General features: G+C 61.6%; 100 protein-coding genes, 1 tRNA gene, 3 rRNA genes and 1 pseudogene (2 of these 105 cut by a window edge). 57 read left to right on the plus strand and 48 right to left on the minus strand.

The window, feature by feature from the left end:
* From PAB09_RS00310 to PAB09_RS00325, 4 genes are all read right to left on the minus strand, one after another.
* Positions 1-657: the 5' end (the start) of an ABC transporter substrate-binding protein gene (locus PAB09_RS00310; protein WP_271034140.1), read on the minus strand. It extends 669 nt beyond the left edge of the window; the window shows 657 of its 1,326 coding nt (coding positions 1-657); it begins with the start codon at positions 655-657; its stop codon lies off the left edge, out of view.
* 45 nt (positions 658-702) lie between these two features.
* A complete protein-coding gene (locus tag PAB09_RS00315) occupies positions 703-1,524 on the minus strand; it encodes a carbohydrate ABC transporter permease (protein ID WP_271034141.1) in 822 nt (273 codons plus the stop codon).
* On the minus strand, positions 1,521-2,381 hold the full coding sequence (locus PAB09_RS00320; RefSeq protein ID WP_271035410.1) for a carbohydrate ABC transporter permease: 861 nt from the start codon (positions 2,379-2,381) through the stop codon (positions 1,521-1,523). Before PAB09_RS00320 ends, PAB09_RS00315 begins: the two co-directional genes overlap by 4 nt.
* Positions 2,382-2,604: 223 nt before the next feature.
* Positions 2,605-3,486, minus strand: coding sequence for a hypothetical protein (locus PAB09_RS00325; protein WP_271034142.1), 882 nt, complete (start codon positions 3,484-3,486; stop codon positions 2,605-2,607).
* A 162-nt stretch (positions 3,487-3,648) separates the two neighbouring features.
* Here PAB09_RS00325 and PAB09_RS00330 point away from each other — a divergent pair, with 162 nt between their 5' ends.
* The 3 genes from PAB09_RS00330 (at position 3,649) to PAB09_RS00340 (ending at position 6,002) form a co-directional block, all read left to right on the plus strand.
* Positions 3,649-4,173, plus strand: coding sequence for a peptidylprolyl isomerase (locus PAB09_RS00330; RefSeq protein ID WP_271034143.1), 525 nt, complete (start codon positions 3,649-3,651; stop codon positions 4,171-4,173).
* Between the two features lie 487 nt (positions 4,174-4,660).
* Positions 4,661-5,107 (plus strand): rhomboid family intramembrane serine protease, encoded by a 447-nt coding sequence (locus PAB09_RS00335; RefSeq protein ID WP_271034144.1) that lies wholly within the window; start codon positions 4,661-4,663, stop codon positions 5,105-5,107.
* Between the two features lie 259 nt (positions 5,108-5,366).
* Positions 5,367-6,002 (plus strand): rhomboid family intramembrane serine protease, encoded by a 636-nt coding sequence (locus PAB09_RS00340; protein ID WP_271034145.1) that lies wholly within the window; start codon positions 5,367-5,369, stop codon positions 6,000-6,002.
* Between the two features lie 945 nt (positions 6,003-6,947).
* On the opposite strand, the gene PAB09_RS00345 is transcribed toward PAB09_RS00340, so the two are convergent.
* The 9 genes from PAB09_RS00345 to PAB09_RS00385 all read right to left on the minus strand — a co-directional run bounded on the left by PAB09_RS00345 (position 6,948) and on the right by PAB09_RS00385 (position 17,452).
* Positions 6,948-7,535, minus strand: a complete 588-nt coding sequence (locus PAB09_RS00345) for an HAD family hydrolase (RefSeq protein WP_271034146.1) — start codon at positions 7,533-7,535, stop codon at positions 6,948-6,950.
* Between the two features lie 184 nt (positions 7,536-7,719).
* Positions 7,720-7,986, minus strand: a complete 267-nt coding sequence (crgA, locus tag PAB09_RS00350; RefSeq protein ID WP_271034147.1) for a cell division protein CrgA — start codon at positions 7,984-7,986, stop codon at positions 7,720-7,722.
* A 176-nt stretch (positions 7,987-8,162) separates the two neighbouring features.
* Positions 8,163-10,247, minus strand: a complete 2,085-nt coding sequence (pknB, locus tag PAB09_RS00355; RefSeq protein WP_271034148.1) for a Stk1 family PASTA domain-containing Ser/Thr kinase — start codon at positions 10,245-10,247, stop codon at positions 8,163-8,165.
* Positions 10,244-11,797 (minus strand): serine/threonine-protein kinase, encoded by a 1,554-nt coding sequence (locus tag PAB09_RS00360; RefSeq protein ID WP_271034149.1) that lies wholly within the window; start codon positions 11,795-11,797, stop codon positions 10,244-10,246. The genes pknB and PAB09_RS00360 overlap by 4 nt, the downstream gene beginning before the upstream one ends.
* Before the next feature lie 2 nt (positions 11,798-11,799).
* Positions 11,800-13,245, minus strand: a complete 1,446-nt coding sequence (locus tag PAB09_RS00365; RefSeq protein ID WP_271034150.1) for a penicillin-binding transpeptidase domain-containing protein — start codon at positions 13,243-13,245, stop codon at positions 11,800-11,802.
* 4 nt (positions 13,246-13,249) lie between these two features.
* Positions 13,250-14,557 (minus strand): FtsW/RodA/SpoVE family cell cycle protein, encoded by a 1,308-nt coding sequence (locus PAB09_RS00370; RefSeq protein WP_271034151.1) that lies wholly within the window; start codon positions 14,555-14,557, stop codon positions 13,250-13,252.
* Positions 14,558-16,084: a protein phosphatase 2C domain-containing protein gene (locus tag PAB09_RS00375; RefSeq protein ID WP_271034152.1), complete on the minus strand. Its 1,527-nt coding sequence runs from the start codon at positions 16,082-16,084 to the stop codon at positions 14,558-14,560.
* Between the two features lie 2 nt (positions 16,085-16,086).
* Positions 16,087-16,557, minus strand: coding sequence for an FHA domain-containing protein FhaB/FipA (locus PAB09_RS00380; protein ID WP_271034153.1), 471 nt, complete (start codon positions 16,555-16,557; stop codon positions 16,087-16,089).
* A gap of 13 nt (positions 16,558-16,570) precedes the next feature.
* The gene (locus PAB09_RS00385; protein ID WP_271034154.1) at positions 16,571-17,452 is read right to left on the minus strand and encodes a DUF3662 and FHA domain-containing protein; all 882 of its coding nucleotides are present in this window, start codon (positions 17,450-17,452) and stop codon (positions 16,571-16,573) included.
* A gap of 243 nt (positions 17,453-17,695) precedes the next feature.
* Here PAB09_RS00385 and PAB09_RS00390 point away from each other — a divergent pair.
* Positions 17,696-17,779, plus strand: a tRNA-Leu gene (locus PAB09_RS00390).
* 68 nt (positions 17,780-17,847) lie between these two features.
* Here the strand turns inward: PAB09_RS00390 and PAB09_RS00395 are convergent.
* Positions 17,848-19,065, minus strand: a complete 1,218-nt coding sequence (locus PAB09_RS00395; RefSeq protein WP_271034155.1) for a hypothetical protein — start codon at positions 19,063-19,065, stop codon at positions 17,848-17,850.
* Between the two features lie 934 nt (positions 19,066-19,999).
* On the opposite strand from PAB09_RS00395, the gene PAB09_RS00400 reads away from it, so the two are divergent.
* The 3 genes from PAB09_RS00400 to rrf all read left to right on the plus strand — a co-directional run bounded on the left by PAB09_RS00400 (position 20,000) and on the right by rrf (position 25,282).
* A 16S ribosomal RNA gene (locus tag PAB09_RS00400) occupies positions 20,000-21,522 on the plus strand.
* Between the two features lie 459 nt (positions 21,523-21,981).
* Positions 21,982-25,063, plus strand: a 23S ribosomal RNA gene (locus tag PAB09_RS00405).
* A gap of 102 nt (positions 25,064-25,165) precedes the next feature.
* Positions 25,166-25,282 (plus strand): 5S ribosomal RNA (gene rrf, locus PAB09_RS00410).
* The 16S, 23S and 5S rRNA genes sit together here, the layout of an rRNA operon.
* A 352-nt stretch (positions 25,283-25,634) precedes the next feature.
* On the opposite strand, the gene PAB09_RS00415 is transcribed toward rrf, so the two are convergent.
* From PAB09_RS00415 to PAB09_RS00425, 3 genes are read right to left on the minus strand one after another with little or no spacing between them, the layout of a single operon-like run.
* On the minus strand, positions 25,635-26,261 hold the full coding sequence (locus tag PAB09_RS00415; protein ID WP_271034156.1) for a hypothetical protein: 627 nt from the start codon (positions 26,259-26,261) through the stop codon (positions 25,635-25,637).
* On the minus strand, positions 26,239-26,664 hold the full coding sequence (locus PAB09_RS00420; protein ID WP_271034157.1) for a hypothetical protein: 426 nt from the start codon (positions 26,662-26,664) through the stop codon (positions 26,239-26,241). The genes PAB09_RS00415 and PAB09_RS00420 overlap by 23 nt, the downstream gene beginning before the upstream one ends.
* Positions 26,634-27,638, minus strand: a complete 1,005-nt coding sequence (locus PAB09_RS00425) for a vWA domain-containing protein (protein WP_271034158.1) — start codon at positions 27,636-27,638, stop codon at positions 26,634-26,636. The genes PAB09_RS00420 and PAB09_RS00425 overlap by 31 nt, the downstream gene beginning before the upstream one ends.
* 528 nt (positions 27,639-28,166) lie before the next feature.
* Here PAB09_RS00425 and PAB09_RS00430 point away from each other — a divergent pair.
* The 4 genes from PAB09_RS00430 (at position 28,167) to mmsB (ending at position 32,871) form a co-directional block, all read left to right on the plus strand.
* On the plus strand, positions 28,167-29,366 hold the full coding sequence (locus tag PAB09_RS00430; RefSeq protein ID WP_271034159.1) for an alpha/beta hydrolase: 1,200 nt from the start codon (positions 28,167-28,169) through the stop codon (positions 29,364-29,366).
* A gap of 144 nt (positions 29,367-29,510) precedes the next feature.
* Positions 29,511-30,206: an MBL fold metallo-hydrolase gene (locus tag PAB09_RS00435; protein ID WP_271034160.1), complete on the plus strand. Its 696-nt coding sequence runs from the start codon at positions 29,511-29,513 to the stop codon at positions 30,204-30,206.
* Between the two features lie 227 nt (positions 30,207-30,433).
* Positions 30,434-31,945: a CoA-acylating methylmalonate-semialdehyde dehydrogenase gene (locus PAB09_RS00440; RefSeq protein ID WP_271034161.1), complete on the plus strand. Its 1,512-nt coding sequence runs from the start codon at positions 30,434-30,436 to the stop codon at positions 31,943-31,945.
* Entirely contained in the window at positions 31,891-32,871 is a 981-nt protein-coding gene (gene mmsB / locus PAB09_RS00445) for a 3-hydroxyisobutyrate dehydrogenase (RefSeq protein ID WP_271035220.1), read from the plus strand. The genes PAB09_RS00440 and mmsB overlap by 55 nt, the downstream gene beginning before the upstream one ends.
* A gap of 142 nt (positions 32,872-33,013) precedes the next feature.
* On the opposite strand, the gene PAB09_RS00450 is transcribed toward mmsB, so the two are convergent.
* Positions 33,014-33,592 carry a TetR/AcrR family transcriptional regulator gene (locus PAB09_RS00450; RefSeq protein ID WP_271034162.1) on the minus strand — a complete coding sequence of 193 codons (579 nt, stop codon included), beginning with the start codon at positions 33,590-33,592 and terminating at the stop codon, positions 33,014-33,016.
* A gap of 35 nt (positions 33,593-33,627) precedes the next feature.
* Between PAB09_RS00450 and PAB09_RS00455 the strand changes: the two genes are divergently transcribed.
* Positions 33,628-35,121 carry a GntP family permease gene (locus PAB09_RS00455; protein ID WP_271034163.1) on the plus strand — a complete coding sequence of 498 codons (1,494 nt, stop codon included), beginning with the start codon at positions 33,628-33,630 and terminating at the stop codon, positions 35,119-35,121.
* A gap of 50 nt (positions 35,122-35,171) precedes the next feature.
* Here PAB09_RS00455 and PAB09_RS00460 read toward each other — a convergent pair whose 3' ends face one another.
* Positions 35,172-37,703, minus strand: coding sequence for an ABC transporter permease (locus PAB09_RS00460; protein ID WP_271034164.1), 2,532 nt, complete (start codon positions 37,701-37,703; stop codon positions 35,172-35,174).
* Between the two features lie 6 nt (positions 37,704-37,709).
* A complete protein-coding gene (locus tag PAB09_RS00465) occupies positions 37,710-38,489 on the minus strand; it encodes an ABC transporter ATP-binding protein (protein ID WP_442873679.1) in 780 nt (259 codons plus the stop codon).
* 204 nt (positions 38,490-38,693) lie between these two features.
* Here PAB09_RS00465 and PAB09_RS00470 point away from each other — a divergent pair, with 204 nt between their 5' ends.
* The 4 genes from PAB09_RS00470 to PAB09_RS00485 all read left to right on the plus strand — a co-directional run bounded on the left by PAB09_RS00470 (position 38,694) and on the right by PAB09_RS00485 (position 42,359).
* A complete protein-coding gene (locus PAB09_RS00470) occupies positions 38,694-39,260 on the plus strand; it encodes a phosphoribosyltransferase (protein ID WP_271034166.1) in 567 nt (188 codons plus the stop codon).
* A 174-nt stretch (positions 39,261-39,434) separates the two neighbouring features.
* Entirely contained in the window at positions 39,435-40,952 is a 1,518-nt protein-coding gene (locus tag PAB09_RS00475; RefSeq protein ID WP_271034167.1) for a SulP family inorganic anion transporter, read from the plus strand.
* Between the two features lie 46 nt (positions 40,953-40,998).
* A complete protein-coding gene (locus PAB09_RS00480; RefSeq protein WP_271034168.1) occupies positions 40,999-42,051 on the plus strand; it encodes a threonine aldolase family protein in 1,053 nt (350 codons plus the stop codon).
* An 8-nt stretch (positions 42,052-42,059) separates the two neighbouring features.
* Entirely contained in the window at positions 42,060-42,359 is a 300-nt protein-coding gene (locus tag PAB09_RS00485; RefSeq protein ID WP_271034169.1) for a CHY zinc finger protein, read from the plus strand.
* Here the strand turns inward: PAB09_RS00485 and PAB09_RS00490 are convergent.
* The 3 genes from PAB09_RS00490 to PAB09_RS00500 form a co-directional block, all read right to left on the minus strand.
* Positions 42,356-42,919 (minus strand): hypothetical protein, encoded by a 564-nt coding sequence (locus PAB09_RS00490; RefSeq protein WP_271034170.1) that lies wholly within the window; start codon positions 42,917-42,919, stop codon positions 42,356-42,358. The two genes, PAB09_RS00485 and PAB09_RS00490, sit on opposite strands and share 4 nt — an antisense overlap.
* Positions 42,920-43,226: 307 nt before the next feature.
* Positions 43,227-44,117, minus strand: a complete 891-nt coding sequence (locus PAB09_RS00495) for a creatininase (protein ID WP_271034171.1) — start codon at positions 44,115-44,117, stop codon at positions 43,227-43,229.
* Between the two features lie 5 nt (positions 44,118-44,122).
* On the minus strand, positions 44,123-45,490 hold the full coding sequence (locus PAB09_RS00500; protein ID WP_271034172.1) for an MFS transporter: 1,368 nt from the start codon (positions 45,488-45,490) through the stop codon (positions 44,123-44,125).
* A gap of 314 nt (positions 45,491-45,804) precedes the next feature.
* On the opposite strand from PAB09_RS00500, the gene PAB09_RS00505 reads away from it, so the two are divergent.
* Positions 45,805-47,109, plus strand: a complete 1,305-nt coding sequence (locus tag PAB09_RS00505) for an amidohydrolase family protein (protein ID WP_271034173.1) — start codon at positions 45,805-45,807, stop codon at positions 47,107-47,109.
* 131 nt (positions 47,110-47,240) lie between these two features.
* On the opposite strand, the gene PAB09_RS00510 is transcribed toward PAB09_RS00505, so the two are convergent.
* The 3 genes from PAB09_RS00510 to PAB09_RS00520 form a co-directional block, all read right to left on the minus strand.
* Entirely contained in the window at positions 47,241-48,887 is a 1,647-nt protein-coding gene (locus tag PAB09_RS00510) for a bifunctional ADP-dependent NAD(P)H-hydrate dehydratase/NAD(P)H-hydrate epimerase (RefSeq protein WP_271034174.1), read from the minus strand.
* Positions 48,888-48,937: 50 nt separating this feature from the next.
* A complete protein-coding gene (locus PAB09_RS00515) occupies positions 48,938-49,231 on the minus strand; it encodes a hypothetical protein (protein WP_271034175.1) in 294 nt (97 codons plus the stop codon).
* Positions 49,232-49,476: 245 nt separating this feature from the next.
* Positions 49,477-50,802, minus strand: a complete 1,326-nt coding sequence (locus PAB09_RS00520) for a M20/M25/M40 family metallo-hydrolase (protein ID WP_271034176.1) — start codon at positions 50,800-50,802, stop codon at positions 49,477-49,479.
* A 205-nt stretch (positions 50,803-51,007) separates the two neighbouring features.
* Between PAB09_RS00520 and bioB the strand changes: the two genes are divergently transcribed.
* From bioB to amn, 5 genes are all read left to right on the plus strand, one after another.
* Entirely contained in the window at positions 51,008-52,003 is a 996-nt protein-coding gene (bioB, locus tag PAB09_RS00525; protein WP_271034177.1) for a biotin synthase BioB, read from the plus strand.
* Positions 52,004-52,258 (plus strand): biotin synthase auxiliary protein BsaP, encoded by a 255-nt coding sequence (bsaP, locus tag PAB09_RS00530; RefSeq protein WP_271034178.1) that lies wholly within the window; start codon positions 52,004-52,006, stop codon positions 52,256-52,258. It abuts the gene before it with no gap.
* 205 nt (positions 52,259-52,463) lie between these two features.
* Entirely contained in the window at positions 52,464-52,682 is a 219-nt protein-coding gene (locus PAB09_RS00535) for a hypothetical protein (RefSeq protein ID WP_271034179.1), read from the plus strand.
* A gap of 126 nt (positions 52,683-52,808) precedes the next feature.
* On the plus strand, positions 52,809-53,729 hold the full coding sequence (locus tag PAB09_RS00540; protein ID WP_271034180.1) for a Sir2 family NAD-dependent protein deacetylase: 921 nt from the start codon (positions 52,809-52,811) through the stop codon (positions 53,727-53,729).
* A gap of 674 nt (positions 53,730-54,403) precedes the next feature.
* On the plus strand, positions 54,404-55,804 hold the full coding sequence (amn, locus tag PAB09_RS00545) for an AMP nucleosidase (RefSeq protein ID WP_271034181.1): 1,401 nt from the start codon (positions 54,404-54,406) through the stop codon (positions 55,802-55,804).
* Between the two features lie 48 nt (positions 55,805-55,852).
* On the opposite strand, the gene PAB09_RS00550 is transcribed toward amn, so the two are convergent.
* Complete coding sequence (locus PAB09_RS00550; RefSeq protein ID WP_271034182.1) at positions 55,853-56,704, minus strand: PhzF family phenazine biosynthesis protein; 852 nt, start codon at positions 56,702-56,704, stop codon at positions 55,853-55,855.
* 170 nt (positions 56,705-56,874) lie between these two features.
* Here PAB09_RS00550 and PAB09_RS00555 point away from each other — a divergent pair, with 170 nt between their 5' ends.
* Positions 56,875-57,810 carry a S1 family peptidase gene (locus PAB09_RS00555; protein WP_271034183.1) on the plus strand — a complete coding sequence of 312 codons (936 nt, stop codon included), beginning with the start codon at positions 56,875-56,877 and terminating at the stop codon, positions 57,808-57,810.
* A gap of 118 nt (positions 57,811-57,928) precedes the next feature.
* Here PAB09_RS00555 and PAB09_RS00560 read toward each other — a convergent pair whose 3' ends face one another.
* The 3 genes and pseudogenes from PAB09_RS00560 to PAB09_RS00570 form a co-directional block, all read right to left on the minus strand.
* A complete protein-coding gene (locus PAB09_RS00560; protein WP_271034184.1) occupies positions 57,929-58,342 on the minus strand; it encodes a thioesterase family protein in 414 nt (137 codons plus the stop codon).
* A gap of 244 nt (positions 58,343-58,586) precedes the next feature.
* On the minus strand, positions 58,587-59,999 hold the full coding sequence (locus PAB09_RS00565; RefSeq protein WP_271034185.1) for a dicarboxylate/amino acid:cation symporter: 1,413 nt from the start codon (positions 59,997-59,999) through the stop codon (positions 58,587-58,589).
* A 672-nt stretch (positions 60,000-60,671) separates the two neighbouring features.
* Positions 60,672-61,424 (minus strand): annotated as a pseudogene (locus tag PAB09_RS00570) (esterase/lipase family protein); the annotation flags it as partial.
* Between the two features lie 61 nt (positions 61,425-61,485).
* Here PAB09_RS00570 and PAB09_RS00575 point away from each other — a divergent pair.
* The 4 genes from PAB09_RS00575 to PAB09_RS00590 all read left to right on the plus strand — a co-directional run bounded on the left by PAB09_RS00575 (position 61,486) and on the right by PAB09_RS00590 (position 64,196).
* Positions 61,486-62,181 carry a DUF1801 domain-containing protein gene (locus tag PAB09_RS00575; RefSeq protein WP_271034187.1) on the plus strand — a complete coding sequence of 232 codons (696 nt, stop codon included), beginning with the start codon at positions 61,486-61,488 and terminating at the stop codon, positions 62,179-62,181.
* Positions 62,182-62,315: 134 nt separating this feature from the next.
* Complete coding sequence (locus PAB09_RS00580; protein WP_271034188.1) at positions 62,316-62,894, plus strand: nitroreductase family protein; 579 nt, start codon at positions 62,316-62,318, stop codon at positions 62,892-62,894.
* Between the two features lie 109 nt (positions 62,895-63,003).
* Complete coding sequence (locus PAB09_RS00585; RefSeq protein ID WP_271034189.1) at positions 63,004-63,606, plus strand: HAD family hydrolase; 603 nt, start codon at positions 63,004-63,006, stop codon at positions 63,604-63,606.
* The gene (locus tag PAB09_RS00590) at positions 63,603-64,196 is read left to right on the plus strand and encodes a gamma carbonic anhydrase family protein (RefSeq protein ID WP_271034190.1); all 594 of its coding nucleotides are present in this window, start codon (positions 63,603-63,605) and stop codon (positions 64,194-64,196) included. Before PAB09_RS00585 ends, PAB09_RS00590 begins: the two co-directional genes overlap by 4 nt.
* A gap of 137 nt (positions 64,197-64,333) precedes the next feature.
* On the opposite strand, the gene PAB09_RS00595 is transcribed toward PAB09_RS00590, so the two are convergent.
* A complete protein-coding gene (locus PAB09_RS00595; RefSeq protein ID WP_271034191.1) occupies positions 64,334-65,335 on the minus strand; it encodes an ROK family protein in 1,002 nt (333 codons plus the stop codon).
* 314 nt (positions 65,336-65,649) lie between these two features.
* On the opposite strand from PAB09_RS00595, the gene PAB09_RS00600 reads away from it, so the two are divergent.
* From PAB09_RS00600 to PAB09_RS00610, 3 genes are all read left to right on the plus strand, one after another.
* Complete coding sequence (locus PAB09_RS00600; protein WP_271034192.1) at positions 65,650-66,759, plus strand: TIGR00730 family Rossman fold protein; 1,110 nt, start codon at positions 65,650-65,652, stop codon at positions 66,757-66,759.
* Positions 66,760-66,870: 111 nt separating this feature from the next.
* Positions 66,871-68,541 (plus strand): DUF885 domain-containing protein, encoded by a 1,671-nt coding sequence (locus PAB09_RS00605; RefSeq protein ID WP_271034193.1) that lies wholly within the window; start codon positions 66,871-66,873, stop codon positions 68,539-68,541.
* A gap of 48 nt (positions 68,542-68,589) precedes the next feature.
* Positions 68,590-68,955, plus strand: coding sequence for a PH domain-containing protein (locus tag PAB09_RS00610; protein ID WP_271034194.1), 366 nt, complete (start codon positions 68,590-68,592; stop codon positions 68,953-68,955).
* A 106-nt stretch (positions 68,956-69,061) separates the two neighbouring features.
* Here PAB09_RS00610 and PAB09_RS00615 read toward each other — a convergent pair whose 3' ends face one another.
* Complete coding sequence (locus PAB09_RS00615) at positions 69,062-69,448, minus strand: DUF1304 domain-containing protein (protein WP_271034195.1); 387 nt, start codon at positions 69,446-69,448, stop codon at positions 69,062-69,064.
* A gap of 44 nt (positions 69,449-69,492) precedes the next feature.
* Between PAB09_RS00615 and PAB09_RS00620 the strand changes: the two genes are divergently transcribed.
* Complete coding sequence (locus tag PAB09_RS00620; RefSeq protein WP_271034196.1) at positions 69,493-69,930, plus strand: MarR family winged helix-turn-helix transcriptional regulator; 438 nt, start codon at positions 69,493-69,495, stop codon at positions 69,928-69,930.
* A 9-nt stretch (positions 69,931-69,939) separates the two neighbouring features.
* Here PAB09_RS00620 and PAB09_RS00625 read toward each other — a convergent pair whose 3' ends face one another.
* Complete coding sequence (locus PAB09_RS00625) at positions 69,940-71,019, minus strand: AbrB family transcriptional regulator (RefSeq protein WP_271034197.1); 1,080 nt, start codon at positions 71,017-71,019, stop codon at positions 69,940-69,942.
* Between the two features lie 280 nt (positions 71,020-71,299).
* On the opposite strand from PAB09_RS00625, the gene PAB09_RS00630 reads away from it, so the two are divergent.
* Positions 71,300-72,070 (plus strand): TSUP family transporter, encoded by a 771-nt coding sequence (locus PAB09_RS00630; protein WP_271034198.1) that lies wholly within the window; start codon positions 71,300-71,302, stop codon positions 72,068-72,070.
* Positions 72,071-72,172: 102 nt separating this feature from the next.
* On the opposite strand, the gene PAB09_RS00635 is transcribed toward PAB09_RS00630, so the two are convergent.
* Entirely contained in the window at positions 72,173-72,412 is a 240-nt protein-coding gene (locus PAB09_RS00635) for a hypothetical protein (protein ID WP_271034199.1), read from the minus strand.
* 41 nt (positions 72,413-72,453) lie between these two features.
* Between PAB09_RS00635 and PAB09_RS13265 the strand changes: the two genes are divergently transcribed.
* Both PAB09_RS13265 and PAB09_RS00640 read left to right on the plus strand, forming a co-directional pair.
* The gene (locus PAB09_RS13265) at positions 72,454-72,600 is read left to right on the plus strand and encodes a nucleotidyl transferase AbiEii/AbiGii toxin family protein (protein ID WP_442873725.1); all 147 of its coding nucleotides are present in this window, start codon (positions 72,454-72,456) and stop codon (positions 72,598-72,600) included.
* A 45-nt stretch (positions 72,601-72,645) separates the two neighbouring features.
* Complete coding sequence (locus tag PAB09_RS00640) at positions 72,646-72,816, plus strand: hypothetical protein (RefSeq protein WP_271034200.1); 171 nt, start codon at positions 72,646-72,648, stop codon at positions 72,814-72,816.
* Positions 72,817-72,870: 54 nt separating this feature from the next.
* Here the strand turns inward: PAB09_RS00640 and hrpB are convergent, their stop codons facing one another.
* On the minus strand, positions 72,871-75,252 hold the full coding sequence (gene hrpB, locus PAB09_RS00645) for an ATP-dependent helicase HrpB (protein WP_271034201.1): 2,382 nt from the start codon (positions 75,250-75,252) through the stop codon (positions 72,871-72,873).
* Positions 75,249-75,908 (minus strand): sugar O-acetyltransferase, encoded by a 660-nt coding sequence (locus PAB09_RS00650; protein WP_271034202.1) that lies wholly within the window; start codon positions 75,906-75,908, stop codon positions 75,249-75,251. The genes hrpB and PAB09_RS00650 overlap by 4 nt, the downstream gene beginning before the upstream one ends.
* Positions 75,909-76,042: 134 nt before the next feature.
* Here PAB09_RS00650 and PAB09_RS00655 point away from each other — a divergent pair, with 134 nt between their 5' ends.
* The 8 genes from PAB09_RS00655 (at position 76,043) to PAB09_RS00690 (ending at position 84,105) form a co-directional block, all read left to right on the plus strand.
* Positions 76,043-76,732 (plus strand): alpha-ketoglutarate-dependent dioxygenase AlkB, encoded by a 690-nt coding sequence (locus PAB09_RS00655; protein ID WP_271034203.1) that lies wholly within the window; start codon positions 76,043-76,045, stop codon positions 76,730-76,732.
* A 353-nt stretch (positions 76,733-77,085) separates the two neighbouring features.
* A complete protein-coding gene (locus PAB09_RS00660; protein WP_271034204.1) occupies positions 77,086-77,697 on the plus strand; it encodes a DNA-3-methyladenine glycosylase I in 612 nt (203 codons plus the stop codon).
* A 119-nt stretch (positions 77,698-77,816) separates the two neighbouring features.
* Complete coding sequence (locus PAB09_RS00665) at positions 77,817-78,740, plus strand: hypothetical protein (RefSeq protein WP_271034205.1); 924 nt, start codon at positions 77,817-77,819, stop codon at positions 78,738-78,740.
* Between the two features lie 189 nt (positions 78,741-78,929).
* Positions 78,930-79,451 carry a GNAT family N-acetyltransferase gene (locus tag PAB09_RS00670; protein WP_271034206.1) on the plus strand — a complete coding sequence of 174 codons (522 nt, stop codon included), beginning with the start codon at positions 78,930-78,932 and terminating at the stop codon, positions 79,449-79,451.
* Between the two features lie 239 nt (positions 79,452-79,690).
* Positions 79,691-81,727 carry a bifunctional metallophosphatase/5'-nucleotidase gene (locus tag PAB09_RS00675; protein WP_271034207.1) on the plus strand — a complete coding sequence of 679 codons (2,037 nt, stop codon included), beginning with the start codon at positions 79,691-79,693 and terminating at the stop codon, positions 81,725-81,727.
* Between the two features lie 385 nt (positions 81,728-82,112).
* Entirely contained in the window at positions 82,113-82,289 is a 177-nt protein-coding gene (locus PAB09_RS00680; RefSeq protein WP_271034208.1) for a hypothetical protein, read from the plus strand.
* Between the two features lie 413 nt (positions 82,290-82,702).
* Complete coding sequence (locus PAB09_RS00685) at positions 82,703-83,422, plus strand: SDR family oxidoreductase (RefSeq protein ID WP_271034209.1); 720 nt, start codon at positions 82,703-82,705, stop codon at positions 83,420-83,422.
* Between the two features lie 197 nt (positions 83,423-83,619).
* Positions 83,620-84,105, plus strand: coding sequence for a flavin reductase family protein (locus PAB09_RS00690; protein ID WP_271034210.1), 486 nt, complete (start codon positions 83,620-83,622; stop codon positions 84,103-84,105).
* A gap of 101 nt (positions 84,106-84,206) precedes the next feature.
* Here the strand turns inward: PAB09_RS00690 and PAB09_RS00695 are convergent, their stop codons facing one another.
* Positions 84,207-85,091 carry an NYN domain-containing protein gene (locus PAB09_RS00695; RefSeq protein WP_271034211.1) on the minus strand — a complete coding sequence of 295 codons (885 nt, stop codon included), beginning with the start codon at positions 85,089-85,091 and terminating at the stop codon, positions 84,207-84,209.
* 369 nt (positions 85,092-85,460) lie between these two features.
* On the opposite strand from PAB09_RS00695, the gene PAB09_RS00700 reads away from it, so the two are divergent.
* From PAB09_RS00700 to PAB09_RS00715, 4 genes are all read left to right on the plus strand, one after another.
* Positions 85,461-85,784, plus strand: coding sequence for a heavy metal-binding domain-containing protein (locus PAB09_RS00700; protein ID WP_271034212.1), 324 nt, complete (start codon positions 85,461-85,463; stop codon positions 85,782-85,784).
* Positions 85,785-85,834: 50 nt separating this feature from the next.
* Positions 85,835-86,125, plus strand: a complete 291-nt coding sequence (locus PAB09_RS00705; protein ID WP_271034213.1) for an RNA-binding S4 domain-containing protein — start codon at positions 85,835-85,837, stop codon at positions 86,123-86,125.
* Positions 86,125-86,943, plus strand: coding sequence for a VOC family protein (locus PAB09_RS00710; protein ID WP_271034214.1), 819 nt, complete (start codon positions 86,125-86,127; stop codon positions 86,941-86,943). Before PAB09_RS00705 ends, PAB09_RS00710 begins: the two co-directional genes overlap by 1 nt.
* A 125-nt stretch (positions 86,944-87,068) precedes the next feature.
* Positions 87,069-87,368, plus strand: a complete 300-nt coding sequence (locus PAB09_RS00715; RefSeq protein ID WP_271034215.1) for an MGMT family protein — start codon at positions 87,069-87,071, stop codon at positions 87,366-87,368.
* A gap of 58 nt (positions 87,369-87,426) precedes the next feature.
* Here PAB09_RS00715 and solA read toward each other — a convergent pair whose 3' ends face one another.
* Complete coding sequence (gene solA / locus PAB09_RS00720) at positions 87,427-88,626, minus strand: N-methyl-L-tryptophan oxidase (protein WP_271034216.1); 1,200 nt, start codon at positions 88,624-88,626, stop codon at positions 87,427-87,429.
* A gap of 362 nt (positions 88,627-88,988) precedes the next feature.
* Complete coding sequence (locus tag PAB09_RS00725; protein ID WP_442873680.1) at positions 88,989-90,179, minus strand: tyramine oxidase subunit B; 1,191 nt, start codon at positions 90,177-90,179, stop codon at positions 88,989-88,991.
* A 569-nt stretch (positions 90,180-90,748) separates the two neighbouring features.
* Here PAB09_RS00725 and PAB09_RS00730 point away from each other — a divergent pair.
* Positions 90,749-92,215, plus strand: a complete 1,467-nt coding sequence (locus PAB09_RS00730) for an APC family permease (RefSeq protein WP_271034217.1) — start codon at positions 90,749-90,751, stop codon at positions 92,213-92,215.
* A 303-nt stretch (positions 92,216-92,518) separates the two neighbouring features.
* On the opposite strand, the gene PAB09_RS00735 is transcribed toward PAB09_RS00730, so the two are convergent.
* Positions 92,519-93,448: an alpha/beta hydrolase gene (locus tag PAB09_RS00735; RefSeq protein ID WP_442873681.1), complete on the minus strand. Its 930-nt coding sequence runs from the start codon at positions 93,446-93,448 to the stop codon at positions 92,519-92,521.
* 234 nt (positions 93,449-93,682) lie between these two features.
* Between PAB09_RS00735 and PAB09_RS00740 the strand changes: the two genes are divergently transcribed.
* On the plus strand, positions 93,683-94,324 hold the full coding sequence (locus PAB09_RS00740; RefSeq protein ID WP_271034218.1) for a CG0192 family protein: 642 nt from the start codon (positions 93,683-93,685) through the stop codon (positions 94,322-94,324).
* A gap of 285 nt (positions 94,325-94,609) precedes the next feature.
* On the plus strand, positions 94,610-95,956 hold the full coding sequence (locus PAB09_RS00745) for an aspartate aminotransferase family protein (protein WP_271034219.1): 1,347 nt from the start codon (positions 94,610-94,612) through the stop codon (positions 95,954-95,956).
* Positions 95,957-95,983: 27 nt separating this feature from the next.
* Here the strand turns inward: PAB09_RS00745 and PAB09_RS00750 are convergent, their stop codons facing one another.
* Positions 95,984-96,343 (minus strand): hypothetical protein, encoded by a 360-nt coding sequence (locus PAB09_RS00750; RefSeq protein WP_271034220.1) that lies wholly within the window; start codon positions 96,341-96,343, stop codon positions 95,984-95,986.
* A 113-nt stretch (positions 96,344-96,456) separates the two neighbouring features.
* On the opposite strand from PAB09_RS00750, the gene PAB09_RS00755 reads away from it, so the two are divergent.
* The 4 genes from PAB09_RS00755 to PAB09_RS00770 all read left to right on the plus strand — a co-directional run bounded on the left by PAB09_RS00755 (position 96,457) and on the right by PAB09_RS00770 (position 100,496).
* Positions 96,457-97,263, plus strand: a complete 807-nt coding sequence (locus PAB09_RS00755) for an ABC transporter permease (RefSeq protein WP_271034221.1) — start codon at positions 96,457-96,459, stop codon at positions 97,261-97,263.
* Between the two features lie 82 nt (positions 97,264-97,345).
* The gene (locus tag PAB09_RS00760; protein WP_271034222.1) at positions 97,346-98,431 is read left to right on the plus strand and encodes a taurine ABC transporter substrate-binding protein; all 1,086 of its coding nucleotides are present in this window, start codon (positions 97,346-97,348) and stop codon (positions 98,429-98,431) included.
* Between the two features lie 98 nt (positions 98,432-98,529).
* A complete protein-coding gene (locus PAB09_RS00765) occupies positions 98,530-99,372 on the plus strand; it encodes an ABC transporter ATP-binding protein (protein ID WP_271034223.1) in 843 nt (280 codons plus the stop codon).
* A gap of 71 nt (positions 99,373-99,443) precedes the next feature.
* Complete coding sequence (locus tag PAB09_RS00770) at positions 99,444-100,496, plus strand: NAD(P)-dependent alcohol dehydrogenase (RefSeq protein WP_442873682.1); 1,053 nt, start codon at positions 99,444-99,446, stop codon at positions 100,494-100,496.
* A gap of 1,194 nt (positions 100,497-101,690) precedes the next feature.
* Here PAB09_RS00770 and efeB read toward each other — a convergent pair.
* The 3 genes from efeB to efeU form a co-directional block, all read right to left on the minus strand.
* The gene (gene efeB / locus PAB09_RS00775; RefSeq protein ID WP_271034224.1) at positions 101,691-102,929 is read right to left on the minus strand and encodes an iron uptake transporter deferrochelatase/peroxidase subunit; all 1,239 of its coding nucleotides are present in this window, start codon (positions 102,927-102,929) and stop codon (positions 101,691-101,693) included.
* Entirely contained in the window at positions 102,930-104,069 is a 1,140-nt protein-coding gene (efeO, locus tag PAB09_RS00780) for an iron uptake system protein EfeO (RefSeq protein ID WP_271034225.1), read from the minus strand. It lies immediately after the preceding gene.
* 188 nt (positions 104,070-104,257) lie between these two features.
* Positions 104,258-105,094: an iron uptake transporter permease EfeU gene (gene efeU, locus PAB09_RS00785; RefSeq protein ID WP_271034226.1), complete on the minus strand. Its 837-nt coding sequence runs from the start codon at positions 105,092-105,094 to the stop codon at positions 104,258-104,260.
* Positions 105,095-105,380: 286 nt separating this feature from the next.
* On the opposite strand from efeU, the gene PAB09_RS00790 reads away from it, so the two are divergent.
* Both PAB09_RS00790 and PAB09_RS00795 read left to right on the plus strand, forming a co-directional pair.
* Positions 105,381-106,067 (plus strand): HEAT repeat domain-containing protein, encoded by a 687-nt coding sequence (locus PAB09_RS00790; protein ID WP_271034227.1) that lies wholly within the window; start codon positions 105,381-105,383, stop codon positions 106,065-106,067.
* Positions 106,064-107,071 (plus strand): HEAT repeat domain-containing protein, encoded by a 1,008-nt coding sequence (locus PAB09_RS00795; protein ID WP_271034228.1) that lies wholly within the window; start codon positions 106,064-106,066, stop codon positions 107,069-107,071. The genes PAB09_RS00790 and PAB09_RS00795 overlap by 4 nt, the downstream gene beginning before the upstream one ends.
* Before the next feature lie 28 nt (positions 107,072-107,099).
* Here PAB09_RS00795 and PAB09_RS00800 read toward each other — a convergent pair whose 3' ends face one another.
* Positions 107,100-109,037 (minus strand): M13 family metallopeptidase, encoded by a 1,938-nt coding sequence (locus PAB09_RS00800; protein ID WP_271035224.1) that lies wholly within the window; start codon positions 109,035-109,037, stop codon positions 107,100-107,102.
* Between the two features lie 216 nt (positions 109,038-109,253).
* Here PAB09_RS00800 and PAB09_RS00805 point away from each other — a divergent pair, with 216 nt between their 5' ends.
* Both PAB09_RS00805 and PAB09_RS00810 read left to right on the plus strand, forming a co-directional pair.
* Positions 109,254-109,838 carry a hypothetical protein gene (locus PAB09_RS00805; RefSeq protein WP_271034229.1) on the plus strand — a complete coding sequence of 195 codons (585 nt, stop codon included), beginning with the start codon at positions 109,254-109,256 and terminating at the stop codon, positions 109,836-109,838.
* Between the two features lie 15 nt (positions 109,839-109,853).
* Positions 109,854-111,191 carry a PrsW family intramembrane metalloprotease gene (locus PAB09_RS00810; protein ID WP_271034230.1) on the plus strand — a complete coding sequence of 446 codons (1,338 nt, stop codon included), beginning with the start codon at positions 109,854-109,856 and terminating at the stop codon, positions 111,189-111,191.
* A 27-nt stretch (positions 111,192-111,218) separates the two neighbouring features.
* Here the strand turns inward: PAB09_RS00810 and PAB09_RS00815 are convergent, their stop codons facing one another.
* The 3 genes from PAB09_RS00815 to PAB09_RS00825 all read right to left on the minus strand — a co-directional run.
* On the minus strand, positions 111,219-111,500 hold the full coding sequence (locus tag PAB09_RS00815; protein WP_271034231.1) for a hypothetical protein: 282 nt from the start codon (positions 111,498-111,500) through the stop codon (positions 111,219-111,221).
* Between the two features lie 288 nt (positions 111,501-111,788).
* Positions 111,789-115,046: an arabinosyltransferase domain-containing protein gene (locus tag PAB09_RS00820; RefSeq protein WP_333780186.1), complete on the minus strand. Its 3,258-nt coding sequence runs from the start codon at positions 115,044-115,046 to the stop codon at positions 111,789-111,791.
* Positions 115,047-115,226: 180 nt separating this feature from the next.
* Positions 115,227-115,343: the final stretch of a galactan 5-O-arabinofuranosyltransferase gene (locus PAB09_RS00825; protein ID WP_271034233.1), read on the minus strand. The gene runs 1,911 nt beyond the window's last position; the window shows 117 of its 2,028 coding nt (coding positions 1,912-2,028); its start codon lies beyond the right edge, outside the window; its stop codon occupies positions 115,227-115,229.

Genomic DNA, 115,343 nt, shown 5'->3' on the forward strand with positions numbered 1-115,343 from the left:
GGTCCAGGCGAGGTAGTCGGTGGCATTGCCCCAAGCGTGCGCCTTCTTGTTGCCATCGAGGTTGGCCTGAATCTTCTTGCCCCACTCGTCCATCTCGGCCCACGTCTCCGGGCCACGGTCAGGCAGCCCTGCCTTGGACCACTCGTCTTTGTTGTAGTAGAACAGCGGGGTAGAGCGTGCGAAAGGCATGGCGTAGTAGCTATCCCCGAGGTGGTAGTCCTCATACAGGGAGGTGACATAGCTTGAAGTGTCGATCCCGGCCTTCTCCGCGAGCTCATTGACGGGGGCAATTTGCTTGTTCAGCGCGAAGTTGAACCACCATACATCAGAAAGCACCACGATATCCGGCAGATCGGTTCCGGTGAGCGCAGCATTGAACTTCTGGGCAAGCTCTTCGTAGTTCTTTCCACCGTCAACCAAGTTAATCTTCACGTCTGGGTTTTCTGCTTCGAAGCGCTTGATGAGCTCCAGCTCGACGTCCTTGGATTTACCCGGATGATTGGACCACCAGGTCAAAGTGGTGGTGCCGCTGGGGGAATCGGAGGTGGTGCCGGAATCAGCGGTGGTGGAGGAGGTGCCCGCGCATGCTGCGAGGGTGACGGAGGCACCGGACAGGCCCATGAGGGCGAGGAAGTTACGACGGGTGAACTGAGACATGGGAAAACTCCATTCCTTCTGAAATAAGTGGGTACTCGAAAGCGACTAGCCTTTGACAGCGCCGGTAGTCAGGCCCTTGATCATGTACTTCTGTAGAGCGAGGAAGATGATGAGCACAGGCACGATAGTCAAGATGGTGGCGGCCATTACCGGACCCCAGTTGGTCACACCGTCGTTGTTTTGCAACATGGTGAGACCGATCGGCAAAGTGGCGACCTTTTCTGTGTCCGACATGATGAACGGCCACAGATATTGGTTCCACTCGTTGACCATGGTGATGACAGCGAAGGCCGAAAGCGTGGGAAGGGAAATCGGAAGCAGGACCCGGGTCAGTGTCTTGATAGGCCCAGCACCGTCTACCCGCGCAGCCTCGATGATCTCCACGGGAAGTGAGAGGAAGTGATTGCGCATGAGGAATGTCCCGAAAGCGACTCCCGCCAAAGGCACGATGATGCCTTGGAAGGTGTTTCGCCACCCCAGGGCATTGACCAGCGCATAGTTGGAGATAACCGTGATCTCGCTGGGCACCATGAGCGCCGAGATCACGATGATAAATACTAGGTTCCGGCCTGGAAAGCGCAAGATAGCGAGCGCATAGGCTGAAAGCACCCCGAGGATGACCTTGATGATGCACAGGGTGGCCGTGATGATGATCGAGTTCCGCAGATAGGTCCAGAAAGGAACGTCGTTCATGGCCACCGAGTAGTTGTCGAACTCGAAGGCCGACGGCCACCATGTCACCGGTTGAGTGTAGATTTCTTGGCGCATCTTCAGGCTGGTCAAGACAATCCACAACAGTGGGAGCCCGACCATGATGAGGGCGAGGAACATCGCCACGTAGCCAGCGACTTTCTTGAGGATGATCATCGATGCCCCTTATCCATGATGCGAACCTGAATCAACGTGATGACCAGCAGGATGAGAAACAACACGGTGGCTACCGTGGCGCCATATCCGGCACGGAAGTTGTGGAAGGTTTCGAAGTAGACCTGAAAGACGAGAGTCTGGGTTCCATTACCTTGCGGGCCTCCGCGGGTCATCACGTTGATGATGTCGAAGACCTGAACGGAATTGAGGAGGACGGTGATGGAAAGAAAGAAGGTGGTAGGGCGCAGCTGTGGCATGGTCACCTTCGTGAACTTTGTCCACCACTTAGCCCCGTCGATGCAGGCAGCTTCGTCGAGATCCTTACTGAGGCCTTGCAACGCGGCGAGATAGATGACGAAGGTATAACCCAGGTTCTTCCACACGAAGGTGAACGTCACCATCACCATGGCCCAGAACGGGACCTGATAGAAGTTGGGCGATTCGACGCCGATGCGCGCAATCAAGTCTTGGACCAGTCCAAAACTTGGGTCGAAGATGAACTGGAACGCGATGCCCACCGCCGCTCCAGAAATCGCGAAGGGGGCGAAGACCGCAGAGCGGACAAAATTTCTGCCCTTGAGCTTCTGGTCGAGTAGGAGTGCGAGGGCCAACCCCAACACCATGGAGCCAATAACGGCGAAGAACGTGAAGAAGAGGGTATTGCCCAACACGACGAGCGTGTCGGGGCGATGAATCCACTCACGGTAGTTATCTAGACCGATAAAGGTAGAGGTCGGGCTGGAGATATTCCACTCAAAGAAGCTCAGACGGATGTTATCGATCAGCGGTCGGTAGGTAAACACCGCAAGCAGGACGAGGTTGGGCAGCAGGAACAGGGCTGCGAGCAACCACTCCATCCGGCGCACATAGCCGGAGTTGTTTTGATGCTTGGGTTTTGCAGACACAAGCAACGAGCCTGCCAGCGTAAGGTTGACGGATCGTTTCGAACAGGTGAAACCTCAGGTACCAATTTGTAGTGCAAGGTGGCCGGTTGGTTAATGATACTAGGCGGTTGATGCAGGCGGCCTCGTCAAAAACTCATGGCGCCCCCAAGGGGACGCCATGAGTGCAATTGAGAAACTAGCTCTCTTCGTTTTCGGAACGATGCTCATTGAGCTGCTTTTCCAGGGCGTCGAGGAGCTCGTCGTCGCGCTCGGTGGCGCCTTCCTCGGAGGAAGGAACGTGGTTGGGGTCGTAGTTCTCATCGTCCGGCGTCTGGGTGGAATACACCAGGCGTGACTCCTCCTCGGGCTTGGCGTAGTCATCGACCTGCGGCGGGGTAGCCGCAACCGGCTTCTTGCGCTTGGCGATGATCGCATACACCACACCCGCGAGGGCGGCGAGCAGCGCACCGATGAGCCCGGCACGCAGCCCCTTGGACTTCTGAGAAGACGTGGTCTTCTTCAGCTTCCCGCTGGCAAGCTCGCGCTGCTGCTTGGCGGCAACCTCGGTGGGGATCACGGAAATCACCGACTGGGCAACCTTGGAGGCCTTCGCCTGCTCGAGGGTCTCGCCAAGGGAGGCGGCGGCGTCAGCAACCGGGGAATCAGCGACCGCCTGCTTGAGGTCCTTGGCCTTCTTAGCTTGCTTCTTGGCAAGCTTCTTCGAATGTTTGTGAAGCTTTGTGGCAGCGGCGGCGACCTGTTGTTCCTGCTCCTGCTTACGGGCGTCGGCAAGCTTGCGTGCCTGTTCGAGGCGGGCACGGTACTGATCGGCAAGGGTGGCAACGTGTGCGGAGGAGGTTTGGTACAGCTCGGCGAACTCCTGCTTGGACTTAGCCTTGCCCTTGGTGATGCCCTGGGCGAGGTTATCGCGCACCGAGTCGGCGACATCATCATAGGATTGGGCGGCGCTGACTAAGGCCTCGTAGGCCTCGGTGGTCTTGCGCTCGCGGTAATCGGCGAAGGTGCCATAGGCCTTCTTGGCCACGATGAGGGCACCGCGGATCGTTGCGGTATTCATAAAGTCTCCTCGCTTAAAAAGGGCGTACGTGCTCCCACGGCAATGGATAAGGCAAAACGCGCTGCGACTGTGGTGCTAAGGCAGGGTGTACGGCCACCGCGTGGGGTTGCTATACCCAACCAGCGTAGCGAGGTTTCGCCTTGCGCGCCTAAGATAGTCTGCATGAGTTTCAAGACTGCAACCGCAATCATGCACACGAACCGCGGCGATATCACGATCGAGCTCTTCGGCAACCACGCTCCGAAGACCGTCGAAAACTTCGTCACCCTGGCAGATGGCACCGCTGACTACAGCACCAAGAACGCTCAGGGCACCGATGAGGGTCCGTTCTACGACGGCGCCATCTTCCACCGCGTCATCGATGGCTTCATGATCCAGGGCGGCGACCCGACCGGCACCGGTACCGGCGGCCCAGGCTACCGCTTCGCCGACGAGTTCCACCCGGAGCTGCGCTTCGACCGTGCCTACCTGCTGGCCATGGCTAATGCCGGCCCCGGCACCAACGGTTCCCAGTTCTTCATCACCGTTGTTCCTACCCCGCACCTGAACAACCACCACACCATCTTCGGCGAGGTCACCGACCCGGCCTCCCAGAAGGTCGTCGACGCCATCGCCACCACCGCCACCGATCGCTTCGATCGCCCGGTGGAGCCGGTTGTCATCGAGTCCATCGAGATCACCGAATAGGTTGGTCTTCCACGTCGGCCGTGCTGTACCCCGGCCGACTTTTCTTCCTTACGCAGCCCTCTACAAGGGCGCATTTGTTAACCCCGCACATGCCCGCAGCGCTGACCTGCCACATGCGCGGGGTTCGTTGTTTTCATTCATGTATTTAATCCGGTTGTGAGGGTTCAACCTGCGTCTTTATCCCGTACACTAGGGTCCACAGTGATGGTCCTGTGAAAAGGCTTATATGAGGTTGACCATGCCAGTTCCGGTGAAAGAGATTGAACAGCCCGGTTTTTGGCGTGGCCTGCGCGACACCCCCGTCACGGTGGTTCTGCTTGCCGGCTTGCTCATGGTCTATGCATTTACTTCCTACTAGTCGGCCGATGCCATCCACAACGTCAGCGGGTCCTGGTTGGCCTCGCAACTGTGGCTCGAGCCAGCCCGGCCATGCACGGCACTGTGCCTGCCGCGGGTTGTTGGCGCTCCCTTGCTGGCCTTCGGCCCGTTGAACTTGATCTTCGGCGGGAGCGCCTTGTTGGTGGTGGGCCGTCAGCTCGAAGGGCACATGGGATCAGAGCGTTTCCTCGTGGCCTACCTCGTGGCAGCCTGCGGTTCGGCGATGGCGGTTGCGCTTTTCGAACCCCATGCGGTCACCGGCGGCCCAGAGGCGGTGGTGCTGGGATTGTCGGCGATCCTGGTTATCATCGCGCTGCGCGCCCGTATGCGGTTTCGGTTCACGGGCCTGTTGGTGCTGCTTATTCTGGGTTACTTCGCGGCAGTATTTACCGCCAGCACCTCTTTTGTCAGTTTTGTTGGTGGATGCGTCGCGTGCTGCTTGCTGGCGTGGCCGCTTCTTGCTTGGCGACGCACCGCGCGCCAAAGCTTCGTCGGGGTGTTCTTGACGGTGGTGGGGTTTGCCACGTGGCTTAGCCCAAGCCTCGTTGCCCACTGAGGTCGCCCCACAAGTATGCCTTCGCACCAGCTTCTTGTAGCGCTTCGGTGGGCGCCTTGATGTTTCGGAGTCGGCGTAGAATTTCACGGTGTAAGCCGGTTGCGGAAAACCACGTGACCGGCCGCGGTGCTAGTGAAGGCATCGATGGCCCGCTGCGTCCTCGGGACGTGGGGAGGAATGTAGGGGAAAGGATTTAGCACGGGTGGCAAACCGCAGTGGGAGTGGGATAAGGCGCAGTGTTCAGGGGGCGCCCGCGACGTTGGCGATCCTTATTGCAACGCTTGTGGTTTTCGTGGTGACCGCCATCCAGTCGCGTTCGATCGGGGACAACCTTGTCTTTTCCTCGTTAGGGGATAGCTGGATCCTATTCCCGCCGGAGATGCACACCCCGCTGAGCCTGTTGCGGGCAGTGGGGGCGATGTTTGTTCACATCGGCCCCACCCACCTGCTGCTCAATGGCATCATGATCTTCTTCCTTGGACGAGAGATCGAGCGGGCGTTAGGCACCGCCCGGTTCGTCATGGCCTATTTCATCTCCGGCGTGGGTGCGTCGCTCATGGTGATGCTCGTCGACCCGATCTCGCGCACCGCCGGCGCCTCCGGGGCTGTGTATGGGCTGATGGCCGTCATTTTGGGGCTGGCCCTGCGTAACCGCACCGACATTCGCGCTCCCTTAACCCTGATCCTGGTGAACTTGGGGTATTCGATTATCGCCACGAATGTCTCCTTGTGGGGACACGTAGGCGGGCTGGCTGCCGGAACCATTCTTGCCTGGCCGCTGATCGCGTGGAAGCCGGCCGCGCGCAATGGATTCGCACTTGTCATGTTCGCCGCCGAATGGGCGGCGATCTGGTTGGTGGGGCAGCAGCTTTACGCACCCGCGCTTGGGTTGTAGAAGATGTCCGCACCCCTTTCTCGCTGGTGCGTCTCTAGCTACTGGTTTCTCTCCACCCCAGCTGTCTCTCGTGCAGCCTTTTTGTCGCTGTATCTGGCACGTCGCGCCGGGTGCGGCGGTGTGGCTGCATGCTTTCCGACGTTTCCAGGTCGGTCTCCTTCAACCGTCCCCTATGACGGGGCACGCGTGTAGGGCGTTTGTTCTTTTGGCGGCGCAGTGTGGCTGCTGCTTGGGTGCGGCGTTGTGCTTGGCGTTATGTGCGGTCCTGTGCTGGGGGATTTGTTGAGGTGAAGGGGTGGGATACGAACGTTGTGATTTTTCATGAGGCGGGGTGAAAACTCACAGGCGCAGATGGACACATCATCAAGGTATGGTGCTTTACTCTCACCAAAACTCACTCATTTATCCACAATGATCCACCGGAATTCCACAGGACGGACGTACTGTTTGTGGGTCTGTGAACAAAGCGATTTATCCACAGGAGTTATCCACACTGTGAATAATCACAAGGCTGGAAATACATTCTTGTAATTCGATTCGTAGTGCGTGTCAAGGCCAACGAACTGTGGTTTTGCGAATCTATTCGAACGAAACCGCAGGTGGGGAAGAAGTGCACAACTTTATCCACAGGCTGTGGACAAGCCCTGTGGGAAACGCCAATGGGGAGTTCTCAACAGGTTTGTGCACAGCCTGTGGATAACTATGGAGGTTGCCCATACACAGGCAGTGGATGAATGCGAAGTAAACGCAAACTAGCGCTCCCTCACCCCGAAACGCTGATGTTGACGGCGGTTCATGTGGAGTTTGCTTCCATCGGCGGGGGTGGCCAGGGTATCACGCAAACACAGACGCCCACGGCAGCGCAACCGTGGTCAAGGTATGCGCGCCGTGGGCGTCGGAAAGCAAAAATCTGAAAAGGCAGCACGCATGGCTGCTGCGGTGGGGTTAGGACACCCCGTGGATGTCTGCGACCGTGCGGTAGAGGACGCCGGTCATGCCCAGCTCACGGGCGGCATGGACGTTGACCGCGGTGTCGTCGAAGAAAATGGTGTCAGCAGGCTCAGTGCCCAGTGCGGCAAGTGCCTTGTGGAATGCCTCCGGCTCCGGCTTAATCGCGTGGATATCGCAGGAGAAAGTCACGGAGTAAAACTCGTCGAACCAGGGGTGCTCGTTTACAAGACCGTTGGCCAGTACATGCGGAATATTCGACAACACGCCTACGCGGTGGCCTTCCTTGATGAGGTCGCGGGCGGCGGCGACGGCATCCTCGTGCGCAAACAGCAAGGTGTCGGTCTCTGTTTTGATGGCATCGGCGATATCAAAGCTGGTGCCGGAGGCCCGAGCAACATCCTCCCACCACTGCTTATCGCTGACCGTGCCACGATCCAGCGGGTCCCGCAGATCATGATAGGCATCCCAAAACGCCTGGTGGTGCTCGGCGTCGATGCCAAGGCGACGTTCCACGCCCCGGCGATCGGAATCGGTGCGGTGCTTGATGAGGACGCCGTAGAGATCAAAAAGAAAGTTGGCCATGGCTTAAGCCTAAACGAAAACCAAAAAAACAAAAAGAAGCAAAAATAGTCGGGCATTTGTTTGTGAAAGGGCGACGCATCACGGTCGCGCCTAGCGCCGGCGGCGCAGTTCCATGGCTTTGCGGCATCAGCCAACGATGGGCATGAAAAAAGCCACCCCGAAGGTGGCTCGGATCAAGCGAGGACTAACGCCAGCCCATCGTCATGAGAAGACCAAGGATGAAGGCACCGAAGCCAACACCATAATTCCACGGGCCGAGGTCACGCATCAGCGGGATATCGGGGCCGGCGAGGTAGTTGACAATCAGCCACAAAAGGCCGATCAGCATCAGGCCGAACATGAGGATCTTGTACCACAACGGGGTACCACTGGTATTAATCTTGACCGGCGTACGGTTGCTAGCGCCGGAGGAATACGGCACCGAGCTGGCCTGAATCTTTGACTTTGGCATAGCAATCCTTCAAGGAATACGACAGGAACGCACACGGTGGACCGTACACGAACGTGTATTGGGAAAAATCAATAAAGTGACCGTCACTTAAGCTTAAGGGATAATATACCAGCCAGCGGGGACGACCCTGAACCGGACGGCCCCGCCGACGGGCAAGAACTCCCATGTTAGGTGACCTAATTGGCGGGGTTGATAGCCAAGAGGTCGAACTCATAAATGCGAACCGTGACGTTTCCATCCTTGCGGATGGTGCCGCCACTTACAGGATCCTGAGCGGCAATCAGGCCCACATCCTGCAGAGCAGCCGTCTTGACCGGCTCGCCCGTCACCAGCTGCGCATTCGAACCGGTCCACCCCGCAGCACGCAGCGCCGCGAGTGCATCATTGGCATTCATGCGCGCCAAGTTCGGCACGGTAATCAGCGCACCATTGGACACCTGAACCTGAACCTGGGAACCGGCTGGGGCATTCGTGCCCTCGCCGGCCACCGACAATACGGTGCCCTCGGCCTCGAGGCTGTCGACATACTGCACGATCGGCTCGAAGCCCAATGCGGTGAGGTTGCCTGCGGCCTGCTCCCACTTCATGCCAGTGACCACCGGGATACGCTGATCCTCCGGGCCGGTGGACACGGTGATCGTCACCTTCGTGCCCTTCGAGACCTGAGAGCCTGCCGCCGGGGACTGCTCCATCACGGAGCCTTCGGCAACGTCCTCGGAGGCGGCCTCGCGCACCGTCGAATCGAGCAGCAAACCGGCGGCCTCCAGCGCCTTGCCGGCGTCGGCGGTATTAAGCCCCCGGACATCGGGAACCTCCGTGACCTCCTTGCCGGAAGACACAAACAAGGTGATCGTGGTGCCGGACTGGACCGAGGAACCGGCAGCCGGGTTCGTGCGAATTGTCTTGCCCCGAGCAATGTTCGGGTTTGCCTCCTCCGATACGCTCACCTGAAGACCTAGCCCCTGCAGGGTGGTCAGCGCCTCCGCCTGATCGACGTTTTCCAAGGCGGGAACGGTAACCATCTGCTTGTCGCCATTGATGGTGATCACACCGTTGGTGGAGAGATAGTCATAGGCGATGTATCCGCCACCGGCCAAAAGCAGCACCGCGAGGGTAGCGATGCCAGCGCGCAGTCCCTTCCGCGACTTCTTTTCCTCCGGCATGCGTTGGCTCGCAGCGGGGACAACCGCCGGGGCAGCCTGGTAGCTTGCCGGTGGTTCTTGCGATTGCTGGGGTGCTGCTTGGGCCGGAGCCTGCGCCGGTGCGATGGTAGTCGGCGCGGCGTCGGGGACCACGTCGGGGGCGGCCGGGACGATCTCGGTGGGTGCGGCCACGACGGCGGTTGGCAAGGCCGTGCCCGCTGCGTCATTCGCATCATCAATCGGCTTGACGTGGTGACGAGCGGCCTCGGTAACGGCGCCACGCTCAAGGCGACGCAGGTCGTCGGCAAGCTCGGTAGCCGATTGGTAGCGGTCGCCGGGATGCTTGGCAAGCGCAGTCAAAATCACCGCGTCCACGTTGAGAGCCGCCGTGGGCGACAGGTCGCCGATCAGCTCGCTTGGGGCCTGCGGATCCTCCTGAACGTGCTGGTAAGCCACGGAAAAGGGGGTATCGCCCTGGAACGGCGGCTGGCCAGTGACCATCTCATACAGCACGCACCCCAAGGCGTACACATCCGAGCGCGCGTCCGCGTTCTTACCCCGAGCCTGCTCCGGGGACAGGTACTGGGCGGTACCGATAACGGCAGAGGTCTGCGTCATCGCGGAGGTGGCATCGCCGATCGCGCGCGCGATGCCGAAGTCCATGATCTTGACCGCGCCGGTGTTGGTGATCATGATGTTCGCCGGCTTGATATCGCGGTGGATGATGCCCGCGTCGTGGCTGGTCTGCAAGGCCTCGCACACCGGGACGAGGGTGCGGGCAGCCTCCGTCGGCGTAAACCGACCGTCCTCGCGGATGATGTCGCGCAGCGTGCGCCCGCGCACCAGTTCCATGACGATATAGGGGGTGCCAATCCCGTCGCGATCCATCTCGCCGGTGTCATAGGTGGCAACGATAGCCGGGTGGTTGAGCTGCCCGGAATTGATTGCTTCCCGACGGAAACGCTCGCGGAAATTAATGTCGCGCGCCAAGTCCGGGCGCAACATCTTCACAGCGACCTCACGGCCGATGAGGGTGTCCTTGGCCAGGTACACCTCCGACATGCCGCCGGAGCCGATGACCTCGCCTAATTCATAGCGGTTGGCGATGAGATCGCTCACTGGGTTGCTCCTGTATTCGCGTCGTTGTGGTTGTTAAAGCCGAGATCTTCCAAACCCGGGATGCTAGGCAGCACAATGCCGTTATCCGTATTCGTGTCGTTGGTGTTCGTGGAATTATTGGAATTCGTCGAATCCGGCAACACCACGGTGCTTGCAACGTTTGGATTGTCATCAACGGTCGCCGAGGGCAGCAACGGTGACGGCTGCTCCTGCGGGGTGGTGTGAGTAGTAGTTCGCGGGGTCGGGGTGGGAATTTCCTGGTTGCGGGTCGGCGCCACTGGCGCTTGCTGCGCGGTCGTCGTGGGCGGCTGAATCACAGTCTGGGTCACCGTCTCCGGGGGAGTAGTAACCGCAGGCTCGTCCTTGCCGCCGAAAAGCCCGGTGCTGTAGGCATAAAGGCCGCCACCGAGAAGCGCCGCTAAGGCAATGGCGGTGAGGATTCCCGCGGCCACACCCGAACCCTTCTTCTCTTGGGCCGACTGTGCTTGCTGGGTGCGCTGTGCTTGCTGGGCCTGTTGAGCTTGCTGTGCCTGCTGGGCGCGGGCGCGCGCCTGCTGTGCCTGGGACTGCGCCGGGGACGAGCCGGTGGCCGGGATGACCGTTGTCGGCTGGGCCACCTGGCCAAGCGCCTCCGTGGATGCGGTCGGGCTTGGGGTAGGCGCGATGCGGTTAAGCCCCGCCGACTTTGGCTGGGGTGGGCGCTGGCCGAGGCGCGCGGCGGAAACGGCCAGGGCAAGCTCGTTGCCGTCGGCATAGCGGGCGTCGGGATCCTTGCGCAGCGTGATGCCGATAAGCTCCCGCGCCGGGGCGCTGATCGTCGTCGGCAAGGCAGGCGGTGCCTGGTTGATGTGGGCAATTGCCACGGACACCGAGCTGTCGCCGCTAAATGGGCGGGTGCCCGCGAGCATCTCATAGCCGACGACGCCGAGGGAATACACGTCAGAAGAAGCGGTGACTTCCATGCCCTGGGCCTGCTCCGGGGAAACATACTGGGCGGTGCCCACCACCATACCGGTGCGGGTGAGCGGCACCGCGGCCGCAGCCTTGGCGATGCCGAAGTCGGTGATCTTGACCTGACCGTTTTGGGTGATAAGCAGGTTGCCCGGCTTGATGTCGCGGTGGACAAGACCCATGCGGTGGATCACGCTGAGCCCGTGGGCGGCCTGCTCAAGCACATCGAGGGCGAGCTCCTCCGGCAAAGACCCCTTTCGCACGAGCATGTCCGCCAAGGACTCGCCGCGGACGAACTCCATGACGATAAAGCACAAGGTGCGCCCGTTGTGCTCCACCTCCCGGTAGTCGAAGGTGGCCACCACGTTGTCGGAGTTGATCTTCTCGCTGGCAAGAGCCTCGTTGCGGAAGCGCGAGAGGAACTCGTTATTGTCGGAGAATTCGGGGCGCAGCACCTTGATGGCGACCTCGCGCTGGTGGGCGATGTCGTCGGCCAGCCACACCGTGGACATGCCACCGTGGCCGACGATCCACTGCAAGCGGTAGTCGTCGCCGATGAGCTCTTGGAGCTCCTGCTGGGAATCGCTAATAGAAGTCATGTTTATCCCTGAGCTCTCTGCACTGCTGCGATAACCGCGCGCCCGATGGGGGCTGCGACCGAACCGCCGGTTGCGGCCTGCCCACGGTCACCGCCGTTCTTGACGACGACCGCGACCGCCACATCGGCGTTCTCCGAGGGGCCGAAGGCGATGTACCAGGCGTGCGGGTTGGAATTGCGGGAGTCCTCGCCGTGCTCGGCGGTACCGGTCTTGGAAGCGATATCCGCCCCGGTGTAGCCAGCTGTATGCTGCTCGGATGCGCGCATGAGATCTGTGATGGTGGCGGCCATCTCCGGGGTGATTGCCTGATTGAGCTCCTTCGGCTCGGTCTCAGACAAAACCGAAAGATCATCGCCGACCACCTTCGAGACCACATGCGGTTCCATTCGGGTGCCACCGTTGGCGACGGTTGCTGCGATGACGGCATTTTCCAACACGCTCATCGCCACGTCACGCTGGCCGATGGCCGACTGACCCAGCTCCGCGTCGTAGTTGATCTCACCGATGGTGCCCTGAGCCATCGGAATACCCAGATCGTAGGTTTCGCCCACGCCGAAGGCGGCGGAGGCATCCTTGAGCGCGTCGATGCCCGAGCCGATGGCCATCTCTACGAAGGCAGTGTTGCACGAGTACTGGAAAGCCGTGCGCAGCGTGACCGTGCTCGATCCAGCACAGGTGTGGCCGCCGTAGTTCTCCAGGGTGGTGGTGGAATCCGGCAGGGTAATCTGCGGGGCGCCGGTGAGCGTGGAATCCGGGCCGTAGCCGGAGTTCAAACCAGCGACAGTGGTGATCACCTTAAACGTCGAGCCCGGTGGCAGGGTCTCCTGCGTTGCGTGGTTGAGCAGCGGATTGCCTTCATCGGCGTTGAGTTGTGCCCACGCGTCCTCGGCGGTGTCCGGGTCAGAAATCAGCGAAGGATCGTAGCTCGGCGTGGAAGCCATAGCCAGGATCTCGCCGGTGGACGGGCGAATTGCCACGACCGCGCCCTCGTACCCGGAATTGGCCAGTTGGTTGTAGGCCTCTTCCTGGGCCGCCGGAAGGAGCGTGAGCTCCAGGTTGCCCACCGTCTCCTTCTGGCCGACGAGCTCCTGCCACCACTGCTTGGTGGTCTTCTGCGTGCCATTAAGCACCGAGTTATAGCTCGACTCCAGCCCGGAGTTTCCATAAATATCGGAGGAATAACCCTCGATCGGACCGTAGGCGATGGGATTAGCTACATAGTTGCGCTGGTAGTAGCCGTTTTCATCTTGCACCGACTCGGCCAGGATCTGGCCGCCGGCCGAGATCTGGCCACGGGGGCTGAGCTTTTGCTCGATGAAATTGCGGCGGTTGAGCGGGTTGTCGGCGTACTTTTCTTGGCTAAATCCCTGAATGACGGTGAGGTTAACCAACAAAACAACCGTGAGGATCAGCCCGAAGACGGCCGCGAATCGAATGGATCTATTCATCGCCTTATGCCTCCTGCTTCTGGGAAGATCGGGCGGAGTTGGAGATCCTGAGGATGATGCCCAAAAGAATGTAGTTTGCCATGAGTGAGGAACCACCCTGTGACATGAACGGGGTGGTCAGGCCGGTCATCGGCATAAGGGCCGTGATACCTCCGGTGACCACGAAGATCTGGATCGCAATGGTCAGCGACAGGCCGGCCGCAACGAGCTTTCCGTAGGAGTCCTTGGTCATCATGGCGGTGCGCATGCCACGGGTGACGAAGATGGCGAACAGGACAAGCACCGCGGAAAGTCCCACGAAACCCAGTTCCTCGCCGATTGCGGCAAGAATAAAGTCGGACTCGGCCACGGGGATGAGCTCGGGGTGGCCCTTGCCCAGCCCGGAACCCGTCAGCCCACCGGAAGAAAGGCTAAACAGGCCCTGGGATAGCTGGTATCCGGTGGTGTCATAGTGCGCCAGCGGATCGATGAAATTGTTAAAGCGCGCCTGAATCTTGTCCGAGACCTGATAGACGGCGGTGCCGCCGATACCCACCAGCAGCACGCCGATGAAAAGCCACGACACGCGGTTGGTGGCGATGTAGAGCATGCCCAGTACGGTGCTAAACAGCAGCAGGGCCGGGCCGAAATCGTTTTCGCCAGCCATGATCAAGATCGCCACGCCCCAGACGCCGAGGATGGGGGCAAGGTCACGCAGGCGCGGGAATTCCATGCCGAGGAAACGCACGCCAGCGACGTTGAAGAGTGCTCGCTTGTTTACCAGGAGCTGGGCGAAAAACAGCAGCAGCAAGATCTTGGAGAACTCGCCGGGTTGCAGGGACAGCGGGCCGATGGAGATCCAGATGTTGGCATCGGCGTTGATCTTGACCGGCCACACCAACGGCAGCGCCAGCAGCACGAGGCCGGTCAGCCCCAGCACATAGGAGTAGCGGCTTAGGCGTGTGTGGTCTTTGACCACGATGAGAACGCCAACCATGAAAATCACGGAAATAAGTGTCCACAGCACCTGGCGTGAGGCCAGCGACTTATCGAGTGCGAGGTCGAGGCGATAAATCATGATGAGGCCCAGCCCGTTGAGCAAGGCCGCGACCGGCAGCATGATCTGGTCTGCATTCGGCGCCAGGATACAGATGGCGAGGTGGGCGATGCTAAACACGCCGATGAAGCCACCGATCACCCAGAAGACCTCGGAGTCGATGGCCGAGCCCTGGGCGAGGTTGAGGGTTACCACGGCGATGCCGATGATCGCGGTGGCTAGGACGAGCAGCGCGAACTCAGTCCGTCGCGCGGCGATACGCTTGAAGATGCTCACCTAGTTCACCTCCCGGCAGTTCACGCCCGGGGTTTGTTGGTCGCCCGGAGCTGAGGTTGGTTGGTTGGTCGCGGTCGGAGTCGGCGTCGCCTGTGCCGCCGACGTCGCGCTTGCCGACGGGGACTGCGCCGCACTCGTGGCCGCTGTCGTGAGTGTCGCCGTTGCACTGGCCGTTTCGCTTGCCGACGCACTCGGATCCGCAGCGCGGGTTACACAGATCGGCAGGGCCTCCTTGGCGAGCCGCTGGATCTGCTGCTGGACATCGTCGTAGCTGCCTTCGGGCAGGGTAGAAACCTGGGTGCGGGTGGCCTCCTTGAGGTCGCTGAGGCTAAACCTGTGGCACGGCTGCGTGGAATCGACATCAACCAACGTGATGTTGTCTTGGTCATCGATGCACGCCCGCTGGTAGGTCTTGTGCAGGCTTATGCCCACCACCTCGATGTTGGTGCCTTGCTCGATGACAATCTCCTCGCCGTCGGTGGTGACGTAGTAGGTGTCGTTGAGCGAGGACCGGAGCCAAAACACTCCGCCCGCGATCAGCGCGAGAACAACTAGCACCGCGAGGATGGTCCATATCCTGCGCTTCTTGGAGGGATTGGTCGCAGATGAATCTGCCCCTGCAACGGCCGAAGCCCCCTCCGAGGAGGAGGCTTGGGAAGAAGGCGTCGAAGGCGGTTCGATCACCTGCGACTGGCGGGATGCGATCGCAATCGCCGCGCGGCCCGCGGAGGTGTCCGGGCGGGGGTCGTCGGGCTGCTCACCGTTGAGCGCGCCAGCGATCACCGCCTGGGTGGGCAAGGCGATATCCGGATTGTCACCCTCGACCACATCGGCGACGACCACGGTGACGTTGTCCGGTCCGCCGGAGCGAAGAGCAAGCTCGACGAGGCGATAGGCGGCATCCTGCGGAGTGCCGTGACGCAGCGTCTCCTCAATGGTTGTCGCGGTCACTGGGTCGGACAACCCGTCGGAGCACAACAGCAGGCGATCGCCTGGGCGAGCATCGAGTCCCTTGAGCGTGGGCTCAACGGGGCGGCCAGTGTAGGCCTTGAGGATGAGGGATCGCCGCGGGTGTGTGGAGACATCCGCCGGATTCAACTCGCCTTTATCCACCAACGACTGAACGTAGGTGTCATCGACGGTGATCTGCTCCAACGATCCATTGCGTAGCCGATAGCCGCGAGAGTCGCCGACATGACACAGGCCGAACTCGTGCCCGTTGAACATCAGCGCGGTCAGCGTGGTCCCCATGCCGTCGGTTTCCGGCGCTTCGCGCACGCCTCGGGCAATGTTGCGGTTGGCATCCTCGGCAACGGATGCCAACAGCGCCAGCATATCGTTGTCCTCTGGATCGGCATCCAGCCGCATGAGCTGATTAATCATCAGCTGAGAGGCGACCTCGCCCGCGGCGTGGCCGCCCATGCCGTCGGCAAGCGCCAGCAAATATGGGCCGGCGTACGCGGAATCCTCATTGTTACCACGCACGAGACCTCGATCGGAGGCAACGGCGAAATTGAGTCTAAGCATGTTTAAGGAACCAACCTCACCGATGTCTGTCCAACTTTGATATCGCTATTGACCGTCACTTTCTCGGGCTGGTCAATGCGCACGCCACCGACATAGGTGCCGTTGCGGGAGTCTAGATCCTCGAGGAACCACTCGTTGCCGCGACGTAGCAGGTGGGCGTGGCGGGCCGAGGCGTAATCATCGCCGAGCACCAGGGTGCAGTCGGGGGCGCGCCCCAAGGTGATGCTGTCGAGGCCGCGGATATCAAGGCGCGTGCCCTGTGCTGGACCGTCGACGATGACCAAAGCCTGTGGAACTGTGCCTTTGAACTTGGCAGACACACGTGGGCCAGGATCGACTACTACCGGCGCGGCACCCGTGCCAGCTGCCGCGGTCTTGGTGTCGCGTCGAAGTGCGTTGAGGGCGAAGACAATAAAGAGCCACAGCACAACAAGCAGAACGATCCGCAGGACCAGCAAAATTGTGGAATCCATCAGTGCAGTTCTCCTATGCAGGTGTGGTGATACGAACTTCGATATTGGAGTGGCCGACGGTAATCACATCACCGTCCGCCAGTAACCAGTTATCGATGCGCATGCCGTTGATACTGGTGCCATTCGTCGACTGCAGATCCACGACGATGGCCTGCTGGCCATCCCAGGTGATTTCGGCATGCTGTCGTGATACTCCCGTGTCGGGCAGGCGGAAATCCACATCGTTGCTGCGGCCGATGATGTTGGAACCCTCATGAAGCACATAGGTTCGTGAGGAACCGTCCTGCAGCAGCAAGCTCACGATCGGACGCGGTGGCTCGTAGGCTACGACGGGGGGCTCGGGAGCTGGCGTGGGGGCCTGTGGAACAGCCGGCTGCGCCGGAAGGTGTTCGGTGCCTGGCCACTGTGAGCTTTGGGCCATTTCGATCTGCCTTTCTGGAAAACCTGCTCCACCCTCGGCTGGTATTGCATCCGGGTTATCAGGTGTGCCAATGAAAGCGGACATGCCGCTGGCGTTGGCGTCTACCTTGGAACTAGCCCGCAATTGACCGGTATGGAGTGAGGAGTCCACTTCAATAAACACCGTCACCAGCCCTGGAGTGATCCACCTATTGTTGCGATGGAACCTTGTGAGCCGATCGGCGAAGTCGGCGGGTAGGTTCGGGGCTGTGGCCGATAGATTGGCCCCATCCTTGGTGCTGACCCGCACTGTAAAAACGTTTGGCGCCTCGACCGTGCCCTCATAGGTATGTACGAGGTTGTCCTCGGACTCCTGCTTGAGCACTTCTTCGATCTCTGCTGGGACAACCCTTCCGCCGAAGACTAAGGCGAAGCTGTTGTCCAGTCCTCGTTGCATGGCGCTATCCAGTTTTGCGATTCTGCCCATGAAAGACATGGTGCTTACACCTCCTACTTTTATCTCCGTCAGGGGAAAATCCCATCCAGCTCCAACCAAAAAACGGCTGGAAGCAAGCCAACTAACTACAACAGTATAGGTTGGCGTTGCGAAAAAACACTCCGAGTCAGGTGCGAAACACGCCGATTAAATTCCAAAATGTGTACCTTGAACTGCGAATTTGACCATTCTGGTAGGTGGCGTGCTATCTTAATCAAGTCGCACAACATAGTGACGTCGCCTGCCCAGGTGGCGGAATTGGCAGACGCGCTGGCTTCAGGTGCCAGTGTTCGCAAGGACGTGGGGGTTCAAGTCCCCCCCTGGGCACAGTTAACCGGAATCTTTACTCCCCCTTCGGGCAGTGAGGTTCCGGTTTTTCGTTGCTGGCTTCTTTATTAGCCACAGAACTCCGAAAACGTGGGATTGGCCTCGTCTGAAGTGGTTTTCCAGTTGGTACCTTCCCGCATATTTTGATGGCGCATCTTGAGCATTCGCTTGCGCTCGTGCGGACCAAAACACCCCATCTCTTTGCTTGCCGATTCGAAATCCATGCTCTTTTGCTTCTCTTGAAAGCAGCGCGTTCTCAACCCGCCGAGCCAGTTGATTTGGGTGCTACGGTCCATCCAGTCCATGTCGAGGTCGCTGGGTAAGATGAGCAGCTCGATCGGGTATCCGTTAGGACGTTCGTGCGAAAAGTGGAATACGTTTTCTCGTTCGTCACAGGGGGCGAAGAATTGCTTGTGGAGAGCCTTCCCGATGTGGAAAGGGACTGTAAGTGTTCGGTCACTGCGAAGATGCAGCACGTAGCGGCCGTCGTCGTCTAGCTGCAGGCTATCCCCAGTCAGCCCGGAGATTTCGCTAAGTCGAAGACCGAGGATCTCTGCAAGCGCCATGACCCCGAGCAACCCATCGGCCTTGGCTGCCATGCAGGGTCTAGCGTTATGCAAACTTTCCACGTGGCGCCGCATTCGACTGCTTGTTTCTACGCTTGTTGGCTTGTTCCAAACCCCGTCGGGCATGGGGAATGGCAGTGTTGGCTGCAGCTGTCTACTCCTGGCCAGATCTTCTGCTTCGGCAAACTGCAGGTTGATAGGCGCTTTTGCAAATCCACATAAGTCTGGGATGGGCAAGCCCATCTCCTCCATCCAGTCGAAGAAATCCTCCGCTTCGGGCATAAGTCGGGAAAGAACATGTAAAAGATGGTGGAAGTGCCGGTTGACAAAGACGTCGCCGACCTCGTTTTCGCAGCATTCGCTGGCGAGATACGAGTAGACATTGGAATACTCGAGCAGAAATTCCTTCTCTAGAAAGCGATGCTCCAGGCCAGCGACGTACCCAAAACGGCTCAGCCGATACAGGATCGTGCCAAATACATAAATTTCTTGGGAATGCACTTTGGGGTAATCGCGATAGGCGGCAGGGTGGTGACGGATTTCCTCATAAACGAACGCGAACAACATTTTGACCGTTGCCTCGCCAACAACCGCCCACTGTGGTTCATAGGAAAGAAGCTTTGCTGCGCGCCTGAGCGCCGATGGAACGCTATGGAGCAAGGCTTCGAGGTTTTTGTCCATGTATCCGTTAGCGGGTACGGGAGTGTCGATGACCATCATCGGGCTCCTCCTTCACTGGTCTATATCCGAACGTGATTGCTTTGTGGTGCAAGGAGCCTCGGCGAAGGTGAATACAATCCCTGCCACTTAAGCGGTGATGAACCCGCATGCTAGACAAGGCACGCGACACTAAACGATCCGGTTTTCGAACATCCATCGAGGACTCGAACATCAACTCATGTGGGGATTTGCTTGCCGACGTTCCCGAGCCCGAATTACAGACAGGATTACCAATGCCGGTCACGACCGTAGGCGACGAGAAGTGCGGCGAAAGGAGGCCTTTGCTCGAATTAAAGCGATCAGGGTGCGGTGGTGGAAGCAGTTAGGCCCAGGAAGCGCCTTGTAGAGATCCTAAAAACCCGTTGTGTGCTGGGGATTTGTGTTGTTGTTGGTGGGTGTGTAACTTTATGTGAGTCGCCGCGACCGACAGCGCCCTCTTACAGTGCCTTTTGATGAAGGTGGTTGTGAGTTTGAGGCGGGAGGAAAACAAGCGGGACGAAATCACTTTCTTCCTTTAGTTCTGCGCATGGTTTTGTTTGTGTGTGGGGCTGGGTGGTCATGTTGTTTGAGAACTCAATAGTGTACCAATGCACTGGTGAATCGCATTTTTTTGTGGTTTGCTTTGTTTGGGGAGCAGGGATTGTTTCTTGTGGTGTGTGTTGTTGGTTGGTGTTGGTGTGGCCGGCGAGTAGTTGCTTGCTTGTGAAATATTAATGCTGGTTGATGATGCATGTTGGGGAATGGTTTTTGTTTCTTTGACGTGTTTGTGTGTCGTGTTTTTCCTCGTCGGATGGCGGCACACATGTTTTTTCATCTATTTTTTTGGACAATCATTTTTGCGACACATTTTGTTGTGTTGTGGGCTGGTTGTTTGTTTTTTGTCTGGTTTCAGGCTTTCCTGACCTTTTTGATTCAAGATGTTTTTTCTTGTTTTTTTGTGGAGAGTTTGATCCTGGCTCAGGACGAACGCTGGCGGCGTGCTTAACACATGCAAGTCGAACGGAAAGGCCCAGCTTGCTAGGTGCTCGAGTGGCGAACGGGTGAGTAACACGTGGGTGATCTGCCCCTAACTTCGGGATAAGCTTGGGAAACTGGGTCTAATACCGGATAGGACAATCGTTTAGTGTCGGTTGTGGAAAGTTTTTTCGGTTAGGGATGAGCCCGCGGCCTATCAGCTTGTTGGTGGGGTAATGGCCTACCAAGGCGTCGACGGGTAGCCGGCCTGAGAGGGTGGACGGCCACATTGGGACTGAGATACGGCCCAGACTCCTACGGGAGGCAGCAGTGGGGAATATTGCACAATGGGCGCAAGCCTGATGCAGCGACGCCGCGTGGGGGATGACGGCCTTCGGGTTGTAAACCTCTTTCGACAGGGACGAAGCTTTGGTGACGGTACCTGTATAAGAAGCACCGGCTAACTACGTGCCAGCAGCCGCGGTAATACGTAGGGTGCGAGCGTTGTCCGGAATTACTGGGCGTAAAGAGCTCGTAGGTGGTTTGTCGCGTCGTCTGTGAAATTCCGGGGCTTAACTTCGGGCGTGCAGGCGATACGGGCATAACTTGAGTGCTGTAGGGGAGACTGGAATTCCTGGTGTAGCGGTGGAATGCGCAGATATCAGGAGGAACACCGATGGCGAAGGCAGGTCTCTGGGCAGTAACTGACGCTGAGGAGCGAAAGCATGGGGAGCGAACAGGATTAGATACCCTGGTAGTCCATGCCGTAAACGGTGGGCGCTAGGTGTAGGGGTCTTCCACGACTTCTGTGCCGTAGCTAACGCATTAAGCGCCCCGCCTGGGGAGTACGGCCGCAAGGCTAAAACTCAAAGGAATTGACGGGGGCCCGCACAAGCGGCGGAGCATGTGGATTAATTCGATGCAACGCGAAGAACCTTACCTGGGCTTGACATATACAGGACTGGGCCAGAGATGGTCTTTCCCTTTGTGGCTTGTATACAGGTGGTGCATGGTTGTCGTCAGCTCGTGTCGTGAGATGTTGGGTTAAGTCCCGCAACGAGCGCAACCCTTGTCTTATGTTGCCAGCGGTTCGGCCGGGGACTCATGAGAGACTGCCGGGGTTAACTCGGAGGAAGGTGGGGATGACGTCAAATCATCATGCCCCTTATGTCCAGGGCTTCACACATGCTACAATGGTCGGTACAACGCGCTGCGAGCCTGTGAGGGTGAGCGAATCGCTGAAAGCCGGCCTCAGTTCGGATTGGGGTCTGCAACTCGACCCCATGAAGTCGGAGTCGCTAGTAATCGCAGATCAGCAACGCTGCGGTGAATACGTTCCCGGGCCTTGTACACACCGCCCGTCACGTCATGAAAGTTGGTAACACCCGAAGCCCATGGCCTAACCCCTTTGTGGGGAGGGAGTGGTCGAAGGTGGGATCGGCGATTGGGACGAAGTCGTAACAAGGTAGCCGTACCGGAAGGTGCGGCTGGATCACCTCCTTTCTAAGGAGCATATATTTTTTTTGTGTTGGTGACTGGTTAGTCACCATTTGTTTTTTCTAATCCGGGTGGAGCATGCCACCCCGACACGAATGTGTGCCACACGGTGGGTGTGGCTGGTGTTGGGGTTTGTGGCATCGACTGGATGATGCGCACCACGTTGTGTGTTGCGATTTGTGTTTCTCAAACTGTGTGTGTTGGTGTGCTGTTGGGTGTCTGGAACATGCATGTGTGTGTTTCTGGTGGCCTTGCTGCTACTGCTGCCTTTTTTTGTGCCTCTTTTTTTGTGGGGTGTGGGTGGTTGGTGGTGGTGGGGTGTGTTGTGTGAGAACTGTATAGTGGACGCGATGTAATTTCATTGTGCCTGCATGACTGTGTGTTGTGTGGGTGGGGTGAGAATTAATTTTTTTTTCTTGTTCTTTGTTTTTAGTATTTTTTGTCTTTGGCAATTTTTTGTGTGTGTGTTGTTTGGTTAAGGGCACACGGTGGATGCCTTGGCAGCTTGAGCTGATGAAGGACGTGTAAGGCTGCGTTAAGCCTCGGGGAGTTGCCAATAAAGCGTTGATCCGAGGATGTCCGAATGGGGAAACCTGGCCGTGGTTATGTGCGGTTACCCACTGGTGAATTCATAGCTGGTGTGGGGGTTACGCGGGGAAGTGAAACATCTCAGTACCCGTAGGAGAAGAAAACAATTGTGATTCTGCTAGTAGTGGCGAGCGAACGTGGATGAGGCTAAACCATGTGCATGTGATACCTGGCAGGGGTTGTGTGTGTGGTGTTGTGGGGTTCAACTTTCCTGGTCTGCCAGCTGGGTGCGCAATGTCAATGCTGTTAGCGGAAGTGGTTTGGGATGACCTGCCGTAGAGGGTGAGAGTCCCGTACGTGAAGGTGGTGTTGGTTGTGTTGTTGGTGTCCCCGAGTAGCAGCGGGCTCGTGGAATCTGCTGTGAATCTGCCGGGACCACCCGGTAAGCCTAAATACTCAAGTTGACCGATAGCGGAATAGTACCGTGAGGGAATGGTGAAAAGTACCCCGGGAGGGGAGTGAAATAGTACCTGAAACCGTGTGCTTACAATCCGTCAGAGCCTCTGTGTGGGGTGATGGCGTGCCTTTTGAAGAATGAGCCTGCGAGTCAGCGGCATGTCGCGAGGTTAACCCGTGTGGGGTAGTCGTAGCGAAAGCGAATCCTAACGAGGGTGTTTTTAGTGGCATGTTCTGGACCCGAAGCGGGGTGATCTACCCATGGCCAGTGTGAAGCAGCAGTAAGATGCTGTGGAGGCGCGAACCCACTTAGGTTGAAAACTGAGGGGATGAGCTGTGGGTAGGGGTGAAAGGCCAATCAAACTCCGTGATAGCTGGTTCTCCCCGAAATGCATTTAGGTGCAGCGTCGTGTGTTTCTTCCTGGAGGTAGAGCTACTGGTTGGTTGAGCGGGACCACAATCTTAGCAATGTCAGCCAAACTCCGAATGCCAGTGAAGTCAGAATACGGCAGTGAGACTGCGGGGGATAAGCTCCGTTGGTCGAGAGGGAAACAGCCCAGATCGCCGGTTAAGGCCCCTAAGCGTGTACTAAGTGGGAAAGGATGTGGGATCGCGAAGACAGCCAGGAGGTTGGCTTAGAAGCAGCCATCCTTGAAAGAGTGCGTAATAGCTCACTGGTCGAGTGGTTCTGCGCCGACAATGTAGTGGGGCTCAAGTACACCGCCGAAACCGCGGCAATCAACATTTGTTGGTTGGGTAGGGGAGCGTCGTGCACGACGATGAAGCACCTGGGTAACTTGATGGTGTGGAGTGTGTGCGAGTGAGAATGCAGGCATGAGTAACGAATGATATGTGGAAAACATATCCGCCGGATGACTAAGGGTTCCTGGGTTAAGCTAATCTTCCCAGGGTGAGTCGGGACCTAAGGCGAGGCCGACAGGCGTAGTCGATGGACAACCAGTTGATATTCTGGTACCCGTGTATACGCGCCCAATGGTGAATCGGGGATACTAACCACCCACAAGCATCACAATATGCAACTTGTTGTATCTGTGGTGGGCGTGCGTGGGACCTGATCTGGTAGTAGCCAAGTGATGGGGTGACACAGGTTGGTAGCCAAGCCACTTATTGGATTGTGGTGTAAGCGTGTGGCCCGTGATATAGGTAAATCCGTATCACATATAAGGGTAAGGCGTGATGCGTACCCATTGTTGGGGATGTTGGTGATCCTATACTGTCGAGAAAAGCCTCTAGCGAGTGTGTACATGGCCCGTACCCATAACCGACACAGGTGGTCAGGTAGAGAATACTAAGGCGTTCGGGTGAACTGTGGTTAAGGAACTCGGCAAAATGCCCCCGTAACTTCGGGAGAAGGGGGACCACTGCTGGTGACAGACTGATTGAGCTGGTGGTGGTCGCAGAGAATAGAGGGAAGCGACTGTTTATTAAAAACACAGGTCCGTGCGAAAACGTGGAAGTTGATGTATACGGACTGACGCCTGCCCGGTGCTGGAAGGTTAAGAGGACCTGTTAGCACACCCTTGCGGTGCGCGAAGCGGAGAATTTAAGCCCCAGTAAACGGCGGTGGTAACTATAACCATCCTAAGGTAGCGAAATTCCTTGTCGGGTAAGTTCCGACCTGCACGAATGGCGTAACGACTTCCCTGCTGTCTCAACCACAGGCCCGGTGAAATTGCAGTACGAGTAAAGATGCTCGTTACGCGCGGCAGGACGAAAAGACCCCGGGACCTTCACTATAGCTTGGTATTGGTGTTTGGTTCGGTTTGTGTAGGATAGGTGGGAGACGTTGATGCATCATCGCTAGGTGGTGTGGAGTCGCAAGTTGAAATACCACTCTGATCGGATTGAGCACCTCAACCTTGGCCCATGATCTGGGTTGGGGACAGTGCCTGGTGGGTAGTTTAACTGGGGCGGTTGCCTCCTAAAATGTAACGGAGGCGCCCAAAGGTTCCCTCAGCCTGGTTGGCAATCAGGTGTTGAGTGTAAGTGCACAAGGGAGCTTGACTGTGAGAGTGACAACTCAAGCAGGTACGAAAGTAGGGACTAGTGATCCGGCACCTACGTGTGGAAGTGGTGTCGCTCAACGGATAAAAGGTACCCCGGGGATAACAGGCTGATCTTCCCCAAGAGTCCATATCGACGGGATGGTTTGGCACCTCGATGTCGGCTCGTCGCATCCTGGGGCTGGAGTAGGTCCCAAGGGTTGGGCTGTTCGCCCATTAAAGCGGCACGCGAGCTGGGTTTAGAACGTCGTGAGACAGTTCGGTCTCTATCCGCCGCGCGCGTTGAAACTTGAAGAAGGCTGTCCCTAGTACGAGAGGACCGGGACGGACGTACCTCTAGTGTGCCAGTTGTTACGCCAGTAGCAGCGCTGGTTGGCTACGTACGGAAGGGATAACCGCTGAAAGCATCTAAGCGGGAAGCCTGTTCTAAGATGAGGTTTCACTCGAGGTACCCCACAGACTATGGGGTTGATAGGCCAGAGTTGGAAGCATCGCAAGATGTGCAGACGACTGGTACTAATTTACCAACAAACAACAAACATCCTGCTAAAAACAAAACAACAACAAAAACACCGCGTCCACTATGCAGTATCTAACACAACACCAACACCAACAAACAACCTATAGTTCCAACAACACGTGTCGGTGGTCATAGCATTGGGGACACGCCCGGTCCCATTCCGAACCCGGAAGCTAAGCCCAATCACGCTGATGGTACTGCACCCGGGAGGGTGTGGGAGAGTAAGTCACCGCCGACACTAAAACTTCAAAAAAGCAAAAAAAGGGCCCCCACCGAACACAACTCGGTGAGGGCCCTTTTTTTCGCATACCCACCCGCACACCCCCCAGCCAAAAATGCAAGCCCAAGAATCAACCACGTAAACGTTGTTGACCCCTCCCAACTTCCACAACCCACGACTTATCCACCCCAGGCACCAACAAACCCACCTAGACCCACAACACCATGGTGACCGGTGACTTGAAACCCTCGGAAAGCAAACACCCCACTACCAAACATCCCCAGCACAAAACTCAACATCGACGTGTGACTCGGGCGGTGATGGTCGTGCCGTCTGCGCGGCAATCGGTGCGTAGCTAGGGTGGGTTTTCTTAGTCGAGTCTTCGGGCGCCGAATTTTCTCAAAACCAAGATGATGATCGCCAGCAAGATGATTACTGCGGCGATGATGCCACCGATGAGTGCGGCTTTGTTTCCGTTTCCGCTGTCTTCCTCCGGGAGAGCAGTGGTGTTTTCTGCGCTTGTGGTGGGCAGGGCGGAGGCAGTTGTCGCACGCGGTGCGGAGGCGTACGTCGGTCCGACGATCTTATCGCCAGCTACCTCGGTGGTGAGCACATAGCGAACCGGTGTGGCGCGGTCATCGAGCTGTCCTAGGACCGGGGCCAAGGATACGATGACGTACTGATCGCCGCCGAGATAGTTGCTTCGGGTGTCAAGGTTTCCACCCATGCGGTTGGAGTAGACGATGGGGCCGGGGGTGGCGATGTTTAAGGTTGCGTTCGGTTCCGCGGCGGTGGCGGCGTAGGAGTTGGAATTTACACGGATCGGCTCGCGGTTGGGGTTGCTCATCCGAAGCGAAAGCTTTGGCATGTAGTCATTGCTGCCCTCGGGGGCCGTGAGGGGGCGGTCAATTGCGACCGTGGCGTTGACTCGCAATGTTTGGCCGTAATCGGCGGGTACCTTGAAGAAATGAGCCTCACCGGGGACGATGTCTGCCACCACGGCGCCTGGACTGAGCGCTCGTGCGCCCGCGAAACTCAAACCCGGCCTCGACCGGTATGGGTTCGGCTGCCTGCGCTAATGGCGGTTGCTCCACGGGGGCGGTTTCCGTGGGAGTGTCCCCATTGTCGGTGACGTCGGGCTCGATGCTAGCCAGCAGTTCCAGGGGCAAGGCCTGATCAGCGAAGGAGCTTCCCTCGCGAGTAACCCCAACGAGCAGGTCGCCGCTGGTATTTTTCTCGTCCCAACAGCCGTTGTTATCCCGGTCTTTGTGCATCCTGCCAGTGGAGTAAGTAGCGGTAGGTGGGCTGAGGTAAATGTCTTGCCCAACCGCCTGCGCCTCGCGGTGATCCGAGACGCTGCCTTCGGCGACTAGGCTGCAGACCTCGCCCTCGGGGGACATGAGCCCACGCGAAGTCGAAGGAGATCAAGTTTGTCGACGGGGCTGGCTGCTTCCTGGGGAACGATCACCGAGGCGGCGACGTGAAGCCGTTCGCCATCGTCGAGGTGGACCCGATACCACCGGTATGTCTCTTCGTTGGCTTGTTCGGCGGAGTCGAGGGCTATGAATTCACTCGTACCGGTGGAGCGGATCGCATCCACATACTGTCCAGGTTCAATGGAGACTGCATCCTGCCACGTCAAGCCGCCGCTCACCGGTGTACCCTGCACGTCATAAGCGGAGATACCCCGGGTGACTTGGGTCTTGAGCTGCTGTGTAAGGGTTGCAGCATCGCCGGCGTCGGCGTAGGTTCCGCCAGTGGCGGCCGCGATGCATTGCAGCTCGGCCCGTGCCTCATCATCGACTTTGAATCCGATGGTGTGCACCGTGACATCGAGGCCGGTGGCACGAAGCTGGCCTGCTACCTCGCAGGCTGGTGGTGGCGCGCAGGTGTCGATGCCGTCGGAGACGGGAACGATGGAGCCACGGCTGTCGGGCAGTTGTTCAGCAGCGACCTTCAAAGAGTTGCCAATGGGCGTGTAGCCGGAGGCGGTCACGGCGTCGATGCCTTGGCTGAGAGCCTCCACCGGGCCGGTCCTTGGGGCAGCGATGACCTTGATGTCCGCACAGCCAGCCTCACGCTCGTCGGCGACTTCCGGGACCGAGCTTCCGTATACGACGAGTCCGAGCGGGCTAGCGGCGCCGACACTAGCGAAGACATCGCGGGCGGCGCTCTTGGCGGCCTCCATGCGGGTGGTTCCAAGGGCATCGGCGTTTGCCATAGAACCGGAGGCATCGAGAACAATCATCGTCGGAGCTTGAGCCGGGGCCTGCGGGGTGGCTTGCGAGACCGGAGCGAGGATCGTGGCTGCGCCGCAGAGCATCATGAGGGCGACGAGAAGCCGAACACGAACAAAATTCAGTCGATCAAACATGAGCGACTCCTTCTCAGGGGCAAATTAACTTTCATTCAAGCACGGAAGCGGAATCGGTTCTACCTTGTTGTTGAAACTGTTGCGTGGGCTTGCTTTTGTGCTTTTCGACGCCTACGGTTCATGCGCCCTGTGCGGTAGAGCACCGCGAGAACGGTGAGGATCGGCCAGCCGAAAAGCTGCCCGCCACGCTCCCGCCCCGCGTGACCTCGTGAAACGCCGGGTAAGTCGGGTAAGTCAGGCACGCCTAGACGATGAGCGCGCATTCCAGTGCCCACATGCGTGCCGATGCAACCGGCACGCATCTGGGCAGTATGCCCGTGGTTGAGAATGCTCACCTTCTGCTACCTGCGAGGGGGTGAGGGAAGGGCGTCGTCTAAGGTGAAAACGCCAGTGGCGAGGTGCGCACTGGTCGCGACGATAACCGCGGCATTTCCGCCTGCGGGGTCCAAAGATGAAGACTCGGTCCGAGGGTTGTGTACAATTGCTTTTTCTGCGCGACACTCTCACAACCACATACGAGGAAGATCCATGCGAAAAGTAGCCCAGATCCTGATAAGCGTTGCGTTTGCGGCCGCCAGCGTAGCGTCGGTAAGCACCGGCCTAGCAAGCGCGCAGACGAGCTCCGACACGAGCTCTGAGGTGGCTTTCGACGCTTCCTCGCAGGCGCTGCTCGCCTGGTCGCAACAGCCGAACGTAGGCACGGATCTCAACAACTTTTACGCGTTGATACACACGGCGACCCCGTGGAAGCAGTTCCCGCTGTGGAACCTGTGGGGCGAGCAAACACAGTACACGCCCGACAAAGAGCAGGATTTTGCGCAGCCGCGTCTGATTAAGCGGGAAAAAGACGAGCGCTTCGACGTCGAGCGTTTGTGGATCGAGTCGCCGGCTATGCGTCGCGTGGTTCAGGTTCAGGTGCAGTACCCCAAAGATCGTACGACACCTGCGCCGATGCTGTATTTGCTCGACGGGGTTTCCGCGCCGGTGCAGTCCGGCTGGCTGCGCAAGGGTGATGTCCAGGGGGCGCTCGCCAACGAGCATGTCACCGCCATCATGCCGGTGGAGGCCGGAGGAACTAACTACACCGACTGGAACGAGACCGATCCCTACCTGGGACGATCCATGTGGGAGACCTTCCTCATCAAGGAGCTGCCCGTGGTTGTGGAGGATTCCGCGACGGGAATCGCCTTCAACGGGGAGCGCTACATTGGTGGGCTGTCGATGGGTGGTTCGGCCGCGGTGCGGCTGGCCAACCTGTACCCCGAGCGCTTCGTGGGAACTTTTTCTGTGTCCGGATGTTATTCGCCGGTCAGTACCTCCGGACGTGAGCTGTTTAACCTCGCTCCGCGTGCGACGGGCGGTAACCCGGACCTCATGTGGGGCCGCGATATCACCCCGCAGCGCATCCGCAACGATGTCGTCGCTAACCCGGCGGGTATAGCGGGCATGCGCACCTATATCTATTCGGCCACGGGAGCCGCCACGCAGGCGGATGTTGATTCAGCGCGCGAAGAGGGGCTTCAGGAGCTATTCGGAAACATCGTATTAGAGAAGATGGTGTATACCTGCACCCGCGAGCTCGAGGACTCGTTGGTTTCCAAGGGGCTGATGAGCGGCAATGTCACCTTTGATTATCACGAGGTGGGCGTGCATAGCTGGCCCTATTACAAGCAGCAGCTGCCCGTGGCGTGGGCACATGTCAGCCAGGGGCGCTACACCTATCGTTAAAGGCTGTGTGAGTGCGCCATGCCGCGTTTCAACCTGCCGGCTTTGCGCATCGTTGTTGCTTTCCGACGTTCACCGCGCCGCAGTCGTCGTGGCCTCTGTCGACGCCTTCGCCGCCAAGGAGTCGATGTCTGGCATTCTTATGGCATGACGATACAATCTTTATCCCCCGTGCGCTTGACGCTGACCAAGCACCACCACGCCTGCGTGTCCATTCGTGGCGTTGACGCGGAGGGTATCGAAACGAACCTCCTGTGTGATCCGGGCTCTTTGGGGCCGGAAGTTAGCCTTGATGGCGTCGATGCCATCCTTATCACCCACGATCACCCCGATCATGTGCGCCCGTCCCAGCTTGCCCAAGCGTTGGAGGCCGGGATCCCGCTGTGGTTGCCGGCCGACGCCGCAAACCGCTTGGTGCTGGAAGGCGAGCTGGTTCATGTGGCCGAGACCGGCCAGCGCCTGAGAATCGGCGTGTTGGATGTCGAAGTATTCGGCGACGTGCATGCCCGCATACATCCGGTACATTCTGGGCCGCTCAACCGCGGCTACCTTGTTGCCGACAAGGTTTTGGTGACCGGCGACGAGCATGTGGACGTCGGCAAGCGGACAGTGGAATGCCTAGTAACGCCGATGGACGCGCCGTGGCTGCGGTCTGTCGACCTCATGGACTATGTGGCAGCGATTCGGCCGGATGTGGTCATTGGCATCCACGATGGGCTGCTCAATGCCGACGGGCTCGCGATCGCCACGAACATCCTGCGCGGCTTGGAAACTCACGGGCTTGTGCGCGAGGCCGTGCGCCTTGAGGTGGGCGAGAGCCGAGAGCTGGGGGCAGGTGCGTGAGCGAAAGCCACGCGGTGTGAGTGATCGCCGTTACTTTTTCTACCCCCGCCGCCGCGGAACCTGCGGCCTTCGACCTTGGGGCAGTGGGGTAAATGGCGTTCACCGAAGTGTTTCTCCTTGAAAACAACCGAGCGCGCTCGGCAGAATGTGAGCCAAGACACCACAAAGTAAGGGCGGTGGGCAAGGTCACTGAATCGCTGCCGCCGCGCACAATCAAGGAGGCACACATGCGACACATCACCCACTTCATCGGCGGCGAACTGACCGGCGAGAGCGCACGTCACGGCGACGTCTACAACCCCGCAACTGGCCAGGTCCAGGCGCATGTCTCCCTGGCTTCCAAGCAAGAAGTCGATGCCTGCATCGACAACGCCCGCCAGGCGCAGGTCGCGTGGGGCGCGATGAACCCGCAGCGCCGCATCCGCATCATCAACAAATGGATGCAGCTCATCCAGGAAAACAGCGACGAGCTGGCACGCACCATCACCCTCGAGCACGGCAAGACCTTCGACGATGCCCACGGCGACATTGCCCGCGGCACCGACGTCCTTGAGTTCGCCCTCGGCGCCCCGCACCAGCTCAAGGGCGAGTACTCCACCAACGTCGGCGGTGGCATCGACACCTACTCCATGCGCCAGCCGCTCGGCGTGGTTGCCGGCATTACCCCCTTCAACTTCCCGGCTATGATCCCGCTGTGGAAGGCGGGCCCGGCGCTGGCTGCGGGCAACGCGTTCGTGCTCAAGCCCTCCGAGCGCGACCCCTCGGTCCCGGTTCGACTCGCGGAACTGTTTGTGGAGGCGGGCGGCCCGGCGGGCGTCTTCAACGTGATTAACGGCGACAAGGAGGCCGTGGACGCGATCCTCGATTCGACGGTGATCAAGGCCGTCGGCTTCGTCGGCTCCACCCCGATCGCGCAGTACATCTATGAGCGCTGCGCCGCCACCGGCAAGCGCGCCCAGTGCTTCGGCGGTGCGAAGAACCACGTCATCGTCATGCCGGACGCCAACATCGATGCGGCAGCAGACGCCATCGTCGGCGCTGCCTACGGCTCGGCCGGCGAGCGCTGCATGGCGCTGTCGGTGGCAGTTCCGGTCGGGGAGGAGACCGCGGATCGCCTGCGCGACGCAGTGGCCGCCCGCATCGCTGACCTCAGCGTGGGGCACGGCTTGGAGAAGGGCGTTGACTACGGCCCGCTGGTTGCCCAGTCCGCGCTCGACCGCGTCAACGGGCTCATCGAGGAGGGCGTACAGGCAGGCGCCGAGATCATCGTCGACGGCCGCGGACTTGACCTGTCCGACCGCGAGTTCGAGGGCGAGGCGCTCGGCGGCTACTTCATCGGCCCGACCTTATTCGATAAGGTCACCCCGGAGATGTCCATCTACACCGAGGAGATCTTCGGCCCGGTCCTGGTGATGGTCCGCGCGAACTCCTTCGAGGAGGCCCTGCGCCTGCCCAACGAGCATGCCTACGGCAACGGTGTCGCCATCTTTACCGAAAACGGCGGCGCCGCCCGCGAGTTCGCCGCCCGCGTGGAGGTGGGCATGGTGGGTATCAACGTGCCGATTCCGGTGCCGATCGCCTACTTCACCTTCGGCGGGTGGAAGGCCTCCGCCTTCGGCGACCTCAACCAGCACGGCCCGGATGCGTTCCGCTTCTACACCAAGACCAAGACCGTGACCTCCCGCTGGCCCGATGGTGCCGAGTCCACCGCGGACTTCACCATGCCGGTGATGAAGTAACTGGTTCAGGGGAATCGGGTTCGCAGAAACTCATTGGAAGGAGAAAACGCATGAAGATCGCATTCATCGGCCTGGGAAACATGGGCGGCCCGATGGCAGCCAACCTGGTCAAGAACGGCTTCGAGGTCGCAGGCTTCGACGTGGCTGAGCCCGCCAAGGAGGCAGCCCGCGCGGCAGGCATTAACGTCTGCGACACCGTGGCCGAGGCCGCACGCGGCGCAGACGTGGTCATGACGATGCTGCCTAACGACGCCTTGGTGCGCGGCGTCATCGCCGAGGCGCGACCCGAGGTCGCGGAGGGGACAACGTTCATCGACTCCTCCACCATCGCGGTCGACGCCGCCCGCGAGATCGGCGCGGAGCTGACCGACGCTGGCTTCCGCTTCATCGACGCTCCGGTCTCCGGCGGCATCTTCGGCGCCCAGGAGGGCACGCTCGCCTTCATGGTCGCTGGCGACGAGGCCACCTTCAGCGAGCACCGCTCGCTCTTCGAGGCCATGGGCCGCTCCATCACCTACTGCGGCGAGCTCGGCAACGGCCAGGCGGTCAAGGCCTGCAACAACATGATCCTGGCCATCCAGCAGGTCGCCCTGTCCGAGGCGATGGTCATGTCTGAGCGCCTGGGCGTGGACCCGCAGGTGTTCTTCGACGTGGTCTCCAACGCCACCGGGTCGAGCTGGTCGCTGACTAAGAACTGCCCGGTACCTGGTCCGGTCCCGACCTCACCGGCGAACAACGACTTCAAGCCGGGGTTTGCCACCGCGCTCATGCTCAAGGACCTGCGCCTAGCGATGCAGGCGGCTGAGTCCACCAAGACCGCGACCGTGCTGGGCCGCATCGTGGCCGACCAGTACGAGAAGCTGGCCGCCGACGGGCACGGCGGGGAGGACTTCTCCGTCATCATCAACGAGGTGCGCGGGGCCTAGGCTCTTTGCCTCGTGTGGCGTAGCACCTTGTTGCGTGTGGTGTATCTCCTCACTCCGTGTGGCGTAGCACCTTGTTGCGTGTGGTGTATCTCCTCACTCCGTGTGGCGTAGCACCTTGTTGCGTGTGGCGTAGCGTTCACCGCTACGCCACACCGTCGACGATCTGCTGAAACAGCCCCGCGTAGTAGTCGAGCAGCTGCTTGCGCGGGTAGTCGCGGAAGTTGGGATCCCCCACGCGACGCATCATCGACAAACCAATAATCAGCGACAGCGCCGCCTGGGCCCTGATCTGCGGATGCGGGTTCGGCTGCGGCGCCTCGCTCTCAATGCGGTCGACGAGGACCTCCTTGAGGTCCTCCTGGATCTTCTTGCCGACGGACTTGAGAGAGTTCTCGTCGCCGCTTCCAATCACGAGGGTGCGCACGGTCGAGTACGGCGCATCCGCGGGCGCGGTGAGCGTTTCGTACACCGCTGTGTACCCCAGCTCGGAAAACTGCCCCGAGAACAGCCGTCGCGCCGATTCCTTGAAGTCGATCGTCTGGCCGAATAAGCACTCCTTGTTGATGAAGTACTTGATCACAAGGGCGCTGGAGACGCCGGCTTCCTCCGCGATGTCCTTGATCGTCACCTGCGAGAACGAGCGCTGGCTAAACAACCGGCGCGAGCACTCGAGGATCAGCTCACGGGTCGATCGTGACGACGAACCTGGATCAGAAGTCATGCTGAAATACTAGCCAAGTTGATAAAGGAGTACCCATGGCACTCGCACTGGCGGGGATCTTCATCTCCCTCGCCTTCCTCATCGTCATGGCCTACCGCGGGCACTCCGTGGTGGTCGTCGCCCCCGTGGCCGCCGCGATCGCGGTGCTGTTCTCCGGCGCCCCGCAGCTTGCCACCTACACCCAGATCTTCATGCCAGCGCTGGGCAAGTTCCTCACGAACTACTTCCCGCTGTTCCTCACCGGCGCCATCTTCGGCCACCTCATGACGGTCAGCGGGCTCGCGCAGAAGCTGGCCCGGGGTATCTCCGCGCTGTTTGGCCCGAAGCAGGCGATGATGTCCACCGTGATCGCGACGGCGCTTTTGACCTACGGCGGCGTGAGCGCCTGGGTGGTGGTGTTCACCATCATGCCGATCGCCATGGAGTTGTTCCGCCAGGCAGACATCCCGCGGCGCCTCATGCCGGGCACCGTCGCTTTCGGAACCATCACCTTCGCGCTGGCGGCGCTGCCGGGCAGCCCGCAGATCCACAACGCGATCCCGACGAAGTACTTCGGCACCAATACCTACGCGGCGCCGGTGTTCGGCCTCATCTCCGCTGCGCTCATGTTCCTCATCGGCATGCTGTGGCTCAACTACCGCGTGCGCTCGCTCAACAAGGCTGGCGTGGGCTTTGCCACCGATTCCGCCGACGTCGACTCCCACCGCGAGGAGATCGCCGAGCACGTGCTGGCCACCGAGGCGGGCCTGGCTGGCGGCAGCGCCGCGGGTGCCACGCCTGAGGACATCTTCCAGGGCGACCACTCGAAGGGCTCGCACTCCGTTGCCGTCGAAGGTCTCCTAGGCCTCATCCCGATCCTCGTGGTCGTGGCCGTCAACTTCTCCTTCGTCTACGGCTTCTCCAAGTGGCTCGACTTCAGCTACCTCGCCGACGAGAAGTACGGCGCCACGAGCATCAAGGCCCTGCTGGGAACGTGGTCGGTGACGCTCGCGCTCATCGTCGCGATCATCGTCATCATCCTCATGCACCCGAAGGACATCAAAAAGCATCTAGGCGAGCTGTCCGAAGGCGCCAAGACCGGCATCCTGCCGGCCTTCACCACGGCCTCCGAGGTCGGCTACGGCGCGGTCATCGCCTCCCTCGCGGTGTTCTCCGTGCTGCGCGACGGCGTGTTCGGCGTCTCCGACAACCCGCTCATCGTGGGTGTCGTCTCCACCGGCGTCATCTCCGGCATCACCGGTTCCTCGTCGGGCGGCCTGTCCATCACGATGCAGGCCTTCGGCGACCAGCTCGCCCAGATGGCGCACGACAGCGGCATGAACGTCGAGCTGCTCCACCGCGTGATCGCCATGGCGTCGGTAAGCTTCGACTCGCTGCCGCACAACGGCGCGGTGCTGACGATGCTGTTGGTCTGCGACATGACCCACCGCCAGTCCTACAAGGACGTCGCGGTGCTGACCATCGTGGTGCCGCTGGTGGCGCTGGCAATCATGCTGGCCGTGCACGGCGTGATCCCGGGGCTGGTCTAGGACCGCACAAGGGGAAGGGGCAGCACCCAGGTGCTGCCCCTTCGCCTGTTTTATAGCTCCGCGATCGCCTCCAGCGGCCTCGTCTTCGCCGCGCTTCGCGCTGGCCACAGCGCCGCGATGAGGCCCACCACGCCAGCCGCGAGCACCGTGAGCCCCACCTGCAGCCAGGGCACGGTCACGTGGCCCAAGCCGGTGTCCGCGAGCGTCTTGATAAACGCCCAACCCATGCCGAGCCCGATGAGCGAGCCCAGCACCGCGCCGTAGAGCGCGATGACGATCGCCTCCAGGTGGATCATGCGGGTGATCTGCGCGCGCTGGAAGCCCACCGCGCGCAGCATGCCGATCTCGGCGCGGCGCTCGGACACCGACAGCGCGAGCGTGTTGATGATGCCCAGGATCGCGATGATCACGGCCAGCGCCAGGAGGGCGTAGAGCACGTTGAGGATCGTGGAGATCTGCTTACCGATCTGGCCCTTTAAATCCTCACGATCGAGAACCTGAACGACGAGGTCGTCCGCGACGGCATCCTCCAGCGCGCTGCGCATCGCCGGGCTCGTGTCACCGTTGGTGTACACCATGAGGCTCAAAAGCTGAAGGTCGTTCTCGCTGACCAGCTCGAGCGCGGACTGCTTGGACAACACGTACGGGCCGATCGTCTGGTTGTCCTCGTAGACGCCCACCACCGGGACATCGACGGAGCGCCCGGCGAAGTTCCACACGGGCACCGTGCTTCCCACCGGGTGATCGACGGCCTTGCTCTTGGAAAGCAGCACTCCCTCGCGCCCGGTGAGGTCGTCGCTGCCGTCGGGCAGGGACACGTTGACGGCCTCGCTCACCCTGCCGTCGATCACGCCGCCCATATCGGTCATGGGCGAGCTCGGATCAGGCGGGGTGAGCACCGACACCGGGGCCAGGAGCAGCGAGACCGTGTGGTCGACGCCCTCGACCTCGCCGATCCGCTCCGGCACGTCCTGCGGCAGCGACATCCCCATGTCCTGCGGGGCGGTGACCATGTAGTCCGCGGTAAACGTCTTGTCCACCAACTCGTTGACCTGGTCGCGCATGCTGGCGCCCATCATGCCGATCGAGGCGACCAGCATGAGCCCCAGCATGAGCGCGAACGAGGTCGCTGCGGTCCGTCGCGGGTTGCGGCGCGAGTTGGTCGCTGCGAGCTTGCCGACGGCGCCAAACGGCCAGCCGACCACCCGGCCGATGGAGCCGACGAACGGGATCGACATCGCAGGTCCCGCGAACCACACGCCGAGTACCACAGCGAGCGCGCCCACGCCCACGGTGATCGCCCGCTCCTTCGAGGTACCGATGTCCGCGTTGAGCGCGGCGACGGCCGCCGCCACCACGCCCGCCCCGATGAGCACGAGGCCGACGATCGTGCGGACGACCAGCGAGTTGCTGCTCGAGGAATCGCCCGAGCGCATCGCCTGGACCGGATGGATCCGGGCGGCGCGGCGCGCCGGGGCCCAGGCGGCGAAGAGGGTGACCACCACGCCGACCACGAGCGGGAGGACGATGGCGGTGGTGTTGACCGCGAGCCCGGCGTCGGGAAGCCCCACGCCCTGGGCGTTCATTACCGCGATGATGCCGCGCGAGAGCCCGATGCCCGCGAAGATGCCGAGCACCGACCCGATGGCGCCTACCACCGCCGCCTCGGCGAGAACCGAGCCGGTGATCTGCCCGCGGGAGGCGCCGATGCCGCGCAGCAGCGCGAACTCGCGCAGGCGCTGCGCGATGATCATGGAGAAGGTGTTGGAGATGATGAACGAGCCCACTAGCAGCGAGATCGCGCCGAAGGCCCACAGGAAGTAGTTGAGGAAGGCGAGCTGGTCCTTGATGGCCTTGGTCTCGTCGTTGGCCTTCTCGGTGCCGGTCTGCAGCGTCCAGCCGGGGTGCTCCTTGGCTAGGGCGTCGCGCACCTCGCCCGCCGTTGCGTGGTCCTTGAGCCCGATGGAGGCGCTGGCCACGGTGCCGTCGGGGGCGAACTTCTCAAGGTACTGCTCCTCCGGGATGACGAGCCCGGCGAAGCCGCCGACGGCCATGTCGGTGTCGTAGATGCCGGAGAGGGCGAAGGTCTCCCGGCCGCGGGCGGTGATCATGGTGACCTGGTCGCCGACCTTGATAGTGCCCTGCTCGGCGGCGGTGCGGTTGAGCGCCGCCTGGCCGCGGGTCAGCGGCCATTGGCCGTCGACAAGCTGGGCGATGTCGCCGATCGACTTGCCGTCGGGTGCCTGCGCCATGGCCTGCGAGGGGGCGCCGCCGGTCTGGATCGGCTTGCCGTCGGGGCCCGCGATGACGGCGGAGCTGTTGCCCGCGCTGAGCTCGACGGCGTCGACGCGCGGGTCGGCGCGCAGGGCGTCGATGTCGCTCATGGGGATGCGCTCGTCCGAGGAGGCGACGACGTCGATCTGGGAGTAGCTGGAGCTGACGATGTCGGTGAAGCTCTTCTCGATGCTCGCCGTCAGCATGGACGAGCCCGCGATGAACGCGGTGCCCAGAACGACCGAGAGCACCGTGAGGAAGAGCCGGAGCTTGTGCGCCGCGAGGTTGCGCCAAATAAGCTTTCTCATGGCGGCCTACGCCCCTTCCATCTGCGACATCATGTGCAGGATGTCGTCGGCGGTCGGATCGATGAGCTCGCCAGCCAGGCGCCCGTCGGCGAGGAAGATGACGCGGTCGGCGTAGCTGGCCGCCGTCGCGTCGTGGGTGACGATGACCACCGTTTGCCCCAGGTCATCGACCGCTGAGCGCAGGATGTTGAGCACCTCGCGCGAGGAATTCGAGTCGAGATTGCCGGTGGGCTCGTCGCCGAAGATCAGCTCCGGCCTGCTAATGAGCGCCCGCGCGATCGCCACGCGCTGCTGCTGGCCGCCCGACAGCTCCGCCGGGCGGTGGTCGAGCCGGTCGGTGAGGCCCAGACGGGTGGTCACTTCCTTTAGCCATTGCTTATCGACGGCCTTGCCCGCGATGTCAAGGGGAAGGGTGATGTTCTCGACCGCGGTGAGCGTGGGCACGAGGTTGAAGTACTGGAACACGAAGCCCAGCCTGTCCCGACGCAGCCTCGTCAGCTCCTTGTCCCTCAAGGAGGCGAGGTCCGTCTCGCCGATGAGCGCCTTGCCCGAGGTCATGCCGTCGAGGCCCGCCATGCAGTGCATGAGCGTGGACTTGCCGGAGCCCGACGGGCCCATGATGGCGGTGAACTTTCCCTTCTCGAACTCCACCGAGACGTGATCGAGGGCCTGGACGAGGGTGTCGCCGCTGCCGTAGCTTTTGACGAGGTCGACGGCGCATGCTGCGGAGGTCATGCTGGTGCTCCTTTTCGAGCTCTTAGAGGTGGGAGGGGATTCCACTTCCATTGTTGGCCTGATCGCGGGGAGGCAAAAGCTTTGCTGGGAAAATTAGGTGAAATTTCAGGGTGGACACTGACCACGAGTGGGTGCCTCGGGGTCCGCCCTGAGGCGGGAACCGTAGGCGTCGAAAAGCAGGAGCTAGGAAACTGCTTGTTGCATCGTTAGACTCTGAATCAATACTTTTCGTTCCCCACAAAGGAGACCTTCGCCGTGAGCACCACCGATGCCGCCCCCACCTTCGTCCCCGACTGGTACCACCCGGATCGGGAGAACCTCACCTGGGAAACCTTCGGCGAGGCAAGCCGCAACCTGTCGCAGCAGATCGTTGATTCCGGTTGGATGCCGGACCTGATCATCGGGGTGGCCCGCGGCGGTCTCATCCCCGCCGGTGCGATCGGTTACGCCATCGGCATGAAGGCCATGGGAAGCATCAACGTGGAGTTCTACACCGCCATCGGCGAGACCCTGCCCGAGCCGGAGTTGCTGCCGCCGTACCTGGACGCCTCCGATCTCGCGGGCAAGAAGGTGCTCGTGGTCGACGACGTCGCCGACTCCGGCAAGACCCTGGACCTGGTCTGTCGCATCCTTGAGCACGAGGACCTCGACCCGGCCAAGCCGAAGATTGGCGTGGATGTGCGCTCGGCGGTGATCTACACCAAGCCGGTGACCATCTTCAAACCGGATTATGTCTGGCGGGAGACCGACAAGTGGATCAACTTCTGCTGGTCCGTGCTCCCGGTGATTACTGCCGACGGCAGCCACATCGAAGGACACTAGGGCCGGATGGAGGGCTGGGGATGTCCCGCCCACGGCCCAACGAACGCCAATTGACCCCGCCGCCTGCGCTCACAAAGCGCGACCAGCGGGGTTTGCTTTTTCGGGTTGGTGCGCGGGCCGGGGCTGGACTAGTCTCAAACGGTTGCCCACACGAGACCGTTAAAAGGAGCCCTCATGCACGCCACTTCGGAACCGCTGCCACCCACCGGGGTGGTCGATTCCTTCCGCTTCGCCTTTTCCTCGCCCACGCGCCTGCGCCGGGAGGTCTTCGGCGGGCTGGCGGTCGCGCTCGCGCTGATCCCTGAGGTCTTGAGCTTTTCCATCGTGGCGGGACTCGACCCCAAGGTGGGCTTGTACGCCTCGGTGATCATGGCGATCTCCATCGCCTTTACCGGCGGGCGCCCGGCGATGATCTCCGCGGCCGCCGGCGCCGTGGCGCTGGTGATCGCGCCCCTTTCTTATTCTCACGGCGTGAACTACGTGGTGGCGGCGGTGCTGCTGGCCGGGGTTCTGCAGCTCGTGTTTGCCGCCTTGGGCGTGGCCAGGCTCATGCGGTTTATTCCGCGCAGCGTGATGACCGGCTTCGTCAATGCGCTGGGGATCATGATGTTTGCCGCCCAATTCGGGGACATTTATCGGGTCCCGTGGCAGGTGTATCCCCTGGTGGGGGCGGGTTTGGCGGTGATGGTGCTGTGGCCGAAGCTCACCCACGTGGTGCCCGCGCCCTTGGTGACCATCGTGGTGGTCACCGCGCTGGCGCTGCTGACCGGGTGGCAGGTGCCCACCGTCGCCGACAAGGGCGAGCTGCCCACCTCGCTGCCTGGGCTGATGCTTCCCGACGTCCCCCTAACACTCGATACGCTCACGCTGATCGCCCCCTATGCCTTCGGCGTGGCGCTGGTTGGCCTCATGGAGTCGCTGCTGACCGCCAAGCTGGTCGACGACATCACCGACACCCACTCGGATAAGACCCGCGAGTCCTATGGCCAGGGCTTGGGCAACATCGCCTCGGCGCTGTTCGGCGGCATGGGCGTGTGCGCGATGATCGGGCAGACCATGATCAACGTCAAGGGTGCGGGCGGGCGCACCCGCCTGTCGACCCTGCTGACCGGCGTGTTCCTGCTCATCCTGGTGGTGCTGTTCGGCGAGGCGGTCGGCGCCATCCCGATGGCCGGGCTGGTGGCGGTCATGCTGGTGATCGCGGGCACCACGGTGAACTGGCATTCCCTGCACCCGCGCACGTTGAAGCTCATGCCGCTGTCGGAGACGGTGGTTATGCTCGTCACCGTGGTGGGTATGGTGGCCACCCATAATCTCGCCGTCGGCGTCATCGCCGGGGTTGTTGCGGCGATGGTGGCGTTTGCGCGCCGGGTCGCGCACGTGGTGGAGGTAACCAAGGAGACGGGCACCTCCCGCGATGGGGAGGACGCGGGCACCGTCACGTACCGCGTGACCGGCCAGCTATTCTTCGCATCCTCCAATGACCTGGCCTATTCCTTCGACTACACCGACCCGTCCACCACGGTGGTCATTGATCTCAGCGCGGCGCAGGTCTGGGATGCCTCCACGGTGGCCACCCTCGATGCCGTGCAGGCGAAGTTCGCCGAGCGGGGCGTGAACGTCACCATTTACGGCCTGGATCCGCTCAGCAGCCAGCGCCTCGCGCGGCTCAGCGGCAGGCTTGGGGACTAGGGAGTAAAGCAGCTGGCGCGCCCACCGATGGGGCACAATGGTGTCCATGACTTATGACGAGCGGATCTTCTTCGGCAACGATTACAACCGCACCGCGCACCCCCAGGTGCTGCAGGCGCTCGTAGAGACCCAGGCGCAGACCCACACCGGGTACGGCCTGGATGCGATCAGCGCGCAGGCGGCGGAGAAGATTCGCGCGGCGGCACACAACCCGCAGGCGGACGTTCATTTCTTAGTTGGCGGCACCCAGGCCAACGTCACCGTGGTCGATGCCGTGCTGCGCCCGTGGGAGGGCGTGATCAGCCCGGTCGGTGGGCACATTAACGTCCACGAGACCGGCGCGGTGGAACACACTGGCCACAAAATCCTGGGGGTAAACAGCGCCGACGGCAAGCTTCGGGCCTCACAGATCACCGCGGTGGTGGAGGAATATGAGGAAAGTGGCACGCTGGAGCACATGGTCACCCCGAAGCTGGTGTACATCTCCCAGCCCACGGAGTTCGGCACCCGCTACCAAAAAGATGAGCTCGAGGCGATCGCGCAGGCGTGCCGACGCCACGGCCTGTTCCTTTTCGTCGATGGCGCGCGCTTGGGCTATGCCCTTTCCAGCGCGGGCAATGACGTGAGTTTGCCGGACCTGGCACGCCTGGCCGATGCCTTCACGATCGGCGGCACGAAGTGCGGTGCGTTGTTCGGGGAGGCCGTTGTGCTGCGTGAGGCCGCGGTGGCACCGCATTTCCGCAGCTCCATCAAGCAAAACCTTGGGATGTTGGCCAAGGGCTGGCTCATCGGCGCGCAGTTTGATGCGCTTTTCAGCGATGGCCTGTACGAGTCGATCACCGCCCGCGCCTGCGCCCAGGCCGCCGATATCCGCGCGGCCGCGTCGCACGCGGGCATCGATTGCTTCATCGACAGCCCCACCAACCAGCAGTTCTTCGTCCTGACCAAGGCGCAACATGAGGCCCTGGCGCGGCGTTTCGTCGTGCAGTTTATTTGCGCCGGCCCCACCCCGGGCACCGATGTGGTCCGGGTCTGCACATCCTGGTCGACCGAAGATAGGGACGTTGCCGTGCTTATCGACGCCCTGGGGTCGCTGTGATCAGGAAGGTGATCCACGGCAGGGGCGTCGATAAGCAGGGACGCTGCGCGCATTACCGCAGCGACCGTGATGTGGTGGGCAACAAGTGTGCCACCTGCGGGACGTACTGGGCCTGCCACCTGTGCCATGAAGAATACAATGACCACCCCTTCGGCCGGATGCCGGTCGATGAGGTGGCGGTGATTTGCGGGGCGTGCGGGCGTGAGATGGACTATCACGCCTACTCCGCGGCAAGCGCCTGCCCGGGCTGTGGGCACGCGTTTAACCCGGGGTGCTCGCTGCACGCGCCGATCTATTTTCAGGTCTAGCGGGAGCTACCGGCGTTGACCTGGCCGAAGACCTGGTTGAAGAAGTTGGCGACGATCGAAGCCAGGTCCGGGATCGTAAAGGAGCCAACGCCAGGGACCGGCACTGCTACGGTCGGGGTTCCTGCCGGAAGCGGGATGGAGATGTTTTGGCCAAGACCCTGGAAACCAAAGGATGCGGCGGCGTTGGCCGTGGTGGCCACGGAGTTGTTAGCCTGGGGAACATAAGCGGTTGCCGTGTCAGCGGTGGCGGTCGTGGTGTTGGTGGTGGCCGTGCCACCGCCCTTGAGACCACAGCGATTAGCGGCTTCTTCCACACGCGCCAGGGCGGAAAGGATCTGCGGGCCGCGGGAGTCGAACATGGCCAGGGTGCGGGCCTGGGCGACCTTGTTGTTGTAGTCGGCCTCGTTGGTCCAGTAGGCCGAAGCCTGGGCACACGAGATCTCACCGGAAGGAATCTTGGCGAGTGCATCATCGATGGTGTCAGCACCAGCCGATGGGGCCACAGCAATCAAGCTGGCGGCGATGGTGGCGGAAGCTGCAAAAGTTTTCAGATAGCGCATGACCCATAGCATTTCATAAATGTGAAAATTGTGAAAGGCGTGACTGGCGCTTTTTGGCGACTCACAGGAAATTATCCGGCAGTTGCCATCAACCTCTTCGCCCCGCGTGCACCGACGGTTGTCGTATGAGAGGTTGTATGAGAAGTCGCAAATGAAAGCGCAATAAGGAGCGGTCGACTGACATCGAATCGGTAGGCGTTGACCGCGCTGCGATGTCTATTTGCCGTCCGTGCAACGGTTGTTTCAGAAGATGAGCAAGGAAAATCCCCTGCGATTCGTGGAGGAAACGCAGGGGATTAGGTGGTGTTTAGGCACCTGCCGGAACGTGCATCTGAGGGGCAGTGTCGGTGGCAGCCGAAGCTGGGGTAGGTGCTGCGCCGAACTCGTCCAAGCAGATCGCGAGGATGCCGTCGGTGGTGGCGCGGGTAATAATTTCACCCTTGGCCGCGGTCGCTGTAGCCGCGTTGGCGAGCGATCCCTCCGGCGGAATGTCGCTTGCCCGGTTGGGTACTCGAATGTGAGTGGGTGGGGTAAACGGTGCAAGCAGCGGGATGCGGTCGGTGCGCACCAAGTTCGGTGCCAAATGCAGCATGAGGGAGGTCTCGGTCACCGCGCCGTGCTCGAGCGCCCAGCCGGGGAAGATATCCTCGCTGAAGACTTCCTTGATGACCGACTCAGGCAGCGGATCCCACCAGTTGGTCTGAACCATGACCGCCTGGTGTCCGGTCGCGGCATCCACCTTGATCATGGCTTCCTGGATCGGGAATTGGTTCTCAAAGTGAGAATTGACGATGAGAATCTTGTGGAAGCCGTCGGCGATGAGCTCGCCGAGGACATCCTCGAAAAGTGCGATGACGGTTGTGGCCGACAGGTCAACGGTGCCGGGAAACAGGGGGCCTCCGCCACTAAACGGGTTGGAGCGATATCCGTAGTCGATCGGCGGGAGGACGACAGCGCCAGCGATCCCTAATTCGGGCGAGCTCGTTGCCAGTTGCTCGAGGCCTGCGGCAACGGTGTTCGCGATGCCCATACCAATGATGGTGTCCGTCCCAAGGGGCAGGTGCGGGCCGTGTTGCTCCAGGGAACCGACGGGCACGATAGCGATCTTATCGGTGGAATCTGCGATTTCTTCCCAGGTCATGGTGAAAGCATCGCAGCGGCTAGCAGACAAGTGGGACAGTGCGGACAAGGTATTCATCGAGTCTAGATTTCCTTCTTGCTGGTGTGGCCCTGCAGGTCATTGGTGGGGGCGGCGAAGGCAACGGCGACTCCGGTCACGATTGCCGCTACTGCCAGGTAGAACGCTGGGGCGAGCACGGATCCCGTTGAACCGATCAGCCAGGTGGCGACCATGGGGGCGGTGCCGCCGAAGATGGCGTTTGCGAGGTTGAAGGTCAAAGCAAAGCCGGTCAGGCGCGTGCTGGTGGGGAACTGCTCCGAGAGGAAGGACGGCAGCACGCCGTCGTTAAGCGCAAGGATGCCGCCCAGGCAGACCTGCACCGTGACGATGACAAGGAAACCTGAAGTATCTAGGAGGATGAAAGCCGGGACGATGCCAACCAGCATGGCTGCTGCCGCGACCAGCATGGTGGTGCGGCGCCCGAGGCGATCGGAGAGGTAGCCGGTCAACAGTGCGAAGGCAACGTAGAAGGCGGAGGCGATGGAGGAGGAGATGAACGCCTGGGTGGAGTTCATTCCCAGCTCTTCGGACAGATAAGTAGGCAGGTAGGTCAGGATGACGTAGAAGCCGATAGCGTTGAGGACGGCCCCGGCGAAGGCGACAACCAGTGCGCGTGGGTAGCGCAGGACCTCGACGATCGGGGTGGTCGAAGACGATGGCGTATCCGAGGCGGTGGCCTGCGTGAACTGCTCGGACTCCATGGTGTGGCGGCGGATCATGAGGCCGTAGATGCCCAGGGGTGCGGCAAGCAGGAAGGGGATCCTCCAGCCCCAACTGGTGAGGGAGGCGTCGTCAAGCAAACCGGTCAAAGCCGCAGCGATAAGCGAGCCGAGCAGCAGGCCGGAAGCGGTAGCCGCCGGGACCACAGCCGCAAACAGTCCGCGCTTGTCCTTGGGCGCAACCTCAGACAGGTGGGTGGAAGCGCCGGCATACTCGCCGGCGGCGGAAAAGCCTTGCACCATGCGGCAGGCAAGCAGCAGCAGTGGTGCGGCCGCTCCGATCGCTGCATGGCTAGGCAGAATGCCGATGCAGAAGGTGGCCGAACTCATCAAGACGATGGAGGTGGACAAGGTTCGGACGCGTCCGAGCCGATCACCGATGTGACCCCACACGATGGCGCCGATCGGGCGCACGAGGAAGGAGAGTGCAAACAGTCCGAAGGTAAAGATCAACGCGGTGCGTCCCTCAAGGTTGGGGAAGAAGACCGTGGCGACAATCGCGGACATATAAACATAGGCGGCATAGTCGAACCACTCGATGAAGGTGCCGATGAAGCTGGCCTTCACGGAGTTGCGTACCTGGTGCTTGTCGGGCACGGGTGCGGCGGGTGCCACCGTGGGCGCGAAGGTGGGGGTTATGGCAGGTGAAGGTGCCTTGTTGATAATCGCCATGATGATTACCTCACGGAATTAATGGTGCTAGGCGCACCGACTGACGGGATGCGGAGGTGGGGTTCTGGCCAAGCGGGTGCTTGGTGAGTTCCTACTGAGCCGCAGAGTAATCGCGCATTTTACGCGCGGTCAATTTCTATCGGTTGATAGAGAGTGCAGGTCAATGAATAAATCTACACAGTTTCGATAGTGCGATAGTTATTTTCCCGAGCGTGTGTTAGGTTTTTTCTGTCGCGCGATAGAAAAATCGCGCGCATGAATCACCACCCCCATCAAGGGGGAATGTAGTATCCACGACTGGGAGTTCAAGCACGATGCTTATCCGAAACGCACAAATCCGAAGCGAATCTGCAGGTCAGCTCGTTGATATTCGCATCGATGATGGCCGAATCACCTGGATTCGCCCCGCGGGCGATGCCGCAGTGGCAGGCGTAGACAGCCAAGCACACAGTGGCCAGGGCGGCCGAAGCAGTCAGTCGGGTGAGTTCGGGGAAGTCGTCGACGTGGCGGGTAAGTTCGTGGCCTCGCAGCTGGTTGAATCACACATCCACCTCGACTATGCGTTTAGCGCGGGAACGCCACGGGACAACGAGTCCGGCACGCTCTTTGAAGCCATTGAGATTTGGCGTGAACGCAAGCAGCTTGGCTTGGGTACTGCGGAGGAAGTGCGCGCAAAGGCCATCGCCGCAGCCCGCAGCGCGGCTAGCCACGGCGTTGGCTTCATCCGCACCCATGTCGATGTCACCGATCCCGAGCTGGTCGCCTTGGGGGTCTTAGTAGATGTGAAGAAGGAAGTGGCCGATTTCTGCCAGATCGAGATCGTCGCCTTCCCGCAAAATGGCATGTATGCCTACCCAGGCGGGGATGAGCTGGTAGAACGCGCGCTGCGGGAAGGCGCAGACGTTGTCGGTGCTATCCCACACCTTGAGCCCACGAGGGAAGATGGCGTCGCCTCCTTAAAGCACGCCTTCGATCTGGCGGAGAAGTTCGGTGCTCGGGTCGATGTCCATTGCGATGAGATCGACGATGAGCAGTCCCGTTTTGTGGAGGTTATGGCCGCCGAAGCCACCAAGCGCAGTATGCAGGGTCTGGCCAATGTCAGCCACGCGGTGGCGATGAGCTATTACACGCCCGGTTTCATGGCTCGCCTCTTGCCCAAGATGCAGGCTGCGCAACTGAGCTTTTCCGTCTGTCCGAACGAAAACCTGCACCTGCAGGGCCGAGGCTTTAGCAATCCGGTGCCACGCGGGGTGGCTCCGGTAAAGCAGTTGGTGGATTTTGGCCTTAACGTCGCCTTTTGCCAGGACTCCATTTCTGACCCGTGGTATCCGATGGGTAATGGTGATCTGGTGCGCATTATCGACACGGGCTTGCACGTTGGCCACATGCTCACGCCCGCCTACGTGGATACGTGCCTCGATTTTGCTACCACGAACCCAGCTCAGACCTTGGGCTTGAGCGACTATGGGATCGCTGAGGGCAAGCGGGCAAACCTCGTCGTGTTTGAGGCGGGCAGCGAGCGAGAGATCCTGCAGGAAAGTGCCCCGGTACTGTTGTCCATTCATGATGGGCGTACGGTGTTCGAACGCCCCAGCATGAACCCCGTGTGGCGCCTGTAGTCCTATTTTCGGTTGTCCTTGCCCTTTGCGTTTGCTTACCGACGCACCCAGTGCGCCTGTGAACAGGCCATATGGCGGTCGCGGTGGGTGGTTTCAATCGACGTTGATGTATTCGTCCCACCAACCGCCCCCTAACGCGCCATCGTCAGCAGCTTCGCTAACGCCGCGGGGATGGCGTCGGCAATGCGGGAGGCGGTGGCGATAGCCATGCCGTGCGGGGTGCGCGCTGCTTCCAGGGATGCGTGAATGTGTAGGGAGTTGGCGTGCAGGATCTCCATGATGGCCGTGTCTATTTCCCTCTTGGACAGCTGCTCGGTTTCGGCGAGGAAAAACTGCTGCGCCAGCACCGCGCCGAGGATCCCGGAAAGCACGTCGCCGGAACCGGGTGTTGCGGCGTAGGAATGCCCGGCGTTGACACCATAAACCGGCACACCGGGGGCGGTGACGTGCGTGATTCGGCCCTTGAGCATGACAAAGCAGTCCAAAGCCTGTGCAAGATCACTCATTAACTGCGCGCGCCCCACCTCCTGCGGCAGCGGCCCCACGCAGGATTCGTATAGTGCGGTAAATTCCCCATAGTGCGGGGTGAGCACCACAAAGGGGTGGGCGCGCACCGCATCCCGGATGCTCTCGTCATGGGCGATGATGCGCAAGGCGTCGGCGTCGATGATGGTGGGCTCGCGGCGGGCGAGAACCAGGTTGAGCTCCGCTGCGGCCTGGTCATCGGTCCCGCGGCCGGGGCCGATCACCCAGCTCTGCGTGCGGCGGGCATCCGCGACGGTGTCGAAGCGCACCACCTCAGGGTGGTGGTGGACGATCTCAGGCTGACCCACCACCTGCACCATGGCCGGGGTCGCATTCACCGCCCCACCCGTCGACAAAATGCCCGCACCTATATATCTGCTACTGCCCGCGCACAAGGTGGTCACCCCGCCGGTGTATTTCGTTGCGTGGATTCCGGGCGTGGGATCTACCAAGGGGCCGGTGCACCCCACCGGTTTAGGGGCGGTGACCAGCCCCCGTTCATCATCGACGAGCGGGGCCGTAGGCCAGGTAAAGCAGGCCTCGTTGGGCTCATAGGCGAGGTAGGCTTCGGCCTGGCCGGCGTCGGCAAGCGCCTGTGAAAAGGCAACCGGTCCGCCTGGAAGCTGCAGATCGCTGATGACAACCTGCCCGCACTCCGGGGCGAAAACATGACCGGTGCGCGCCCAGCCAAAGGTAATCGTCGCATCGGCGACCACGCACCGGGAGGCGGCGACGCCGGTGCGTGCATCGATGCCGGTTGGCATGTCGATTGCAAGAACCAGCCCGCCTGCGCGCCGGGTCGCATCGAGGATGTGTTCGGTGTGTTCGTCGATCGGGCGGGCGGACGCAAGGCCTGCGATCCCATCGATGATGAGGTCATAAGCGCGCCCCTCGCGGGCAGTGCACTCCTGCACAGGAAATACCGCACACCCTGCATCACGGCAGGCGGCAAGCGCGTTGGCATGGCAGTTGTCGCTGACCAGTGCGACGTCCGCGCTTTCGCCCTGCTGCTGCAGGAAAGACGCCGCGTACATGCCATCGCCGCCGTTGCCACCCGGTCCGGCGAGCACCAGCACGCGGGGGCCGGGTTCGTAAGCGGGGGATCGGTTGGAACTGCTGCTTGCGAGCATCGCTTGCGCGGTACCGGCGACGGCCGTTGCGGCCAGGCGCATGAGTTCATCGGGGAAGTGCTCGTGGCGCATGAGTGCGGCTTCGGCCGCGCGAACGGTGGTAACGGAATAGGCAGGTCGCATATCCCAAGCCTAGTCCCGGCACCTACTGTGGCGGCATGTCCAGGATTGGGCTAGATGGAGCGCTCGATGTCCATTCGGCTCGGCGCGAGCGCATAGGCGGTGGTGTCCACGGTGCTGACGATGGAGGTGGCCGAGGAGTTAACCCCGAAGCTTTCGGCGCCCGAGGCCTCAGCCGCAGCGGCCGCCGGGATGATGGTGGTCATCGTGGCTCCGAGGATCATCGTGGCGATCCCGAAGTGACGTGCCCTGTTGCGCCGCAGGGTAGCCCCGGGGACGGTGCGGGCGGCGGTGGCGTTGGCAGAAGCGGTGGCGGTAGCGGTGGTGACGTTGTCTGTGCTCGTCATGGTTCCCACTATCCGCCGTAAGACTTGAAGGATGCTGAGCCCAACCTGCGCAAGCAGCCGGTGATTGGCTGAAAGTTGTTAATACCCAGGCTGGATGGCTACTCCCGCCAACCTGGCTAGAACCTTGGAACCCCACTGCGCACTGCTTTTTCGCGCCCCGCGCCTTATTCGGTGTGTATCGACCCCGGGAACTGGGGCTGTTTCTTAAAGACATCGGGGCCGGAAAAGATAACAGCCCTCAACCTCTAACACACGAACTTCTCAGCCACCCTGCGGTAGCCCTCCACGGTGAGCTTGAGGTCTTCGAGGTGCAGGTATTCGTCGTGGGAGTGCAGCTGCCCGTGGACGTGCCCGAGGGTGCGCGCGGGCGCGTGGACGGCGAAGCCGTAGCCCACGCCGCCGAGCCGGCGGGCAAAGCGTAGGTCGGAGCCGCCCGGTGCGATCATGGGTACGACGGTGGCGTCGGGGAAGAACTCGCGCAGCGTATCGGCCAGCGCCTCATACAATGGGTGTTCGGTGGGGGATTGGGTGGCGTCCTCACTGATGAGGTGTTCGATTGCGACGTCATCGGCCAGGTCGCCGAGTGCTTCGCGCAGCAGCTTATCGACGTATTCCTGGTCCTGCCCCGGAAGAGTGCGAATGTCCATCTCCAGCCAGGCGTGGGAGGGCAACACATTGATGGCCTGGCCCGCGCGCAGCACGGTCTGGGCGATGGTCAGGTGGCTAATCGCGTCGGCGAAGCCGGCCAGCTCACCAAGCTGGCGCAGGGCATCCGGGTCTAATCCTGCGATAAGTGCTTGCTGGGTGTGCTCGTCGAAGCGGAAGGCGCGGATGAACCCACTCCAGATGTCGCTGTCACTGATGTGCGGGCGAATAGCGGCGATGCGCTCGGCGACGCGAGCGATCTTCACAATGGCCGAGTCCTTGTTGTACGGGGCCGAGCCGTGCCCGGCGTCGCCGTGGACGTGCAGGCGGCGTTGGGCTGCCCCCTTCTCGCCGACGTAGATGATCACCGAGTCGGAGCCGTCCCGGCCGGGTAAGTGGGAGCCGCCGGTCTCCGAAAGGCAATTGCGCCAGCTTAAGGCCTCGGGGTAGTTCTCGCTGAGCCACTTAGCGCCGAGGGTTCCGCGGGATTCTTCGTCGGCAAGCGCGGCGAAGTACACCGTGGCGCGGTTGCCGCCGCGACGGGCGATATCCCGGGTTACCGCAGCCATGGTCGCGGTGATAAACAGCATGTCGACCACGCCGCGACCATAGAGGATGCCGTCCTCGATGACGGCATCGAAGGCAGGCTTGCTCCACTTGGCTTCATCGACGGGAACGACGTCGGTGTGTCCCATAAACGTCAGCGGTTCGGCATCCGGGTCGGTGCCTTCTACCTTCACTATGAGGCTGATACGCCCCGGCTCGGGCTCGAAGCGCTGGAGGACAGCACGGGGTGTGTCGGCGAAGAAGCGCGCGAGCGTGTCGGCGTTGCGCACCTCCTGCCCGGAGCCGGGGGTGAAGTCGTTGACGCAGGCGTTGCGGATCAGTTCTTGGAGGAGGTCAAGGGTCTCGTCATAGAGGGGCATGCACTCAACTTTAGGGGTACCAGGGGGTAGGAGGGGGTATTAAATCCGTGTATTTGCTAAACGTCGTTCAATTTAGGCGTTAGGATTCTTGAACGGCGATCAATCATCCGCGGCGGCCATACCCAGATAGGGCCTGGCAACGCGAACTATCGAACAATCGAACAACAACGCACAAGCGGAAAAAGGTTTCGAGGAGACACTTTCAATGAGCGACATTCTGGAGCGCGCCCGGGTCAAGGTCCTAGAGCAGGGCATCGGTCTGAACAAGGATGAGGTCTTAGAGGTCCTCACCTTGGATGATGACCAGATCCCGGCACTGCTGGAGCTGGCCCACGAGGTCCGCCTGAAGTGGTGTGGCGAAGAGGTTGAGGTCGAGGGCATCATCTCTCTCAAGACCGGCGGCTGCCCCGAGGACTGCCACTTCTGTTCCCAGTCCGGTCTTTTCGAGTCGCCGGTTCGCTCCGCCTGGCTCGATATCGCAGGCCTGGTGGAGGCCGCGAAGCAGACCCAGAAGTCCGGCGCCACTGAGTTCTGCATCGTCGCCGCCGTCAAGGGCCCGGACGAGCGCCTCATGTCCCAGCTCGAGGAGGCGGTTGCCGCCATCAAGAGCGAGGTCGACATCGAGGTTGCCGCCTCCGTGGGCATCTTGACTCAGGAGCAGGTCGACCGCCTCAAGGCCGCCGGCGTGCACCGCTACAACCACAACCTGGAGACCGCGCGTTCCTTCTTCCCGAACGTGGTGACCACCCACTCCTGGGAGTCGCGCCGGGAGACCCTGCGCATGGTCGGCGAGGCTGGCATGGAGGTCTGCTCCGGCGGCATCCTCGGCATGGGCGAGACCCTCGAGCAGCGCGCCGAGTTCGCCACCGACTTGGCTGAGCTCAACCCCACCGAGGTGCCGATGAACTTCCTCGACCCGCGCCCGGGAACCCCGTTTGCTGACCGCGAGGTCATGGAGACCTCCGACGCCCTGCGTGCCATCGGCGCCTTCCGCCTGGCCCTGCCGAAGACCATCCTGCGCTTTGCCGGCGGCCGCGAGCTTACCCTCGGTGACCTGGGCACCGAGCAGGGTCTGCTGGGCGGCATCAACGCCGTCATCGTCGGTAACTACCTGACCACCCTGGGTCGTCCGATGGAGCAGGACCTCGACATGCTGGGCAAGCTGCGCCTGCCGATCAAGGCCTTGAACGCGAGCGTCTAAATGAAGACCGACTCTCATGATCTTCTCACCGCCATCATGGCTGGTGAGACCCCGATCTTCCACCCGAATACCGGGCAGGAGATCGCTTCCGGGGAAGAAATTCACCTTTCCCCGTCCGCGCGCGCTGGCTTGGAGGCACCTCGCTACTGCCAGCTGTGTGGCCGCCGCATGGTGGTCCAGGTGCGCCCCGACGGCTGGGAGGCAACGTGCTCCCGCCACGGCACCGTGGATTCCGTGTATCTCGGCCGCAGGTAGTTTTCTACCCAACGTTTTCTGGTTCATAGCACGAGCCCGGCACCGCGTGTGCCGGGTTTTTGCTTTCCGACGCCAAGGTGGGCGCTGCCGATCGAAGATCCCACCAGCATGTGGCCGCATTTTCCTTGCGTGTTCGAACAATGGGCCGCGCACTGTCTGCTGGTCTATCTAGGCTGTGGATGTACAGCCTACGAAGGAGAGAGATATGGTACTCACGATTGAAAGGAAGAATTCCGAGGAGCTTCGCCGTCGCAGACGTGAATTGACCGATGTCTTGATCGCTCGCTTTTCCGAGATCGAAGGAGCACCAATGACACGACAGGATCTGAAAGATGTTGCGGCCAGGTGGTGGCTTTCGCCTGAAGAGCGGGATCTTTATGACGAGCTCCGGCGGGTGGAGATGCTGCTTGACATAGATGAATGAGCGCGGCAACAAGGTGTCTCGCATGCTGGCGGCAAAATGGGTGTGGGTGTCCACCGGGTGCCGTCGCTAAGCGGCACGCACGGTGCGCGTTTGCGCTTTGTCGGTGACGGTTCCACAATGGCGGACATGGAAGACCCTGCTGTTGCCATGGCGCATGCCTCCGCGCTGCGTTCGATCGCGCGGGTGGTGGAGGAGAAGGTTGAGCCCACCGATCCTCAGGTGGCGCTGGAGCGTGTCGTCGCCCAGTTGGGGCGCGGGGGCGTGCTGGTGGTCACCGGCGCGGGGGTGTCTACGGATTCCGGCATCCCGGATTATCGCGGGCCGCGCGGCTCGCTCTCGCGGCATCGCCCCATGACCTACCAGGAGTTTCGCTATGACCCGGCGGCATTGCATCGCTATTGGGCGCGAAGCTTTATCGGCTGGCGGCACATGGATGCGGCCCGCCCGAATCGGGTGCACGAGCTCATTGCGGCGTGGGAGAACGCCGGCGCGGTACACGGGATCGTCACGCAAAACGTCGACGGGCTGCATCAGGCGGCGGGGTCGAAGCATGTGGTGACACTGCATGGGGACATGTCCACGGTGGTGTGCCTGAACTGCGGTTTCAAGGAGGATCGGCGCTTGTTCGACACCCGCTTGGAGGCCGCGAACCGGGGGTATATGGACTCGATTGCCATCGACGCCTCGATGGTCAACCCAGATGGTGACGTCGCCCTAGCGGAGGAAGACGTTGCGCGTTTCCAGCTGCTTGGCTGCGTAAACTGTGGTTCCTCGCTGCTGAAACCGGACGTGGTCTACTTCGGCGAGCCGGTGCCGAATGAGCGCAAGCAGCAGGTGGCGGGCATGCTTGCGGAGTCGGAGTCTGTGCTGGTGGCGGGTTCGTCGCTCGCGGTCATGAGCGGCATGCGCATCGTGTTGGATGCGATTAAGCAGGGCAAGGAGGTTTCGGTCATCAACGGCGGGCCGGGCCGTGCCGATGATCGCGTGGATACGGTGTGGCGCAACCAGCTGCGCCCCGCGCTGGAGGCGGTCGATGCGCGGTTGTAGTCAATGCGCGCATGCTTGCCGACGCCTCCGGTGGCCGCCTGTGGCCGTCGGCAAGCAAAAAAAGGCGATGTAGCTGCGGTGATGGTGAAATCTAAAGAACCTAAAGAATCTAAAGCCGTTTGGCCGAGCGAGGAGCACATGTATCTCCACAACAACTCTTTTCGACAAGGCTTCGGTATTTCATCAGTCTTTTTCGGCGACAGGAGGCTGAACACCATCTCGTCACCGCGCTCCGCCACGACTACCTCACCTTCACCCTGCCGTATCTGGGCGAGTACCTACGACTGGGCTAGCGCCGCTAGGCGTGCATGCGGCCTGAGCCGGGAGCGGGGAATTGTTTCGTAGAAAACGGAAATGGCCTGAATATACGCAGTTGGTTGTAGGTTTTCTGGGATTTTCTGAGGCGTTTTTGGTGGATGCTTCCGAGCGCTTGAAAGGGTGCTCGACGTGGGTGTGCGCGGTTGAGGGTGCTGTCGCCGACAAATCTGTGGGCTCTGAAAGTGCACCCTAGCGTTTAGCCCAAGCGTTGCGGGGCGGGTGTGGCATTCGCCAAGCGCGATCCACGCGGCGGCATTAAGCTCGAGGAGAACCAAGAGCGAAAGTAGGGGCCCGTCAGGAGGACGTGGCCACCGCACCCAAGGTAAGTGGGGGCGGGTTATGAGGAGGAAGCAAACATGGATGTTGTGGCAGCGGTAGACAAGCTGGTGGAGATCTACGAGGAATCCACCCGAATCGCCCGCGAGGTCTTCGAAACCGGAGACTACGCTCGTTATGCCGAGGTGGTCTATCCCAAGCTGATCGTCACGGTCAAAAGCTGGCATCCGATCGACCGCACCCAGGCCTATGGCTACGTCGACGAGGCCGGCGTCTATTCCGCGGTGCTCTCGCGCCCGGGGCTCATGCGGCAGTACCTAAGCGCCCAGCTTGAGCGCCTGAGCTGCAACTATGAGTGCGAGATCGAGGTGGTGGCCTCCGATGTGCGCATCCCGCCGGAGTACATCGACGGCATCGAGGGCCTAAGCGAGGCGCGCCGGGCCGGCGACACCGGCGAGTTCGTGCCGCGGCCAACCTTGGATGACGTCGACGACGCGATCATCGACGGTGACTGGGAGGCCTTCCACGGCGCGGAGAAGCCGCTTTTCCATTTCACCCCGCAGCGCTTCGACATCGCCTGCGCGCGCATCAGTCACTACACCGGCATCGCGCCGGATACGGTACAGCGCTACATCCTGTTTACCAACTACGCCATGCACACGCGCGAGTTCCTCCGCTTCGCGCTGGCCGAGCTCAACCGTGACGGTTCCAGGTATCGGGCGTTGATGCTTTCCGACGGCCACCGCATCGACCGCGAGGCTGCCGCAGGGGCGGATGCGGATGCCATCAATCTGCAGACGGGGCATCAGATGCCGCGACTGGATCTCATCGCCGACGATCATATGGGCATCACCATGATCAATATCGGCGTAGGGCCTTCGAATGCCAAGACCATCACCGACTGCCTTGCTGTGCTGCGTCCGGAAGCCTGGGTGATGATTGGCCACTGCGCAGGCCTCGACGGACGCATGCGTATCGGCGACCTCATCCTGGGCAACGCCTATCAGCGCGACGATCACTTGCTCGACGGACACATCCCGCTGGAGTTGCCGATTCCCGCCGTGCCAGAGGTGCAAAAGGCCTTAGAGAAGGCCGTGCGCAAGATCTATGGCGAGGACCTGCAGCTCATGCGCACCGGAACTGTGCTGTCCACCGACGACCGCAACTGGGAGTGGCACACGCCGAAGAAGCTGTGGGAGCTGCTGCGTGGGTCCACGGCCGCGGCCTGCGACATGGAATCGGCGACGCTGGCGGCCAACGGCTACCGCTACCGCATCCCCTACGGCACCCTGCTGAGCGTCTCCGACCTGCCGCTGCACGCGGTGCCCAAGCTACCGGCTGCGGCCCAGACCTTCTACACCAACTCCAAGGAGGCGCACGTCATGTGCGCCGTGCGCGCGGTGGAGAAGCTGGCCGCCAACCCGGAGAAGCTGCGCACCAGGAAGCTGCGCCGCACCATCGGCGAGGTGCCGTTTCGCTAGGAATACGCACAGGCCACAGTGGGCAACAGTGGGCAGCGGTGGGGATTGCTAGAGGTCGACGCTACCGTCGATAAGGGCCTGGCAGGCCCCGCCGATCCAGTAGTTGTTGGACTGGCTCCCCGTCTCGGAAGTGACTCGAACCTCGCCGCGGCGACCCACCATGGTGCCTTGGCGCACGGTCATCGTTGCGGGCAGCCGTTCCGTCTCACCCAGCCACCGGGCAAAGCCCGCGTTGAGCGAGCCGGTGACCGGGTCCTCGCCGATGCCGGGTATCAACGCGCGTACCTCGGCGTCGAAGGGCTCGCCCTCGGCGAAGGCGTAGAGCCCGATACCGGTCCCGGTGACCGTGGCGAGGAGATCATAGTTGGGCTCGACCCCGCGCAGGGAGTCGACGCTATCGAGGACGAGGCCTAAGAAGCGGGGCCCGTTGACAAGCCAATGGGCATCGCGCACCTGCGTGTGATCCAGCCCCAGCCCGCGCAGCGCCTGCTCAAGCTCGGCCTCGGTGGGCTCGCGCTCCTCGATCAATGCAGGGGCCTTGAAGGCGAAGACGGGTTGCGCACCACTGGAGTCGACGCGCACCTCCACTAGGCCAATCCCGCACTCTTGGACGAGGTGATCGGTGCTGGTTCCCGAGCGGCTTAGGTAGGCGTAGGCGGAGCCCAAGGTGGGGTGACCGGCGAAGGGCAGCTCGTAGTGAGGAGTAAAGATGCGCACCCGGTAGTCCGCATCCGGGTGGGTAGGGTGCGATAAGAAGGCGGTCTCGCTCAGGTTGGTCCAGTTGGCGAAGGCCTGCATCTGTTCGTCGCTGAGGTCGTCAGCATCGTGGACGACGGCCAGGGGGTTGCCGGTACAGGGGCCGGTGTGGAAAACATCGACTTGGGAAAAGGGAAGGCGCATGGGGTCCATGCTAGCGACGCTGCCTGCACCCTGTGTGGCCTTCGTCTAGCTGGTGCCTTAGTCTATGCAGACTTTGCGCGTTGAATACCCATGCGAAGCAGTGGACTAAACTAGCCTGAATGGAAGATGAGAAAAGTCCTGTGAATCTCTTTGATTATTGAGGAGCAATAATGGTTGGCTTTAGGCGCATGGCTCGTGGCGCGTGCAGTATGGCCGTCGCGGCAACGCTGATTCAAGCCCCGCTGGCAGTAGCGCAAGAAGCGCAATCCGTGGATTCCGCGCCACAGATGACGCTCCAGACCAGCAATCCGGTGCAAAGCGACGACAATCGTGTTGCCCAATACCTCGCCTACACCTCCGATGCGGAGGGCAACGAGGTATTCGCTGGCAGCTGCACCGCCGAATACATTGGCAGCAACACCTGGCTGACTGCCGCGCACTGCCTCACGGCGGCAACAGATGTCACGGTCATGCGCTTGCGGCAAAACGCCGCTGAGGTAGCCCCCGTCATTAAGTATTCCTTCGTCGACCCGAATGCGGACATCATGGTGCTACACGTGGGCGAAGGTATTCAAGCCGATGCCTTCAACCTTCCTGCCCGCGAACTTGGGGTGGGCGAAGTGGCAACTATTACCGGATATGGCGGGCAGGTATATGCCACCGAGGCCTTATACGCGGTTCAGCAGCTGTTTGATCGGGGAACCTACTACGACAAAGTCTATTGGACCGAGTCGACCACCAAGTATCAAGGCTGCCCGGGTGACTCCGGTTCGCCCTTCCATAAGGACAACACGCTCTACGGTGTGCATTCCCTGGGCGAGGGCAACGATGTTTGCGGCGATCGCCTCGGCGCCGGCGGGGAAGAAAGCCGCGTCCTCCCGCACGTCGACTACATCAAGGCGCTCATTGCTCATTGGGAGCCGGCGCCCGGAGCTGCTGCTGGCCCACGCCCCACGGTTGTCGAGAGTGCCTTGCCCTATGACGAGCCGAACATAAATGCCGGTTATCCGGGCGTGGTCATCCCCGATCCGACCCCAGATACCGAATCGGGATCGGGGGCAAGTTCCGGTTCAAGCCTGCTGTCAAGCTTCGGATCCTCCATCTAAAGACCGCGACCCGGATGCGGCTAACGCCTTGGCCACACGCATAGGCGACATCGGGGTGACCTCGGCCGCATAGACCTTGGCCCTTCCCATCGACCATGGGCGGGGTCGAGGTCCTTATTTAAGATTTCTTCGTGGGGAGCTTGCTGAGGAAACGCTCGCGATTGACCAGCCCGCGCTGGTGGGTGCCGGTGGAGATGACCGCGTATTCATCGCGGGCGGTGATACTAAATAGCAGCGCGCGACCATTGACCTCCTCGAGGGTGACGTCCACGGTGACGGTGGAGCCGGGCACGGTGGGGGCCTGGTGGGAGAAGTTCACGTGCGTGCCCAAGGTGACCTCGTCGTCGTCGATATGCGGGGCGAGCGCCTCGATGCAGGCCGCTTCGATGACGGCGGTCATGAATCCGGTGGCGAACACGTGCGGCATCGCGGCGAAGTCTGCCCGCTCCGGCAGGATATACGGCACCGTGCGCTTTTCGTCGACGAGGTAGGTCATGGTGTGGGTAATGCCCGGAACGAGGGTGTCCTTCATGGGTGCGGCCTTTCTTGTGGTGCTTGTTGATCGTGTGCGCGCCCAGCGTGCACGGTGTGTCTCCCGTCACAGGATAGTAGAAAACCCGTTGGGGTGGGGCGAATCCTTGTGCCCGAGGCAACGTCGTGTGCCGGGCATAGAAAAAGGACACCGCCGCTGGCGGTGCCCGTTTCCTCAGTCCTGATTCACCTTTGACGTGAACCTGTGTCAGCAACCTTGAATAAGGTGCGCGCTAAATGGGGCTTTAAGCGCGTACCGGTTCGGAGGCTTCGCTGTCGTGCGCCGCGGTGGCCGCGGGTGCAAGCTCCTCTGCGGGTGCGGCATCGAGTGCCGCGCCGTTGTCGTTGGCGTCCCAGACATCCTTGTCCCAGATGCCCGCGCGCTTTGCGACGATCAGTGCAGACAGTGACTGGCCGGTGACGTTGACGGCGGTGCGGCCCATATCGATGATTGGCTCGATAGCGAGCAGCAGGCCAACACCGGACAACGGCAAGCCCAGGGTGGACAGGGTGAGCGTGAGCATGACGGTTGCACCGGTGGTGCCGGCGGTGGCGGCAGATCCGATGACGGAGACGAAGATGATGAGGAGGTAGTGCGTGAAGTTGAGATCAATGCCATAGAACTGGGCGACGAAAATTGCTGCAACTGCCGGGTAGACTGCTGCGCAACCATCCATCTTGGTCGTAGCGCCCAGCGGGATGGCGAAGGAGGCGTATTCGCGCGGCACACCCATGGATTCGGTGATGCGCTCGTTGACCGGCATAACTCCCATCGAGGAACGGGTGACAAAGCCCAGAGAGGTTACGGGCCATACGCGCTTGTAGAAGCCGAGCACAGGAATCTTGTGTGCAATCAGAACGGCCGGGTAGATGACGCCCAGTACGATGGCCAAGCCGACGTAAATGGCGAGCACGAACTTGCCGAGGCTTCCCAACGCGTCCCAGCCATAAGTGGATACGGCCTTGCCGATCAGGGCGGCGGTGCCAATCGGGGCCAAGCGGATGATCCACCACAAGACCACCTGGACGATCTTGAGGAGGGAGGAGGCAAACTCGACGAAAGGTTCTGCCGCCTTGCCCGCCTTGAGAGCAGCGATGCCGAGCGCGAAGGAGATCACCAGCAGCTGCAGCACGTTAAAGCTTAAGGAAATGCCACCCGAACTCGAGGTGGAGGCGGCCAGGGCCAGGAAGTTCTGCGGGACGATGGAGTTAATAAAGCCCAGCCATGAGCCGGTGGTGGAAGGCTCCGCCGCCTGGGAAGGATCGATGCTGGTGTTAAGGCCAGGGCGCATGACAAGTGCGACCACGATGCCGGTGACCACCGAGAAGAGCGCGGTAATGGCGAACCATACGATCGTCGACACCGCCAGGCGGGCGGCGTTGGCAACCTGGCGCAGGTTGGCCACGGAGGTGATAACCGCGGTGAGGATCAACGGCGGAATCATGACCTTGAGCAATTGCACGTAGGTCGAACCGACCCAGGTGAGCAGGTTCGTCAGCCAGCTAGTCTGGTCCGCACCGAGGTTGCCGTCGAGGCTGCGGGCAATGAGGCCTAAGACGAGGCCGACGATGAGGCCAGCGGTGACTTGGGCGCCGAAGCCGGTGAGCCAGCCGGGCAGGCGCTTGGCCTGCTGGGCCGTGGGGGTAGTGGTGGACATGGGGCTCCTTGATCTACATTAAGCTAATAGACCAAGCGGTGCATTTTTGGGAAACGATAAAGCAAGGGTTCCGCTTGGTGATATCGCCATTAAACACCTAGCGTATGGCCTAAGACAAGTCCCTTCTGTTTGGCACTAATAGACCACATGGTCTATTTGTAATGTCCATGTGAATAAAAACGCAGGCCGCGCTCAGTTTTACCCCCGCTGGGCGCAAAGCGGGCAGCGTCTTATGCAACATCCGGGCACATGGCGACGGTGAGTAAAAAGGGGGCCGGGCTGCGTGCGGGCGCGTCACCGTCGGCACGCATGCCGCAACGCGGTGGCGCCTCGGCGGTTGCCACCTGTGGCGAAGCAGAACTACTTTCCGCGGCGGCGCAGCGTGCGGGCGCGGCGAACGGTATCGGGAATCCGTAGCGGGATATGAAAGGAGGCGCCAGGCATGGTGCCGGTGCGGTGCGGTAGCGCGGACAGTCGTATAGAGGCTACCTGTGGCAAGGGTGGCACGGACACCTTCGGCATCTTTGGAGGCATCGGTCGCTTCTTCTTTGGCTGCTGCGCGGCGTTAGGGTCGGCATCGGGGCCGGCTAAGGCATCAAGGTCTGAGGATTCGGGCGCGGGCAGCGGCCACTGGGTACCGGGCTCACCGGCAGGTTGAGGGGGGCAGTCGAGGATCTCACCCAGCACCATCTGGCATACCCGGAAATCAAAGGGCATGTTTTCATGGCGCACAACCGTATAGGGGTTTTCGTCTTGGACGTAGAAGTTGTGGGAGTAGTCACCCTCAAGGAAGCAGGACTCCACGGGGGTGATGATCGCGTCGGAGCGGGTGGTGATGCTGGAGTAATACACTCCCGGTAGGCAGTCCCCATCCTGGTTCAATGCCGCGATGAGGGGGCTGTCGGTGATCATCTCAAACCCGGAGGGGCCAAACCAGTTTGAAATGATTGCATTCAATACTTCCGAGCCGCGGCTGGTGCGCGCCAGCGAGCCCATCACCCCGCCGCGCACGGTCCCGTGATTGGGCACCGACAGGCTGATGAGCTGATGCACCTTGTCGGCCCCGCCCAGAAGATGCATCCAATAACGGGCGATGATCCCGCCCTGGGAATGCCCGACGAGGATGACCTTTGCCGCGCCGGTGATCCGCATGACCGCGTCGATATAGGCGGCGACTTGCGCGGCCGACTCGGCGACGGGTTCGGTTGAGCGCTTGCCGAAGTCCGGGGCGAATACGCACAGGCCCTCCTCGCGCAGCATCGGCCCGAGCCTGCGCCAATCCGACTTGGTGACGCCCGTGCCGTGAATGAGGATCACGGGGAAGGGGTGCTCCAGGGTGGGGCGTGCGCGCCAGTCATCCTCGAAGATCCCGGCGGCGGGCACGCGCGCTGAAAGCGGAAGCTGATGTGGCTTAGGATGGCTCATACATCAATTCCTACTCAGATTTGCGCCAGCGCGCAGCCATCGAGCCGAAAGAACTGTTCCCATGAGCACCGATTCCACGACTCGTGCCAGCACCAGCGCGGAAACCACCCCACTGTCGGCCATCCCCGGGGTGGGCAAACCCTGCCAGCGCGCGCTCGCCGATGCCGGCTTTGCCAACCTCGAGTCCCTGGCCGGGGCGCGCTATCCGGACCTGCTTTCCCTACACGGGGTGGGCGCGCGCGGGCTCGAGCGCCTGAACGCGGCGTTGCAGGACAAAGGCCTTTCGCTTGCCGACGCCCCCACGCCGCCCGAGCGCACCGCCACCTTCACCCGCGGGCATACCGGGGACAACGCCGCGGACCTGAAGACTCACGCAACGGCAGTCAACCCGGCGCAGTTTATCGAGGAGCTGCCCTGGGCGCGCCGCATCGAGCACGGCCGCACCCTGCTCGAGTTGTTTGCCCGCGCGACGGGGGAGGAGCCGGTCATGTGGGGGCCCACGATGATCGGCTATGGGCAGTGCCACTACACCTACGCCACCGGCCGCGAGGGCGATACCTTCATCGTGGGCTTTTCGCCCCGTCAGGCGAAGATTTCGCTCTACGGCCTGCCCAAGGAGGACCCCGCGATGGCTCGTCTTGGCAAGTACAGCGCTGGCGTATCCTGCGTGTACGTCAACAAGCTCGAAGACATCGACCTTGCGGTCTTGGAGCAGTTGGTTGCCACCGCCTACCACGGGGAGCTTGGCCATTGCTGAGCCGGTGTGAAGTGTCAGGTGGCGGCTTTCGGGTTGTGAGGGTGCAAACAATCCATGCGCAATCGGGAATGATCAAACATAATATGGTGTTGTATCCACAAACTTTGATTTGATCCTCACAAGGAGATTTTTTTATGTCGCTTAGCGTCAAGGAAGCCATCGAGTCCCGTCGCGCCACCCGCGCCTACACCGACCAGCCCGTCACCGATGAGGTCCTCGACCGCGTCGTCGGCTTGGCACTCGAGGCCCCAACCGCCTTCAACGCCCAGCGCGCTGACCTTGTTGTCGTCCGCGACCAGGCAGTTAAGGACGCCATCTTCGCTGCCTCCGGCCAGAAGCAGCTGCGCGACGCACCCGTCGTGTTGGTGACCGTGGCTCGCGCGAGCGTGCCGGACGATTTGGAGCAGATCCTTGGTGAGGGTCGCGCCGATTATGTCAACAGCTTCTTCGCCAACGCCAGCGAGCAGGTTCTGCGCGAGACCGCCATCAAGGATGCCATGCTGGTTGGTTCTTTCGCCTTGATCGCTGCACAGTCCGAAGGCCTGGCTACCTCCCCGACCACCGGCTGGGACGAGTCCAAGATCCTCGAGGCCGTAGGCCTGGGCGGACGCACCGATCGTGGCGTTGGCCTGGTCATCGGCATGGGCTACCCGGCGGAGTTCCCGCAGCACCCAGGCCGTGAGGCCAACCGCCGCGTCGACGATCACTACTAAGCCGACAGCTTCACGCGTTGCGCCCGCTTACTGACGCCCCCAGGTTCACAGACCGAAGGCGTCGGCAAACGGGCGTCGCCTTTGTGCGGCTCGCTCTAGACTGGGGCGCATGACAGCGATACTTTTTGACCTCTACGGGGTACTGCTCAAGATTCCCACCGCGGCCGAGGAACAAAGGCTCATCGCCCGCGCCGGCTCGCCCGCGATTATGGAGCACTACCACCGCCTGCGCCCGGACTATGACTCAGGCCAGCTCAGCGACCGCGCCTATTGGGAGCAGGTGCGCCGCGCCGCCGGTCTCGAGGAGATCGACTGGGCGGAAATGACCGACCTTGACTCCCAGATCACCCGGGCCCACGACCCGGAGATGGTGGACTACGCGCTGTCGCTGATCGACCGTGGCCTGCGCGTGGGGATTTTGTCCAACCTGCCGGCGACGCTGGCGGCCAACCTGCGCCGCGAGCACGACTTCTTCGATCGCTTCCATTCGGTGACCTTCTCCGGCGATATCGGGGTGGCAAAGCCGAACAAACGAGCCTTCACCATTGCGCTGCAATCGATGGGTACGCCGGCCGCCGAGACGTTATTCTTTGATGACCGGCCGGATTACCTCGAAGGCGCACTCGCCGCGGGGTTGAACGCCCACCTGTTTACCGGCATTGACCAGGCACGAGAAATCGTCGAGTTGACCCTCAAGGAGTACGAGCAATGACTGATGCACACGCAGCCGCAGGCCACGCCTTCCCCCACGGCCCGCTCATCTTGCCCTGCAACGGCAAGACCCCGCGCATCCATGAGACCGCGTTCATCGCCCCAAATGCAACGATCATCGGCGATGTGGAGATCGGGCCGCATTCCTCGGTGTTCTACGGCTGCGTGCTGCGCGCCGACATCGGCCCGATCCGCATTGGTGCCCGCACCAACATTCAAGACAATTCGGTGCTCCACGTCGATGCCGACGCACCGTGCACCCTGGGCGATGACGTCACCGTGGGACACATGGCCTTGGTGCACGGCTCCACCGTGGGCAATGGCACCTTGGTGGGCATGAAGGCCACGTTGCTGTCGCATTCGACCGTCGGCGAGGGCAGTCTCATCGCCGCCGGCGCGGTGGTCTTGGAAGGCCAGGAGATCCCGGCGAAATCGCTGGCCGCCGGCATTCCGGCGAAGGTGCGCCGCGAGCTTTCCGACGAGCAGTCCGGCTCCTTTATCCCGCACGCCGCGCGTTATGTGGAAACCGCGGCCGCGCAGGCCGGGATCGGGGAGGCTCTGAGCTTGGATGCCGTGCGCTTTAGCTCATAGTTGGTCTATCGGCCAGCAGGCTTGTTAGCCCGGTTATCTCAAGGGAAAAGCCACAACCGGCGCCACCCCCGCAACGGGCAGGGTGGCGCCGGTTTTTCGCGCTGCATTCAACCCGGCATGTCGTTGGTTGCTCGAGCCTAGACTTTCTCCAGGACGCTATGCATCCTCTTGGCCAGGCCGAGTGGGTCGTTGATGAGGCGATCCAAGGCCACGGCGCGGGCGGCAGCGCGGGCATTGTCCAGGTGGGTGGGGATGACGCGCAGCTCCACATCACGGTTGCGGGAGGACTTAATGGCCAAGGCCACGGCGCGGGCATCGTGCGGGTTGGCGAAGGCCGATCCTGCCAGCACGATGGTCGAGGGCTGGGTCTCCTTGGCGAGGGCAACCGCAATCGAGCCCAAGGTGGTGTAGGAATCGGTGTTGGCGACGTCGAGGCGCACCACGCCCTCCGGGGTGAGCACGGCCGCGCCATTGGTGTCATCCACGTAGAACAACAGCACGGTGTTGGTCTTCTCCGGGGACTGCAGCTGCTGCTCCGCGCCGGCGATGGCGGTGATGACAGAGGTGATGGTCAGCGGGGCGGAGAAGTTCTTGCGCAAATGTGAGCCGATGTCCACCCGATCCCAGCCGAGGTTCGGCGCAGTAATGAAGCCATCGCGCGACACATGTCCGGAGGTGGCCATGCCGATGCTGGAAACCGGCAGGTTGGTGGCCTGGGCCAGCGCCTGAATGTGCGGGGTCAGTGTGCCAACGAAGTCGGCGGAATTGAGGTGGGCGGGGGTGACCTCCACGAATTGCTCGCGCAGAACCTGACCGCGGGTGTTGTACGCGCCGACGTAGGTGGACTTGGTGCCCACCGCAAGGCCGATCTGGACCCACGGAGATTGATCGAGCTCGATGGGTATGGTGGGCCGGCCGGGGCCGGTGGGGAAGGAGAGGTCGGGGCGCTCGCGGACGAGTTTGGCGTCGATGAGTGCGGCGACGGCGCGGGTCACGGTTGGCTGCGATTTACCGGAGAGCTCGACGAGGGTGGAGCGGGTAACCGGCTGGCGCAGGCGGGTGATGTGCATGCACACAGCCGCTGGCGTGATGGGGCGCGCGAAAGCGGGTGTGCTGGCGGCGGTGGCTGATTTTTGCATAGTGGTGAGCTTAGAAGATGTAGACAGTCCAGTCTAAAACGGGGGGAGGGACCCCGGTTTAGGCCTGGATTTCAATAGACCGTTCTGTTCAATGCAAGATTTTAGTGCAACCTAAAACGCAGCGCAATACACCCCCCGACTATTGGCAAACTTTGCAAAGTGGGTTCTGTCACTGTTCACGGATTTGCGCATGCGAGGTGCTCGTAACGATTCAGTAGGTGGTTAACCCCGTCACGACACAAGAGTGTAAAACGCACGTTAATGCAGGCGGTTGAAAGCGGGACAAACGCCTTGTGCCCGTTAAACTAATCGCCATGACTCCATCTTCATCCAACCGCGTGCAGGCCGCCGCGCCGTTCCAGCAGCCGGATCCCACCCCACCGGCGCCAGGCCTGAAGCTGCGCCCCATGGATGCACACGATCGACCCATCCGGATTCTGGCGCTGCACCGCAGCCTCAACAGGGTCGCCGACAGGGTGAGCTGGGACGAACTTGAAGGACCCGAGTGGGCCGACTACCTGGGGTTTGAGCCCGCCCGCGGCGATTATGGCTTCGTGCTTGAGGCGCCGGACGGCACCGCGGCCGCGGCCATCTGGGCGGGCTTTTTCACCGGCTATGGCTTCGTCGATAGCCACGTGCCCGAGTTGACGCTGAGCATCAACCCGGACTGGAAAGGCTATGGGCTAGGGGCCTTCCTCATCGAACAACTTGCCTGGCACGGGCGTGAAAGCGGCTGGCAGGGGCTGTCCCTGAACGCAGAAAAGGGCCACCCAGCGCGCACCTTATATGGGCGGCAAGACTTCGTCGCGCGCGGCGAGGATGGCACCATGCTGCGTAAGCTCGGCCCCATCATCCGCCGCGTGGCCGTCTACTGCGGCTCCGCAGCCGGTGAACGCCACGAGTTCGCCGAGGCGGCCCGAGAGCTCGGGCGGGAGCTGGCCAGGCGCCAGGTGGCGCTGGTCTACGGCGGCGGCGACGTCGGCCTCATGGGAATCCTGGCCAACGCCTGCCTCGAAGAAGGCGGCCACGTCATCGGCGTCATGCCGAAGGATTTGGTGGACCTGGAGATCGCCCACCCGGGGCTTAACCAGCTTGAGGTCACCACCTCCATGAGCGAGCGCAAGCAGCGCATGGAAGAGCTCGCCGATGCCTACGTGGCGCTGCCCGGCGGGATGGGTACCCTCGAAGAGCTCTTCCAGGTGCTCGTGCGCCAGCAACTTGGCCCCTACACCGGCCCGGTGGCGCTGATGAACGTGGAGGACTATTGGACCCCGCTGCTGGGCGCGCTGCGGTCCATGAGCGAGGAGGGCTTCGTGCCCGCCCGCTACATCGACTCGCTGGTGATTGCTCGCACCCCTTCTGAGCTGTTCGATGGTTATGCCGCGTGGACATATCCGGGGCTGAAGTGGATGGCAAGGAAGTAAGGGGAGTAGCAAGCAAGGGACTACGCGGGGCCAAAGCGTGCGCTGGTGGGGCACCTGCTGGGGTGTGTTCAGGATGGTATCTCATCCCAACAGTGGCTAGACTTGCCAAGCATGACTCAAGGAAGCTCGTCTTCGCGGACCCCCTCCCTTCTCGACGCCTCGGCGGAGTCCTATATCTTGGACCTCGCCCAGCTTTCGCCCACGCAGGCCACCGCCTGGGGCATCGGCGGATTCGATGATCAGTTGCAGGACTTCTCGCCGGAGTACTACGAGGCGGTCGCCGACCGCACCCGGGAGATGGTCGCCGACGTCGACGCGCTCAATGATGGAACCGATGATAGCGATGATGATGAGGACTTCGACGAGGTAGACATCGTCACCGCCAAGGTGATGCGGGATCGCCTGTGCCTGGATCTGTCCCTGCATTATCACTGTGAGGACATCCGTTCGCTCAATAACATCGCCTCCCCGGTTCAGGAGATCCGGGACACCTTCTTGCTCATGCCGCAAGACAGCGCGGAGGAGATCGACACCATTGCCGCGCGTTTGGACAAGGTAGACGCGGCTCTTGCTGGCTACCGCTCCTCGCTGAGCCTGGCGGCCTCCAAGGGAAAGGTCGCCCCGGAGCGCCAGATCGACGCCGTGATGAAGCAGTGCCGCGAGCTTGCCAACCCCGGCTCCATGCTCGAGTCCCTCGGCCTGGAGGAGGGGCACCCCTCGGTGGTCTCCGCCAAGCGCGCCTTCGGTGAGCTGTCCGATTGGTTGGCCGATACGCTGGCGCCGCACGCCCCGCACTCGGATGCCGTCGGCCGCGAGCGCTATCAGCGTTTCAGCCATCTGTTTGTCGGCGATATCGTCGACCTCGACGAGGCCTATTGCTGGGGTTTGGAGCGCCTGAAGGAGATCGTCGATAAGCAAAAGGCGATCGCCGCGCAGCTCTACGGCGAGGGCACCAGCGTGCGCGAGGCCATGACCAAGCTCAATGCCGAGCCCCGCTACACCATCCAGGGCACCGAAAACCTGCGCCAGTGGATGCAGGCAACCGCCGACGAGGCGATCGCGAACCTTAACGGTACCCACTTTGACATCCCCGAGCCGGTGCGCACCATCGAGGCAAAAATTGACCCGGCCGGCACCGGCGGCATCTTCTACACGCCGCCGAGCGATGACTTCAGCCGCGCCGGGCGCATGTGGTGGTCCGTGCCGCAGGGTCAGGAGGTCTTCCACACCTGGCAGGAGTTGACCACCGTCTTCCATGAGGGCGTGCCCGGCCACCATCTGCAGTGTGGGCAGGCCGTGATGGAGCGAGAAAACCTCAACCTCTGGCGCCGCCAGGCCTGCTGGAACTCCGGCCACGGCGAGGGCTGGGCACTCTACGCCGAGCAGCTCATGGCCGACCTTGGCTTCAACGAGGACTTAGGCACGCTCATGGGGCTTTACGACGCCCAGCGGCTGCGCGCGGCACGCGTGGTCTTGGACATCGGCGTCCACCTGGGCAAGAAGACCCCCGAGGGCACCGGTGTCTGGGATGCCACCTATGCCAAGTACTTCCTGCGTGAAAACACGGCGATGGACGAGGCCAACCTCGCCTTCGAGCTCGACCGCTACCTGGGCTGGCCGGGCCAGGCACCCAGTTACGCGCTGGGCCAGCGCCTGTGGCAGCAGCTGCGCGACGACGCCCTCGCCGCCGGCATGAGCCTGGCCGAGTTTCACTCCACGGCGCTTTCCCAGGGCTCGATCCCGATGTCGATCCTGCGCGAGCAGGTGCTGGCGCACAATTAGGACATCATTGGGGCCACTAAGAATCGGGGCGAGGGCTATACTGGCGGCATGGAAACTGCTGCAATCACCGAATGGACCTTGGTAGAAGAGATTCCGGTTCCCGCCGATGTGATGGCGCTGCTCGCGCCGGGTGAGCAGGCGGTCGCTGCGTATAAGACCTTCCGCGACTCGGCGGTGTTTACTACCAAGCGTCTGATCGTACGTGACGCGCAGGGGCTGCGCGGGAAGAAGGTGGAGGTCTACTCGCTGCCTTATTCCTCGATCAACATGTGGTCCTCGGAAAACGCCGGCACCTTCGACATGAGCTCCGAGGTTGAGCTGTGGACTCGCGCGGGCAAGATCAAGGTGAAGCTGGGTCGCGGGATCGACGTTCGCCGCCTCGACCAGTTGATCGCGCAGGCGGTTCTTGGCTAATTCACTCCTCGGCGCTGGGGGTTGTGTGCCCCCTCGGTAAGCAACCGTAGGCGTCGGAAAGCGAAGGCACGGTCGACCGCGGCCGCGAGCGCTGACAAAGTCGCAGCTACAGTGCGGCCACGGCCATCAGCACGAGGGTGAGCAGGGGTAGCGCGCCTTGCTTGGCGGCCGCACCCCGCTTATCGGGGGAGGTCAGGCCCAGTACCGCGGCGGCTGCGAACATGGAGCCTATGCCTGCGAGGATAAGTGTCAGGCCCACGGCGTGGCTCGCTGGGTAGGCGATGATGCCTGCGATGGTGACGATGGCGAGGAAAAGGTTGTAGAATCCCTGGTTGAACGCCATCTCCTTCGTGTTGATCGCATCTTCTTCGCTGGTACCGAACACGGTGCGTGCCTTGGTGGTCCAGGCGAAGGACTCGAGGTAGAAGATGAAGACGTGCAGGGCGGCTGCAAGCGCTGCGGTGATGCTGAATGTGATGGCGAGTGCGCTCATCAAACTCCTTTGAAATTTAGATTGTATGCAATATACTTGCGCACGTGACCGAAGATTTGCAACTTGAAAACCATGTCTGTTTTCAGCTTTATACAGGCTCGCGCCTGATGCAGCGCATGTATCGCCCCTATTTCGACGAGTGGGGAATCACCTACGCCCAGTACCTTGTGCTGGTGTGCCTCTGGGGCGAGGACGGGCAGACGATCGGGCAGCTCTCCGGACCGCTCGACCTCGACTCCGGCACACTGTCGCCGCTGCTCAAGCGCATGGAAGAGCACGGACTTGTCACCCGCGAGCATGACCCGGTGGACTTCCGCAAGGTGCACTTCCACCTCACCGCCGCGGGCAAGGCGCTGGAGAAAAACGCCTGCGAGATGCGCGAGGAGCTGGCAACGCAGCTGGGTCTTGACGCCGACGATCTGCTGGCGCTGCGCAAGATCATGGGCAAGATCAACCCCGGTTCTGACTTCCTCGGGGTCTAGGGGAAGGCCTTAGTCCTTGCGCCCGAAAAAGCGCAGCAGTGCAGGTAGATAGCCTGCAAATAGCAAGACGAAGATGATGCGGATGAGCTGCACCGTGACCACCTCCGGTCCAGCCCCGCCCTCGTCGGCGAGGGCGAGCACGGTTTCCAAGGCTCCCGGGGTGGTGGCGAGATAGGCCTCGAAGTAGCTGATGTCGAGCCATTTCGTCAGCGGCCACGCGGAGGCCGCGCACCCGGAGATCAGCACCAGGATGAAGGTGATGGTCGCGGGCAGCTGGTGGGCAAACAGCTTGAGCGCCGCCACGGAAAGCCCGCCGCCGCACATCCAGCCGATGGCCATAAACGCCATGAAGCGCAGCGGATCCGGCGGGGTGTAGTCCGCATCGGGCAAGGCCAGGCCCACCCCCACCATGAGCAGCAGCGGGCCGAAGATCGAAGGGGTCGGGATCTTGAAGGCCCGGCCGAACTTCTCACCGAAGGCGGCGATGAGCAGCACCAGGACAAGAGACCACCAGGTGCGCTCGTGCGGGGAGGCAAGCGCTGCGGCATCGACGTCCGGGGCAAAAAGGTGCGTGATCACCGGCAGTGACATGGAAACGGCAAGAAGCCGCAGGTACTGCGATAGTGCCACGTAGCGGTAGTCCGCGCCTAGCTCCTTGGCCAAAAGCGGTACGATCGAGGCGCCACCGGCGGTCATGGACAAGATACCGGTTTCTTTGGAGATCTCCCTTTGCGTCCGCGACAGCAGTAGCCCGCCGCCCACGCCGATGGCGAGGGTGACCGCGGTGGCAAAAAGCCCCGGCAGGATCGAATGCACGATCCCTGCCAGGGGAGTGCTAATCAGCGGCATGCCCGCCAGCACCCCGATGAATCCGCGGCAAAAGCTAAAGAAGTGCCGGTTGAGGACGAGCTCCTCCTTGGTGGTGATCGCCACCGTGCCAGCGACGATAATCCCGGCCACGATCCAGGCGGCGGGCACGCCGACATGGGCGAAGATAGACCCCAGGATCGTTGAGGCCACGGCCACGAAGGTCCACCTGCGCGCGGTGTGCCCCTCGAGGTTGTTGAGCCACTTACTTAGCCGATTCATCAAGTATTCCTTGCCATTCTTCGATGCTCGCGTACCAGTGCGGGCTCATGCGTGGGAAGCTGTCAGTAATGGAGCCATCCTAGATAAACTTCATGTACTTTCGTTGACATCAACCCTAGTTCTCTCCCTAGTTTTCGTTGTATTTACGCCGCCACGAAGCCTCGTGCAAGCACTCCGCTCTGGCGCTGGCTGGCGGTGGGCACCTAAAGTAGGCAGGGCATAACGATTCAGCAGGAATAGTAGCGATGGTGCGTCGATTCGGCGTCAGGAGGAGGAACACATGGATCCGCTCAGTGTTGGCATCCTCGTCGCTGGCGCGGCCGTGGCCGGGTGGATCGACGCGGTCATCGGCGGCGGCGGGCTGGTGCTCATCCCGCTGATCATGGCGGTGTTCCCGCAGCTGGCCCCCGCGGTGGCCTTGGCCACGAACAAGGTCGCGGCGGTCTCCGGCACGGCCTCGGCGACGGCGACGATGCTGCGCAAGGTGGGCGCGGATAAGAAGAAGGTCGTGTCCTACGTCCCGATCGCGCTGGTGTGCTCCGGGGTTGGCGCGTTTTTGGCCTCGCACATCGACAAGGAGGTCATGCGCCCGGTGGTCATCGTGTTGTTGCTGGTGGCGGGCACCTTTGTGGCGCTGCGCCCGCAGTTTGGGCAGGATGTGGCCAAGGATCGGACGTTGACCACGGCGCGCAAGCTCGGTGCTGTGGGGCTGGTGGCCTGCGTGGCCTTTTATGATGGCATCTTCGGCCCCGGCACCGGCATGTTCCTCATCATGGGCTTTACCGCGATCCTGGCGCAGGACTTCATGACCTCCGCCGTACTGGCGAAGGTGGTCAACACCTCCACCAATGTCGGCGCGCTCATCGTGTTCATCGCGGCCGGTCACGTCCTGTGGAAGCTCGCGCTCATGCTGGCGGTGGCCAACATCATCGGCGCCCAGCTCGGCGCGCGCACCGTCATCGCCGGCGGCACGAAGCTGCTGCGCGCAGCCTTGCTCACGCTAGTGGTGGTGATGAGCTGCTACCTCACCTTCCAGCAGTTTTCGGCGTAGCGGGGAAGGTGCAGGGTACAGGCCGTTCGGTGAATGGTGGCAATGAGCCACCGACGTTTGCAGCACGACGTGTGGTGCAAGCTGGCATGGTTGTGCTGTGTTCTACTGGGTTGTTGGTTCAACCCTTTTAATGGATTGGGCGAGCATCAAGGCTTCGCGGTTGGGCAACTCTCCTAGGATTCGGCTCACGTCCGCGGGTACTAGCTCCTCGGGCGATACAGTCCACAGTGTTTCCATGCGTGCGCCTCGCCGGACTTTCGCTTCGAATGACTCCATGCCGAGATAGATAGTTTCAAGATTCTCTTCAATTGCGAAGGCGACTGGCTCGTAGATGGCAAGCATTCCGTAAAGCTAAGGAAGCTGGAATTCCGGCACAGGCAATGATGCAGCACTACCTTTTTGAGCGGCTTCTTGAACGTATTTCCCAGTCACAATGGCGTGATCACATAATCATCAAGGGGGGTATGTTGATTTCCTCACTGGTGGGCGTGGCCTCTAGAACCACGATGGATCGTAATACGACACTTTAGGAGGCACTGCAGGGAACATGCGAAAAAAGAAACAGCGCCACTGTCATGCACCAGTGGCAGACTATTCTCGATCAGATCGCTGTGGATCGCATGATGCTTTCCTCGTGGGATAAGTATGTGAAAAAGAATCCCTATGCCACGGGTGTCAGCTTGTCTCAGTGCTGCGAGTCAGCAAAGGAGATAATGATCGCTGTCCACGATGCGCAGGAGTTCTGATTCAAGAAAAGGGGACGAAAGCATCGGGGTCAACGTCCCTTAAGCTTGGGAGAACTACATGCGATTCTTGGTCTTCGCAGTAGCCAACGCCGTGGTGGGATCCTCCGGCCAGGGGTGCTTGGGATAGCGCCCGCGCATCTCCGCGCGCACGCCTTGGTAGGGGCCTGCCCAGAAGCTGGCGAGGTCATCGGTGACCGCCAGCGGCCTGCCCGCAGGCGAGAGCAGGTGAAACTGCACCGGCATCCCACAGATGACCGGGGAGGAATCCAGCCCGAAGCACTCCTGCAGCTTCACCTTCACTATCGGGCGCTGCCCCGAGTAGTCGATGGCTACCGACCGCCCCGAGGGCACGGCCAGGCGCTCGGGTGCGAGCTCGTCGAGTCGGGTGGCCTCCGGCCACGGCAGCAGCCTTTGCAAGGCGGGGTAGAGGTCGATGGCCGAGGCATTCTTTCCGGCGGCGATGGCCGCAAGCTCCGGGCCGAGCCAGGCAAGGGGGTCGGCGGCCTCAATATCCGGCCAGGGATCGCCATAAGTTGCGTGCAGCAGCGCGAGGCGATCACGCAGGAGCGCGGCCTTCTCTGAGAAGGTGAAGATCCCCAGACCATGCTCGGCGATACCCCGGGCCAGGGCCTGCTCAGCCGCGGCACCTGTTACCTGGCAGGCGACCTCGGAGAGCACAATCGCGCCCGCGCGCCGGGTGCGGGTGCCGCGCAGGCGGCCGTCGACAAGCGTGGCGGTGACCTCCTCGGTCACGCCGAGGATCTCCAGCGCCTGCGCCTCGTCGATTGCCGCAGCAGCACCCACCCGCGGGGTGCCGGTGGTGCCCAGGGAGACATCGGCCACCGCGATCCACGGCGCATGAAGCCCCGCCTGCGCAGCATCGACCCGGGTGCCGCTGGCCAGTTGGTACACCTCGCCGGACTTCCGCGCGATGAACTCCGGGAACGCCAGCCCGATGACATAACCGGTGGCAACGGGACCCTTGTCCTTAACCAGCGCCGACAGGCGTGTGACCTCCCGGCGCACCCGAGGAAGGTTGGCAACCCTGGGTAGCTCGCGGTCGATGTCACCGCGCAGGTCCTCGGACAAGGCCGCGATCACCGGTGCCGCCTGGGAACCGGCAGCAAGCAGCGCGCGGCCCAGCCGGGGGTCGGCGGGCAGGCGCACGAGTGTGCGGCCGAGCGTGGTGATCGCACCATCGACCACCGCGCCCAGGCGCTCCAAGGTGGCGCGCGCCTGCTCCAGCGCCAGCGCAGGTGGTGGATCCAGCAGCGGGAAGGACTGCACCGACCCGCCCCAGGCGAGGATGAACAGCAGCGCCTGGGTGAGATCCGCGCTGGCGATCTCCGGGCTGACGTGGGCAGGAAAGTGCGCGAATTCGCCCGCGCCATAGGCCCGGATCACGGTGCCTGGTCCCTCGCGGCCGGCGCGGCCGGCGCGCTGGTTGGCCGAGGACTGGCTAGAACTCACCGTGACCAGGCCCATCATTCCGCGCAGGTTGTCGCGCTTGGGCACGCGCGCGAGCCCGGAGTCGATGACCACCCGCACCCCGGGCACGGTGATCGAGCTTTCCGCGATCGAGGTGGCCACCACGATGCGCTGGCCCGCAGCGCGCAGCGCCGCATCCTGCTCTTTGGAACTCAAACCGCCGTGCAGCGGGTAGATCCCCACCTCGGCGGGCACCAGCCGATCCGCCGCCAGGGTGTCTACGACCCTGGTTACCTCCCGCACACCGGGGACGAAGACCAGCACCGAATATCCCGTGGCAACCGCCTGCTCCCGGGCAAGGCGGGCCAAGGAGTCGAGGAACTCCCGCGAGCACTCCGCACGCCCGGGAAGCTGTGCATAGCGCAGCTCCACCGGATGAATCGGGGACTCGATCCTTATCACCTGCGCGCCCAGAAGCTGCGCAAACCGCCCGGCATCCACGGTGGCGGACATGGTGATCAGCGTGAGGTCCTCGCGCAGTTGCTGCAGTTCCACCAGCATGCCGAGCACCACATCGGTGTCCAGCTGGCGCTCGTGGACCTCATCGACGATGACCGCGTCCACACCGGAAAGCTCCGGGTCGGATAGCATCCGGCGCAGCAGCACACCGGGGGTCACAAACTCCACCCGTTGTCCTGGGCTCGATTCCCCGCGGATGCTAAAACCCACCCCACGTATCTGCGGGGCGAGCTGGCCTAGCCGGTGCGCTGCGGCGCGCACCGCCACGCGCCTGGGAGCCACGCAGATGACCTTGCCCGACACCTCGTTGGCTACCAGCGGCGGCACGAAGGTGGTCTTACCCGTGCCGGGCGGGGCCTGCACCACCACCGCGCCACCGGCGCCTTTCCCAAAGATCGCCTCCCGCAGCTCACTCTCGTGGGCGGCGACCGGCAGGCCTTCGCCTATGCGCAAAAGATCGAAGCGCTGGGCCTTATTATCTTGACTCACTTGCCTTGCGACTCCCACAAGCCCGCGAGCGCATCCACCGGCAGGCCGTCGGCAAGCTGGGCGCGCTCGAAGCGGGCCGCATCGGGGTAGCGCACCACGCGCGCCGGGTTGCCCACCGCGATCGCGCCGGCGGGGATGTCGCGGGTGACCACCGAACCCGCGCCGATAATGGCATCATCGCCGATGGTCACTCCCGGTAGCACGGTCACTCCCGCACCGAACCATACGCGGTCGCCGATGCGCACGGTGTGCGCGATCTCCCAGCCGCCGTTGCGCATCTGGACATCGTCGACGGGGTGGGTGACGGTGATGATCTGGCAGTTCGGCCCGATCATACAGCGCTCGCCGATGATCACCTCGGCGGTATCGAGGATGGTCACGCCGAAGTTGATGAACGTGCCCTCGCCGATGGTGGTGTGCCGCCCATATTCGATGGTGATCGGCTGCTTGAGGACCGCGCGCCCGCTGTTTTCATTGAGGATCTTCCCCAGCAGCCGGGCCAGGCCCGCGTGATCGCTGGGCCGGGTGTGGTTGTAGTCGAAGACCAGCTCGCCGGTGCGAGTAACCAGCTCGCGGATCTCGGGGCTTACCGGCAGATGCCAGCGTCCCGCGCGTAAGTCGGACAGGGAAGAATACGTTGCCGGGTCGAAGCTCATTGTTTCATCGTATTTCCTCCCACCGCCGTTGTGCCATTGCCGCTGTGTTCGCGGCAACACGCATGCTTGTTCGCTTGCCGACGCCTACGGTGGGTGGCTCGTAGGTTACCACCAGCGCGACTAGGCTGACCCTCGTGCCTACGCTTTTCGACGCCCACCCCAATCCACCCCGCCCACAAAATAGGTGCGTGCGCGAGGGCATTGTGCACCTGCCTGGATGGCTGGACTTGGCCCAGCAGGAAGCGTTGGTGTCGCAGACTAGGGAGCTTGCCCGAGCCACCGCGCGCACCCCGTGGGGGATGCACAACCGCAAGGTGAAATCCGGGACGATGAGTGCGCAGCTGATGAGCTTGGGTGAGCACTGGGACTACGAGCGCCACCGCTATATTGCGGGTGCCGGTGGCATCAAGGTTCCGCCCGTTCCGGAGACCTTCGTCGCCGTGGCGCATGCTGTCTTAGCCGCGACGGGGGAGCTGGACCCCACGCTTGCGCCCTGGGTACCCGCGTTTCGTGTGGATGCAGCATTGGTCAACTACTACCCGCCGGGCTCTGGCATGGGACTGCACCAGGATGGCTACGAGGATAGCCTCGCCCCGGTGGTTTCATTAAGCATCGGCGATTCGGCGGTGTTTCGGGCGGGTAACACCCATGATCGCAATAAGCCCTGGGACGATATCTATCTGCAAAGCGGTGATGCGCTCGTGTTCGGCGGGCCGTCGCGGGAGATCTTCCACGGCATCACTCGGCTTGACGAGCACACCGCACCCTCGGGTTGTGGTGTAGCCACCGGGCGGATCAACATCACCTTCCGGCAGATTCGCTAAGGGAGGTGGGGCAACCGTTAGGCGTCGGCAAGCACGCAAAGGGCACGGAAAAGGAACGCTTGACAGAGAAGAAAACCTGTCATCTTCACGAAGCGACAGCCGGTGCCGTTACTGTGCTGCGCGCAAGCTTGCTCTGAAAATGCGATAGTAAACCTTCTGAAAACACGATATTAAACGTTCTGAAAATACGTTAAAACGCAGGTCAGTCCGTTAGTGTCTCGTGAGTCTCCGCACTGGTTGCGTGGGAGCGGGAACCGAATGGGCTCGACGGGCGTCGATAGGCAAGGTAGAAGTCACCGGCGAAGCAGAAGGGTGGCGCTAGCCTACTTGAGTGAAACTATAAAAGGAGAAGCATGAACGAAGATCTTGCCGATCGGGGTCTCGTCCTTGGTGAGGACGGGCGCACAAGGCCGGCGTGGGCCAGCGGTGATCAGCTCCACCGCGACTACTTTGACTACGAGTGGGGAAAGCCCGTGCGCACGGAGGCCGGGATCTATGAGCGCCTGTGCTTGGAGGGATTTCAATCAGGGCTTAGTTGGGCGACGGTGCTGCGCAAACGCCCGGCATTTCGGGAGGTCTTCGCCGATTTCAACCCGGATATCGTGGCCGGTTTCGGCGATGATGACTTCCAGCGCCTGCTAAGCGATGCGCGCATCATCCGCAACCGCCTTAAGATCGGCGCGGCGATCAACAATGCCCGGGCCACGGTGGCCCTTCGCAAGGAAGGTGGCCTCGTGGACTTCATCTGGGGTTTTGCCCCGGCCGAACAAACCCGCCCCGCCTCGATGGCGGATACGCAGGCCACCTCGCCGGAGTCGAAGGCGATGGCAAAGGCGCTGAAGAAGACAGGTTTCACGTTCGTCGGCCCCACCACCTGTTACGCGCTCATGCAGGCGATCGGGCTTGTCGACGACCGTCCGGTGGGTGCGTCCCCGCTGAGGACACCCGGGGTGCCCGAAAAGTAGCGGAAACACGAGAAATGAATATTACTGCTGATAAGATGATGGGGGTGTTGCGGTGACGGAAACCGTAGCCGCTCATGCGAAGGCGCATCTACGACTAACTTCATTGTGAGGTGACACCCATGACTGATCAGCAAGGGGCCGAAGGCGCCACGCCTAATAAGCAGGGCCAAGTGATCATCGCGTTGCTTGTGGTGCTGATCGTAGCGGTGGCTGCGTTGGGTGCGGTGATTTGGATCCGTGGCGGTGACTCTGATTCCTCGAAAGCGCAACCAGTCTCGTCAGAAACATCCGCAGGATATACAACTGAGGAAACGGGCGCGCAAGAACAAGATGCAACCCAGTCTGCGGACATCGATCTGGCAAGCGTCGCAGTCGATACCGTCCACGAGCCACCCGTGCCAAGCCCGCCACAGGCGTGGGGTGAATTCACGCTGCAGAAGCAATGGCATGGTGAGATGCGGGTATTTGAGTACGGTGAAGATCCCGCTGTGCTGCTTGGCGAGGACGACAACGCCTGGGCAAGCAGTGCCAATCACTGTGGGGTGGTGACCTACCTTGTCACCTTCAAGGCGGTCAACGATCAGGCGCAGCTTCGCGCTGAGCTGGTGGATTTCAACAAGACGGTTCTTGATTCGAAGACCGCGCGCAGCGGGTGGATGCTGTTCACCAACTGCGCAACCCCACGGCTGGCGATTGAGAGTATTCAAGGTGGGGCCAATCTCACCGATGTTTCCTATGACGTCTATGAATATCGGCAGTCTTCGGTCGCACCTCCTGATTCCCAAGCCAATGTAGGGCAGGTCGCTGTCCCGGCATCCTCGCCGGCACAGGTGGCGGTGAAGCCCACTTTCGTTGAATGTGTCGACTGGACCTCGCCGATGGCGTTGTATTCCGATGGCTCGCAGCGATACTCGGAGACCTGTGCCGCACAACATGAGCACGCGGTAAAGGGGGAATCCTGGTGCGGCGGACTCTACGCCCCGCCCGAGGCTTCCCGCGAGGAGTTCATCGAGCTTTGCGGTCGGGAGCCGATGTACCAGTAGCCACGCCAATGCGGGTGCAGACAAGCTGGTATTACCCACCTTCGAACGGTTCGGGATGCGATGCGGAAAAGCTGAGAGTTCAGATGGCATCCTTGCTTGCCGGTGGCTTTCGCCTATGGCATCCCTGTCTCCGGGCAACCTTACGCCCAAGGCATCTTGCAATATTGTGGGGTCGGTAGGATGGTCGCCATGACTAGCGATTTAGTAGATTCCACCATCCGCGTGCGCCCCGCGCGCCCGGAGGACACCGCGACGATGGTGCAATTCGTCAAGGACCTCGCCGTCTACGAAAAAGAGCCGGTGGAAAACGTCCGCATTAATGAGGCCACGCTGACACAGCAGCTGTTCGGCGAGAATCCGGCCATCTTCGCCCACATCGCCGAGGAGATCGACGCCGCAGGCAACGCCACGAGCATCGGCTTCGCGTTGTGGTTCTTGAACTACTCCACCTGGGAGGGTGCGCACGGCATCTACCTGGAAGACCTGTTTGTCCAGCCCGCCCACCGCGGCAAGGGGGCGGGCAAGGCGCTGCTTAAGCAGCTGGCCACCATCGCGGTGGAACGTGGCTACAAGCGCGTGGAGTGGTGCGTACTGAAGTGGAACACCCCGTCGATCGAGTTCTACCGCAGCATCGGCGCCTTCCCCATGGAGGAGTGGGATACCTTCCGGCTTACCGACGACGCCCTTGCCCAGTTCGGCGGCAACGCCTAGCCCGTTGCGGTTTGATTGTGGGCAATTAAAATGAGGTGATGTGTAGGCGGGTGTAAGGGGTGCGCTCCGCTAGAATCAACCGCAACTTTATCCCTGCGCAAAGCGCGAGTGAATTCCTTGGGAACTTTCGGCAAAGGCACAGGTGGGGCGGTGGGGAAGTGCTGCGCGGTGGGCGTCGGCAAGCTAGAAAAGCTAAGGACACGATCCATGCTTTGCTCTTTTTTAAGGAGACCCCTCACATGACTTCGAATCCACGCAAGCGCAGCGTGATCGCTACGGCGACCACCACGGCCATTCTGTCTGTTGGCATTGTGGTGCCGTCGGCGGGCGCGCAGGAAACCGCCACGTTTAGCATCAGCAACTTGACCGACCTGCACGGGCACATCGCGCAGGTCGACAACGATGAGGAAGTAACCGAGCCGGGTGCCGCGGTGCTGTCCGCGATGGTCAAGCACGTCAATGAAGGCCAGGAGTACCTGCTGACCAGCAGCGGCGACAACGTGGGCGGTTCGGCGTTCCTGTCTGCCGTGCTTGAGGACGAGCCCACGCTGGCCGTGCTCAACCAGATGGGGCTGGATGCCTCCGCGGTGGGTAACCACGAGTTCGACAAGGGCTACGCCGATCTCACCGGGCGGATCGCGGCGCACTCCGCCTTCGACTACCTGGGCGCCAACGTCACCGGCGGTACGCCCGCGCTGAAGCCCTATGTGGTCAAGGAGGTCGCTGGCGTGCGCGTGGCGCTGATCGGATCGGTGACGGCTACGACCAAGGACAAGGTTTCCCCGGCGGGGATCGCGGGCATCAGCTTCGCCGACCCGGTTGCGGTTACCAACACGCTTGCCGACGAAATCACCGCCAAGGACGAGGCCGACGTGGTTGTGGCCCTGTTCCACGAGGGTGTGGAGGATCCGGCAGCGTTCAATAACAACGTGGATGCCGTCTTCGCGGGCGACACCCATGAGACCGAGTCGACGGTTATCAAGCGTGCCGACGGCTCCGCCTTCGCCGTGGCCCAGGCCTATGAGTATGGAAAGTCCCTGGCTGACATGGACTTCACCTTCGATAAGGACTCCGGCAAGGTCACCGACATCACCAGCACCGTCTACGACACCGAGCAGATGATGGCGGCCGTGGGTACTACCCCAGACCCGGCGGTCGGCGCGCTCGTCGAGCAGGCCGAGAAGGACTCTTTAGCCGCGGGCAACAAGGTCGTGGCCACCGCCGCCGCAAGCTTCTACCGCGGCGCGAACGAAGATAGCGTGGAAAGCTCCGGCTCCAACCGTGGCGTGGAGTCCACCCTCTCCAACGCCTTGGCGCAGGCGGCCAAGGACGCGATCACCGCGAACACCTCCGTTACCGCAGACCTCGGCGTGATGAATGCCGGCGGCGTGCGCGCCGACCTCCTTGCAGGCGAGGTGACCTACCAGGAAGCTTTCGCGGTCCAGCCCTTCGGCAACGAGATCACCTACACCACCTTGACCGGCCAGGACATCATCGATGCCATCGAGCAACAGTGGAAGGATGCTGCCGCCTCCCGCCCGGTGTTGGCGCTGGGCTGGTCGGATAACTTCTCCTATACCTACAACCCGGACGCGGAGCAGGGCAAGCGTTTCATTGCAGGCACCATCGACGACACCCCGCTCGACCCGGAGGCCTCCTATGTGGTGGCCGGTTCCACCTTCCTGCTGGAAGGCGGTGACAGCTTCCCCGCGCTGGCCAACGGCACCAAGCTGGTCAACACCGGGCTGATGGATGTGGCCGCCTTCGCCGAGTACTTGGCCGACAACCCCACGCTTGCCCCGCGTGGCGGCCAGTCCGCCGTGGGTGTGAAGGTCCACGGGGAGCTCGCCCCGAACGCCGAGGTCACCTTCGACCTCAGCTCCCTGCTCTACACCGTGGGCGATACCGCAGCCAAGGTGACTGTCTCCGTGGGTGATGCGATCGCCACCGCCGACATCAATCGCGACTTCGGCGCCGCCAACTTCGGCGAGGCAGGCACCGCGTCGCTCACACTCACCCTGCCAGCGACAGTGAAGGCCACCGACACTGTCACTATCACCACCGATGCCGGTACCCGCGTTGAGCTGCCACTGTCCGCGCTCGGCGAGGTCACGGACTCCGAGGACTCGACGCCCGCTGAGCCAATTGGCAGCTCCGCAGGTGGGATCGTGCGGGTGCTCGCTCTTATCGGTGCCCTCATCTCCCTCGTTGCAGCGGTGCTCAACCCGCAGACCGCGGCGCTGCTCGGGCAGCTCCAGGCGCAGCTCCCTGTTTAGCGGGATCGAATAGCCCCCGAGTGGTTCTTCGCGAATGGCGCCAGGAGCGACATTCAGGCCACTTTCGGCCTCGGCGAGAAATAGCTACTCAGGGGCTTTTCGACCATTGTGACGTGCGAAAGAGATACTCATTTCCGCTGCTCCCATGCACTTAGTAGGTTTTTGGCAGGAAAAGTATTTTGGGCTTTCACTGGGGGATCATCTATCCGCGTCACGCTGCGGAGATGGCTGCCTGTCAGTGCTGCCATGAAACTCCCAAATTCGATATTCGTGCAGGTCAAAGCGTTTTTGATGGCCGTTGACCCGGGGCGGGGGCACTCCTAGTATTCGAGGCATCGGACCGAGCAATCCCGCCGGCCGTAGCCTCTCGACAAGGAGAGATTCCATGTTCGATCAGCTTCCCCAGATCGCAGAGAATGTTCAGCAGTTCGTCAATAATCAGGTGCCGCAGCCGTGGCAGCAGCTCCAGCAGTTCAACCCGGTTGAGCATGTCCAGCAGTGGGCCGCCAACTTCCATGCACCTGCCAAGGACCTGCCAGTGGCCACATCCTCTATCGGCTAAAGATTTCCCTCCCGGCTCACCTGCACCAGACCTTGTTGGCGCGCACATTTCAACTTCCCCGCAGCGCATCGAGTTCGACAGGAGCGTGGGGTGCGGCTGAGTCCAACCGGGACCAGTGAGGTCCCTTGCTATGACATGGCACTAAAAGTACGTACATAAGCTATAGTCGCGCATAAGACACGGCGATACCCCGGTGGAGCGAGTATTCCTCCACCGGGGTCGCTTTGCGATGAGAGAGCATCGCCGGTGGTGGGCTGTTGACTGTTGTCTCGGGTGGAAAATGAATGAAACGCCGAGTAAAGGGTTAAAGTACTGCACTTTCGACCCGTTGGCCGTACTCTGGGAGGGGTCGCTTACGCAGCCATGGGTATCCGGGCGCTGTGTCGACGGGTTCACGAGGGAAGGAGTTTAAAGTGTCAGAAAATAAGCGCAAGAAGGTGGCCCTGGTAACGGGTGGATCCTCCGGTATTGGTGAGGCCACCGCCCGGGCGTTGGCCGCCGATGGCTGGCATGTGATCGTGGCCGCTCGTCGCCTCGATCGGCTAGAAGAGATTGCCCAGGAGATCGGCGGCGAGGCCCGTGAGCTGGATGTGACCAGCCAGGAAAGCGTCGACAAGCTGGCCGAATCCCTCGAACACGTCGATCTTTTGGTCAACAACGCTGGCGGCGCGAAGGGCCTGGATCCCATCGCCGAGGCCAATGTTGAGGACTGGGAGTGGATGTATAACACCAACGTCCTGGGCACCTTGCGCGTGACCAAGGCGCTGCTGGATAAGCTCACCGCCGACGAGGGCCACATCATCAACATCTCCTCGGTGGCGGGCATTGCGCCCTATGCGGGCGGGGCCGGCTATAACGCGGCAAAGTTCGGCGTGACCGCGATCAACAAGGTCATGCGCATCGAGTTCGTCGATCGCCCCATCCGCATCACGGAGATCAACCCCGGCCGCGTGAAGACGGACTTCTCGTTGATCCGCTTCAAGGGTGATGAGGCCAAGGCCGATGCGGTCTACGCCGACAAGCTCAACCTCACCGCCGAGGATATCGCCGAGTCCATCCGCTGGGTGGCTAGCCTGCCCGCGCACATGAACATCGACCGCATGGTGATCACTCCGCGCGACCAGGTCATTTAAACATATGCTTGCCGACGCCCCCAGCGCCGCACATAAAAGGCCGCCGTGGGAGTGGCCGGTGTTCGTTGCTCAGCGTGACGACGTGGGGGTGGGCGGTGGATGCGGCGCGGTGGGCGTCGGCACGCATGCGCGGGTAGGGTAGACGCGTCAACGAACTTCTGGCCGCACCCCGTGCGACGCGAATGGAAAGGCAAGTGGTGGCCGCAATACCCACGACCGTGACCGGTGACCAGCTACGCAAGACCGTAGGGACATTTCCCTCCGGGGTCACCATCATCACCACCGTCGATGAAGGCGCGGATATCGGCCTGACTGTGAGCTCTTTTGCCTCGCTGTCCCTGGACCCGGCGATGGTGATGTTTTCTATCGCAAAGACCTCGGCCAACATCGGCCACTTCCGCCAAGGCGCGAAGGTTGGGATCTCCGTGCTTGCCGACGACCAGGCCGACCTCGCCTGGCAGTTCTCCCGTCGCGCCGTGGAGCGCTTTGACGGCGTGGACACCTGGCGCAATAGTGAAGCCAAACTCCTCTCCGGTGCCTCCGCCTGGTTCGACGGCGACATCGCCGATGTCCTGCCCGGCGGCGACCACCTCATCTTCACCGTCAACGTCACCGACTGCGGCGCCGACCCCAGCTCACGTCCGCTTTTGTACCTGCGCGGGCAGATGGTGGAGTGGGGTTAGAGATTCGAACCCAACCTTCTGAACCGCAAGTTGATTGAAATAGCCTTCTACTTCAATATTTCTAGCCAGCGTTCCCTTCGAGTTTTGCAAGGACACATCCCTTATAGTTCTTCATCCTCTTCAGCTGCTTGCCCCTTGGACCCCGCTCCCCAGTTATTAACGTGTAGCGGGTCTTTCAGGTTTTCCGGGTAGTTGAAAACGCATTGTCTAATGCCATCAACATGTTCACTAAGACTCGTAGCTACAGTTGCCCACATCGGATCCAGAATGAAATCAATCCCAGAACGACGAGCGTGTTTTGCGGCAGGCACAAAGTCACTGTCCCCAGTGATCATCACTATCTGATTTACAGTTCCACTCTCAGCAAGAGATGCGATGTCGAGACCGATCCTCATATCAACACCTTTTTGAGTGATTTCGAGTTTGAAATCCTGTTCTTGCAAATCCTCAACTCGAAGAGTGCCCGCACAAAGCTTTTTCAGCGGTTCTTTTTTTAAGACATAACCATTTTGAGTTTCAAGTTCCTCACCTCGTCGAAGTGCGACCTTTCTTTTATGTGTCAGAGCTTTGAAGAACTCATTAGTCCATTTGAACTGATCGGTCGCAGCCAAATTTACTTGACTTCTGGTTAGTGGATGGAAAAGCACCTTCTCAGAAGGCGGGCAGTCGTAATAGAAAATACGGTACAAACTGCTGCGCGACTTACCGATATGACGGCGGGCATACTTCACCATCTCGTTTGCGCGATCCTCGGGCGTCTTTTCTCCGAATAGCGAATAAGCGCGACGTCTGTAGAAACCTCCATCGATCAAAACTGCGGTAATCACCGGACGTAAATAAACAGGTCGACTTGCCTCGTTTTCTTGCCGTCGATTCCGCTTCTCTTTCGATCGATTTTGCGCGTACTCTTGATTGACGACTGCTCCTCGAATGATTAAAGCCCCTGTCATCGGCATCACTCCTGATTGGTGGAGGGTCAACGGCAAGGGGCGTTGGTTATCAGGCTAGCACCGTGCGGAGCTAAATTGTCAACCAATTCCTCAAGTCATAGTAAAAATTAAGCTTAATTGGATTTACGACGCATAACACCTTGAAATAGCTTTACGCTGCGGTCAGTTAAGAATAGTCTCCTACCTGCCTATACCCCTGATGTTGTTTAACCAACTGTCCACAATGTGCGGGCAACCCCAGAGTCGCTTTGGTTTTATCTGATGTTGTTGGTGATGTGGCAAAGCAGTTTAAGAAGTTGATGAGAGATTTCTTTAACTGATGGTGTGGCACAGGTTCGTCGGTAAGCTGGGGTGAAGCGACTACTTCTTTGCTGCACGTTTGTTGATCAAGTAGAAAGGCCCGCCATGATCGTCACTACCACCGCCACCGTCGATGGGAAGCAGATTTCCCAGTACCTGCGCATCGTTGCGGGGGAGACGATCGTGGGTATCAACGTGTTCAAGGACTTCGCAGCGGGTATCCGCAACTTGGTGGGTGGGCGCAGCCAGGCCTATGAGGAAGAGGTTAACCGCGCGCGTGAGACGGCGTTGGCGGAGATGGTTGATCGTGCGATCGCGCTCGGCGCGGATGGGGTCGTGGGTGTGGACATTGATTATGAGACCCTGGGCACGGATAACGGCATGATGATGGTCACGGCCACCGGCACGGCCGTGAAGTTCGCGCTCTAAGAGGGGCAAGGCCACGGGGTGTGTCGCGCCCACCAGTTAGACTGGTGGGCATGCAAGCCTTCGATGTCACGATCCGTGACCAAGAGATCAAGCTGGGACAATTCATCAAGCTCGCCAACCTTGTGGAGACCGGTGGCGCGGCCAAGGAGGTCATCGCGGAGGGGCAGGTGACCGTCAACGGCACCGTGGACACCCGCCGTGGGAAGACTTTGCGCGACGGTGACGTTGTGTGTGTCGGCCCCCAATGCGCCCGCGTGGTGGCAGGCGTCGAGGATGATGACTACTTCGACGAGGCCACAGCCGATGATGACTTTGACCCCGAAGTATGGAGGAACATGTAATGCCCGCCTTCCAAGCCGCCTCAGGCATGCCCTATTGGATCGACCTGACCACCTCTGACGTGCGCAAGTCGGTGCACTTTTACTCCGAGATCCTAGGCTGGGAGGTAAGCGAGGTCAGTGATGGCTACCGCATGGCGCGCGTGCAGGGTCTTCCCGTCGCGGGCTTCGTCCAGCGCCCGGAGGACAACAACCAGCCGGATACCTGGGTCACCTACTTCCTGGCCGAGGACATCGACGCTGATTGCGCGAAGGTTGTGGAGCTCGGCGGTCGGGTGCTGGCCCAGCCGACCGAGGTGCAGCTGGGCCAGATGGCGATCGTGGTGGACACCGCGGGTGCGATGTTCGGCCTGATCCAGCCGGGTGGGGAGGATTCCTTCATCGCTGCCGGTGAGCCGGGCACCCCGGTCTGGCACGAGCTCACGGCTGTGTCGGCCTACGACAAGGCCTGCGAGTTCTACCCGGCGCTGTTCGAGTGGTCAACGGCCACGATGGAGGGCGAGGGCTTCAACTACACCACCGCGCTTGTCGATGGTGCCGCCTTCGCGGGCATCTTCGACGCCAAGGGGCAGTTCCCGCCGCAGGTACCGAGCTTCTGGCAGACCTACCTCGGCGTGCTCGACATCGACGCCGCCGTGGCCAAGGTGCCTGAGCTCGGCGGCGAGGTCATCCGTGAGCCGTGGGATTCCGAGTTCGGACGCATGTCGATCATCGCCGACGCCACGGGTGCGACCGTGACGCTGTGCCAGGTCGATGAGCCGGTGGAGGAAGGCCGCGAGTCCGACCCGCTGGAGGGCATCGACGTGGAGGGCATGCTCTAAGCATTGACTGCGTTGTGCGCGGTTGCTGCGCGCTCGTTTATGCGTTCACCGTGGGTGTCGGGCAGGGGTTGTAAATGCTTGCCGACGCCCACGGTGTCTTTCGTGAAGGAGTCCTTGTCTTGCCCATGAATCCGGGAGAACTTGAGCTACCCGATGCCGTTGAGGCGGTGCTGGCGGCGTGTGAGAAGATCCCCGCGGGGATGGTCGCAAGCTATGGGGACATAGGCCAGCAGTGCGGGCTAGGCCCGCGCCAGGTCGGGCGGATCATGGTGGAGTATGGGCACCTTGTGTGCTGGTGGCGGGTGGTGCGCGCCGACGGCTCCTCGGCGGTAGCCGAGCGCGCCCGGAGCTACTGGGATGACGAAGGCATCGCCCACGACGGGGCTAAGGTCGTGATGAGGGCTCATCGTTTCCGGGGGTGGTGAACCGTTGGGCGTCGGAAAGCAAAAACCACCGCTTGCGCGGTGGTGAGGCTCGGCGATGCTACTCGGCGGGCGTGTGCGAGGCGAGTGCGAAGAACTCCGGGCGCAGGCTGGTGTCGCCGGTGATGGCGAGCTGGGCGGCGAGCTGACCGAAGTAGGGGGCGAACTTCATGCCGGTGCCGCTCATGCCCACGGCCATGGTGATGCCGGTTGAGGGATCGGTGTCGATGATGGCGTGGCCATCGGCGGTAAATCCGTCGTGGTGCATGGTCAGACGCGCGACATCCGGGTAGAAGTCAGGCACCACCTCAGCCACACGCTGGCCGAACTCCTGGAGCTGATCGTCGGTGAGCGTCTGGTTGATCTGGGAGGGGTGCTCAAACAGCGTGTCGCTAAACATGGAGCTCGAGAACTTCACCGTGTAGCCGTCGATGCTCGGGGCGCCGTAGATGTGGAAGCTGGTGCCATCCGGATTCGGGCGGTCATAGAGGAAGATCGGGAGGTTGTCCGGCATGAAGGCCTCCGGGTTCTTCGGCATGAACCAGGTCAGCGGGAGCGGCTTGACGCCGACCAATGCCCGGGTAGCCGGGATGAGCTCCCCGCACCAGGAACCAGTGGTGACGATGACCTTCTTGGCATGCACGGTGCCGCGGCTGGTGCGGATGACCACCTTTTCCCCGGTGGGGTCGATGGCGAAGACCTTGGTGTGGGTCCACAGCTGCGCGCCGTTTCGAAGCGCCTGCTCGGTGGCGGTGGCCACGGCCACCTCCGGGCGGATGCCGCCGCCCTGCGGGTCGACGATGCCGACGTCATCGCTATGGATGGAGAACTGCGGGAAACGCTTCGCCAACTGCTCCGCGTCCAAGTACTCGTGCGGCAGGTCGAACTCGGCTATGACCTCCTTGGTTGCCTTGATTGTCTCGAAGGAATCCGGGCCGATAGACAGCGCGCCGATGGGAAGGAACACGTCGCGGCCGGACTTCTCATTGAGATCAAGCCACAGCTTCCGGGCCTTCTGGGCGAACGGGATGAACTCGCCCCCCTCCTTCAACGCCACGCGGAACAGGCGGGACTCGCCGGCGTAGCTGCCGCGGACGTGAACCCGGCCGAACTGCTCGATGCCTAGGATGCTGGCGTCCGGGGCTGCCTCCGACAGCTGCCACAGCGCCATCGATCCCATCGTGCCCACGCCGAGGACGGCGTAGTCGACTGTGGTGGCATCTGTGGCTGCATCAGCGGTAGTGGATGCGTGCGTGCTCATGATGTGTGCGTTCCTTCTTCGTATCCTGCTGTGAGAAAAGCGGTGGAGTAAAGCTCAAACTCAAAAAAATTGTGTGCAATACAATCAAGGGGGCAACCTGATGTGAGTCGCCCCCTTGACTGCGGTTGTATTCACGCGCAATGGCCTCCACCGTGGGACGGCTGATATGCCGCGGCGGCTGCCTCCGCCACTGATGCTTTGGCGGCTTTCGTAGCTGTGGAGGCCGTGGTGGCCGTGGAGGTCGTGGTGGCGCTGCCGGGTTCTGTGGCACACGCACATGCCCGGCGGGCCGTGGCGTAGCTGGGTATCCGCTTCATGGCCTGGTGGGGCCTGAGGTGCGGAATGGGGAGTTGGCTGCTCGTTTATGCCAGCTCTGGGGTCTCCCAGACATTGAGCCAAGTGCCAATTCCCTTGGCGCGGGCGTTTTCGTACACGTGGGAAGCCCACGCGACATCCTCGACCGGCATGCCACCGATGGAGTAGAGGATGACATCGTCCTCGCTGGTACGGCCAGGCTTGGTGCCGTTGATGATCTCGCCGATATCGGTGATGCGGCCTGGGGCGATGACGCCGTCGCGCTCGAGCTCCAAGAACTTGTTACCGATGATGCCCACGGTCTCGAAGGTGTTCGGGGTGAACTCCTCCATCCAGGTCTGATAGAGGCCGCGGTGGTCGAGAACCATCTTGACGTTGTCATTGTTGAGGTACTCGGTGGGCACGTCGGCGCAGCCCGGGAAGGTGATCAGCGTGCCCGGCGCAATCCATTCGGCCTCAATACGCGGGTAGAAGGCCACACCCGCGCCGGTGGTGGCGCAGACGGAGACGATGTCGGAACCGCGGACGGCCTCCTCGATGGTCTCCACCGGAATAACGGTGGAGATCTGCGGCAAGGTCTTGTGTATCCAGTCGCTAAACTCATCGATGCCGCGTTGGGAACGCCCCTTGATCTTGACGGTATCTAGACCTGGGCGGGCGGCGACGAAGGCCTCGAGCGCGGTGCGACCCATCACGCCTGGTCCGATGATGGCGGCGACTGTGGCATCGGCCTTGGCCAGGTGGCGTGCGCCCACGCCGGAGATGGCTCCGGTGCGATAAGCCGACAGCAGGTTTGCGCTCATGATCGACAGCGGGGCGCCGGTGACGGAGTCATTCAAGATGAACATGTGGATGGAACGCGGCAGGCCGACGTTGCGGTTTTCCACGTTCGAGCCGTACCACTTCACGCCCGAGCGGTTGATGGAACCGCCCAGGTAGGCAGGCATCGCCATGAAGCGCCGATCTGGGCCGGCCAGCGGCATGTTCGGGTGATCCGAGGTCTCCGGGAAGTTCACCATCGCGCCGTGGGAATCGGCGGTCTGGCCGGCCATGCGGTAGTCCCCCTTGGCCAGGCAGCTAAATACTTCCTCCATGACATCAACGCAGGCGGGCATGTCCTTGACGCCTGCGGCGACCATCTCCGGTTCGCTCAGGAACAGGGTATCGATACGCGGGGAGGTGGTGGCCTCAGAGGCAACGGCGGTAGCAGAAGCAACGTCGACGAGAGCAGTGCTCATTTCGGACTCCTATCAAGTAATTCCAATGCATCCAGTTGGAAGTCCCCTTAAGGCACTTTCCTTGCTGTGGGGCCGTATCGGTGTGCGGTCCCTGATAGTTGTGATCAGTGATTGGGTATTGGAACGTGGAAGAAGCATCGGACACCCGCGACCGGCGCGACGGTAGTTTGGCGCTGGGGTGTGTACTTCTTGGAAGTTCCAATGCCTAGGATTAAACACTTTCTGTAGCCCAATAGAAAGTGGGGGTGAGGGTGTATCTATCATACTATAGGTTTAAATTCCCTGCTCGGAGCCATGTTTTTATTCTATAAAGTGATAGAAACATGGGGGTAGGTTCTATCTACCTATTGATTGATAGAAAAAGCGGGGGTTAGTATTTCCCCATTCAACAAACACCGGTTGAACAAGCACATACCGATTCCCCCACCCGGCATGAGGGGGCCGCACAAGCTCGCAATGCTGGGTAGTCAATGGGAAGAAATTCGGATGGCCACCGCGTCACGTCCGCTGCGAGTTTCCGGCCGCAGGCGGGTGGCCTTCATACTGAGCTCGAAGGAGAGGGGAGAAAGATGGCTATTCTTACCCCAGGAAAATCATCTGGCAGCAGCGCCGCGGGCTTCGCGCCCAGCGCCACCGCCACCACGACCGCCGGACGCACCGCGCTTTCCTCCGGAAGCCTCGGCGTTGGATCGATCGTCTTCATGGTCATCGCGGCGGCCGCGCCGCTGACAGTGATCGCCGGTGCCTTGCCACTGGGCATGGTCAGCGGCAATGGTGCTGGTTATCCCGCGATGTATGCCATCTGCGCGCTCATCCTCCTGATCTTCTCGGTGGGGCTGACGACGATGTCGCGCCGCATCCGTGAACCAGGCGCATTCTTCTCCTATGTGGAGGCGGCCACCAACCGTAAGCTGGGCATGGGCACCGCCTACCTTGCCATCCTGACCTATACGGCGGTGCAGTTCGCGGTCTACGCCTATCTCGGTGTGCAGCTGGCCCACGTGGTGGCCCTGACCGGCCTGGAGCTTCCGTGGTGGCTATACACCCTGCTCATGGTCGGTGTTGTTGGCCTGTTGGGCTACCGTGACATTGAGCTGAGCTCCAAGGCCCTGGGCGTGGCCCTGATCGCCGAGATCGCCATTACCGTCCTGATCATCGGTGGCGTCATCATCAAGGGCGGGGCCAATGGCCTGGGCCTGAGCTCCTTCGAGCCTTCCGCAGTGATGTCCGGCACCCCGGGGGTGGGCCTCATGCTGGCGCTGGCCGGTTTCATCGGCTTCGAATCCACCACCGTCTTCCGCAGCGAGGCAAAGGACCCGGAGACCACCATCCCGCGCGCCACCTACATCGCCATCCTGGTCATCGGCGTGTTCTACACCGTTTCCGGTTGGGCCATCGTCGAGGCCTGGGGCGCGGACAATGTCCTCGAGGCCGCCGCCGCTGACCCGGAGGGCATGGTGATCACCACCGCCGTGAACTACGTGGGTGCCTGGGCCGGTGTCGTGGTGCAGGTCCTGCTTTTGACCAGCCTTTTTGCCGCCGCTCTTTCCTTCCACAACGTCATCACCCGCTATCAGCACGCCGTTGCCCTCAAGGGCTGCCTGCCGGCACCGATCGCCCTTATCCACGAACGTCACCAGTCCCCGCACATCTCCTCTGTGGTTCAGACCGTCACCATCGCCATTCTGACGCTTGCGTCTGTGGTCGTCGGACTGGATCCCGTCATGGAACTGTTCACCTGGTTCTCTGGGCTTGCCACCTTCACCATCGTGCTGCTCATGCTGGTGGTTGACCTGGCAATTCTGTACTACTTCCGCACCCACCCGGCCGGCAAGGATTCCGCCTTCAAGCGCATCTACGCACCGATCCTGGCCCTGATCGGCCTCGGCGTTGCGGCCTTCTTCATCACGATGAACCTGGTCAGCCTGGTAGGCGGCTCCGTCGCCGTCGCGTGGGCTCTGGGCCTGTCCGCGCCGGTGGTGTTCTTGGGTGGCTGGCTGGCAGCGCACCTGACCAAGGAGCCGGAATTGAGCTAGCGGTGGTCGACAACGCAGCGTCGTCGCCTCCCGCCTGCGGCACCACCAATTGCGCGCAAGAAAAAACAGGAAACAGCAAAGCTTGTCGGGCTTGCTGTTTCCTGTTTGCTGTTTGCTGTCGCCCTTTGTCCGGCTGGTATCTGCTTGACGACGTCCCCAAGGCGCGCACCTCCACGATCGGCAGTGCCGGGGTTCGAGGTGGGGGACGTCGGCAAGCATGCGGCAAGCACCGCACACCGGGCTGGCCGCGCAAGGGGCACAGGGTGCGCGGGCTCGGGCTATGCGGGCTGTACGGCTGTACGGCTAGCTGGCGAGGAACTCGGCGACGTCGCGCACGCGCTGGCGGGCCACGGCCGGGGTGGAAAGGCGGTGCTCAGAGACGTATTCGCGCACCTGAACCTGCTCCGGTTCTTCCGCCCACGGGTAGTGGCCGGCGACCTTGTCGTGGGTGGCTACCTGCATGAGGGTGCGCGGCCAGGTGTGCGGATCGGTGAAATTCCGTCCGTCACGCAATTCATCGGGTAACACATCCAGCGTGAGATGCGGGTAGGTAAGAACCACACCATCGAAGGCGTCCGCACACAACGTCGCTAGCGCGCCGCCGGAGGAATAACCCCACGCATACAGCGCGTCCGGGTTGTGGTTGCTGCGCACCCACTGCGCCGCGGCATAGACGGCATCGATGACCTCGTTGAGGGTGTGCGCAGGCAGCAGGGGGTAATCCAGGTCCACGATCGTGGTGCCTGACAGCTCGGCGGCGCCGGCAACCTCGGGGCGCCAGGCGTTGTCGAGCGCGACGCCGGAGCCGCGCCACCAGCCGCCGAAGTGCAGGCTGATCGCCCACTTACCGTTCGGCTTTGATGGGGTAAACACCTGCGCGTGAAGCTCGGGCAGGTCGGTGACGGTGACATCGCCGGGGAAGGCCACGCCCGGCATCGCATGATCGACCGCGGAGCCCAGCATCAGCATGGCCGCGTGCGTGGTGCGATCGGCAAGGCGGGCGTCGTAGGTGTCGGCGACCTCGGCGTCGGAGGGCTCCTCCGACCACGGCGGGTTCTTGGTGGGCACCTCGTAGTGGGCGTAAATATAGGAGGCGAGCTGCTCAAGCTGCTCCTCCGGGGACAGCTCACGGTCAACGCCACCGACCTGGAACTGCTCGCGCATACGCGCTTCCTCGGCCGTAGCCTGCTGATTCTTGTCTTCAGATGGATTCACATCCTGCGGATTTGTCATGCCCCCATGCTACGCGGTGATGTATCTGTCCACGATTGCGGGTGAGACCCGCATGACAGGCACCACTCCGATGGGGTTAAACTCACGCCGCGACAAGCGATAAAGGGTAGAAATGAGTTACTCCACAAAGGAAACGGGATCGAGAAGACAGGACCACATAACGGGCACGGTGCGTGCAAGTCCGACGGCGCCTCGTACGCACTCGTCCACTCGGGTTGAGAAGGGGATTTGGCCATGGCACGCAAGCAAGCGCAGATTTATCAAGCAACGCTGACGCCCACGAAGCAGGAGATCGCGAACAAGTGGGTGGGGCGCTTTTCACACCTTGGCTCCTACCGCCTCGTGGACCCGGAAGGGGAGGTGGGAATCGAATCACTCATCGGCCTTGACGATGACGATCGCCTCATTCAGATTCCGCTGACCTACCGTTCGAGCCTGCTGGATCCGGCGCATTCCCTCGGGACGATCGAGCACAGCGTGCTGGGAACCCGCTATGTCTCCAATGCCCTCGGCGATCCGGTGGCGGTTGCCGAATTCATCCGGGTCATCGTCAACGGCGAGGAAGGTGCGGAGTTCTCGAACGGCACCCAGCCTGCCTTGAACATCGTGGGTTCCGGTCCGCGCCCCGGCGAGGAGGACCTTGTCATCGGTGCGGTGACCCTGCGTGAAGTAACCCGTCAGCGCGCGGTCGGCTGGGCCAAGGTCAACGGGAAAAACCGTGGCTTCATCCTGCGCATGCCGCAGATCCTGGTGCCGGAGTGGCACCAGTCGCGCGGGCACACGGTCTCTCCGCTGCGCATAGTAGGGCAAACGAATGAGGATCCGGACACCAAGCTCGTCGTCGCCGAGCTTGGATGGACAGATCTGCCACGATAAAGATATTGACCTGCAAGGATGCTCACCGCTGCCACAATGTGCGGCGGTGGGCATTCGCGCATGTGCGTGGGGGAAGGGGTGGCTATAGCTGGTGAATAAAATCAGTTTCACGTGTGATTGGTGGCCGGGTGGGGGGTGGATTTCCATTTCTATTATTGAATAGAAAAGCTTCGGGATAAGATACCTATAGCTCAACAGGAAACGGGTAGTTTACCTATTGAGCGTGTCTTTATTCGATAGGCCCCTTCGACGTTAATAAGGGCAAATGTGTAAAAAGGGGATCGAATGCCAATCCCGAAGTCAGAAGCTGGAAAAGTCGCCTACGCACTAGACCGCTCTCATGTATTTCACTCCTGGTCGGCACAGGACAAGATCGACCCGCTCGTGTTCGAAACGGGCGAAGGCTCCTACCTCATCGACGCCGACGGCAAGCGCTATCTGGACTTTTCCTCCCAGTTAGTGTTCACCAACATTGGCCACCAGCACCCGAAGCTGGTCGAAGCCATCAAGGCTCAGGCCGACAAACTGTGCACCATCGCGCCGGGGCATGCCGTCTACAGCCGTGGCCAGGCAGCAAAGCTCATCACCGATCACCTGCCGGAAGGCATCAACAAGGTGATGTTTACCAACGGCGGCGCCGACGCCGTCGAACACGCCATCCGCATGGCTCGCCTGCACACCGGCCGCTACAAGGTATTGTCGCAGTTCCGCAGCTACCACGGCGCAACGCAGCAGGCGATGAACATCTCCGGCGACAATCGTCGCTGGCCCAACGACTACGGCGCCGGCGCCACCGTGCGCTTCTTCGGCCCCTTCCTCTACCGCAGCGCCTACAACGCCACCACGGAGGAGGAGGAATGCCAGCGCGCACTCGAGGCGCTGGAAAACACCATCGCCTTCGAGGGGCCGGACGCCTTCGCCGCCATCATCTTGGAATCCATCCCGGGCACCGCCGGCTTCATGCCCCCGCCTGCCGGGTTCCTCGCGGGCGTGCGCAAGATCTGCGACCGCTACGGCATCGTGATGATCTTGGACGAGGTCATGGTTGGTTTCGGCCGCACCGGCACCTGGTTTGCCCTCGACCACTATGACGTGACCCCGGACCTGGTGACGTTTGCCAAGGGCGTCAACTCCGGCTATGTCCCGCTCGGCGGCGTGGGCATCAGCGATGCCATCGCCGCCACCTTCGCCGAGCGGGCCTACCCGGGTGGTTTGACCTACTCCGGGCACCCGCTGGCCACGGCTGCCGCCGCGGCCACCATCGAAATCATGGAGGAAGAAGGCATCGTCGACAACGCCCGCCACCTAGGCGAGGATATCTTCGGGCCGGAACTAGAAAAGCTCAAGGCCAAGCACCCCAGCATCGGCGATGTCCGAGGACTTGGTGCATTCTGGGCCCTCGAGCTGGTCACCGACCGGGAGTCCAAGACCCCGCTGTCGCCGTATGGCACCGTCAACGAGCAGATGGCCAAGGTCTTAAAGGCCTGCACGGAGCAGGGGTTGCTGGTGTTTAACAGCATGCACCGCATCCACCTGACCCCGCCGCTCAACCTCAGCGACGAGGATGCGCTCAAGGGTCTGGCTATCCTCGATGCCGCATTGGATGTCGCGGATTCCTTCTACGGCGCGTAGAAGAAACCCACACCCCACGGGGGCCTGTCACGGCGCCAAGTCCCACGGCCAGCGTTGACACTCCAGCCCCCACACCTTCGCCCCGGCAGCCACCGTGCCGGGGCAGGGCAAAAACTCAAGCGCCTTCATGCACGTGCGCACCACGCGCACGTCCTGCGCCATCACGCGCGGCTTAAGACCGCGCACCCACCCCACGCGAGTTGCGTGCGCCCTACCTAGCGATGACCATCCACGCATCATCCGCGCTGTGCCTCCACCCAATCCCAGGACAGGAATGACAACACCAGGGGTTGAACAGGCCTGAAGACACAGGCGGGTGATGTGGGCAGCGGCCATCGGCAGGCAGGGCACAACAACCGCACACACCGAACGAGATGGTGTGTCCACCTTCGTTTCTTTAGCGCGCGGGGATCGCACACAGCGTGAGCACCAAATAGGGAATTGACCAGCAATAACTGCAATGACTATGGAAAAGGGGAGCGCTCATGCTCAACAAGGGGATGACAAAGAAAAATAAGCTGATCCTGCAAATCTCAGTATTCATCGGCTTTATCGCCCTATGGTGGCTGATCACCGCCTCGGGTTCCATCAGGGAGGTCTTCCTGCCCCGCCCGGCATCGGTTGTCGAGGCGTTCATCAGCGCCAACGGCTGCCACCCGGTCGCCGAAGGGTCTAGCCGCATGGCCTGCGGTGAGCAAAACTACTTCCTGTGGCAGCACGTCCTCGCCAGCCTGCAGCGCATCGGCATCGGTGTGGGCCTCGCCCTCATCTTCGGCGTGGCCTTGGGCTTCCTCATGGGAATGGTGGAGTGGCTCTACGTCGCGGTCGAGCCGGGTCTGAACTTCCTGCGTTCGCTGCCACCGCTGGGCTACATCGGCCTGCTCATCGTGTGGTTCGGCGTGGGGGACACCTCCAAGATCTGGCTGCTGTTCTTAGCCGCCTTCGCACCCATCGTCTTGGGCACCATCTCCGGTGTGCGCAACACCCAGCAAGACCGCATCCTTGCCGCGTACACCCTGGGTGCCAACCCATTTAACCTGCTGACCAAGGTCATCTTCCCCTCGGCGCTGCCGGATGTCCTCGCAGGCATCCGCCTGTCCGTGGGTTTTGCATGGACCACCGTGGTCGCCGCCGAGCTCAACAACGGTATCCCCGGCATCGGCGGACTGGCCTACGTTTCCGGCACGCAGCTGAACACGGCGTTGACCATCGCCTGCATCATCTTGATTGGCATCGCCGCATTGCTTCTCGACGCAGTGCTTAAGTGGCTGACCAAGCTCCTGGTCCCGTGGCAGGGCAAGGCTTAACGCACCGGAAACAGCCCACACCGCAGCTGCCGCAAGGCAGCCCGAAGCATCTGCCAGAGAAAACACACTAAGGGGAACAAAGATGGCTATCAACCTTCAACCAAGCAAGATCTGCTCGAGCCGCGCCATTGCCTTGGCGGCGGTACTGACCCCGGCACTTTTTGCCACCGCCTGCGTCGGCCCGCCCGCCAACGAGCTGGCTGAGAAGTGGGGCATGATCGAGTCCAACGCCTCGGAATGCCCGGTGGCGGTGGACGAGACCGTCACCGACACCGTCAACATCGGCTACCAGCCACTGCCGGTGGGCGACATGCTCGTCTACGAACGCGGCCTGCTCGAGGCCTGTATGCCCAATGCCACCATCAACTGGCAGCGCTTCGAATCCAGCGCGGAGATCGTCCAGACCTTCGGCACCGGCGACCTCGACATCGTCACCCTGGGTTCCCCGGGCACCTCCCGCTCGCTGAGCAAGCCCCTGGCCTACGACGCGAAGGTCATCTGGGTTCACGACAAGATCGGCACCGCGGAGGCGCTGGTTGCCCGCGACCCGAACATCACCTCCATCACGGACCTCAAGGGCAAGTCGGTGGCCGTGGCCTCGGCATCGACCGTCCACTACGCGCTGCTGCGCTCCATGGAAGACGCGGGCATGACCGCCAACGACGTGAAGCTGGTATTCATGGGCCCGGACAAGATCCTGGCGGGCTGGCACACCGGCTCCCTGGACGCCACCTGGATCTGGGAGCCGACGCTATCGGAGATCAAGAAGGACGCCCACGTGGTCATGACCTCCGAGGACGCGGCAAATATCGGCGCCCCAACCTATGACCTGTCCATGGCGCGCCGGGAGTTTACCGAGCAAAGCCCCGAGTTCCTCAAGAAGTGGTGGGAGCTGGAGGACTACGCCGCCCGCGAGATCAACCGCGACCCCGAGGGGGCGGCCGCATCCGTGGCCATCCCGCTGGGCGCGGAGGCCGCCACCGTGCGCGAGCAGTTCAAGGGCTACACCTACCCGACGATCGAGGAGATCCAGGGCGAGGATCTGCTCGGCGGCGGCATCGGCGACCACCTGCACTCCGCGGCCCAGTTCCTCAACTCCGTGGGTGAGATCGACAAGGAATCCGATCTGAGCTACTACCGCGAGGCTCTCCTCGTGCCGAAGATCTAGCAGCCGCCAGGCGTCGGCAAGCAAAAACGCACCAGCAACGCCACGCAGTCCCAGCAAGCGAAACCACAAGCGAGAAAAGAAAAGAGGGGGCGACGAAGATGCCAACCTATTTCGAACCGAACTCGAGTACCAGCCCGGTCATCGAGATCGACAACGTCACCCAGACCTACTCCACCGACAAAGGCGAGCAGATTCTTGCGCTGTCAGAGACCAACCTGGTGGTCGAGCCAGGCGAGTTCGTCTGCATCGTCGGCCCGTCCGGCTGTGGCAAATCCACCATGTTGAAGATGATCGCGGGCTTTCTCGAGCCCTCCACCGGCGAGATCCGGCTCAACGGCAACGCCATCTCCAAACCCGGCAAAGACCGCGGCGTGGTATTCCAGCACGCCAACCTCTATCCGTGGATGAGCGTGCGCGAGAATGTCGCCCTCTACGGCGTGTTCCAGAACATCCCCAAGAAGGAACGCACCGCCACCGCGGAGAAATACCTGGCGATGGTCGGCCTCGAGGACTTCATGGACCGCAAGCCCTACGAGCTCTCCGGCGGCATGCAGCAGCGCTGCCAGATCGCCCGCGTGCTCGCGGCCAACCCCGAGATCGTGCTCATGGACGAGCCCTTCGGCGCGCTTGACCCGCACACCCGCGAGCGCCTCCAGCTGGAGCTGCTCGACATCTGGCGGGAGCTGCGACGCACCTACTTCTTTATCACCCACTCGGTAGAAGAGGCCGTACTGCTGTCCACCCGCACGCTGGTGATGAGCCCGCGGCCCGGCCGGGTCATCAAAGACCTGCGGATCGAGATCGGGGATGGCACACTCAGTGACGAGGAGAAACTCGAGCATCCCGACTTCGCCCGCTATTGCAAGGAGATCACCTCGCTCATCCGTGAGACCGAGGACGCCCTCACCGAAGAGCTGGAAAAAGAAGCAACGCGAAGCTAGGTATCGAGCAATCTAGATACCGTGCAGCACACAGATTTCAGAAGCAACAACCAACAGCAAGGAGAAAATGAATGACCATCGCCGGAAGTGAGATCCGCGCCTGGGGTGCCACCGCCATGGGCGGGCAGCTGGAGCCAGTGACCATCGAGCGCCGCGCGCTGCGCGCGGACGACGTGTCCATCCGCACCGAGTACGCCGGTATCTGCCACTCGGACATCCACACCATCGCCGGCGACTGGGGTGAGCGCAAGCTGCCGCTGGTGCCCGGGCACGAGATCGTCGGCATCGTCGACGCCGTGGGGCCAGGGGTGACCAAGTACAAGGTCGGCGACCGCGTGGGTGTCGGCGTGTTCTGCAACTCCTGCTGCGAGTGCGATCCCTGTAATTCCGGCGACGAGTCCTACTGTGAGGTCGCCCCGGTGGGTACCTACGGCATCGACGACCGCTACACCGGCGACTACACCCAAGGCGGTTACTCCCAGGGCATCGTCGTGCGTGAGCGCTTCGTCGCCCGCATCCCCGAAGGCCTCGATCCGGCGCAGGCGGCGCCGCTGATGTGCGCCGGTGTCACCACGTTCTCCCCGCTCAAGCACTGGGGCGCGGGCCCCGGCAAGCGGGTGGCCATCGTCGGCGTGGGCGGGCTGGGGCACGTGGCGATTAAGATCGCCGCCGCCATGGGTGCGGAGGTCACCGCCCTGTCGCATTCGACCTCCAAGCGCGAGGACGCCCTGCGGTTTGGCGCCACCGCCCACTATTCCACCGCCGATGGCCTCCCGGAGGAGCTGACCCACTACTTCGATCTCATCATCAACACCGTTTCGGTGGATCTGGACGTGGATGCCTACATGGGGCTGCTGCGCTTCAACGGCACCTTCGTTCAGCTCGGGCTGCCTTCCGCGCCGATGCAGGCCAAGGCGCGTTCCTTCACGCAGCGCCGCACCTCCCTGGCCGGCTCCCTGGTCGGTGGCATGCGTGAGACCCAGGAGATGCTGGACTTCTGCGCCGAGCACGGCATCGGCGCGGAGATCGAGCTCATCGACGCCGACTACGTCAACACCGCCTACGAGCGCACCGTCGCCTCGGACGTGCGTTACCGCTTCGTCATCGACGCGGCCACCATCTAGTAGACCCCAATACCCAGCCACGGATTCAGCCCCTGCAGAAGCGGGGGCTTTTTCGTGTCCGGGTGTTGCTTTCCGACGCCTACGGTAGGACATGCAGGAAGAAGCGGCAGCAACCACTGGCAAGCCGGTGGACGTCGGCACGCGAAGGCGCCGCTACGCGCAAGGCCGCTTACAGCGACAACCCCTCGCCACGCACACTGCGGCGAGGGGTTAGAACCAGAACGGTCAGAATGCAAGAAGGGTTGTTTCCAGAGTTGCAAAGGTCCCACTCAGTCCAGAAGTCGGTGAGACTCCGCAAATTGGTTGGTTTTGAAGGATCTTGAAAATTATTCAAAGACCAACGAAAGGTGCTGATCTTGTGCGCGCACTGAAGTGTGAAGCATTTGTGTGAATCTGATATCCATTAGCGCTTTTGGGGTGTTATTCTGGGTTGATTTGGGACGTATTAGGGGGCGTCAAGTAGACAATAACAATTGTGGACAATCGAATAGATTGTTGGTTACTGGTTTCTATTGACATGTGGGGGTGGCACAGCCTTCCGAATCTTGTGGACACGGTTTTGGATGTTGCTAAATGCTTGGTTCCGGCATATGTGTGTGGATGACTTGGAATGTATCTACCTCTCCTTGGCGTCTTGCAGACTAATGAAAATGATAATTCTTGTACTGCTTGTAATGTCGCGATAGCTCAAGGGTTGGATCCAGCCCTTTAACCTGTTTATCTAAATGATTTAGGCCATTTCTGGTGGGCTGTAAGCGGATTGTTCTTGGGTGCGCATAGAGTGGGCCTGGCCACTCGGCCTGTGGTATTGTGTCCGGAACCCGACGGTTGGGAAAGTGGCGCTAGGCGACCGGACGAGTGTCGGGCCCGGCCGCCTAGCACGTCTTATTCGCATGAGGCTGCGGTCTTTGGAGAAGCGATAGAAAAACTATCGCACGATAGAAACTCTAGCGTCTCTCGTGTGAAAGGGGCAACAAAAGTTTCATGAAACCCTCAAAAACTTTCCCTGCGGCTGGGATTTGGTGGGGTGAGAGGCCTTAAGGAATCCCGAACAGCTTAAGGTACATCCGAACGCCACCCAGTTGCACGGCGTATGTGCGACCCATGGGTGCGAGGACCGAGAGGCGTCGGCAAGCAACGCTTCCCGCGGCGGGGCGACCGGCGACGAAAAAAGGGTGAGAACAGGCGGCAAAACTAGGCGAACAAGCCGCTGCCGAAGTAGTCGTTTTCGTCTTTGACACCGGGGGCGATGGCGAAGATCGACTTCGATTCGTAGCGGACGTACTCGTTCATCTTGTCGGACTTGGCAAGCTTCGACTGGATCGGGATGAAGTCCTTCTCCGGGGAAGCAACCATGGCGATGAAGAACAAACCGGCGTTGAGGTGTCCGTAGGAGTCGGTACCTTCGGCGAAGTTATAGGCGCGGCGCAGCATGCGTGCACCATTGTTTTCTTGGTGGCTGGCAAGGCGCGCGTGAGAGGTCAACGGCACCACCGGGCCGGACGTACCCGCATACTCATCCAGGGGCAGCTCGTCGAACTCATTGTCGCGGCCCAGCGGGGCGCCGCTGATCTTCTTACGCCCGAAGGTCGCCTCTTGGTCGGAAAGAACCTGGCGGTCCCAGTTCTCAATGAGCATGCGGATTCGGCGGGCGATGAGGAAGGTGCCACCATCGTGCCAGGTGCCCGTGTGAGAAACCCACAGGTGCTCGTTGACCAGGTCGGTATCCTCGGCGCGCATGTTATTGGTGCCGTCTTTGAAACCAAACAGATTGCGCGGGGTCTGCTGGTCGCGGGTGGTGGCCGAGGCGTGGCCGAAGCCCATCTGCGTCCAGCGCACCTCCACGATGCCTAGGCCTGCCTTGGTTAGGTTGCGTACCGCGTGCATGGCCACCTGCGGATCATCCGCGCAAGCCTGAATGCACAGGTCGCCGCCGGAGATCTCATCGATGGTGACATCGCCGGAAAAATGTGGCAGCTCGTTGAGCTCCGCAGGCTTTTTGTCCTTCAGGCCGAAGCGGTCGTCGAAAAGCGACGGCCCGAAGCCGATCGTGATGGTGAGGTTCTTGGCCGAAAGGTCGTAGGCCTCACCCGTATCGCCCGGCACCTGCGCCTGGGAGACCTCATCGGCGCCCCCGTCGACGGCGGTCTCCCCACGGGTCATCCGCCGTGCCATCTGCGTCCACGTTTTCAGCAGCTCGACGAGCTGCTCGCGGTCGGTGGTGGTGACGTCGAAGGACGTGAAGTGGAGCTGATCCGGTTGCGCCGTGAGGATGCCGGCCTGGTGTTCGCCGTGGAACTCCACCACGTCAGTGGCCTTGCCTGAGGTCGAGGCATCGGAGCATGCCACAAGACCGGTGGCGCCAGCGGCGCTTGCCGCGCCCACGGCGCCGACCGTGCCGAGCCGAGTCAGAAACTGCCTGCGGGTTAACACTTAGGCCACGACCTCTTGGACGGTAGCGACCTTGGCGGTGAGCACGTCGAGAGCGTCGGAAAGCTCCTTGCGCTGATCCTCGGTCACCGTATCGTAGGAGACGAAGCCGTCGCCCTCGCGGTAGGTGTCGAGCAGGTCCTGGACCTTTTGGAAGTCGGCGTTGATTTCGGAAAGCAGGGTCTCGTCGCGCTCGGCCAGGGCCTTCTCGAGGGAGGCGATCGCGGCCTTGGAGCCGTCCAGGTTGGCCTGGAAATCGTAGAGGTCGGTGTGAGAGAAGATGTCCTCCTCGCCGGTGATCTTGCCGGTGGCGATCTCGTCCAGCAGGCCCTGCGCGCCGGAGGCAATCTGAACCGGTGCCAGCGTGTAGTCATCGGCATTGACGCCGTCGATAAGCTCCTGGATATCGGCGACCAACTGGGTGGAATCCGCCTTTGTGGTATCTGTGATGGCGCCGTCGACCCACAACTGCTTCTCAATCTTGTGGAAGCCGGTCCAGGTATCGCCCTCTTCAAGATCAGCCTCGCGCAGGTCGATGCGGGGATCGAGGTCATCCGGGAAGGACTCCGCAACTGGCTCGATGCGCTCATAGGGGGTGCGTGCCAGCGGGAACAGGCGCTTGGCCTCCTCCAGGTTGCCTGCCTGGATCGCGGCGTCGAACTCGCCGACGATCTGGCCCAAGGTGGTGGTCTGGGAACGCAGATAGGACAGGTAGCCGTCCACGGCCTCAGCCAAGACCTCATCGGTGGTGGCCTCGATGGCCTCACCGGTGACACTCAGTGATTGGGAATAGCCCTCGCCGACCATGCCCGGCTTGCAGGTCAAGGTGTAAGCACCTGGATCGGTGACCTGAACGACCAGCTTGCGGGTAGCGCCTGGGCCAATGTTTTCCACCTCTCCGATCACGCGCCCGCCGGAGGTATAAACGTAGAACTCCGTGGTCTTCTCGCCCTGGTTGGTCACCTCGAAGGTGGAGGTGCCGGTGGTGGCGGAATCGCCGTCGACCACGCAGGAGTCATCCTTTGCAGTCACGGTGAAGGCGGTCGCCTCGGACTCATCAACCTTGTCCGCACAGGCGGAGAGGGTCAGCGCAGAAACAGACACAGCGGCCAGGGCACAAACATTGCGGAGGGAGCGGTTCATGGAAATACGGATCCTTTGGGGTAAATGAAAGCGACATGCCTGAAAGCGTGCAGCGTTACAGGTGCGCAGGGGAAAGGCAGCCTGTGGGCGTCGGCAAGCACAGGCGATGCGGTTGTGGGGAATAAAAGGCTCGAAGCTGGCGCGGCCACCGCTTCGGTAGAGAGGGCAGGCGCCGTACTGCTTCCGGGCTAGGCGGGGACGGGCGCTTGCGCCTTGGGGGTCACCGCCTGCTTCGCGGGCTTGAAGAAGAGCCACAAGGCCACAACGAGGTAGGCGGCCCACGCGATCATCGACAAGGCGGTCGGTGCCGGAACGAGGTTGAAAATACCCTCGATGACCGTGGCCACCGTGGTGCCAGGGGCGATGATGTGCGAAATATCGAATGCGAGGCTGTTGAGACCCGGCAACACATTAGCCTCCTGCAAATCGGTGATGCCGTAACGGAGAATGCCAGCCGCAACGACGATCAGCAAAGCACCGGTGACCTGAAAGAACCTGCCCAGGTTCACGCGCACCGCGCCCTTATACATTCCCCACGCGACAACGACGGAAATGACAATGCCAAGGCTGAGGCCCACGGCCGGAATCGTGCTGTTGCCATAAGAAAAGGAATCGAAAACGAGCAGCGCGGTCTCAATGCCCTCACGGATCACGGCGATAAACGCCACCGAGATAACCGCGCCCTTGCCTACGGTGATGGCCTCGCCCATCTTGTTATTGAGATCAGCCGCCATGTTCTTCGACGCGCCACGCATCCACAACAACATGAAGCTGACAAGGGCGACGGTCACGATGGAGAAGATGCCGCCGACAAGCTCCTGGCCCTGGCTGGTCAGAGTCTTCGTGCCGAACTGGATGACGAGGAAAGCGGTGATCGTGGCGGCCAGAGCCGCAACCACGCCGAGCCAGACCTGCGGCAGGAACTCCCGGCGCTTCGACTTGACCAAAAACGCTACGAGGATCATGACCACCATGGATGCCTCAAGACCCTCGCGCAGGCCGATCAGAAAGTTAGCGAGAAACATGCGACCTTCTCGTTGGAACGTGTCATAAAGGTATGTTTTATGTTAGGCAAACCTCAAAATAATAAGGCAACCATTAGTGAGCATAGGCTATGCTAAGCTGACGGTGCAAGATGTGTTACCGATAAAGCACCAACTGCTCACGCAGTGGGGGTAACAACCCAACCCAGCCGCGCGGAGGATCACCGCTAAACGGTACGGCTTGACCCTCACACGGTGTCACGGTGTCTGCTTGATCTTCAGAGAAGAACTCGAAAGATCAACGACAGCTCAAGGAGGAGAAGCCATCATGACAACGTACGGGCCACGAGATGCATCCACGCTCATCGAAGCTCTCAGCGCCGACAACCCCAATACCCGCCTGCACGCGGCCATGGCCTGCGGCACAAGGATGGGAAGCAAGGCGAACAACGGTACGGCTAGCAGTCGCTGGGACAAAGCCGAGGCACCGGCGTACACCCCTGCGCTCATGGACGTGCTCATTGAGCGCTGCGCGGTCGAATCCGACTTCTTCGTCCGCGAGATGCTCACCTGGGCACTCATCCGGCACCCAAGTAGGCGGCTTGTCGACGCCCTTGTGCAACAGCTGGAAGATCCGCGCCCACAAGCCCAATCCCAGGCCCTGCACACCCTATCCAAGCTGGCTCTAAGTCCCCACCTCGTTCCCGGGCGAATATGGGAGGCCATCAAGGACAAGCACGTGGCAGATCCACATGATGAGGTGGCCACAGCCGCCTGGCGCGTGGCCGTGCTCGTGGTTCCGGAAGATCAACGCGCGGCGCTTACCACCAAGCTAGAAAAAGAGCGCACCCGCACGCATCCCGAAACCATCAAGAGCCTGCGACGGGCACTGGCGGCGCTGGGGCACGGGGCGGATTGTGCTACCGGCCGCGGCGATGCTGGCGTGTGTGAGGACACCGCCGATAACATGAAAGCCGCACTAAGGGTGCGAAACGGAGGGATCTATCTGCGATGAGAATCGGCGAGGTATCCGAGTACAGCGGAGTAAGCCGGCGCATGCTGCGCTACTACGACGCGGCGGGCATCGTTTCCCCCAGCCAGCGCGATCCAAACGGGTATCGCAACTACTCCGACGAGGACCTCGCCCGGCTGGTGACGCTAGAGACCCTGCGCGAGATAGGACTGAGTCTTGAATCAGCCGCCGAACTGCTAGCCCGCCCGCACACACTTAGTACAGTCATGGACCAGGCCATAGCCGGCCTCCGGCAACGGCTTGCCGACGACCAAAGGTTGCTCAACTACCTGCAACCACTGTCAGGTGCCGGAAGGCAGGGCGTTGCTGACCTCATGGCGCTGCTCCAGCGGCTACGAGGACTTCGCGGCGGCGGCGATATCGGCGCTGCGCTGACGATTCCTCGAAGCGTTGCGGTCGTGCCCATGCTGGAGGAATCGGATATCAACTTAAGCGGTGCGCTGCTGTGGAACCTGCAGGAAACAAACGAGGCGCTCGACGTCATCGCCGACGCGCTGAACTCTTCTGACCCGCAGCGGCGTAAAAACGCCGTGCAGGCACTCGGGCGGTTCACCTCCGCACGCTCGAAGCAGCTACTGCTTTTCGCCACTGGTGATGAAGACTCCGCGGTTCGGCGTCTGGCCACTTTCGCACTAGCCCGCCGGGGCGAGCTCGGGATGATCCCAGTGCTCATCGCCCACATCCGAAGCGGTGACAATGATGTCGAGGCCGGAGAGCTCTTAGGTGCCCTCGGTAACTCGGCAACACCAGTGCTCATGGAGCATCTTTTGCTGGGGCAAAGCCTGCCTCAGCAGCAACGCTCGCGTCTCGTCCAAGCACTCGGCGATATCCCAGGCTCAGATGAGCTGTTGACGAAGCTACGCGCTGACAACGATCACCAGATCGCCGCCATAGCCGCAAGCGTTGTGGCCTCCGCCCAGCGTCGCAAGCGTCCAACAGCCAAGCGTGCGACAGCCAAGCGGGTGACGCCGACACCCCAGGGATAAACGTGGGCAGTTCGAGCTGCCCGGGCGACTACCAGATGGTCACCCGCTTGTCCGGCTCGATCCACATGGCATCGCCCGGTGCGACCTCGAACGCCTCGTAGAACTCGGCGACGTTGCCGGCGATGACGTTGCAACGGAATTCTGCAGGCGAGTGCGGGTCGATGACCAGGTACTGGCTGGCCATTTCCGGACGGATCTTTGTGCGCCACACCCGCGCCCACGCCAAGAACAGCCGTTGTAGGCCCGTGTATGTGTGGGTGGTGAGTTCCGGGTCGGCGTCTGCTGCCTCGAAACGCAGCACCGGCGCGGAGTCAAAATCGAGGCCGCGGTCGGCGAGGTAGTTTCGGTAGGCCACCACGGCGATGCCGAGGCCGCCGAGGTCGCCGATGTTCTCACCGAGGGTGAACTCGCCGTTGACACCGGTGGATTCGATCCCATTGTCCTTGAGAACCTGCGGGACCAGACCCGAGAACTGCTCGACAAGCTTGGCTGTCAGCTGGCTAAATGCCTCCCGGTCGGCGTCGGTCCACCAGGAGTTGAGGTTGCCGTCGCCGTCGTATTGCGATCCCTGGTCGTCGAAGCCGTGGCCGATTTCGTGGCCGATGACCGCGCCGATAGCACCGAAGTTCTCCGCCGCGTCGGCCTGCGGATCGTAGAAAGGCGGGCGCAGGATGGCCGCGGGGAAGGTGATGTCATTGACCACCGGGTTGTAAAAGGCATTGACGGTCTGCGGGGTGGTCACCCATTCCGTGCGGTCGGCTGGCTTGCCGATCTTGCCGATCTGATAACGGTGAACGAAGGAGGATCCCGCGCGCACATTGGCCACGAGGTCCGCGCCAGCCGGGCTAAATTCCAGCGCACTGAAGTCGCGCCAGGAGTCGGGATAGCCGATCTTCGCGTTGAACTTCGCCAACTTGGCCAATGCCTTTTCCCTGGTCGCAGGGCTCATCCACGACAGCGCGGAAATGCGCTGGTGATAGGCCTTGAGCAGGTAGTCCACCAGCTCAAGCATGTCCTCCTTGGAGCTTTCCGGGAAGTGCTTATCGACGAAGCTACGTCCGATTTCCTCACCCACGAAACTCTCCGCCAGGCCCAACGCGCGCTTCCAACGATCCCGCTGCTGGGTAGCTCCCGACAACACGGTGCCATAGAACTCGAAGTTGGCCTTGGAAATCTCCGGGGTGAGCACACCCGCGCGAGAATTGAGAATGTGCCACAAAGCCCACAGGCGGAAATCGTCGAGGGACTCGGACTCCAACAAACCCACGAGATGCTCAAGATAGTCCGGCATCATGACAACCAGGCGCTGCTTGGGCAGTCCGGTGGCCGCGAGATACTCCTGAATAAGGGCAGGCAGCTGCTCGAACTCGGTGGGGTTAAACGTGGCGACCGCATCGCGGGTGCGCACCACGTCCCAGTGGCCTGCAGCGATCTTGGTTTCAAGCGCCACGATTGTCGACGCGGCTTCCTCAGGGGTGGTTCCCAGCACGCCGGCGTCATAAAAGCCCAGCATGCGCGCCACATGTTCGCGGTAGGCGGCCAGCGTTTCCGCCTGTGCGGGCTCCCGGTAATAGGACTCATCCGGCAGCCCCAGCCCGGATTGGAAGACGTAGGCTAGGGCATCGTCGCTGGCGGAGTCCTTTTCCACCCAGAACCCGATGAGGCCACCCACGCCCACCTCGTCGAGGCGGCCCAGGGAGGCGGCAAGAGACGCAGCGGAGCTGGTATCGAGATCGGCGAGGTCTGAATCCAGCGCCTTCATCCCAGCGGCGGTAACCCCCTCAGTGTCCATGAAGGAGGCATACAGCGTGCCCGCGCGGGTGTCGCGCTGGTTGCTGACGATGTCTAAGACCAGTTCCTCGGCCGAATCGCGCAGTCCGTGGAAAGTCCCATCCACGCCACGGTCATCGGGGATGACATGGCTTTCCAACCAGGGGCCGTTGACGAAGCGATAAAGATCATTCATATGCATGAGCCCCACTCTAATCAAAGTGATGACAGCACGGCGCACGGCCATCATGATGCGGACAGCAGGGCATACGGTGGTGGCATGGCCGACAGCGCGGAGGTTGCGCTGTTGAACCAGGCGCTGTCGAAGGGTATGTCCATTTCATTGCACAATGGGAAGGTTTTTCACGCTGTGCAGCCCAAAAACTCGGCCCAAGTAGGTACGTTGGGGTTCATGTCGAGCTACCGTAACCGTCCAGCCATCCGCCCCTGGCACTGGATCACACTTATCCTGGTTACCGCCTGTGCGCTGTCTTTACCTATCGCGGTCAACGCCGTCTTGCCCGATAAGCAAAAGCAGGGCATCCCGGTAGACCTTGGGATCAACAGCCTGGAGGGTGAATGGAGCCTCCCGCTCACAGATGCCAACGGCGCTGATGTCCTCTGTAAAAAAGATGCCAGCTTGCCGCTGATCGGGGGATTTGATTGCGATGGCACAATGGTGGTCCCGTACGTTCACGAAAATGGTGTCGATCCCGACACCACCCTGCGGCGGATGGTGCGGGCAACAGGCAACCTCGAACAGCTCGACCAGTATCCGATCACGAAGCAGGGGCCGCTGAGCATCATTGAGGTAGCGGGAACCTGGCCGGGGATAGGCATGTCCATCCAAGGCACCGGCGACCATGAAGGGTTATCGATGTTCGTCTACGTCGAAGGCCCGGATGACTATTACTACGCGCACCTGGTCGCGGACGTGCTGCTTCAGGAAGCGGGCGTTGCGAAAAGTGATGCCGAAGAATTCGAGCTCGCCGCCTAAGTCAGGGAAAAGACAATGAATCCACCTACCCCGCCAACAAACAACATGAACCCTTATAGTCCGAACTCGCACGCGTCCCACGGGCCGCACGCTGCCTACCCGGCGCAGCCGTCCTTCGCACAAGGGATTCCGTCCCCCGGTGCTCAGCCAGGGCCTCATCCCGGTCCTTACCCCGGCGGATCCCCAGCGCTTGAGCCTGCAGGGGAGGCCGAAAAGCAGCCGGGAAGCGGATCGGGTATGCGCCAATACCGGGGCGTTCGCATTACGTTGTATGTAGCCATCGCGTTGTCGATGATCACGGTGATCCTCATGTTCATCACCTTCGCATTCCAATCGCCGGTCGGGCTGCTGGTGGGCGTGCCCACCGCCGCCATCTACTTGGCCATCGGGCTTGCCATTTTCCGCTTCACCCCCATGTGGCCTCAACCGGCACTGGGGCTGACGCTGGCGGCGCTGGGCTGGGGTTCTGGTTTCGCGATCTCGGCGGTGTTTCTCGTCGCCGGTGTCTGGGGGGACATCACCACGAAGCTGGATATCCCCGCCGCCGAGATGTCCTTTAGCGGCGCATACCCAGAAGAGATCATCAAGGCGGCAGGGGTGATGGCATTCCTGCTGTGCTTCCCGCAGCTGAACCGGCCGTGGCACGGCTTTGTTGTGGGCGGGCTGATCGGATTGGGCTTCGATACCTTCGAAAACCTAGGGTATGCGGTCATCTTCGGCATGCTCGACCCCAACTCGGATGCGGCGGGTGCTGCCTCCGTGTGGACGCTACGCATCGTCGCCGGCCCCTACCTGCACGTGATCCTCAGCTCGATTGCGGGCTACGGCCTTGCCTTGGCCATGCTAAGCGGCAAGCGCACCCCCACGGGCGCTCCCATTGGATTAGGGCGCCGCCTGGCCTATGCCATCGGCGGGTTTGCCATCGCCTTCCTCGCCCACTTCATGTGGAACTACCAGCCGGACAGCGTCGTCGTGAACACGGTAGTGATCGTGGTCGTCTCCTTGATCATCTACCCGCTGTTTATCGCTGTGTGGATTCATTGCTACAAGGAGGCGAAAGCAGAAAAGGCGAGTTCGACTGTCGCCTCTCATGGCGCCGAAATATTGGGAAACCGGGCGGGTGAGCCGTACACCGCCACCTTCGCACCGGGTAGCATCGCCGGGCAGGCGGCACCGCATCCTGCGGCGGGCCAGCCACAGTGGCCGGCACCGCCTGGAGGGATACCCCCAGTTTCCAGCGGGGCGGAAGGCTCCTTCTTGCCTCAGATGCTTCCGGCAACCATGCAGCCGCCACCGATGCCGGGTGGCCAACCCCAGGTGCGGCCACCGGAAGCGGATAGCCGCCATGACTAATGCTGCTAGCCAAGGGTGGGATGGCGTCTAGTTGAGCAGCTTCAGCGAGTGCCGCGCCGGGTTCGTCGGGGTGGTCGAGGAAGTGTGCGAGATCTGCCCGGCCTGGCTGGCTGCCGCTTCGGCGGCGGCATCCTTGGCCATGTTTGAGTCTTGATTGTTGACTTCCGCATTGATGAGGCTTGCGACGGTGACTTGGTTGTCTTGAACTTGATCGTCCTCACCCAAGCTGACGAACGCGCTCGTGGCCAAGGACGCAGTGACGGCGACGGAGGCGAGCACGGCAATGGTTGACTTCTTCAACGACTTCATGCCGATGTGCCCTCAACTTTCTTCATTGACTGTTGCGCCCATGGTGCGCCCGGAACCTGTCATCAACCTGAAAAGTGACAATTCGTCGCCTGCCAGTTCTTTAACAAACGAGGCTCGGCAATCCTAGGAAACGGCCAGCCTGGTCGTCGGAAAGCACGGCAAAACTGCATGTGGGCCGGGCTATGGCGCAGAAAGAAAACCCCACCCCGGTTGGCATAGCTTTCTTGAGCGAAGCTGATGCCGCCCCGAGGTGGGGAAATTGATCGCACTCGTCACCGTAAGAGAGGCCTACTGGCTGGTATCCACGTTCATTGCGCCGGGGTACCACAGGCCGGAGCGGGTGATGATCTCCTCGTCGATGACGGCCTGCTGCGGGGCCTCACCCACCGAGTTGGTATACGGGTTATAGACCTCGATGGAACCCCAGTCGCGCTGCCAATCGTCCTTAGCGTAGGCGGGCAACTGGTAGGAATAGTTCACGGCCTCGGCGGTGCCGAGCACACCGCCGCCGTCATAATCCTCGAAGGAGGCGCCGGACATCTTGCCGTCATAGTCGGCCGTAATGCGGTATTCGGGGGTCTCCACCACGCCGGCATAGTGGCTAAACGGGCGCTGGCACGGGAATTGCAGCGGCACCGCCCAGTCCAACAGCACCGGGGCCGTTGATCCGACAACATTGTTCAAGGTGTCCATGCTGGGCACGCGCGGCGGGGTAAATGCCAGCCACTGGTTGGAATCCAGGCTGGAGTCGATGGCATGGATGCGAACCACATCGGCCTCGGCAGGCAGATCATCCAGCGGAAGGCGCAGGTTACGCCACGAATTCTCCGGCCCGATATCGAGCATGCGGGTCTCGCCGAGCATGTCTACCTCACCGTTGTCGCCGGTGCGCCCGTACTGCAGGAACAGATCCTGCCCCTCCTTTTCAATGCCATCGGTGTCGAAGTGCTTGATGCGGCCCGCCGCGGACACGACGAGCAAGGGCGCATCCTCGCTGCGCGCGGGCAAGGAATACCACGAGGTGGTGGTCTCCGCGTAGTACTGCTGGCCCTCGGTGTAGGATCCGAGGACCGGAACCGAGGTGTAATCCAGGTTGAAGGGCAGGTTCGCGTTGGAACCATTCGCACCCGATTCCGTGCGCACGGTGTCGGAATCGCCCGTCGTGCTGTCTTCCACGGAACCGGCCTTTGCCTCTTGTGCCGACGAGGCGCGCCCGGTGTCGATCTCGTCGTTGACCACGACGGAGATGCGGTTCGGGTCGAAGCCGCGGGTGTTCTCATCGCCCAGGGAGTCCGCCAGGCTGCCCTCGAGCGGGGTGAGGAAGGAACCGTTGGAGTTGGTTTCTACGAGCACATCGTCGGCGAGCGCACACGTGTCGCCGCCGAGCGAGCGCAGGTTACCGAGGCCCACGGTGTAGGCCGGGTATTGGCTGATGAATGCCTTTGCAAACACGGCGGAGTTAAACAGCACGGTCAGCGCGCACAGCACCGCGATCGGCGCAGAGGCGATCAGCGTTGTGCGGCGGGTGGCCGGGGCGGTGACTTCGGCGGTGGGGTTGACGTCATCCTTGTGGAAGTCCTTGCGGAAGGTCAAGACCACGCCCGCAAACAGCACCAGCATGGCGATGAGCAGCATGACGGTCGCCGCTTCGATCTCCTTGAACTGGATGGTCTTGTCCCACCACGGGATGGCGTAGCTGGAGGTGTACCACCAGCCGTTGGGCCCTGCCAGCGCGAGGGCGAAGACAAAGAGCATGCCGCCGGCCACCAGGACGCGGGTGCGCAGCGAGCGCAGGGCGACTTGGGACAGGGCCACCGCCGCCAGCCCCGCCAGCGCGGCACCCAAGCCGGCGTAGATACCGAAGTGGTGCGACCATTTCGTGGGGGTAAACATCAAGAAGAAGACGGTGCCCGCGATGATCAAGGTCAGGCGGCGCGCCGGATCCTTGCTGGAGCCGGGGACCTTGCCGTTGCGCAGCATCGAGGCGATGACCACGACGAAGGCCACGACAACCATGAGGAAGGCCAGGCGGCGCGGGTAGGAGCCGTCGACGGAGCTGCTCATCAGGGTCTGGTAGCGCACCAGCTCGAAGTACCAGCGCAGCGAGGGGCCCTTGTCCGCGCGAACCGAGATGGACTCCGTGACGGTGCGCAGCGTCTGATCGCCGAAGACGGCGATGAGCACGGAGAATCCGGCGGCGAAGAAGGGGGCAAGCAGGCCAATCCAGGTCCGGCGCTTAGCCCGGGGGGAGGAGCTGGCATCGGCGCCGATGAGGGTGATGACCTTGTGGTGAATAAGGCGCAGGATCTGCGAGAAGCAGGCCAGCAGCGCGGCCACCGCCATCAGTCCGGTCGGGCCGCAGGCCAAGGTGAAGGCCGCCACCGCCGTGCCGACGACGCCGGGGAACAGCCGACGGGTGGCAATCGCCCGCTCAAACAGCAGCCAGGTGGCCAGCGAGCCGAGGGCGATGATGGGCTCCGGACGCAGGCCGTTGTTGTAGGCCTGCCAGAAGGCGAGGAATACGAACGCGGCGGTCCAGTGCGCCACGCGGCGGCCGTCGATCTTGTCGCCCAGCAGCGGCATCACCATGCGCGAGAGCATAAACCAGATCACCACCGCGGCGATCAGCGAGGGCAGGCGCATCCACATGGAGGCGGTGGACACGCGGGCGAGCACGCCAAGGAGGTCGTAGTACGGGGCGCCGAAGGGGGACTCGGGTACGCCGAACCACCGGTAGTAGTTGGCCATGTAGCTAGAGTCGGCCGAGGCACGAGCCATGGTGAGGATGAAGCCATCGTCGGAGGTGTTGGCGCCGAAGATGTACCAGTATCCCAGCAAGGCGCCGACTACCGCGTCGAGGCCGGTTGGCCTGAAGGCACCCGGGCGCAGCCACGGGATTCGACCACGGCCGTCGAGACGGTCGAGCCTGAACACGCACGCCATGGCCACTAAAGTCAGCAGGCCACCCAGGTACATGGCTGCGGTCTTGATGAAGGTAGGCGAGGAGGTGTAGCGGGAGTTGATCTCGACGTGTGCGGCCAGGCCGGCGTCGGCAAGCGAAGCCGCCTGCGCGCTGGAGTCGATCTCGGTGTAGATGCCGGTAACCTGTGGGCGCATGTCATCGTCGGTGGTGGCGATGTAGTCGTTGCCCTCCGGGTCGCTGGCGCCTGGAATTTCTGCCGTCGTGCCGTCCTCGTTGGAGGAAACCTTGATCACGGCATCGTCGGGAAGCGCGGTGACCTCCTCCTTCGTTAGATCGAGGAGGAGGTCACCGCGCACAGCCACATCCAGGCTGCCGTCGAAGGAGCGGACGAAAAGCCCTCGGCCGAAGGCCTTGTCCGAGTCTTGCGGCAGGGTGCCAACGAGGAGGTCCTCGCCCTCGCGCAGCTGCGCGATCGCGGCGACCGGCACGTCGACGTCGATGTATTCAGGCGCATAGCTTTCCAGCGGCGCGCTGACGGAATCCAGCGTGCCCGACTGTGGCCAGGACAGCGAGGATTGCACCTGGTTGACCGGCAGGAACGGGGTAAGGATGAACGCCAGCATGGCCACAAGCCCGCTGATCGTTGCTACCCGCAGCAGCAAGGTGCGCTGCCGCGGGTCGACGCTTGCGACGTTATCGGTTGAGAGTGTGGGGGCTGGCCCCGTTGTCACCTGGGTTTCAGACACGGCATTAAATCCTAGTTCATCGCCTTCGTGGGGCAGGGTTGACGCTTTCCGTGGCGGCTAGCTAAGAACACGAGTCACCACCACGAAAGGTCCGATCTCGGTGATGCGGAAGGCGTCGGAGTCGAAGCTGGCCGGGTTAAATTGCACGCCGACAAAACGCACGTTGGGGTTGTT

It is taken from the genome of Corynebacterium sp. SCR221107, assembly GCF_027886475.1.
Taxonomy (GTDB): Bacteria; Actinomycetota; Actinomycetes; order Mycobacteriales; family Mycobacteriaceae; genus Corynebacterium.

Coding starts and splice junctions, on each gene's coding strand:
- PAB09_RS00315 (WP_271034141.1), bottom strand. CDS start 1,524: ATGATCATCCTCAAGAAAGTCGCTGGCTACGTGGCGATGTTCCTCGCC.
- PAB09_RS00320 (WP_271035410.1), bottom strand. CDS start 2,381: ATGGAGTGGTTGCTCGCAGCCCTGTTCCTGCTGCCCAACCTCGTCCTG.
- PAB09_RS00325 (WP_271034142.1), bottom strand. CDS start 3,486: ATGAATACCGCAACGATCCGCGGTGCCCTCATCGTGGCCAAGAAGGCC.
- PAB09_RS00330 (WP_271034143.1), top strand. CDS start 3,649: ATGAGTTTCAAGACTGCAACCGCAATCATGCACACGAACCGCGGCGAT.
- PAB09_RS00345 (WP_271034146.1), bottom strand. CDS start 7,535: ATGGCCAACTTTCTTTTTGATCTCTACGGCGTCCTCATCAAGCACCGC.
- crgA (WP_271034147.1), bottom strand. CDS start 7,986: ATGCCAAAGTCAAAGATTCAGGCCAGCTCGGTGCCGTATTCCTCCGGC.
- PAB09_RS00360 (WP_271034149.1), bottom strand. CDS start 11,797: ATGACTTCTATTAGCGATTCCCAGCAGGAGCTCCAAGAGCTCATCGGC.
- PAB09_RS00365 (WP_271034150.1), bottom strand. CDS start 13,245: ATGAATAGATCCATTCGATTCGCGGCCGTCTTCGGGCTGATCCTCACG.
- PAB09_RS00375 (WP_271034152.1), bottom strand. CDS start 16,084: ATGCTTAGACTCAATTTCGCCGTTGCCTCCGATCGAGGTCTCGTGCGT.
- PAB09_RS00380 (WP_271034153.1), bottom strand. CDS start 16,557: ATGGATTCCACAATTTTGCTGGTCCTGCGGATCGTTCTGCTTGTTGTG.
- PAB09_RS00385 (WP_271034154.1), bottom strand. CDS start 17,452: ATGTCTTTCATGGGCAGAATCGCAAAACTGGATAGCGCCATGCAACGA.
- PAB09_RS00395 (WP_271034155.1), bottom strand. CDS start 19,065: ATGATGGTCATCGACACTCCCGTACCCGCTAACGGATACATGGACAAA.
- PAB09_RS00420 (WP_271034157.1), bottom strand. CDS start 26,664: ATGTCCCCCGAGGGCGAGGTCTGCAGCCTAGTCGCCGAAGGCAGCGTC.
- PAB09_RS00425 (WP_271034158.1), bottom strand. CDS start 27,638: ATGTTTGATCGACTGAATTTTGTTCGTGTTCGGCTTCTCGTCGCCCTC.
- PAB09_RS00430 (WP_271034159.1), top strand. CDS start 28,167: ATGCGAAAAGTAGCCCAGATCCTGATAAGCGTTGCGTTTGCGGCCGCC.
- PAB09_RS00435 (WP_271034160.1), top strand. CDS start 29,511: ATGACGATACAATCTTTATCCCCCGTGCGCTTGACGCTGACCAAGCAC.
- PAB09_RS00440 (WP_271034161.1), top strand. CDS start 30,434: ATGCGACACATCACCCACTTCATCGGCGGCGAACTGACCGGCGAGAGC.
- PAB09_RS00450 (WP_271034162.1), bottom strand. CDS start 33,592: ATGACTTCTGATCCAGGTTCGTCGTCACGATCGACCCGTGAGCTGATC.
- PAB09_RS00455 (WP_271034163.1), top strand. CDS start 33,628: ATGGCACTCGCACTGGCGGGGATCTTCATCTCCCTCGCCTTCCTCATC.
- PAB09_RS00460 (WP_271034164.1), bottom strand. CDS start 37,703: ATGAGAAAGCTTATTTGGCGCAACCTCGCGGCGCACAAGCTCCGGCTC.
- PAB09_RS00465 (WP_442873679.1), bottom strand. CDS start 38,489: ATGGAAGTGGAATCCCCTCCCACCTCTAAGAGCTCGAAAAGGAGCACC.
- PAB09_RS00475 (WP_271034167.1), top strand. CDS start 39,435: ATGCACGCCACTTCGGAACCGCTGCCACCCACCGGGGTGGTCGATTCC.
- PAB09_RS00480 (WP_271034168.1), top strand. CDS start 40,999: ATGACTTATGACGAGCGGATCTTCTTCGGCAACGATTACAACCGCACC.
- PAB09_RS00490 (WP_271034170.1), bottom strand. CDS start 42,919: ATGCGCTATCTGAAAACTTTTGCAGCTTCCGCCACCATCGCCGCCAGC.
- PAB09_RS00495 (WP_271034171.1), bottom strand. CDS start 44,117: ATGAATACCTTGTCCGCACTGTCCCACTTGTCTGCTAGCCGCTGCGAT.
- PAB09_RS00500 (WP_271034172.1), bottom strand. CDS start 45,490: ATGGCGATTATCAACAAGGCACCTTCACCTGCCATAACCCCCACCTTC.
- PAB09_RS00505 (WP_271034173.1), top strand. CDS start 45,805: ATGCTTATCCGAAACGCACAAATCCGAAGCGAATCTGCAGGTCAGCTC.
- PAB09_RS00510 (WP_271034174.1), bottom strand. CDS start 48,887: ATGCGACCTGCCTATTCCGTTACCACCGTTCGCGCGGCCGAAGCCGCA.
- PAB09_RS00515 (WP_271034175.1), bottom strand. CDS start 49,231: ATGACGAGCACAGACAACGTCACCACCGCTACCGCCACCGCTTCTGCC.
- PAB09_RS00520 (WP_271034176.1), bottom strand. CDS start 50,802: ATGCCCCTCTATGACGAGACCCTTGACCTCCTCCAAGAACTGATCCGC.
- bioB (WP_271034177.1), top strand. CDS start 51,008: ATGAGCGACATTCTGGAGCGCGCCCGGGTCAAGGTCCTAGAGCAGGGC.
- bsaP (WP_271034178.1), top strand. CDS start 52,004: ATGAAGACCGACTCTCATGATCTTCTCACCGCCATCATGGCTGGTGAG.
- PAB09_RS00535 (WP_271034179.1), top strand. CDS start 52,464: ATGGTACTCACGATTGAAAGGAAGAATTCCGAGGAGCTTCGCCGTCGC.
- PAB09_RS00540 (WP_271034180.1), top strand. CDS start 52,809: ATGGAAGACCCTGCTGTTGCCATGGCGCATGCCTCCGCGCTGCGTTCG.
- amn (WP_271034181.1), top strand. CDS start 54,404: ATGGATGTTGTGGCAGCGGTAGACAAGCTGGTGGAGATCTACGAGGAA.
- PAB09_RS00550 (WP_271034182.1), bottom strand. CDS start 56,704: ATGCGCCTTCCCTTTTCCCAAGTCGATGTTTTCCACACCGGCCCCTGT.
- PAB09_RS00555 (WP_271034183.1), top strand. CDS start 56,875: ATGGTTGGCTTTAGGCGCATGGCTCGTGGCGCGTGCAGTATGGCCGTC.
- PAB09_RS00560 (WP_271034184.1), bottom strand. CDS start 58,342: ATGAAGGACACCCTCGTTCCGGGCATTACCCACACCATGACCTACCTC.
- PAB09_RS00565 (WP_271034185.1), bottom strand. CDS start 59,999: ATGTCCACCACTACCCCCACGGCCCAGCAGGCCAAGCGCCTGCCCGGC.
- PAB09_RS00575 (WP_271034187.1), top strand. CDS start 61,486: ATGAGCACCGATTCCACGACTCGTGCCAGCACCAGCGCGGAAACCACC.
- PAB09_RS00580 (WP_271034188.1), top strand. CDS start 62,316: ATGTCGCTTAGCGTCAAGGAAGCCATCGAGTCCCGTCGCGCCACCCGC.
- PAB09_RS00585 (WP_271034189.1), top strand. CDS start 63,004: ATGACAGCGATACTTTTTGACCTCTACGGGGTACTGCTCAAGATTCCC.
- PAB09_RS00590 (WP_271034190.1), top strand. CDS start 63,603: ATGACTGATGCACACGCAGCCGCAGGCCACGCCTTCCCCCACGGCCCG.
- PAB09_RS00595 (WP_271034191.1), bottom strand. CDS start 65,335: ATGCAAAAATCAGCCACCGCCGCCAGCACACCCGCTTTCGCGCGCCCC.
- PAB09_RS00600 (WP_271034192.1), top strand. CDS start 65,650: ATGACTCCATCTTCATCCAACCGCGTGCAGGCCGCCGCGCCGTTCCAG.
- PAB09_RS00605 (WP_271034193.1), top strand. CDS start 66,871: ATGACTCAAGGAAGCTCGTCTTCGCGGACCCCCTCCCTTCTCGACGCC.
- PAB09_RS00610 (WP_271034194.1), top strand. CDS start 68,590: ATGGAAACTGCTGCAATCACCGAATGGACCTTGGTAGAAGAGATTCCG.
- PAB09_RS00615 (WP_271034195.1), bottom strand. CDS start 69,448: ATGAGCGCACTCGCCATCACATTCAGCATCACCGCAGCGCTTGCAGCC.
- PAB09_RS00625 (WP_271034197.1), bottom strand. CDS start 71,019: ATGAATCGGCTAAGTAAGTGGCTCAACAACCTCGAGGGGCACACCGCG.
- PAB09_RS00630 (WP_271034198.1), top strand. CDS start 71,300: ATGGATCCGCTCAGTGTTGGCATCCTCGTCGCTGGCGCGGCCGTGGCC.
- PAB09_RS00635 (WP_271034199.1), bottom strand. CDS start 72,412: ATGCTTGCCATCTACGAGCCAGTCGCCTTCGCAATTGAAGAGAATCTT.
- PAB09_RS13265 (WP_442873725.1), top strand. CDS start 72,454: ATGCAGCACTACCTTTTTGAGCGGCTTCTTGAACGTATTTCCCAGTCA.
- PAB09_RS00640 (WP_271034200.1), top strand. CDS start 72,646: ATGCACCAGTGGCAGACTATTCTCGATCAGATCGCTGTGGATCGCATG.
- PAB09_RS00650 (WP_271034202.1), bottom strand. CDS start 75,908: ATGAGCTTCGACCCGGCAACGTATTCTTCCCTGTCCGACTTACGCGCG.
- PAB09_RS00660 (WP_271034204.1), top strand. CDS start 77,086: ATGAACGAAGATCTTGCCGATCGGGGTCTCGTCCTTGGTGAGGACGGG.
- PAB09_RS00665 (WP_271034205.1), top strand. CDS start 77,817: ATGACTGATCAGCAAGGGGCCGAAGGCGCCACGCCTAATAAGCAGGGC.
- PAB09_RS00670 (WP_271034206.1), top strand. CDS start 78,930: ATGACTAGCGATTTAGTAGATTCCACCATCCGCGTGCGCCCCGCGCGC.
- PAB09_RS00675 (WP_271034207.1), top strand. CDS start 79,691: ATGACTTCGAATCCACGCAAGCGCAGCGTGATCGCTACGGCGACCACC.
- PAB09_RS00680 (WP_271034208.1), top strand. CDS start 82,113: ATGTTCGATCAGCTTCCCCAGATCGCAGAGAATGTTCAGCAGTTCGTC.
- PAB09_RS00700 (WP_271034212.1), top strand. CDS start 85,461: ATGATCGTCACTACCACCGCCACCGTCGATGGGAAGCAGATTTCCCAG.
- PAB09_RS00705 (WP_271034213.1), top strand. CDS start 85,835: ATGCAAGCCTTCGATGTCACGATCCGTGACCAAGAGATCAAGCTGGGA.
- PAB09_RS00710 (WP_271034214.1), top strand. CDS start 86,125: ATGCCCGCCTTCCAAGCCGCCTCAGGCATGCCCTATTGGATCGACCTG.
- PAB09_RS00715 (WP_271034215.1), top strand. CDS start 87,069: ATGAATCCGGGAGAACTTGAGCTACCCGATGCCGTTGAGGCGGTGCTG.
- solA (WP_271034216.1), bottom strand. CDS start 88,626: ATGAGCACGCACGCATCCACTACCGCTGATGCAGCCACAGATGCCACC.
- PAB09_RS00725 (WP_442873680.1), bottom strand. CDS start 90,179: ATGAGCACTGCTCTCGTCGACGTTGCTTCTGCTACCGCCGTTGCCTCT.
- PAB09_RS00730 (WP_271034217.1), top strand. CDS start 90,749: ATGGCTATTCTTACCCCAGGAAAATCATCTGGCAGCAGCGCCGCGGGC.
- PAB09_RS00735 (WP_442873681.1), bottom strand. CDS start 93,448: ATGACAAATCCGCAGGATGTGAATCCATCTGAAGACAAGAATCAGCAG.
- PAB09_RS00740 (WP_271034218.1), top strand. CDS start 93,683: ATGGCACGCAAGCAAGCGCAGATTTATCAAGCAACGCTGACGCCCACG.
- PAB09_RS00745 (WP_271034219.1), top strand. CDS start 94,610: ATGCCAATCCCGAAGTCAGAAGCTGGAAAAGTCGCCTACGCACTAGAC.
- PAB09_RS00755 (WP_271034221.1), top strand. CDS start 96,457: ATGACAAAGAAAAATAAGCTGATCCTGCAAATCTCAGTATTCATCGGC.
- PAB09_RS00760 (WP_271034222.1), top strand. CDS start 97,346: ATGGCTATCAACCTTCAACCAAGCAAGATCTGCTCGAGCCGCGCCATT.
- PAB09_RS00765 (WP_271034223.1), top strand. CDS start 98,530: ATGCCAACCTATTTCGAACCGAACTCGAGTACCAGCCCGGTCATCGAG.
- PAB09_RS00770 (WP_442873682.1), top strand. CDS start 99,444: ATGACCATCGCCGGAAGTGAGATCCGCGCCTGGGGTGCCACCGCCATG.
- efeO (WP_271034225.1), bottom strand. CDS start 104,069: ATGAACCGCTCCCTCCGCAATGTTTGTGCCCTGGCCGCTGTGTCTGTT.
- efeU (WP_271034226.1), bottom strand. CDS start 105,094: ATGTTTCTCGCTAACTTTCTGATCGGCCTGCGCGAGGGTCTTGAGGCA.
- PAB09_RS00790 (WP_271034227.1), top strand. CDS start 105,381: ATGACAACGTACGGGCCACGAGATGCATCCACGCTCATCGAAGCTCTC.
- PAB09_RS00795 (WP_271034228.1), top strand. CDS start 106,064: ATGAGAATCGGCGAGGTATCCGAGTACAGCGGAGTAAGCCGGCGCATG.
- PAB09_RS00800 (WP_271035224.1), bottom strand. CDS start 109,037: ATGAATGATCTTTATCGCTTCGTCAACGGCCCCTGGTTGGAAAGCCAT.
- PAB09_RS00805 (WP_271034229.1), top strand. CDS start 109,254: ATGTCGAGCTACCGTAACCGTCCAGCCATCCGCCCCTGGCACTGGATC.
- PAB09_RS00810 (WP_271034230.1), top strand. CDS start 109,854: ATGAATCCACCTACCCCGCCAACAAACAACATGAACCCTTATAGTCCG.
- PAB09_RS00815 (WP_271034231.1), bottom strand. CDS start 111,500: ATGAAGTCGTTGAAGAAGTCAACCATTGCCGTGCTCGCCTCCGTCGCC.
- PAB09_RS00820 (WP_333780186.1), bottom strand. CDS start 115,046: ATGCTGGCGTTCATCCTTACCCCGTTCCTGCCGGTCAACCAGGTGCAA.